Genomic DNA, 114,235 nt, shown 5'->3' with positions numbered 1-114,235 from the left:
TCCAGGGCGTGGTGAACACCTTCGTGATGTTCTTCGCACGGATCATCGGTAACTTTGTCGACAAGGTGATCTTCAAGAACGAAGAAGGCCAGGGCATCGCCTACTACGTGGCAACCATCTTCGCCGAACTGGTCCTGGGCATTCTGGCCAGCGCCATCGTCATGTGGTTCTCGCGTAAACGCGAATTCCGTGCAGACGAAGCCGGTGCACGTCTGGCCGGTACCGCCGCAATGATCGGCGCCCTGCAACGCCTGCGTGCCGAACAGGGGCTGCCGGTGCACATGCCGGACACCCTGACGGCTTTCGGCATCAACGGTGGCATCAAACAGGGGTTCGCCCGCATGTTCATGAGCCACCCGCCGCTGGAAGAGCGTATCGACGCACTGCGTCGTCGGGGCTGAGAGGTTCCGCACTAAAAGAAAAGGCCCGCAGTGATGCGGGCCTTTTTTTGTCTGCTTGAATGTTGTGGTGTTCATTCTGGCCCCTTCGCGAGCAAGCCCGCTCCCACAGTGGACCGAGTCGCTCAGGCGGACGCTGTCTACTGTGGGAGCGGGCTTGCTCGCGAAGGGGTCAGCACAAACAACACCTTACCGGCTGGAAACCCGATAAACCCGCTCTTCAAGCCGCGTAACACCGCTTTCCAGGAACTTCCAGCTCTCGCCCAGAACGTCCTGGTCTTCCAGAATTTTCAACTCCCACGAAGCCCCGAACAACCGTTGCACTTCGTCATCCAGCACTGCAAAGGGCGGCCCCTCCATTTGTGCCTGGTCGTAATCCAGGGTAATCAGCAGCCCCAGCGAATCCTTCGGTACAATCCGCTTCAGATGCTCGGCGTATTGTTCCCGCATCTTCGGTGGTAAGGCGATCAACGCAGCGCGGTCATACAGCGCACTGCAATCAGCGACATCGCCGGCCGTCAACGCGAAGAAATCACCACACCAGATCTCGATCGAGCCCGCCCGATAGACCGTGAAGGGGCCTTGGTCGCTGACGTCCGGATCAAATTGATGCTCGTGGAAAAAGTCTTCCACCGCTTTTTCCGACAACTCGACGCCCAACACCTCGTGACCGCATTTCGCCAGCCACAGCAGATCCAGGCTTTTCCCACATAGCGGCACCAGTACGCGCGCGCCCTCTTCCAGGCCCAGCTGCGGCCAGTACCGTTGCAGATATGGATTTACTTCCGGCAGGTGAAAGCCGATCTGATTCGACGTCCACCGCTTGTGCCAAAACTCCGGCTGCATAATTAATCCCGAAAATTCGATCAAAAGACCCTAAAACTTATATTAGATTTAGATCAATGATCTGACTGAAGATGATGCCATCTTACCCCTCAGGAGCTCATTCATGTTCCCCAGCCTGTACATATCCCATGGCTCGCCCATGTTGGCACTGGAACCGGGCGCCAGCGGGCCCGCCCTCGCTCGTCTGGCCGCAGAATTGCCAAAACCCAAAGCCATCGTAATTGTTTCTGCGCATTGGGAAAGCAATGAGTTGCTCGTCAGCGGCAATCCCCAGCCTGAAACCTGGCATGACTTCGGCGGGTTTCCGCAGGCGTTATTCGACGTGCAATACCCGGCGCCCGGCAATCCACAATTGGCCGCAGAGGTTGTCGAACTGCTGAAGAGTGATGGCCTGCCTGCACGCATCGATGCAAAACGGCCGTTCGACCATGGTGTCTGGGTGCCCTTGTCATTGATGTATCCACAAGCCGACATCCCCGTGGTGCAAGTCTCACTGCCTACGCGCGGCGGCCCTGCCTTGCAAACCCGTGTCGGTCATGCCCTGGCCAGTCTGCGCGAACACGGCGTGCTGCTGATCGGTTCCGGCAGCATCACCCACAACCTGCGCGAACTGGACTGGCACGCCGGCCCGGAAAGCGTCGAACCCTGGGCCCAGGCATTTCGTGACTGGATGATCGAAAAACTCGCTGCCAACGACGAAACCGCGTTGCACGACTACCGTCAGCAAGCACCGAATGCGGTGCGCAACCATCCGAGTGATGAACATTTGCTGCCTTTGTATTTTGCCCGCGGTGCTGGAGGAAAATTCAGCGTGACCCACAAGGGATTCACCATGGGGGCCTTGGGCATGGACATTTACCGCTTCGGATAACGTAAAAACTCACAGTTTGTGGCGGCCAGGCTCAGACCACATCAACCCCGACATGAATCGCATCGTGCCGCCAAAACTCCAGATCACAATCGATCAACCGCTCATGCTGATCGTAATTGACCCGAGCGATGCGCAACCCCGGACTCCCCACCGACACCCGTAAAGCTGCCGCCGCATCCACCGACAACGCCGTCGGCACAATCTCGAAACGCACCCGCCCATAGTGCAAGTCGTAATGTCGCGCATACAGCTCGGTAATCGACTGATTCAAATCGAAATCCAGAATCCCCGGAAAAAACTGCGGATTCAAATAGTGCTCCACATATAACACCAGCCGTTCATCAATCCGCCGTGCCCGGCAAATCTGAATCACGCTCGACAACGCCGGCAACTGCAACCAGGCACAGACCGCCACCGACGCCGGCTGCAACCGCGCCGAAATCACCTCGGTGGACGGCACCCGCCCCTGTGCAATGACCATCGCGTGAAAGTGACTGCGCTGCATCAGGTTGTAGGCCAGGCGCGGTGGCGACACGAACCAGCCACGGCGCTCCTCCCGATAAATCTGCCCCTGGGCTTCCAGTTGCAATAACGCTTCACGCACGGTGATCCGCGTGGTCCCGAACAACTCACTAAGCCTGCGCTCGGCCGGCAGTTTGCTCCCGGGCGCCAACAGGCCATGGTCGAGCTGTTCCTGCAGAACCTGCCCGATGGCTGTCACCGCTTTGGTTGTCTCGATGCGCATCAACGTTACCTATCTGGACTAGACCAGCACTGTTTCGGGGCGGAACCGCGATTCAAATCGGCTCCCTCAACTCCCGACAAGCCTAGGCACTGCATATGACTGACAGATGACAAAGCCGCCGAACGGTTGATCCAGACACCTGCAATTTCACGGCCAAGTCCTTTTATATCAGCCTATTAGCCATGGTCTACGCTTACTCCGAAGCCTGAGCATTGCAACCCAAAAAATATAGGCCGACCAGTCGTCGACATGAAAATGTCATCAAAGGCGCCTAAATTGGCTCAGGTATTGCTGACCTAGACCAACACAACCGCAATCGCAGCGTTGAAAACGCCCAAAGGAGCTTCGGATGAAACAGCTTTTCCTGGCCTCACTGTTAGGCTCGACCATTGCCATGTGCACCGCCGCGATGGCGGCTGATAGCGATTTGAAAACCCTGGAAGCCGCGGCGAAAGCGGAAGGTGAGGTCAATAGTGTCGGCATGCCCGACAACTGGGCCAACTGGAAAGGCACCTGGGATGACCTGGCCAAGAACTACGGCCTGAAACACATCGACACCGACATGAGCTCGGCCCAGGAAATCGCCAAGTTCGCCGCTGAAAAAGACAACGCCACTGCCGATATCGGTGATGTCGGTGCCGCGTTCGGTCCGATCTCGGTGAAGCAAGGCGTTGTACAACCTTACAAGCCAAGCACCTGGGATCAGATCCCGAGCTGGGCAAAGGATAAGGACGGCAACTGGGCGCTGGCCTACACCGGCACCATCGCGTTCATCGTCAACAACAAGTTGCTGCACGGCTCCGACGCTCCGACCAAATGGGCTGACCTCAAGGACGGCAAATACAAAGTTTCCATCGGTGATGTGAGCACCGCTGCCCAAGCCGCCAACGGTGTTCTGGCTGCCGCGCTTGCCAACGGCGGCAATGAGAAAAATCTCCAGCCGGCGCTGGATCTGTTTTCCGAGATTGCCAAGCAAGGCCGCCTGTCGATGGCCAACCCGACAATTGCCACCATGGAAAAGGGTGAAATCGAGGTCGGTGTGGTCTGGGACTTCAATGGTCTGAGCTACAAGGCCAAAATGGTGAACCCGGATGACTACACCGTGCTGATTCCATCCGATGGCTCGGTGATCTCCGGTTACACCACCATCATCAACAAGTACGCCAAGCACCCGAATGCCGCCAAACTGGCCCGCGAATACATCTTCAGCGACGCCGGCCAGACCAATCTGGCACGCGGTAACGCCCGTCCGATCCGCGCCGAGCATCTGACTCTGCCGCCCGAGGTTCAGGCCCAGCTGCTGCCTAACGAGCAGTACAAAAAGGTCACGCCGATCAAAGACGCCGACGCATGGGAAAAGACCTCCAAAGCCCTTCCTCAGAAGTGGCAGGAAGAAGTCATCGTCAATATGAAGCAATGATGTATCCGTAGGAGCTGCCGCAGGCTGCGATCTTTTGATCTTTCACTCGACACTCAAGTGAAACCAAAAAGATCGCAGGCTCCGCCAGCCCCTACGACGATCAGATCCAGTTTCGCTTTTCGGAGTTCCAGCCCTTATGAAGCACAACGTCATCCTTGTCGTGCTCGACGGCCTCAATTACGAGGTCGCCCGTCACGCCATGGGGCACCTGCAGGCTTACGTTGGCGCAGGACGTGCGGCGCTCTACAAACTGGAGTGCGAATTGCCGGCGCTGTCCCGACCGCTTTACGAGTGCATCCTGACCGGCGTCACGCCGATCGACAGTGGCATCGTCCACAACAACGTCTCGCGCCTGTCCAACCAGCGCAGCATCTATCACTACGCCCGCGATGCCGGCCTTGTAACCGCCGCCGCGGCCTATCACTGGGTCAGCGAGCTGTATAACCGTTCGCCGTTTATTGCCGCGCGGGATCGTCACACCGACGACCCGGACCTGCCAATCCAGCACGGTCATTTCTACTGGAGCGATCACTACCCGGACTCGCACCTGTTCGCCGACGCCGAAAACCTGCGCCTGCGTCATGCGCCGAACTTTTTACTGGTCCACCCCATGAACATCGACGACGCCGGACATAAGCACGGCCTCGACACCCCGCAATACCGCAACAGCGCCCGCTCGGCCGACATTATTCTGGCCGACTATCTGCGAACCTGGCTCGACGCCGGGTATCAGGTGCTGGTGACCGCCGACCACGGCATGAACAACGACCGCTCCCACAACGGCCTGCTGCCGGAAGAACGGGAAGTACCGCTGTTCGTCCTCGGCGACGCCTTCAGCTTCAACGCCAACGCTGCACCGAAACAGACTGAAATCTGCGGCACCGTCTGCGAACTGCTGGGTGTGGCCCACGACAAACCTGTGTGCCGGGAGCTGCTCAAGTGAACACCATGACGCGCGGAAAATGGCTGGCAGCCTTGTGCCTGGTGCCTTTCGCACTGTTCTTTATCGTGTTCCAGATCGCCCCGCTGTCCTGGGTGATGATCAACAGCCTGCAATCGGAAGAGTTCGGTTGGGGTATCGCCAACTTCACCAGGATCTTCAATTCGAAGTTCTATCTGCAGGCGATCCAGTTCAGCCTGGAGATCAGTTTCTGGTCCAGCGTGTTCGGGATCATCATCGCGGTGCTCGGCGCCTACTCCCTGCGCCGGGTCGACTCGAAACTGCGCAACTTCGTCAATGCCTTCGCCAACATGACCAGCAACTTTGCCGGCGTGCCTTTGGCCTTCGCGTTCATCATTCTGCTGGGCTTCAATGGCAGCTTCACCATCATGCTCAAGCAGGCCGGGATCATTCAGGACTTCAACCTGTATTCGAAAACCGGGCTGATCATTCTCTACACCTACTTTCAGATTCCGCTGGGCGTACTGCTGCTCTACCCGGCCTTTGATGCCCTGCGCGAAGACTGGCGTGAATCCGCCGCGCTGCTCGGCGCCAATGGCTGGCAGTTCTGGCGGTACATCGGTTTGCCAGTGCTGACCCCGGCGCTGCTCGGCACCTTCGTGATCCTGCTGGCCAACGCCCTGGGCGCCTACGCCACGGTGTACGCCCTGACCACCGGCAACTTCAACGTGCTGACAATCCGCATCGCGGCGATGGTTTCCGGCGACATTTCCCTGGACCCGAACCTGGCCAGTGCCTTGGCTGTAGTGCTGGTGGCGTTGATGACCCTGGTGACCATCGTGCATCAGTTGCTGTTGAAGAGGAGCTACCATGTCTCGCGCTGAACTGGGCCCCGTCGGCATCTACCACCGGGTGGTGGTGTATTTACTCTTTGCCATACTGTTGCTGCCGTTGCTCGGGACGCTGATCTACTCGATCGCCAGCAGTTGGTCGGCGACCATTCTGCCCAGCGGCTTCACCGTTAAATGGTACGTGGAGCTGTGGAGCGATCCGCGCTTTCTCCATTCGTTCGGCCAATCGCTGCTGGTCTGCGTCGGCTCGCTGATTCTGTCCGTGGTGCTGATTCTGCCGTTGCTGTTTGTGGTGCATTACCACTTCCCGAAACTCGATGCGCTGATGAACATCCTGATCCTGCTGCCCTTCGCGGTGCCGCCGGTGGTGTCGTCGGTGGGGCTGTTGCAGCTTTACGGCTCCGGGCCGTTCGCGATGGTCGGGACGCCGTGGATTCTCGTCGGTTGCTACTTCACCGTGGCGCTGCCGTTCATGTACCGGGCGATCACCAACAACCTGCAAGCGATCAACCTGCGCGACCTGATGGACTCCGCCCAACTGCTCGGTGCCAGCACCTGGCAAGCGGCGTTCCTGGTGGTGCTGCCAAACCTGCGCAAAGGTTTGATGGTGGCGTTGCTGCTGTCGTTTTCGTTCCTGTTCGGTGAGTTCGTGTTCGCCAACATCCTCGTCGGGACCCGTTACGAAACCCTGCAGGTCTACCTCAACAACATGCGCAACAGCAGCGGCCACTTCACCAGTGCGCTGGTGATTTCCTATTTCTTCTTTGTGCTGGTTCTGACCTGGGCTGCCAATATTTTGAACAAGGACAAAAGCCAATGAGCTTCGTCAGCGTCCAACACCTACTGAAAAGCTACGCGGGCACCACGGTGTTCAGCGACATCAACTGTGAAATCCAGAAGGGTGAGTTCGTCACCCTCCTCGGCCCGTCCGGTTGCGGCAAGTCCACACTGCTTCGCTGCATCGCCGGGCTGACCTCGGTGGATGGCGGCAAAATCCTGCTCGATGGCCAGGACCTCGTCCCGTTAAGCCCGCAGAAACGCGGGATCGGCATGGTGTTCCAGAGCTACGCGCTGTTTCCGAACATGACCGTGGAGCAGAACGTCGCCTTTGGTTTGCGCATGCAGAAGGTCAATGCCGACGACAGCCATAGGCGTGTTGCCGAAGTACTGAAACTGGTGGAACTCAACGACTTCGCCGCGCGTTATCCGCATCAACTGTCCGGCGGCCAATGCCAGCGAGTCGCCCTTGCCCGCTCGTTGGTGACCCGGCCACGTCTGTTGTTGCTGGATGAACCGCTGTCGGCCCTCGACGCACGGATTCGCAAGCACTTGCGCGAACAGATCCGTCAGATCCAGCGTGAACTCGGCTTGACCACGATCTTCGTCACTCACGACCAGGAAGAAGCCCTGACCATGTCCGACCGGATTTTCTTGATGAATCAGGGAAAGATCGTACAGAGCGGCGATGCCCAGACCCTTTACACCGCCCCTATCGACTTCTTTGCCGCAGGTTTCATCGGCAACTACAACCTGCTGGACGCCGACAGCGCCACAAAACTGCTGCAGCGACCGATTACCCACCGCGTCGCAATTCGCCCGGAAGCCATCGAGCTGAGCCTGAACGGCGAACTCGACGCACAAATCCGCAGCCACAGCCTGCTGGGCAACGTGATTCGCTACCGGGTCGAAGCCCGGGGCGTGGAATTGGTGGTGGATGTGCTGAACCGCTCGGCGGCCGATCTGCATCCCGATGGTCAGCGTCTGGCGCTTTCCATCGATCCGACGGCCCTGTGTGAGGTAGCCTGATGACTTTGCTGATGTTGAAGAGAGAATCGCACTGATGGCCCTGGCAATTTTTGATCTGGACGAAACCCTGATCCACGGCGACTGCGCCACCCTCTGGAGCGAGCAAATGGGCCGCCTGGGATGGGTCGATCCCCAGTCGTTCATGCGTCAGAACAATGAACTGATGGACGCCTACAGCCACGGCAAACTACGGATGGAGGAGTACATGACCTTCAGTCTGGAGCCGATGATCGGGCGCACACCCGAAGAGGTCGACCATTTGGTAGGGCCTTGGGTGGAAGACTTCATCGAGCCGATCATTTTCAGTGGCGCCACCAAAGCCATTGCGGCCCATCGCAAGGCTGGCGACCGGATTTTGGTGATTTCGGCGTCGGGCACGCATCTGGTGAGGCCAATCGCCGATCGTTTGGGTATTGACGAGATTCTCGGCATCGAGCTGGAAGTGACGCATGGGGTTTATAGCGGCCACACCGTTGGCACGCTGACCTACCGCGAAGGCAAGATCACGCGTTTGCTGGAATGGCTGGATGCGGAAGAGGAAAACCTTGAGGGCGCCAGTTTCTACTCCGACTCACGCAATGACTTGCCATTGCTACTGAAGGTGGATTTCCCACACGTGGTAAACCCGGATCCGGTGCTGCTTGAACACGCAGAAAAAGCCGGCTGGCCAATCCACCTCTGGAAATAACCGAAAATCAATGTGGGAGCGGCGGTGCGACGATTCGACTTGCTCGCGAAAGCGAACTTACATTCAACACATTTGTTGAATGACACACCGCCTTCGCGAGCAAGTCGAATCGTCGCACCGCCGCTCCCACAGGGATCAAACCAGGCTTTCGTCGATTACCAACACTAACTTTCCCGACACCTTATTAGTCGCCAACTCCGCAAACGCCGCTTCGGCGTCCTTGATCGGAAAGGTCTTGGCCAATTGCGGGCTTAAACGCCCTTCAGCAAACAACGGCCAGACATGCTGGCTGAGATCGCTGAACAGATCCGCCTTGAACTGCTCGTCGCGACTGCGCAAGGTCGAACCCAGCAATTGCACGCGCTTGGCCAGTACCTGCGCCAGATCCAGCTGCGCCTCACGACCGCCCATCAGGCCGATCAGCACCCAACGACCATCGCGCGCCATCAGTCTCAGATTCAGCGCAGCGTAATTGCCGCCCACCGGGTCGAGAATCACATCGAACGGCCCCAGGTCGCTCAAGCTGTCCAGATCCCCGTTGCGCACGACCCCACCTTGCGCCCCCAGCGCTTCGCAGTAAGCCAAACGCTCGGCGGAACCGACGCTGACCCAGCACGGGTTACCAAACGCCTTGCACAGCTGAATGGCAGCTGAACCGATTCCACTTGCTCCGGCGTGCAGTAGAACTTTCTCACCCGGCTTGAGCGCAGCCAGTTGAAACAAATTCAGCCAAACGGTCGCATACACTTCTGGCAGCGCTGCCGCCTCAGCCAGGGACAAACCTTCGGGTACCGGCAACACATGCCGTCCGTCGACAACTACCTCCTCGGCCATCCCGCCCCCGGCCAGCAAGGCGCAAACCCGATCCCCGACTTGCCAGGACGAGCCCGGCCCCACCTCGCTGATGATCCCCGAACACTCAAGACCCAGTACCTGACTGGCTCCCGGCGGTGGCGGATAAAGACCCGCCTTCTGTAACAAATCGGCGCGATTGAGACCCGCAGCCGCCACTCGAATCCGAACTTGTCCTACATCGCATGTAGGACTGGGCTCTTCAACCCACTCCACTCGACCTTCAACGCCTTGCAATGCTTTCACAGTGCCTCCATAGTGAGTCTGGACTGAGCCCGTAGCTGTAGCGCCGGGCTTTCTTGCATTATGCGACCGGCCCTGGGGCCTATACGAAATCTAGCAGGCAGTTTTCGTACAGAACCTGGTGGTACCGGCGACTTCAAAGACGGCCTAATATGCGTGATCAATTGTCCCCGCGTCGAATCAGCATGAAGCATTTTTTCCCCAGCACCGCCCTAGCCCTATTCATTGGTATCGGTCTATTGCCGATGTCGACCAATTCGTTTGCAGCCAATAGCTGGGACAAGCTTCAGCCTGATCGTGACGAAGTGATCGCCAGCCTGAACGTCGTCGAGTTGCTCAAGCGCCACCACTACAGCAAGCCGCCGCTCGATGACGCGCGCTCCGTGATCATCTATGACAGCTATCTCAAGCTGCTGGACCCGTCGCGCAGCTACTTCATGGCCAGCGACATTGCCGAATTCGACAAGTGGAAAACCCAGTTTGACGACTTCCTCAAAAGCGGCGACCTGAATGCCGGGTTCACCATCTACAAGCGCTACCTGGACCGCGTCAAAGCCCGTCTGGACTTCGCCCTTGCCGAGTTGAACAAAGGCGTCGACAAGATCGACTTCACCGCCAAGGAAACCTTGCTGATCGATCGCAAGGACGCCCCTTGGCTCAAGTCCACCGCAGAACTCGACGACTTGTGGCGCAAACGCGTCAAGGACGAAGTGCTGCGTCAGAAGATCGCGGGCAAGGACTCCAAGCAGATTCAGGAAACCCTGACCAAGCGTTACAAGAATCAAATGGCGCGCCTGGACCAGACCCGCCCGGAAGACATCTTCCAGGCGTACATCAATACCTTCGCCATGTCCTACGACCCGCACACCAACTATCTGTCGCCGGATAACGCGGAAAACTTCGACATCAACATGAGCCTGTCCCTCGAGGGCATTGGCGCCGTGTTGCAGAGCGACAACGACCAGGTGAAAGTCGTGCGTCTGGTGCCTGCAGGCCCGGCCGACAAGACCAAGCAAGTCGCACCGGCCGACAAGATCATCGGCGTTGCCCAGGGCAACAAAGAGATGGTCGACGTGGTCGGCTGGCGCCTGGACGAAGTGGTCAAGCTGATCCGTGGGCCGAAAGGCACCGTGGTGCGCCTGGAAGTGATCCCGGCCAGCAATGCGCCGAACGACCAGTCCAGCAAGATCGTCCCGATCACCCGCGAAGCGGTGAAGCTTGAAGACCAGGCGGTGAAGAAGTCGGTCCTCAACCTGAAACAGGACGGCAAGGACTACAAGCTTGGCGTCATCGAGATCCCGGCCTTCTACCTGGACTTCAAGGCTTTCCGTGCTGGCGATCCGGATTACAAGAGCACCACACGCGACGTCAAGAAACTGCTGACCGAGTTGCAGAAAGACAAGGTCGACGGCGTGGTCATCGATCTACGCAACAACGGCGGCGGTTCCCTGCAGGAAGCCACCGAGCTGACCAGTCTGTTCATCGACAAAGGTCCGACCGTTCTCGTGCGTAACGCCGATGGCCGGGTCGATGTGCTGGAAGATGAAAACCCGGGTGCCTTCTACAAAGGGCCGATGGCGTTGCTGGTCAACCGCTTGTCTGCCTCGGCTTCGGAAATTTTTGCCGGCGCCATGCAGGACTATCACCGCGCGTTGATCATCGGCGGCCAGACCTTCGGCAAAGGCACCGTGCAGACCATTCAGCCGCTGAACCATGGCGAACTGAAACTGACTCTGGCCAAGTTCTACCGGGTTTCCGGCCAGAGCACCCAGCATCAGGGCGTACTGCCGGACATCGATTACCCGTCGATCATCGACACCAAGGAAATCGGCGAAAGCGCACTGCCAGAAGCCATGCCGTGGGACACCATCCGTGCGGCCATCAAGCCTGCGGTCGACCCGTTCAAGCCTTACATCTCGCAGCTTAAATCCGAGCATGACGCACGCTCGGCCAAAGACGCCGAGTTTGTGTTTATCCGCGACAAGTTGGCCCTGGCCCAGAAGCTGATGGAAGAAAAAACCGTCAGCCTCAACGAAGTCGATCGTCGTAAGCAACACGCCGACATAGAAGCCAAGCAACTGGTCATGGAAAACATTCGTCGCAAGGCCAAGGGCGAAGAACCGCTCAAAGAGCTGAAGAAAGAAGACGAGGATGCTATTGCGGCCGAGCCGGACAAGACCAAACCGGAAGACGATGCCTACCTGAGCGAAACCGGGCGGATTCTGTTGGACTACCTGAAACTCAATACCACGGTAGCCAAGCACTAAGTTGTTACAAGCAAGATGATGGCAATTTAATGCTGACGCTCCCCGGAGCGTCATCATACAGTCATCATTCTGTCGTGAAATAAAGGACTGGGAGCCCCTCTTTATCCAAGAGAGTGCTCCCAGTCCTTTTTTATCGCCAGAGAAAGCCATGACCACCACAGAACAGCTGAGTGCCTTGAGTTCCATACTGGCTCAAAGCGGTTTGCACAGCTTGTTCCAGCCGATCATTTCCCTCTCTGAGCGACGCATTCTCGGTTACGAAGCACTTAGTCGCGGCCCCTCCAACAGTCCACTGCACTCCCCCCTCGCACTGTTCGCCGTCGCCCGTCAGGCTGGGCGCCTGAGCGAGCTGGAAATCGCTTGCCGTCAAAGCGCCTGCCGACGTTTCAACGAGCAGCAACTGCCCGGCAAACTGTTCCTCAACGTTTCCCCTGAATCCCTGCTCGAAGCCGCCCACCAACCCGGGCGCACCCTGCAACTGCTGCAGGATTTCGGCATATCGCCGAGTCAGGTGGTGATAGAACTGACTGAACAAACCCCGACCGATGATTTCGAGCTGCTGCAAACCGCGTTGCATCACTATCGAGCGATGGGATTTTCCATTGCTCTGGATGATCTGGGCGCAGGCTATTCGAGTTTGCGGCTGTGGTCTGAATTGCGTCCGGACTACGTGAAAATTGATCGACACTTCATCGACGGCATTCACCAGGACGCCCTCAAGCGCGAATTCGTCGGCTCGATCCTGCAAATCGCCAAGGCCTCGCGGGCACAAGTGATCGCAGAAGGTATCGAGCTGCCGGAAGAACTCGCGGTACTGACCGAGATGGGCGTCGATCTGGTTCAGGGTTATCTGCTCTGCCGCCCCCAGGAACATCCACCTCGTGATGCCCGAGCCCTGATGCCCAAACGGGAAAGCGCAGTGGTGGCGTTGAATGATGAAGTCAGCGACCTTAGCGCTTTGCTCAAAGACCAACCGGCAGTGGGTCGCGATACACCGACCGCCACGGTGCTGGAAGCCTTTCGCCGCCAGGCCAACCTGAACTCTCTGGCGGTGCTCGACGAGCAAGGTCAGCCCTGCGGCATCGTCCATCGGCATTCGCTCTCCGATGCACTGCTCAAACCTTTTGCCACCGACTTGTTCGCCCGCAAGCCGATCAGCCGTTTAATGAGTGATGACTTCCTCGCCGTTGAGATGAGCCAGTCATTGCAACAAGTGAGCCGACTGATCACCAGCCGCGCGCGGCAACGCATCGAAGAAGACTTCATCATCACCCTCAACGGCGGTTACCTGGGATTGGGCCGAGTGATCGACGTACTCAAACTGATTACCGAACTGAAGATCCAGCAAGCCCGTTACGCCAACCCGCTGACCCTGCTGCCGGGCAACGTGCCGATCCAGCAATGCCTGACGCGACTGCTGCAACAGCAACGGGAGTCGGTGATCTGCTACGTCGACATCGACAGTTTCAAACCCTTCAACGATATCTACGGCTACGGCCGTGGGGACGAAGTCCTGCTAAGCCTGGCGCAATGCCTGAATGACCGCGTCGACCCTTCCCGCGACTTTGTCGGCCATATCGGCGGCGATGACTTCCTGCTGGTGCTCGGCCCGGAAGACTGGCGCAAACGCTTGAACCAGTTGCTGGACGACTTCCAGAGCCAATGCCGCCGCTTTTATCGCAGCGAACATCTGGAAGCCGGCTGCTTCATCGCCCCAAACCGTCAGGGTGTGCGCCAGGAGTTTGCATTGCTGTCACTGTCGATCGGCGTGGTGCATTTACATCCACAGGCCTGTGGACAACTCGATGCAAGCCAGTTGGCAGAGATGGCATCGCAGGCCAAGCATCACGCGAAAAATGTGCCGGGGTATAGCGTGCATGTGATCGATAGTCTGGCGGTGCCGGGGCAGCACGAGGAGTTGTTCATAGGGCATCGTTGATAGAACTGCTCGCGATGACGCCGGTTCTGCCAACTCAGATTGAGGGCGGTGCCTCGGAACCGCGAGACGCCAACTCTTTCAGTTTAAGCTCGGCCAGCGGATGCCCAGCCTTCGCAGCAATCTCCCAAAACCGCGCAGCTTCAACCGCATCCGGCGCCTTGCTCGGTGTTCCGGCGATACTGATCACGCCAACTTGATACGCCGCCTTGCCGTCCCCCGCCAACGCCGCCAGACGCAGCAACCGCACTCCCTCTTCGCGAGCGCCAAGGCCGACGCCACGAAAGGTCAGGATGTGGCCGTAGAAGCTCTGGGCGCCAACATCACCCAGGTTCGCCATGCGTGCGAACTGGCCTTCGAGCCAGCTCCAGCCACGCGGTTGGCGCACAAACCATGACCAGTGAAACAAGCGGCGAGCCAGCCAGTAGCTGGCCCTCGACTTGAGTTTTAAAAACACTCAGGCCTCCGCCGATTCCGGGTACTCGTATTCGAACACCCGCACCACTTCCGAGGCATGCCAGGACGCTGCGGCCACCCCATCGGACGGGCCGGAGAAACGCCCCAGACGTTCGACACATTCAAAGAATCCGGTGCGCGGCAGGCGGCTGGCGCCCTGGCTGATCACCAGCGAACTGCGCAATGGCTGCTCGGCCTTGGCGTCCAGCGCGGCGAGATGTTCAAGCGCAGCGGTCAAGGTTTGCATGGCCGGTGTGGGCAGTTGCAAACGTTCGAGCAACGCCCGGTATGTCAGAAGATGACGCTGGCGACGCGCCTGATCCAGTTCGCCCAGCAACCCGTCCCAATGTTGACGACTGATGCGTACGCTCACGATTCATCCCTCCACCCTGGCACCGTCAATTCCCAGGCCAGGCTGCGGCGAATCGCAGCGTCGGGTAGACGCTCGCCACTTTCGATCAAGGCCAGATAGGACGGGCTGATGCCTACCGTGCGGGCCAACGCCTCAATGGCGATGCCCTTCCCTTCGCGCAAACTGCGTAGTTGATCCAGACCCGGAAGAATCTGGTCGGGTGTTGCCGCGTGACGCTCTGGGGCGACCCGCGACGGTTGTTCACTGATGCCTGCTGCTTTTAGTAGAGCCTGATACTGAGCCCATGGCAGAACCGCATACTCGGGCTCTCCTTCGCGTGTAATTATCTGAATATCCATGACTACCCCGTAGGACAACAACACTTAGCGAGTCGGCACTTTTCCCTAGAAGTGTAATCCTAACAGCGGCCAAGGTCGCGGGGGTATCAATCTGTGGATGAGATTGAATCAGTTCAGTTTTTTTTCGGCCCCTGAAGCTGAAGTTGTTCCGGTGTATCGGGAAGGCGTTCGACCACCGCAAGCTTTTCCGGCAACTGACGCTTGCGCCAGACGCGGAAGGCGTTGAGTTCATCGTCGAGAACTTTCATCAGCCAGGCCAGCACCGCGATGTCATCGAGCATGCCGAACACTGGGATGAAATCAGGAATGGCATCCACCGGACTGAGGAAGTACATCAGGCCTGCCACGACCGATATCAGGGCTTTGGGGCTGATGGCCCGATACTCACCGCGCCAATAAGCCAGGCAGAGTGCCTGCAACAGGCGTAGATCATCCTTGAGCTTGCCTAGCCGATTACCCTGGCTGGCTCCTTTGCTGGCCACCGCGAAGAGTAAGGTCGGCAAACGTCCACGCGCCAGCAGGCGTCCGGCCAGAGGCAGGAAACGAGCGAAACTCCAAGGTGTTTTCATCATTTCCTCCCACTGAAATGTTATCCACACAAATTGTGGATAACCTTGTGAACAGAGCTGCTTTTCACGGCTGAAAGCCCCGTTTCATAAGGGCTTAACTCAGATCGGGCGTTTTTTACTCACATAAAAAAACCCAAGATTTCATTGACTTGGCGCTCTGGCGCGGCTAGTGCGGGCGCCCTCAATGGCTATGACTCCAGCCTACAGCATCCGTTCGCTTTGTTTACCTTCGCTGAACGCCAGATGCAACAACGCCCCGCATAAGCGGGGCGTTGTTTTTAGAGCAGACGCTGATTACTTGGTAGCGGCGTCTTGTTTTGCTGGATCCTTGATTGCCAGCAGTTCCAGGTCGAATACCAGCACCGAGTTGGCTGGAATCGCCGGGCTTGGGCTTTGGGCGCCGTAAGCCAGTTCGCTAGGGATGTACAGTTTGTACTTCTCGCCAACGTGCATCAGTTGCAGGCCTTCGACCCAACCCGGAATCACACCGCTGACCGGCAGATCGATCGGGCTGCCACGCTCGACGGAACTGTCGAAAACGGTGCCGTTGGTCAGGGTGCCGGTGTAGTGAACGCTCACTACGTCGGTCGGCTTAGGCTGTGCGCCATCGGCTTTCTTGACCACTTCATACTGCAGGCCCGAAGCGGTGGTGGTTACACCGGCTTTCTTGGCGTTGTCTTCGAGGAATTTCTTGCCGCCAGCTGCCGACTCTTCGCTCATTTTGGCCATACGCTCTTCAGCACGCTTTTGCAGTGCTGCGAAGGCTTCGACCAGTTCGTCATCCTTCAGCTTCTGTTCTTTCTTGCCGACGGCATCTTCGATGCCTTGGGCTACGGCTTTGGAGTCCAGATCATCCATGCCTTCCTGAGCCAGGCTCTTGCCCATGTTCAGGCCAATCCCGTAGGAAGCTTTTTGCGCCGGGGTTTTCAGCTCTACGCTGGTCTGCGAATCACAACCCGCAAGTACCAGGCTAACCAGGGCCACCGCCGCCGCCAACCGATGCTGTTTCATGCTATTTCCTTGTTCATGCGCCTAAAGGGCAATCGAATTAAAGCCGCGAGCTTATCAGGCGGCCACGACCAATGGCTACCGGCATGAGAGCAGGAAACATCTGATAAGTTCAGGTGTTTTAACGCATTTCGGGATTGGGCTGATGAAGCTTCTGTCATCTTGTGCTCACAGAGACCGATAGCAGAACCCCAGCATCTGGCGTAATGGCCACTTGCCGCACCTCAGGTGCTGAGGCATAAGGGAGCTTCAAATCGACACGGATGTTTATCTTGCGCCTCTTCTTTCGCTTGCTGGTTCTGTTCGCAGTCCTGTTGGGGCTGGGCCTCGCCGTGGCTCTGTACTACGTCGCCAACCCGAAACTGCCGGCCTGGTCACCCGTGCAGCAGGTGCATTACCTGGAGCAATGGAGCGCCAACGACCGCGAGACTTACTACTTCACGCCCCAGGGTACTCAGGTCAAAGGCTTGCGCTATGACTGGTTCAAGGCCCTCGAATTACCGTTCTCGCAACAGCGATTCGCCGCTCCCGAATACCTCGCCCGCTTCGGTTTTCTGATCGACCCCAGCCAGAGACCCACACCAAACAACCCCGGCAATCTTCCCGTAGGTTTTGCCCGTCATCAAAATCCTGGAAGCCAGGACGAGTTTCTGGACATTACCTGCGCCGCCTGCCACACCGGCGAACTGCGCTTTAACGGCCAGGCCGTGCGCATCGATGGCGGTTCGGCGCAACACGTTCTGCCATCCAGCGTTCCTACGTTGCGCGGCGGCAGTTTCGGGCAAGCGCTGGTAGCGAGCCTGACGTCGACTTACTACAACCCGTGGAAATTCGAACGTTTCGCACGCAACGTATTGGGCCAGGACTACGATGCCCGGCATCAACAACTGCGCAAAGACGTCAAAGTCTCGCTCGACACCTTCTTGAAGGTGGCCTGGAACGACACCCATCGCGGGCTCTATCCCACCGAAGAAGGCCCCGGCCGCACCGACGCTTTCGGGCGCATTGCCAACGCCAGTTTCGGCGATGCGATTTCCCCCGCCAACTACCGTGTGGCCAACGCTCCGGTCGACTATCCGCAACTGTGGGACATGTGGACCTTCGACTGGGTGCAGTGGAACGGTTCGGCGCAGCAACCAATGGCCCGCAACATCGGTGAGGCCTTGGGTGTGGGAGCCACGCTGAATTTCTTCGACGCTAATGGCCAACCGCTTAAAGGAGACGCCCGTTATCCGTCCAGTGTCCGCTTACGCGATCTGCACCTGATCGAACAAACCCTGCAACGGCTCAAACCGCCAGCCTGGCCAGAAGAACTGCTGGGCGCCATCGATAAAACCCAGGCCGCAAAAGGTCGCGAATTATTCACCGAGAACTGCGCCGGCTGCCATGTACCTCGATCGGTCCAAAGCGACGGGCGCTGGGTGCAACATCTGAAAATGCTGCCCGTGAAGTTCATCGGCACAGACCCGGGCGCGGCCAATAACATCGCCGACCATCGCTTCGACCTCACAGCCTTGCAATGGGACCCGGCAGAGCTGGCGCAGCTGGATGTGCAATTGCAGCCGACGCCCGTTGAATCGCTGGATTTGAGCAAGCTCTCGTCGGCTAAAGGGTTGGCCTACGTCACCGCTTTCGTCGGAAACCGGGCCTTCCGTGAAGCAAACATTCCTGCGGCCGAACGACCGGACATGGATGGATTCGGCCTGCCGATTGGCGTGCGTGAATTGCGCGCCTACAAGGCGCGACCATTGGCGGGAGTCTGGGCCACCGCGCCATTTCTGCATAACGGTTCGGTGCCGAGCATTTATCAGTTGCTCTCGCCCCAGGATGAACGCGCAACCACCTTCTATAAAGGCACTTTCGAGTACGACCCGAGGCACCTCGGCTATCGCACCGAGGCCTTCACCAATGGCTTCATGTTCGACACACGCATCACCGGCAATCACAACAGCGGCCACGAATTCCGCGCAGGCAAGCGTGGCAACGGCGTCATCGGTCGCCTGCTGCAACCAGAAGAGCGCTGGGCGCTGCTGGAGTATCTGAAAGTGTTGGGCGGCCCGTTGGAGGCGCAATTGCCATGAGCAGACTCTGGATGCGTTTTAGCGCCTTTCTCGGCAAAACCCTGCTGTGGTCGCTAGGCCTTGGATTGCTCGGCTGGGCACTGGCCACGGCGTGGTTCGCCTGGCAGCACAGCGGCCCGGTTTCGGCTGAAGAACTGATTCCGGATGGCGAATCAGCGATGACTCAAGACATCATCCAGACCGCCGTGCGCATCGTCGATCAGCACCGTGAAAGCACCCGCTACCTGCGCGACGCCCATGCCAAGGCCCATGGCTGCGTGAAGGCCGAGGTTCAGGTGCTGCCGGATCTGGCGGTTGAACTGCGTCAGGGTGTGTTCAGCGAACCCGGCAAAACCTGGCAAGCAACGATGCGGCTGTCCAACGGTAATGCCTACCCGCAGTTCGACAGCATCCGCGATGCACGGGGCATGGCGATCAAATTGCTCGATGTGCCCGGTAAACAGCTGCTGCGTGATCAACAGAGTCGTGGTGAACAGGACTTCGTGATGTTCAGCCATCCGAATTTCTTCGTCAGCGATGTCGCCGAGTACCGTCAAAATGTAGCCGCACAGGCTGACGGCAAGAAGCTGATGGCGTTCTTTCCGGGTTGGGACCCACGGACCTGGCAGGTTCGCCATCTGTTTATCGCGCTGGCGACACTGTCACCCGCCCCGGAAAGCCCGACCCAGACGACTTACTTTTCGGTTTCGCCCTACAAATTCGGCGAAGCCAATGCCAAGTTCCGCGTCATGCCCGATCCGGCAAACTGCCCGACTTACACCCTGCCTGCGCAAAACCAGAAGTTGCCGAACTTTTTGCGCAATGCGCTGAACCAGCAACTGTCGACCGACCGGATGCCGGCCTGTTTCGTCCTGCAGATACAGCGCCAGGACCCGGCCAAGTACATGCCGATCGAAGACACGAGCATTGAGTGGCAGGAAAACGATGCCCTGTTCGAGACCGTAGCGCGGATCAACGTACCCGCCCAGGACTTCGATACGCCTGCGCTGAACGTGCAATGCGATAACCAGTCGTTCAACCCATGGTTTGGCCTTGAGGCTCATCGCCCTATTGGCGGTATAAACCGGTTGCGCAAAGCCGTGTATGAAGCAGTGAGCGACTACCGACACAGCCGCAACGCCGAATGATAAGAAGGCAGAACGAAAGAAAGCGACCCAAAGGTCGCTTTCTCGGTGGAGCCTCGGCAGAAGCCAAACCCCAGACAGCAAAAAGCCCGCATTAAGCGGGCTTTCTGTGGTGACCTGGCGTTCAGCGTTCCAGGTGACCGAATATGGCGCAGCGGACGGGACTCGAACCCGCGACCCCCGGCGTGACAGGCCGGTATTCTAACCGACTGAACTACCGCTGCGCGTAGCGTTGAAAGTAAGTGGTGGGTGATGACGGGATCGAACCGCCGACATTCTGCTTGTAAGGCAGACGCTCTCCCAGCTGAGCTAATCACCCTTTACCTTCGTTGCGGGGCGCATTGTGCCACAGATTTTCATAAAGTGTTGATTTAATTGAATAATTTTCAAAAAAATCTGAAAACCCATAAAACGACGCGACCTGCAGGAACAACTTACAAACGTTGGACAGAAAAAAACCCGCGTTAAGCGGGCTTTTCCGTGGTGACCTGGCGTTCAGCGTTCCAGATAACCGAATATGGCGCAGCGGACGGGACTCGAACCCGCGACCCCCGGCGTGACAGGCCGGTATTCTAACCGACTGAACTACCGCTGCGCGTAACACTGGAAGCGAATGGTGGGTGATGACGGGATCGAACCGCCGACATTCTGCTTGTAAGGCAGACGCTCTCCCAGCTGAGCTAATCACCCTTCACTTTCGGTGTGGCGCGCATTCTACGGAGCGACCACATCTCTGGCAAGCACTTTTTTAATTAATTTTTTCAGGCCTTCCAAAGGCTTAGAGAAGGGTTGGCCTATGGCGCCGCGAAGAGAATAATGCCCCCCTTTGTATAAAGGAGAGACTCGCCCCATGTGGTTCAAAAACCTGCTTATCTATCGCCTGACCCAAGATCTGCCTTTTGATGCCGAGGCGTTGGAAACTGCACTGGCCACCAAACTGGCGCGTTCATGTGCAAGCCAGGAGTTGACCACCTACGGTTTCGTCGCGCCATTCGGCAAGGGCGAAGATGCTCCGCTGGTGCACATCAGCGGCGACTTCCTGCTGATCGCCGCGCGTAAAGAAGAGCGCATTCTGCCGGGCAGCGTCGTGCGTGACGCGGTGAAGGAAAAGGTCGAAGAGATCGAAGCCGAACAAATGCGCAAGGTCTACAAAAAGGAACGCGATCAGATCAAGGATGAAATCATCCAGGCCTTCCTACCGCGCGCCTTTATTCGTCGTTCGTCGACTTTCGCTGCCATCGCGCCGAAACAGGGCCTGATCCTGGTCAACTCGGCCAGCCCGAAACGTGCCGAAGACCTGTTGTCCACCCTGCGTGAAGTCATCGGCACGCTGCCGGTACGTCCGCTGACCGTGAAGATGTCCCCTACCGCGACCATGACTGAATGGGTCACCACCCAGAAAGCTGCGGACGATTTCTTCGTGCTGGACGAGTGCGAGCTGCGTGATACCCACGAAGACGGCGGCATCGTGCGTTGCAAGCGCCAGGACCTGACCAGCGAAGAAATCCAGCTGCACCTGAGCACCGGCAAAGTGGTCACTCAGCTGTCGTTGGCCTGGCAAGACAAGCTGTCTTTCGTGCTTGACGACAAGATGGTGGTCAAGCGCCTGAAGTTCGAAGACCTGCTGCAAGACCAGGCGGAACAGGACGGTGGCGAAGAAGCCCTCGGCCAACTGGACGCCAGCTTCACCCTGATGATGCTGACCTTCGGCGACTTCCTGCCGGCGCTGATTGAAGCGTTGGGCGGTGAAGAGACTCCGCAGGGGATCTAAAGGCTGGTGATTGCTAATGTGGGAGCGGGCTTGCTCGCGAATAGGGACTGACATTCAGCGATGATGTTGACTGTCAGGACGCCTTCGCGAGCAAGCCCGCTCCCACATTGGGCCTGCGTAATTTTCGAATACGAATAACAAGGATCAGGCCATGCGTGCACTGGCTGCATTGAGTCGTTTTGTCGGCAACACCTTCGCTTACTGGGTACTGATTTTCGCCGTCGTGGCGTTCCTGCAACCGACCTGGTTCATCGGCCTGAAGGGCGCGATCGTGCCGCTGTTGGGCCTGGTGATGTTCGGCATGGGCCTGACCCTCAAACTCGAAGACTTCGCCGAAGTCGCTCGCCATCCATGGCGCGTGGCCCTGGGCGTGGTTGCGCATTTCGTGATCATGCCCGGTGTGGCGTGGTTGCTTTGCCAGGCTTTCCACTTGCCGCCGGAGATCGCTGTCGGCGTCATCCTGGTCGGCTGCTGCCCTAGCGGCACCTCGTCGAACGTGATGACCTGGCTGGCCCGCGGCGATCTGGCGCTGTCGGTAGCCATCGCCGCTGTCACCACCCTCCTTGCCCCGCTGCTGACCCCGGCGCTGATCTGGTTGTTGGCCTCAGCCTGGTTGCCGGTTTCGTTCATGGAGTTGTTCTGGTCGATCCTGCAAGTGGTGCTGTTGCCGATCGTGCTTGGCGTGGTTGCCCAGCGCCTGCTGGGTGATCGGGTTTGCCACGCGGTGGACGTGCTGCCGCTGATCTCGGTGGTGAGCATCGTGATCATCGTCACCGCGGTGGTGGCCGCCAGCCAGGCGAAGATCGCCGAATCCGGCCTGTTGATCATGGCCGTGGTGATGCTGCACAACAGCTTCGGCTATCTGCTGGGTTACTTCACCGGGAGGCTGTTCAAGTTGCCACTGGCCCAGCGTAAATCCCTGGCGCTGGAAGTCGGCATGCAGAACTCCGGGCTGGGTGCGGCCCTGGCCAGTGCGCACTTCTCGCCGCTGGCGGCGGTGCCGAGTGCGTTGTTCAGCGTCTGGCACAACATCTCCGGGGCGCTGCTCTCGACGTATTTCCGCCGGATGAGTGAGAAAGAAGATCGGGAAACAGCGGCTCAGCAGGCTATCGACTGATCCGAAAACTTGATCCCCGGGTTAATGATGGGCACTCTATTGTGCAACGCGAGGACGACCTCGCGGCTCGATCGAGTCATTAATCTGGGGACGACCCCGTCAATCGATGGAGGTCTCTCATGCCCTGGATCATTCTGTTTTTCGCCGGCCTGTTCGAAGTTGGCTGGGCCGTCGGCCTGAAATACACCGATGGCTTCAGCCGCCCTCTCCCCACCGCATTGACCGTTGCCGCCATGGCCATCAGCCTTGGCTTGCTGGGCCTTGCCATGAAGGAATTGCCGCTGGGCACGGCCTACGCGATCTGGACGGGTGTCGGTGCGGTCGGGACGGTAATTGCCGGGATCATTCTGTTCGGTGAATCCATGGCGCTGTTCAGGCTCGCCAGTGTGGCGCTGATCATTTCCGGGCTGGTCGGACTGAAGATCAGCGCCTGACTGATTGCTGTCATTACGAAAAAGCCCGCCGCCCTTTCGATACAGACAGGGGGAGCGGGCTTTTTCAATGGTGTGTATTAACGAATCAACTTTCGGCCAGCGCCCTGCGTTCACGCGCGACCGGGGCCTTTTCCGCATGCTCAAGCTGCATGCAGCGCTCCAGGAACAGGAACATATAGTCGTAGCTTTTGCAGACCGCCTGACGCAATTCCACTTGCAGGGATTTGCTTGGGTTCATGCCCGCCAGCGTGCAGATGATTTCCAGCGCTTCCCACGGATGGGCATCGTCGTACTGGGCATGCATCTTCAACCACTTCATGGCCCGCTTGCGATCTTCCTCGGGGAATGATGCCGCGTAGACGCCACTGGAACAGACCAGCGCCGACCACTCCCCGGTCGCACCTTCAATGGCGTAGTTGGTGGCGGCAATGGCAACGATCAGCGAATCCGACGAACTGGTGTGCCAGCACCAGTGGCTCAAGGCGTGAAGTTCAGGGGCAACCTTTTGCGCTTGCAGATCTTCCAGGCTGACACCGTGAGCACGGCTCCAGTGCACCCAGTAATCGGCATGGTTCAATTCGACGCGTATGTTACGCATCAGCCAGCGACGCGCCATGTCTTCACCTGGATGGCGGGCAAAGCGAGTCTTGGTGAGGTTCTGTGCCATATATAACGCGAACTGTTCGACTACCGGCCAGCCACCAATCAGGTACTGACGCATGGTCTTTGCACTGAGTTTGTTATCACGCAGACGCTTATACAGTTCGTGTTCGACAACCCGGTGTTTGCTCTCGCTGCAATCCTGGATCAGGCTTTGAGCCCAGGCGGGATAACTTGCAGCGTCCATGAGTGGTCCGGTTCGGTTGAATGTGTCGATCACTGTCGTGCTCCTTTTGATTGTGATTATAAGGATCAGCAAGAGATTTCAACGGAACGTGCCAGGCGCCTTGAACAACAAAGGCTGAGGCCTGGCTGGACGACTTTGTAAACTGTCGCAGGTAAACAAATGCGGGCGTTCAATAACATACCCTTGAGCGTAATCCACCCCGATCTCCAGCAATGCCTGCTCGATCTGGGGTGTTTCAACAAACTCGGCAATCGTACGCTTACCCATAACATGACCGATGTGATTGATCACTTCGACCATGGCGCGGTTAATCGGGTCGTCCAGCATATCCTTTACGAAACTCCCGTCGATCTTCAGGAAGTCTACAGGCAAATGTTTCAAGTAGGCGAATGAGGACATTCCGGCGCAAAAGTCATCCAGTGAAAAGTGGCAACCTAAACCTTTGAGTTCATTAATAAATCTGATAGCACTTCCGAGATTGGAAATAGCACTGGTTTCAGTGATTTCAAAACAAATCATTTCAGGCGGTATGGAGTAAGTAACAAACTGTTCACGCAGGAAGTGCAGAAACGCCTCATCTCCGATAGTTGTGCCTGACAGATTAATCGCACACATGGCCAACGGCCCTTTGCGCTGTTCGGCTATACATTGGGCAATGACTTTGAAAACGTTCTGCACAACCCAGCGGTCAAGGGACGTCATCAGACCATAACGTTCGGCAGCCGGAATAAAGCTGTCGGGCAGAATCATGCGTCCGGCTTCGTCATGCAGACGCAACAGAATTTCGATATGGCCACCACCCTTCTCGGTATGACCAAGCGGCGCGATTTCCTGGGCGTACAGGCAGAAACGGTCTTCTTCCAGCGCCATGTGCAAGCGCTGCACCCAAGCCATCTCGCCGAAGCGCAGGGACAGTTCCGAATCGTCGGCGTGATAGACCTGAACCCGATTGCGGCCCTTTTCCTTGGCCATGTAGCAGGCCATGTCGGCAGCGCGCAGCGAGGCTTCGAGGGTGGTCGGATTCTGAGCGACGTGAACCAGCCCGATGCTCACAGTGGTCACGAATGGTCGGCCTTTCCAGACGAAGTGCAGGTTCTGCACGGTCTGACGCAGGCCCTCGGCGATTTTTTCTGCGGCTTCCGGGGCGCAGTTCTCCAGCAGGATGCCAAACTCGTCGCCACCCAACCGGGCCAGGGTATCGCCTTCGCGCAAACCGGATTGCAGCAACGCACAGATATGCCGAAGTAACTCGTCACCCGCCGCATGGCCGCAGGTATCGTTGACCAGTTTGAACTGATCCAGATCGAGGAACATCAGGGCATGGCGCCCCGACTGCCGTGTCAGGTTGTGCAGCGCCTGTTCCAGGCGATATTCGAACTCGCGGCGGTTAGCGAGCCCGGTCAAGGCGTCATGGGTCGCCTGCCAGGACAGATTGGCAATGTACTGTCGCTCCTGGGTCATGTCGTGCAGCACCAGCACCGTGCCGCTGACCTTCCCGGCGTTGCGGATCGGCGCACCGACCAGGGTGACCGAAACCGTGCTGCCATCCAGGCGCTGAATCAATTTGGAGTGTTCGCTGCCACTACTGAGCTGTCCGCTCAAAATATGCTCAATCAGCGTGAAGCCATCGGCCTGAGCGCTCTCGTCCAGCAGATTGAACAGCGCCGCCAGCGGCAAACCCGTCGCCTGCTCGGCCTTCCAGTGGGTCAGCACCTCGGCGGCCGGGTTCATGTAGGCGATTGCGCCTTCGACATTCGTGGTGATCACGCCATCGCCAATCGATTGCAGGGTGATCTGCGCCCGATCCTTCTCCAACTGCAGGGCCTCGGCGAACGCATTGCGGTGCTTGAGCAGTTTGTGGGTGCGCATCAAGGCCAGCGCAATCAAGCCCAGGGCGGTGGCGAGGTTGGTCACCAGCAGCAGCCGCAGGATCACCCGTGAACCTTCGCCCAAGGCATCGCTGAAGGCTTTCGCCGCCGGTGTCACACCCTCGTTGATGGCGAATATCTGGTCTTTCCAGCGCTTGATGTCAGCCTCGGCGGCCTGATTGACAGGTATGTGCTGATGCATTTCCTTCGCAACGTCATCGAGTTGCACCAGATACGCGTCGCCCACCGTCCAAAGGTCGATAGCTTTTTCGAGGTAACTGAAGTGCCGGAAATTGAGGTAAAGCCAGATCACACTGGAGACGTCATCCGGGTGGTTACCTCCCTTGAGGATCGCCACCCGTGCCGCTTCGATATTAGGTGGCCGATGATCCAGCGCCACACGCAACTCGTGGCCCCCCTGCGGTACGGCAATGGCGTTCTGGTATTTGAGGAAAATCGTCTCGTCGCGGTTGTCGGCGTAGAGATTGAGGTAATAGATGGCGTCTTTTTGGCCTTTGGACCACAGGCTTTCACCGGCAACGTAGCCGCGAACCGCCGACAGAACATACAGGCTGACACCGCCCAGCAAGGCTTGAAATAACACGACGGCAATAAATGGCCAGACGATGCCCAACAACCGTGGCGTTCCGAGAGTCCGCGCTTGATTCATGAGGTCCCTTGTTTTAGCACTGCCAGATCATCATCCACCGTGATCGCTACAGCTAGACTAGGGTGCGTTCTCGGTTCCGGCAAGCGGAGGATCAGCCTCGGTACACTCTAAACACAACCATATATATGTACAGCCACAGCAGATTTCGAGATCGATTAACTGGGCACTCCAGGATTCCCCTACTTGTTGCGGGAATTACTTTCATGAGGAGTGCGACATGACATCGACACCTTTAGCTGCACCCGACACATCGGCCGCCGAAGAAATTCGCGCCAGACAAGCGCTGGGACTTGATGACGGCCCGGATATCGAATCTTTTATTACTCAACCCACCGCTCAGGATCGACAACGGTTCAAGGCTTTGCAACGCGCGACACCCACCCTCGCGCAATCCCTGACCATCAACATGTACAAGGCAAAACTCATCAATGTTCAAATCGTCGACACCGTAAAAAGCTTCATGACCGGCAAGTCCTCGTTGATCCGTCATCTGGGCGGCGATGTACTGCGTCTCGCGTCCGAAGAGGAATTGCGTGCGAAGCCCTCGGTATTTCTCGAGCGGATATTGAACGCGACCCAAGCACAGGATCTGGCAGACCGGCTTCTCAAGAAACTCGAGTGGTATGGCGCACACCCCGGCGAACAGACGCCGACGTCCGTACGCAATCAACTGATTTGCAAAGCCATATGCCTCTACTTTCATGAGTCGTCGGCTGACGATTCGCAAGAGCTCGCCGGCTTCCGCTGGCAAGACCCGGCACACTGGGGCAAAAGCTACCAGAGCCTGCGCAGCGATTTCGAACAGCACTTGCTGCGCAACCGGCGGCTCGCCAATACCAAGGATGCGATATTACTGGCGCGGGTGTTCGAGACCCGCCTCTCAAAGGACTTCGCTGTGCGCGATATCCCGTCCGACCTTCCTTACAAAAGTTCGGTGGTGTGGGTGAACTTCATGCACGGCGTGCTGCTGGCAGATGAACTCGACCTTGATCGATTGCAACCGCTGTCCTTTCAACAACTCGTTGACCTGCCCCTGACCCGGAGCGCCGACGCCTCGTCCGAACAACTTGAGAAGATTGCGCGACTGAGGATGGGTCCAGCGCTGGAATGGGCGGTGTGCAGTGGCATCGTTCAATCGCGAACGGAATCCGATTACGACGAGGACGATATGACGCGGGCGATGGCAGCTCTGGAAAGCCACAGCGAGAGCCTGAACAACGCCGTCATGACACTCGATTTGCCGCCCCCTGAAAGACTGAAGATGGCCAAACGGGTAAAGGATGATCTGTTTGGCGATGCAATGTTCGAATCGGACGGGCGCAAGTTGCTGCGTCATGTGCCACCGAGCAGCTTGGGGTTCAGAGATATGCCCTCATTGAAGCTGCCGGGCGATGCATTCCTCGATGTCTATGCCGATGGCCAATTCGATGACGCAAGCAAATGGTTTGTAACCCAGTCCGATGGAAAAACACGAACCAGTCACTGGATCAAGATCGACGACAAGCGAACCCTGCATGATGAGGAATTCCGCAAGGATCATAGGGGGATCGAAAGGCTTGTGCCTAGCAGAGGCGGGAGCAAGACGCTGCCTGATATCAACAGGCAGTTTGAAACAGACTTCACAAACTACCTCTCGAAAATCAGGACGGCCTATCAGACCCTGATCGCCAGTCTACTGACCTCGCTGCCACTGGCCGACCGCCAGGCCCTTGAGCGGGGTGACGTCCGCTTGCTGAGCCTGCACCTGGAAAAAACACACATCCAATTAAGGGGAGACATCCGACCAAGAAAAGGTTTCGTTCTACAGGTGACCCACAATCATGAAATCACCTATTACGAACTGATCCCGAGTGCTGGCGTCATTCGTTGCCGACCCCACTTGAGGTTTTCAACAGTCAAAGGGGTTCGCACCACGTTTCCCTTGCACGCCTCAATCCCCGGACAAACATATACTGCTGAAATCAGCACTTCTCTACTTCTCGATTGGTCAGCGCACTTAGATGGCACGCAGCCTGCTGACAGGGCGTACTGCATAGCGATCCTCGGCGTGGTAGGTGACGTGCCCGCAGCTGCCGTTAGCCATAGCGAAGGAACGGCGCGGGTATCCCCCCGTTTGAATGCAGTGGCCCACTACATTGCAACGAATTTTCTGTACGTAGATGAACGGCAGTTGCATACCCAAGCCCGCGGCATGACGGCATTCGACACCATCAGGGCTAGAAACGAACAACGGCGGAATACGTTCGTTGAGGTGGTCAAAGGGTTTGTGCCCTTCTGGGGCAGTATTGAGGACCTTTTGTCGGGCCAGATACTCACAGGCGTGATCGGACTCGTATTGGACCTGGCTTCATTCATCAGTCCTGTCGGGAAATTCATGTCGGGTTCGGTGCGTTTGATCAGGGCCGGGGTCACAGCCTCGCGCATGACCGTCAAAGCAAGTCTGCCCTCCTTTTCAACGTTGACCCGAAAACTGCTGACCGCTTCGCTGAGAAACCTGAACCCGCTGGACGGGGTTCCGACACTGCTGAAGGCAACGGTAAGCGGCGCCAGGAAAGGGCTGTACATAGCCGGCCGCATGGGCCTTGACGGAATCAAAAAACTGACAGGACACGCCGACAGCTACCGACTGGTCCACAACCTGCCCCAGACAACCGATCCGGGGCGCTGGAAACCGCTGACAAACAGCGATCGACTGGCAACGGTCAACGGTGTCGATGATGTACTTGTGCGCAATACCAGCCCGTCGGACCTGACCCGATTCCACCCCGTCGACCCGGTGACGTCCTTGCCCTATGGCCCGCGCCTGAGCAATAACCACAGAAACTTCATGCAGGGCCGGTCAACCTTCGAAACGTTACCTCCTACCGAATCCCACGTCCTGGTAGAACTCCCGGAATATGTCCATATCCGTGAAGTACTTGAGATCGATGGTCGAACCACACTGTTCGTTGATGACATTCCCTATCGTCTGGACGGCAACCAACTGCGCCGTGCCGACTTGATTGATGATAAGGCGATGTTCAAATCCTTGCCTTGCCGGGTACGACGTAACCCGGGTGCCGATGTATGCAAGACTTCATTCGTCACCCGTGATCCGGCGCCGACGCCGGCCATCGGCAGTTTCGACGAAAACAAAGGCTGGGCGCCGTGGTTCGGAGACAGTATCTATACGCCGGCCACTGCGGATCGGGCGATGATGCTTAAAACCCTGAAGAATAAAAACCGGCTCCTGGCTACGATGGAGTTCCAAAAAGGGATTTATGGGAGGATCAAGGTGAGTATTCCCTTCAGGAAGCAGAATCAATTTGACACCTTCGAGGCCGGTGCCACCATCATCCCGGCGACAGACGATTCGAAGCACTATGTGTTCACTCGACTGGATGCTGGACATTTTTACGTCGCCGAACTGGCACAAGGTCAAAGCATAAGAGACACGCTGAATTTCAAGAAAGCTTCCACATTGCCGGAAGATCTCAAAGCAGAATTGCTGACTGTCTACACCGGATCGTTGAATGCCAACAATGTGGCAAGGATTCACGGTACGGAAGCGGTGGAACTTGCGTTGAAAACAATGGAAGAAATCGCCATTCCGATTGGCGGCCACGTGAACCCGCCCGATACGCTCAAGCTGCTCAAGGTCGATACTAGTCCAGGCGAAGCGGTGCTGTTCGATCACTCGACCCGAATGATTGTCACGCAGCTGCCGAAAGGTGCGACAAGCTGGTCGCGCAGCAAGGTCGCATCAGAAGCCTTCCGTCAAAGAACAGTGGAGGTTTTCAATACATTGTTCCTTGAGCCGAGCATCGTGCTGAACAATGCCGACAGCGCATTGAGGATCGACAGCACGATGAAAAAGCTTCACAACCTTATCCCTCGTCACCACCGCCCGCTCAATCCTAGAAACATCGCCTATGCCGAAGTAGTCACCGCCACCGGGAAGCGGGAGGTTTATGTAAGTGTTTCGGGAGCGCAGGGGGCGACCGGACATCTGCCTTTGTTCAAACAAAATCTTGGCGCAGATCAGGTCAAGGTTGGTGAAACGACCTACTTCGATGTTGATATGAACGAAGTTTTTACCAGCACTTCACTCCGAGTGTCTGATGAAGGCAAATTACTCGCAGTGCCAGCGACAATAAAAGATATTGAAAGCTATCGCCCGGAACTGACTCTCAAGCCCACGTCACTGGACAGCGAAAGCAAGTTGATCAGCGTAATTCGCGAAAAATACCCCGATCCCGGATCGATCGAAACGGTTAACGTCGCCACCACCATGCCACCCTGCGAATCCTGTTCGGTTGTTATCAAGGAATTCGGTTACGACGGCGGTGAAAATGCGCTGAACGTCCTGTGGCACTGATCTAATGTTGCTGCAAATGCCCATACAGCTTAGCGTACAAACCACCATCAGCAATCAACTGCTGATGGTCACCATCTTCGGCAATTTGCCCGCCATCAAACACCAGCACCCGATCAGCCTGTTTCACTGCCGATAACCGGTGCGCAATGATCAGCGTGGTGCGGTTGCTCAAGAACCGCGCCAACGCCTGGTGCAGGTTGTACTCGGTGGCGGCATCCAGCGCTGAGGTGGCTTCGTCGAGGATCACCACCTTGGGCTCGGCCAGCACCATCCGCGCAATCGCCAGGCGTTGGCGTTGCCCGCCGGATAACCGCACGCCGGAACGTCCAACGATGCTGTCCAGGCCGTTGGTCAACTCACGAACCGTGTGGTGCAGCTGAGCAATCTCCAAAGCCTGCCAGCAGGCTTCGTCGCTGCGTTCGCGGCCCATGGTCAGGTTGGCGCGGATAGTGTCGTTGAACAGCGCCGGATGTTGCAGGACCACGGCGACGTTCTCCCGCACGGTTTCCAGGCCGATCTCTTGCTGGGTCGAGCCGCCGAAGCGGATCGTCCCGGCGAGCGGCGTGTACAGGCCCAGCAGCAACTGCACCAAGGTACTTTTGCCACCACCGCTGGCGCCGACAATCGCGACTTTTTCGCCGGGGGCGATCGACAGGTTCATCTGGTTCAACACCAGCTCGTCGCCGTAACCGAAACTCAATCCCTGGACTTCGATGCCAACGGTTTCGCGACCGTTGAACGGGTCGACACCGCCCGGGTATTCAGGCTCATCGGCCCGGGCCAGCAACTCGTTGATCCGCGACAGCGCGCCGCCGGCCGCGTAATAGGCGTACTGCAGATTCAGCAGCTGTTCCACCGGACCGATCATGAACCACAGGTAGCTGAACACCGCCAGCATCTGGCCGATGGACAGGTCGGAAAACAGCACGGTGAGCATCGCCGCCGCACGGAAAATATCGATGCCGAACTGGAACAGCAAGCCGCTGGCACGGTTCGAGGCATCGGTTTTCCACTGCGAGTTCACCGCGTAATCGCGCACTTCCCGGGCGCGTTGACCCAGGCGTCCAAGGAAAAATCCCTGACGGTTGCCGGCGCGTACTTCCTGAATGGAGTCGAGGGTTTCGGTCAGCGCCTGGGTGAAGCGCGAGGTGCTGTCGTTCTCGAGTTTCTTCAGGTGCTTGACCCGTTTGCCCAACTGCACCGTGGCATAGATCACCAACGGGTTGAACAGCAGGATCAGCAACGCCAGTTTCCAGTGCATCCACATCAGGATGGAGGCGGTGCCGACCAGGGTCAGCATGGCCACAAGGAAACGACTGAGGGTTTCGCCAACGAATTTGTCCAGCGTGTCCAGGTCGGTCACCAGGTGGGTGGTGACCGTGCCGCTGCCCAGGCTTTCGTATTCACCCAGCGAAATGCGCTTGAGCCGTTCAATCAGGCGCACGCGAATGCGGTACACGATGTCCTTGGCCAGCGCCGCAAACAATCGCGCCTGCACGACGTTGAACAGCAAAGCGGCGCAACGCAGTCCCAGCGTCACCAGCAGCATCAGGCCGATGTAGCCCGCCGCTTTTTGCCAGTCGTCGGGCAGCGCGTGGTTCATGACTTTCAGTGCGGCGTCACCGTGGCCCAGTAGCACTTCATCCACCAGCAACGGCAGGAGCAAGGGAATTGGTACGCTACACAGGGTTGCCAACACCGCCACGCCGTTGGCGATCCAAAGGGATTTCTTGTGATGCAGCGCCAGGCGACGGATTTCTGCCCAGCTCAGACGGTCGACACGTGAAGGAGCTGGCGCGTCGTCGGGCAGATCATGCACAGGCAGCGCGCTCCAGCCAGCGGCCGAGCAACGGAGACAATACGCTGAGGGGCTGATAGCCATTGGTCAACAGCGCCAATTGACCATCACGCTCAGCCAGTAAGGTAGGGAAACCGGCAATGCCCAGGTCCTGGACCCAGGTGAAATCGGCCGCCGTCGCGGCGTGCTGATCGGCACGGTCGAACGCGGCGGCGAACTCGATACGCGGCAGACCGGCCTGCTCCGCCAGCTCCACCAGAACACTGGCATGAGTGACGTCGCGACCTTCGGCGTAAAACGCGTGCTGAATCAGCCCGAGCAGTGTCCACGCGCAATCCGGCGCCAGGCTGCGCGCGGTCACCAGCGCCCGACAGGCAGGTTCGGTGTCGTAGACAAACCCGTCGGGCAACGCACCTTCCAGCTTGAACGGTTGGCCAGTCGCCTCGTTGACCGCCTGCCAATGCTCAAGGATGTAGCGCCGGGTGGTCGGCTCCAGCGCGGAGCCGCTGCCGGTACGCAAACCGCCCACCACCAGGTGCACGTCCACCCCCGCTGCTTGCGCCTGCTCGACCAGCGCGTTGGCCACCGGCGCGAAGCCCCAGCACCAGGAACACATCGGGTCCATCACATAGAGCAGGCGTTGCACAGACATGGTTCAAGCCTCGGAAGGAGTTTGCTTGTAGTTGTAGCCGATCGGGTGAGGCAGGTTGCGAGCCTTGGCCAGTTCGATCTGCTTTTGCCGGTCGATGGCACTGCGACGGGTCTTCTCGCTCAGCTTATCCCAGCAATGCGGGCAACTGATGCCGGCCACGTAGTGCTCGGATGTGCGGTCGGAGGCGCTGATCGGTGTACGACAGGCATGACATTGATCGTAGTCGCCTTCGCTGAGGTCGTGACGAACGGTCACGCGGTTATCGAACACGAAGCAGTCGCCCTGCCATTTGGTTTCTTCCTGTGGCACCTCTTCGAGGTACTTCAGAATGCCGCCCTTGAGGTGATAGACCTCGTCGAAACCCTGGCTGAGCATATAGCTGGACGCCTTTTCACAACGAATGCCGCCGGTGCAGAACATCGCGACTTTCTTGTGCACGGCCGGGTCGAAATTGGCTTTGATGTAGTCGGGGAATTCGCGAAAACTGGTGGTCTTCGGGTCGATAGCACCTTCGAAGGTGCCGATCGAGACTTCATAATCGTTGCGGGTGTCGATCAACAGCACTTCCGAATCGCTGATCAGCGCGTTCCAGTTCTCTGGATCGACGTAGGTGCCGACCTTCTTGTTCGGATCCACGCCTTCGACGCCGAGGGTGACGATTTCTTTCTTGAGTTTGACTTTGGTGCGATAGAACGGCTGGTCGTCGCAGTACGACTCTTTGTGGTCGATGTCGTCCATGCGTGGGTCGTTCTTGAGCCAGGCCATCAGCCCGTCAATGCCTTCGCGGCTGCCGGACACGGTGCCGTTGATACCTTCTTCGGCGATCAGCAGCGTGCCTTTGATGCCGTTGTCGACCATCGCTTGCAGCAGCGGCTCGCGCAAGGCGACGTAATCTTCCAGAGTGACGAACTTATACAGTGCCGCCACGACAATCTGTTGTGTCATGGGTGATTCTCCAGGTGGCTACCCTCGTAAGGGGTGAACCGGATGCGAAAAAAAACGCGCCGGGTGAGCGGCGCGTTGCGGATTCTAGCAAAAAACCGATGCTTAATGCTTGCTGCCGCCAGCACAGGTCGGCGAGGCCGGAGCCGCGTCGATCTGTGCCCATTCCTCTGGCGTGTAGGTATGCAGCGCCAACGCATGGAACTCGCCCATCAGCTCGCCGAGCGTGCCGTAGACTTTCTGGTGACGCTTGACGCGGTTGAGCCCTTCGAACTGCTGGCTGACCACCACGGCCTTGAAGTGGGTCTGCAACCCACGGCTGTGCATGTGGCTTTCATCCAGCACTTGCAGATGCTGCGGCTGCAACAGGCCCAGCGTCGATTCGATGCGTTGTTGCATGGTCATACCGAACTCCGCTTAAGGCTTTTTCTTGGCTGGAGCGGCGGCGCCTTTAGGCTCCAGCTCGGCCGTCATGTCAGCCAGCAGTTTGTTGACCACAGGCACGGCGCTTTCCAGCTTGGCTTGAGTCATCTGGGCCGATTGCTGAGTCAGCTGCGGCATTTTTTCCAGGACTTTCTTGCCCAGTGGCGACTGGTAGAACGCGACTAGGTCTTTCAGCTCCGATTCGCTGAAGTTGGTGGTGTAGAGCTTGACCATGTCCGGCTTCAGCTTGTTCCAGCCAATGGCTTGGTCCAGCGCGGCGTTGGCTTTGGCTTGGTAGGTCTCCAGCAAGGCCTTTTTCGATTCAGGGGCTTTGGTCTGAGCAAAGCGCTGAGCGAACATTTGCTGCACTTGCATGTAAACCGGAGTGCCCAATTTGTCAGCGTGCGCCAGGGTCAGGAACGCTTCGGCACTGGCGTTGTGGCTGGCGGTATCGGCAAAAACAGGGCCGCTGGCGCAAACCAGTGCAACCGCGGTACAGATGGCACGAAGACGAGTCATCGAGTTTCCTTTTCTAGCAGGCGAGGTAAAACCCCAAGGGCGTCCATTCTGCGCCTAAAAAACTGTGTGGCTCAACCCCAAGCCTTGTCGGGCCTGATTTATAGGGGTTGAACGGTCAAATTCCAGACTGATGGAACCACGACCGGCGATCACGGCCTAAACTGCGCTATCAGACCTACAGGAGTGTGCATGATGAGCCGAATCGAAACCGACAGCCTTGGCCAGGTGGAAGTCCCGGATGAAGCCTACTGGGGCGCTCAGACGCAACGCTCGCTGATTAACTTCGCGATCGGCAACGAACGCATGCCGCTGGCAGTGCTGCATGCCCTGGCGCTGATCAAGAAAGCCGCGGCGCGGGTCAATGACCGCAACGGCGACCTGCCCGCCGACATCGCCCGACTGATTGAACAGGCCGCCGACGAAGTGCTCGACGGCAGCCACGACGACCAGTTCCCGCTGGTGGTCTGGCAGACCGGCAGCGGCACCCAGAGCAACATGAACGTCAATGAAGTGATCGCCGGTCGCGCCAACGAACTGGCCGGTAAAGCTCGCGGCGGCAAGTCGCCGGTTCACCCTAACGATCACGTTAACCGCTCCCAGAGTTCCAACGACTGTTTCCCGACCGCCATGCACATCGCGGCAGCCCAGGCCGTGCAACAGCAATTGCTGCCGGCGATCAGCGAACTGTCCGGCGGATTGGCCGAGCTGGCGGCGCGGCACATGAAACTGGTCAAGACCGGTCGCACCCACATGATGGACGCGACGCCGATTACCTTCGGTCAGGAACTGTCGGCGTTCATCGCGCAGCTGGATTACGCCGAGCGGGCGATACGCAGCGCGCTGCCGGCCGTCTGTGAGCTGGCTCAGGGCGGCACCGCGGTCGGCACCGGGCTGAACTCGCCCCACGGTTTTGGCGAAGCTATCGCTGCCGAACTGGCCGCCCTCTCCGGCCTGCCGTTCGTCACCGCACCCAACAAATTCGCCGCCCTGGCTGGCCATGAGCCGCTGACCACGCTGTCCGGCGCGCTGAAAACCCTCGCCGTGACCCTGATGAAAATCGCCAACGACCTGCGCCTGCTGGGCTCCGGGCCGCGAGCAGGCTTCGCCGAAGTGAAACTGCCGGCCAACGAACCGGGCAGCTCGATCATGCCGGGCAAGGTCAACCCGACTCAGTGCGAAGCCCTGTCGATGCTGGCTTGTCAGGTCTTGGGCAACGACGTCGCCATCGGGTTTGCAGCGAGTCAGGGCCATTTGCAATTGAACGTGTTCAAACCGGTGATCATCCACAACCTGCTGCAATCGATCCGCCTGCTCGGCGATGGCTGCAGCAACTTCCAGCAGCATTGCATCGCCGGCCTGGAACCGGATGCAGAGAAAATGGCTGAACATCTGGAGCGTGGGTTGATGCTGGTGACGGCGCTGAATCCGCACATTGGCTATGACAAATCGGCAGAGATCGCCAAAAAGGCTTACGCCGAAGGGCTGACCTTGCGTGAGGCGGCGTTGCAACTTGGGTATCTGACGGATGAAGAGTTTGATGCCTGGGTGCGGCCGGAGAATATGATTGAGGCCGGTGCCAAGGGCTGAGTTGTGTAGTGCCTGACAGTCAGCTTTCGCGAGCAAGCCCGCTCCCACAAGGGACCGCATTCTTCTGATAGAACGCGGTTAAATGTGGGAGCGGGCTTGCTCGCGAAGAACGATAACGCAGTTTAACTGGCGGCCATCTTCATTCGCCGCGCTCTGAGCCCCGCAATCAACGACGGCCCTAACGCCACCAGCGCCGACCCCAGCACCACCAGCACAGCCCCGCCATACCCCAGACCATTGATCGTCTCGGCATGCACATAGTCCGGCCACAACCACGCCGCCACGGCCACCGCAGCAAACGTCACCAACGGCGTAATCGCCAGCGTCGCACTGACCCGCGATGCCTCCCAATGGGCCAAAGCCTCGGCAAACGCGCCATAAGCAATCAGCGTATTCATGCAGCACGCCAGCAGTAGCCAGCCTTGCAGCGGACTCAGTTGCAGCGCTTCCAGCGGGTGCACCCACGGCGTCAACAACAGTGCGCAGAACAGATAGATCACCATCATGACCTGAAACGAATTCCACACCGTGAGCAATTGCTTCTGGCCCAAGGCGTAAAACGTCCAGACCGTTGATGCCAACAGCACCAACAACACGCCGGCGGTGTAATCGGTCAGCGAGGTCAGTAACTCGGCCAGGCGCTGATTGAAAAACAGGGCAAAGCCGATCAACAGCACCAGCAGGCCAATCCCCTGCCCCACGCTGAACCGTTCCTTGAACACAAACAGACTGGCGATCAGCAACATGATCGGGCCCATCTGCACCACCAGTTGCGCGGTGCCGGGGCTAAGCAGGTTCAGGCCCATCAGGTACAGCACGTAGTTGCCCACCAGGCCGAGCACCGCCATCAACACCAACCAGCCACCACGCGGCCCGAGCACCTTGCGGCTCGGCAGGCGTTTGGTCGCCGCCAGATAAATGAACAGGCACCCGCCGGATACGATCAGTCGAAACCAGGTCACCGTCACCGGGTCCATCACCAGCAGCACTTGCTTGAGTTTGATCGGCAGGATTCCCCACAGCAGCGCGGTCACCAAGGCCAGGAACAGACCGTAAACCCAGCGACCCGATGAAATGTGCATTGCGAACCCCGAAGCCAAGTGGCGAGAAAGGTCATTCTAGGCTTAGCGCCGTTCGGCACACAGGGACAGTTGGGCGTTGGCCGCGAATGAAACTGTGCAGGTCGCACCATTAAGTTGGCGCTATGCCGTCGATCGGTTGGCCAGGCGTTGCAAGTGGTTCATGCATAAGCTCATGGGATTCGCCAACAGGAACATTCCTCAGGAGATCGCCATGTACGGCAAACGCGCCCAGGACAATGCCCCCGCCACGCACTTTCGCTGTGACCGAGTGTGTCGCGTGAATGGGGATTTGTATTTCAGCACCCGGGAAAACACCCTGGAGGGGCCGTTTGAAAATCCGGAGAAGTTGGCGCGGGAGGTACAGGCTTACATCGAGCGGATGCTGCTTTTGCGGATGAGCCTATAGACCGCGGCGCTGCCTTCGCGAGCAAGCCCGCTCCCACATTGGATCTATGCCGCACACTAGATCCCTGTGGGAGCGGGCTTGCTCGCGAAAGCGGTTAATCAGCCAACACAAATCGCCCAGACTTAACGCACCGCTTCAAACAACCCGGTCGCCCCCATCCCGCCACCCACACACATGGTGACGATGCCGTAACGCACGTTGCGGCGCTGCAATTCACGCACGAGATGCCCGACCTGACGCGAACCGGTCATGCCGAACGGATGGCCGATGGAAATCGAACCGCCATTGACGTTGTACTTGTCGTTATCGATCTCCAACCGAATGCGGCTGTACAGGCATTGCGAGGCGAACGCTTCGTTGAGTTCCCACAGATCAATGTCGGCAACCCGCAAACCCTTGGCCTTGAGCAACTTCGGCACCGAGAACACCGGACCGATGCCCATTTCATCCGGCTCGCAACCGGCCACGGTGAAACCACGGAAGAACGCCTTAGGCTTCAACCCCAGTTCCAGTGCTTTTTCCAGGCTCATCACCAGCGTCATCGACGCGCCATCGGACAGCTGCGAAGAATTGCCCGCCGTCACCGAACCGTCTTCGGCAAACACCGGTTTCAATCCCGCCAGGCTTTCCAGAGTGGTGCCCGGGCGATTGCAGTCATCGTGATCGACGATGCCGTCAAGGATCTGCACCTGACCGGTGGCCTTGTCTTCAACCCGATACTTCACCGCCATTGGCACGATTTCGTCGTCAAACAATCTATCGGCCTGAGCCTGAGCGGTACGTTGCTGACTTTGCAGCGCGTACAGATCCTGTTCTTCGCGACTGACGTCGTAACGACGAGCGACGATTTCGGCCGTCTGGCCCATCGGGAAATAGATGCCTGGCACCTGCTCTTTGAGCAGCGGGTTGATCAGGTTGTCGGTGTTGATGCTTTTCATGGTCAGGCTGATGGACTCGACGCCACCGGCGACGATGATGTCGCTGCAACCCGAAGCAATCTGGTTGGCGGCGATGGCGATCGCCTGCAAGCCCGACGAGCAAAAACGGTTGAGGGTCATGCCGGCAGTGCCGGTGCCCAGGCGCGACAGCACCGCGATGTTGCGACCGATGTTGAAGCCCTGGCCACCTTCGTTGGAACCGGCACCGACGATGCAATCCTCGACGCTGGCCGGATCGATGCCCGAGCGCGCCAGCAGCGCATTGACGCAATGGGCCGCCATGTCGTCCGGACGGGTCAGGTTGAACTTGCCGCGAAAGGATTTGGCCAGGCCGGTCCGCACGCTGTCGACGATCACTACTTCACGCATGGCATACCTCATTATTGTTGTCGGTTGTGAGTGGACCGAGCATAAGTCCACCGTTTAACGACCGCGACAATCATTCACCCCGCGTATGCGCAACCATCGCTCACTTCTTGGGCTTTTTCACCTTCCTGTCGTGCTTGTCAGACTTTTCGAAAGCCTCTTCCAGTGCCAGATTAATGGTGCGCAGGACTTTAACCCGCGCCCAGCGCTTGTCATTGGCTTCCACCAGCGTCCAGGGCGATATCTCGGTGCTGGTGCGATCGACCATGTCGCCGACCGCCGCGCGGTAGTCGTCCCATTTATCACGATTGCGCCAGTCATCTTCGGTGATCTTGAAACGCTTGAAGGGAATTTCTTCTCGGGCCTGGAAACGCTCCAGTTGCGTCTGTTTGTCGATGGCCAGCCAGAACTTGACTACGATCACCCCGGCGTCAGTGATCTGCTCTTCGAAATCATTGATTTCACTGTACGCCCGCAACCAGTCCGCCGGCGGGCAGAAGCCTTCGATGCGTTCCACCAGCACCCGCCCGTACCACGAACGATCGAACACTGTGAACTTGCCCTTGGCCGGGAGGTGCCGCCAGAACCGCCACAGATACGGCTGCGCCCGCTCCTCTTCAGTGGGCGCGGCAATCGGCACGATGCTGTACTGACGCGGGTCGAGGGCCGCTGCGACCCGGCGGATCGCCCCGCCCTTGCCGGCCGCATCATTGCCTTCGAACACCGCCACCAAGGCGTGCCGACGCATGCGTTTGTCGCGCATCAGGCCGGAGAATCGCGCCTGCTCGGTAATCAGTTGTTCTTCGTAATCGTCCTTGTCCAGACGCTGAGTCAAATCCAGGCTGTCGAGCAGGTTGAGCTGATCGACACTGATGGACAACGGCGCAGCATTGACCTTGTCAGGATGGACCTTGCGTCGCGTCAAAGCATTTTGCAGACCTTCGAGCAGGATCTTGCCCACCGCCAGGCTGCGGTAATGAGCGTCCACGCCTTCAATCACATGCCAAGGCGCGTAGTCGCGGCTGGTACGGCGCAATACGCGTTCGCCGTATTTCACGAATTTGTCGTAGGTTTGCGATTGTTGCCAGTCCAGCGGACTGATGCGCCAGCTGTGCAGCGGGTCATCCGCCAGGGCCTTGAGCCGCGCCTTCATTTGCTTCTTGGAGAGGTGGAACCAGAATTTGAAGATCAGTGCGCCTTCGTCGCAGAGCATTTTTTCAAAGCGCTCGGACTGGTTGATCGCCTGATCCAGCACTGGGTCCTTGAACAAGCCATGAACCCGACCTTGCAGCATCTGGCTGTACCAATTGCCGAAGAAAACCCCCATCCGGCCTTTCGCCGGGAGCATCCGCCAGTAGCGCCAGGCCGGTGGCCGCGCCAGCTCTTCGTCGGTCTGTTGATCGAACGTGCGGACCTCAATCAAGCGTGGGTCCATCCATTCGTTAAGCAACTTGACCGTCTCGCCCTTGCCGGCGCCTTCGATGCCATTGATCAGAATGATCACCGGAAAGCGGCGCTGCTGGTGAAGTTCGAACTGCGCTTCGAGCAAGGCTTCACGCAGGGCCGGTTCTTCGGCGTCGTAGGTTTCTTTGTCGATGGCGTGACCGATTTCGGCGGATTCGAACATGGGACGGCTCCTTCCAGGATTGAGCAAGACTAGCGGATTGAGTTGTTTTCCGTGGGAGAAATCCCTTACTTCGCAGCAACGATAGCGTCTTGTAGCAGCTGCCGAAGGCTGCGTTCGATCGCGCAGCGGTCGCAAAATCAGCCGATGCATTTTTTCAGGTAAAACGTGAACTCAGGATTTACGACCGCTGCGCGATCGAACGCAGGCTGCGCCAGCTGCTACAGATTTTCAGCGAATCTGCGGGCGCACGCGTTGCCATGGATCAAGCACTGTCCCGGCGATCGGCTAGAATGGCCGCCTTGCCGTTGCCGAGCCTGCCATGAAACCTGTATTGCCCCACGCCCAGCTCGACTGGGACGACCAAGGGCTCCCGCGCTCGCGGGTGTTCGATGATGTGTATTTTTCCGATCTGTCGGGGCTGGACGAAACCCGCTACGTGTTCCTCGAACAGAACGCGTTGCGTGAACGCTTCGCCGCGTTGCCGGCCGGCGGTCGACTGGTGATTGGCGAAACCGGTTTCGGCACCGGGCTGAATTTCCTTTGCGCCTGGCAGCTGTTCGAACAGCACGCGGTGGCCGGGGCGCGGCTGCATTTTGTCAGTGTCGAAAAATACCCGCTGAGCCTGCCCGATCTGCAGCGTGCCTTGGCCCTGTGGCCGGAGCTCAAACCGTTTGCCGATCAACTGCTGACACAATATGTCGCAATCCACCCAGGCTTCCAGCGCCTGGTGCTGGACAACGGCCGCGTAACCCTGACCCTGCTGATCGGCGATGCGCTGGAGCAATTGCCGCAACTGGACGCGCAGATCGATGCCTGGTTTCTCGACGGTTTCGCCCCGGCGAAAAACCCCGACATGTGGACCGCCGAGCTGTTCGCCGAACTGGCGCGTCTGGCGGCCCCCGGCTCGACCATCAGCACCTTCACCAGCACCGGCTGGGTGCGCCGTCTGCTGAATGCGGCGGGCTTCAAGATGAAGCGCACGCCCGGCATTGGCCACAAATGGGAAATCCTGCGAGGCGTGTTCCTCGGCTGGCCTGAGGAAGTCCCGGTGCCCGCCCTGGCTAAACCGTGGTTTGCGCGTCCAACGCCGCTGAACGGCGAACGTCGTGCCTTGGTGATCGGCGCCGGCCTGGCCGGTTGCGCCAGCGCCGCCAGCCTGGCGGCGCGGGGTTGGCAAGTGAGTCTGCTGGAGCGTCACGATGCGCTGGCGCAGGAAGCCTCGGGCAATCCACAGGGCGTGCTGTACCTCAAGCTGTCGGCCCATGGCACCGCGTTGTCGCAGTTGATTGTCAGTGGTTTCGGTTACACCCGGCGCTTGCTGGAACATCTGCAACGGGGCGTCGACTGGGACGATTGCGGGGTCTTGCAACTGGCCTTCAACGCCAAGGAAGCCGAGCGTCAGGCGCAATTGGCCGCAACCTTTTCGCCGGACCTGGTGCACTTGCTCGATCAACCGCAAGCCCAGTCTCAGGCCGGGATCGCCCTGGAGCACGGCGGATTATTCTTCCCGGAAGGTGGCTGGGTTCATCCGCCGGCGTTGTGCCATTGGCAGGCGTCTTCGGCGAACATCCAGTGGCTGCCCCATCGCGATGTACTGGAACTGCGCAAGGTTGATGATCATTGGCAGGCCTGGGACGGTGATGATTTGCTGGCCAGTGCCCCCGTGGTGATCCTGGCCGGCGCCGCCGAGATCAAGCGTTTTCCACACAGCGCCGAGCTGCCCCTCAAGCGCATCCGCGGCCAGATCACCCGACTGGCGCAAACCCCTGAAAGCCAGAGTCTGGCCACCGTCGTCTGCGCCGAAGGCTATGTGGCGCCCGCTCGACTGGGCGAACACACCCTCGGCGCCAGCTTCGACTTCAAGAGCGATGACCTGACCCCAACCCTCGCCGAACACCTCGGCAACCTCGCCTTGCTCGAGGAAATCTCCCCCGATCTGGCCACGCGACTGCATGCACAGGCACTGGACCCGCAACAGCTTGAAGGACGCGCCGCGTTCCGCTGCACCAGTCCAGACTACCTGCCGATCGTTGGCCCGTTGGCCGAGCAAGCAGCGTTCGCCAACGCCTACGCCGTACTGAGCAAGGACGCCCGGCAAGTGCCGGACATTCCCTGCCCCTGGCTTGAGGGTTTTTACGTCAACAGCGGCCACGGTTCTCGCGGCCTGATCACCGCGCCGCTGTCGGGTGAATTGCTCGCGGCATGGATCGAAAACGAACCTATGCCCTTGCCCAGAACGGTCGCCGAGGCCTGCCATCCCAACCGTTTCGCGGTGCGCCAGTTGATCCGCGGAAAAGTCTGACGGCGCGCCTTATAACTTATTGGTCTAAAACTCCGGGGATTCAGCCGGGTCAGTTTCTGAGTACCCGCCGTTTTTGGCGCGGTATCGATTGACCCTCCCCAACGGAAAAACCGGTAAGGAATTTATGTGCGGATTAGCTGGCGAGTTACGCTTTGATCATCAACCTGCGGACCTCGCGGCCGTTGAACGAATCACCCATCACCTGGCCCCTCGTGGCCCTGACGCATGGGGCTTTCATGCCCAAGGGCCGATTGCCCTGGGCCATCGTCGCCTGAAAATCATGGACCTGTCGGACGGCTCGGCGCAGCCGATGGTCGACAACCAACTGGGCTTGTCCCTGGCCTTCAACGGCGCGATCTACAACTTCCCCGAACTGCGCGCCGAGCTTGAAAGCCTTGGTTACGCGTTCTATTCCGGTGGTGACACGGAAGTGCTGCTCAAGGGTTATCACGCCTGGGGCGAAGCCTTGCTGCCCAAGCTCAACGGCATGTTTGCCTTCGCCATCTGGGAGCGCGACGCTAAACGCCTGTTCATCGCCCGCGACCGTCTCGGCGTGAAGCCGCTGTACCTGTCGCGCACCGGCCAGCGCCTGCGCTTTGCCTCGGCGTTGCCGGCGCTGCTCAAGGGCGGCGACATCAACCCGATCCTCGATCCGGTGGCGCTCAATCATTATCTGAATTTCCACGCGGTGGTTCCGGCGCCGCGCACCTTGCTGGCCGGCATTGAAAAACTGCCACCAGCGACCTGGATGCGCATCGAAGCGGACGGCACCACCGAGCAGAAAACCTGGTGGACCTTGCCCTACGGCCCACACGCCGACGAGATGAATCTGACACTCGAAGATTGGCGTGACCGTGTACTCGACAGCACCCGTGACGCGGTGGCGATCCGTCAACGTGCGGCGGTCGACGTCGGTGTTCTGCTTTCGGGCGGTGTCGATTCGAGCCTGCTGGTCGGGCTGTTGCGTGAAGTTGGTGTTGAAAACCTGTCGACCTTCTCCATCGGTTTCCAGGATGCCGGCGGCGAGCGCGGCGACGAGTTCCAGTATTCGGACCTGATCGCCAAGCACTACGGCACCCAGCATCACCAATTGCGCATCGACGAAAAAGAGATCATCGAGCAACTGCCCGCAGCGTTTCGCGCCATGAGCGAACCGATGGTCAGCCATGACTGCATCGCCTTCTATCTGCTGTCCCGCGAAGTGGCCAAGCATTGCAAAGTGGTGCAGAGCGGCCAGGGTGCCGACGAACTGTTCGCCGGTTATCACTGGTATCCACAAGTCGACGGTGCCGATGATGCGTACGCCGCCTATCGCGATGCGTTTTTCGACCGCAGCTACGACGACTACGCCGCTACCGTGCAGCCGAAATGGCTGACAGCGAATGACGCCGCTGGCGACTTCGTGAAGGAACATTTCGCACAGCCCGGTGCCGATGCAGCGGTGGACAAAGCCCTGCGTCTGGACAGCACGATCATGCTCGTGGACGACCCGGTCAAACGCGTCGACAACATGACCATGGCCTGGGGTCTGGAAGCGCGTACGCCGTTTCTCGACTATCGCCTGGTGGAATTGTCGGCGCGCGTGCCGGGCAAATTCAAACTGCCGGACGGCGGCAAGCAAGTCTTGAAAGAAGCTGCGCGGCTGGTCATTCCAAGTGAAGTGATCGATCGCAAGAAAGGCTACTTCCCGGTGCCGGGCCTGAAGCATTTGCAGGGCGATACGCTGAACTGGGTGCGCGAACTGCTGCTCGATCCGAGTCAGGATCGCGGCCTGTTCAAACCGGAGATGCTCGACCGCCTGCTGACCGATCCGCAAGGCCAGTTGACTCCGTTGCGCGGCTCCAAGCTGTGGCAATTGGCGGCGCTGAACCTGTGGCTCAGCGAACAAGGAATCTGATCGATGAAACCCCACGCCACGGCCTACAGCCAACGCTTGTTGCGCGGTCAGGCGCCCTCTTACGAACGCTTGCAGGCACGCCTGGCCGAAGACGGCAGTGAATTGGGCGCCGCACCGATCGCCGTGCATTGCGGTTGGGGCCGGTTGCTGATCGGCCACACCTTTCCGGATGCGGCGAGCCTGGCCCAAGAGCTGCTCAACGAGCAGACCGGTGAACGCGACATCGCCCTGTACGTGGCTGCGCCTCAGCAAGTGTTGGGGTTGGAGCCGGCCCAGTTGTTTCTCGACCCGTCCGACACCTTGCGCCTGTGGTTCAGTGACTACCGCCAGTCCACTCGGGTGTTTCGCGGTTTTCGCATCCGCAGGGCCCAGAGTGATGCGGACTGGCAGGCGATCAATCAGCTGTATCAGTTGCGCGGCATGCTGCCGATCGACGCGAGTTTGCTGACCCCGCGCCATCAGGGTGGGCCCGTCTATTGGCTGGCCGAAGATGAGGACAGCGGCGCGATCATCGGCAGCGTCATGGGCCTCAACCATCACAAGGCGTTCAACGATCCGGAAAATGGCAGCAGCCTGTGGTGCCTGGCGGTCGATCCGCAATGTTCACGACCGGGTGTCGGTGAAGTGTTGGTGCGGCATTTGATCGAGCACTTCATGAGCCGTGGGCTGAGTTACCTGGACCTGTCAGTGCTGCACGACAACCAGCAGGCGAAAAGTCTTTACGCCAAGCTGGGGTTTCGCAACCTGTCGACCTTCGCCATCAAGTGCAAAAACGGCATCAATCAGCCGTTGTTTCTGGGCCCGGGTCCCGAGGCCGAGTTCAATCCTTATGCACGAATCATCGTCGAGGAAGCTCACCGTCGCGGCATCGATGTACAAGTCGATGACGCCGACGCCGGGATGTTCACCCTCAGCCATGGCGGGCGCAGAGTGCGTTGCCGAGAATCCCTCAGCGACTTGACCAGCGCCATCAGCATGAGCCTGTGCCAGGACAAAAGCCTGACGCACAAAGTGCTCAAGGCCGCCGGTTTGAACCTGCCGTCGCAGCAACTGGCCGGCAACGCCGATGACAACCTGGCGTTTCTCGACGAGCACGAACGGGTGGTGGTCAAACCGCTGGATGGCGAACAGGGACAAGGCGTCGCGGTGGATTTACGGACCATCGAAGAGGTTCAGCAAGCCATCGAATCCGCTCGCCAGTTCGACAGTCGCGTGCTGCTGGAGAGTTTCCACGAAGGCCTCGATTTGCGGGTTCTGGTGATCGGTTTTGAGGTGGTCGCCGCGGCCATTCGCCGACCGGCAGAAGTGGTGGGCGATGGTCAGCATTCCATCGGTGCGCTGATCGAAGCCCAGAGCCGGCGTCGTCAGGCGGCTACCAGCGGTGAAAGCAAAATCCCGCTGGACCATGAGACCGAGCGCACCTTGCACGCGGCGGGTTATGACTACAGCAGCATTCTGCCGGCGGGCGAGCATCTGTTCGTACGGCGTACGGCGAATCTTCACACCGGTGGGGTTCTTGAGGATGTCACTGCGGTCCTGCATCCGACCTTGGTGGATGCGGCGGTGCGTGCAGCACGGGCGCTGGATATTCCGATGGTCGGACTCGACCTGATGGTGCCTGCTGCCGATCAGCCGGAGTATGTGTTTATCGAAGCCAATGAACGTGCCGGGTTGGCTAACCATGAGCCGCAGCCGACGGCTGAGCGGTTTGTGGACTTGTTGTTTCCGCACAGTCAGCCGGCGGTTTCTTAATGATGTAGTGCCTGGACTGGCACCTTCGCGAGCAAGCCCGCTTCCACATTTGACCGCATTCCCTGTGGGAGCGGGCTTGGTCCGGGCGGCGTTCCGACGATGGGGCCCTGACAGACAACAACAATTCTTTCCCTTCATCGAAACCATCGATGGCCTCAACTCATCAGGAGTTTCCATGACCAGCAAAATTCCGGAACCGGATCTGAACTACCTGCAAAAAGTCCTGCTGGAAATGCTCGCCATTCCCAGCCCGACCGGGTTCACCGACACCATCGTGCGTTACGTCGCCGAGCGGCTTGAAGAACTGGGCATTCCCTTTGAGATGACCCGTCGCGGCACCATCCGCGCCACCCTCAAGGGCAAGAAGAACAGCCCCGACCGCGCGGTCTCCGCTCACCTCGACACCATCGGCGCGGCGGTTCGCGCGATCAAGGACAACGGCCGTCTGACCCTGGCGCCTGTCGGTTGCTGGTCCAGCCGTTTTGCCGAGGGCAGCCGGGTCAGCCTGTTTACTGACAACGGCGTGATCCGTGGCAGCGTGCTGCCGCTGATGGCTTCCGGGCATGCCTTCAATATCGCCGTGGATGAAATGCCGATCAGTTGGGATCACATCGAATTGCGCCTGGATGCTTATTGCGCCACCCGTGCCGATTGCGACTCTCTTGGGATCAGTGTTGGTGATTTTGTCGCCTTCGACCCTTTACCGGAGTTCACCGAAAGCGGCCACATCAGCGCCCGACATCTCGATGACAAAGCCGGTGTTGCCGCATTGCTGGCGGCATTGAAAGCGATCGTCGACAGTGGCGAAGAGCTGATGATCGACTGTCATCCGCTGTTCACCATCACCGAGGAAACCGGCAGCGGCGCCGCGGCGGCATTGCCTTGGGACGTCAGCGAATTCGTCGGCATCGACATTGCCCCGGTCGCGCCGGGTCAGCATTCCAGCGAACACGCGGTGAGCGTGGCAATGCAGGATTCCGGCGGACCATACGACTATCACCTGTCGCGGCATCTGCTGCGCCTGGCCAGTGACAACGAGTTGCCGGTGCGCCGCGACCTGTTCCGCTACTACTTCAGCGATGCCCATTCGGCGGTCACTGCCGGGCATGACATTCGCACCGCCCTGCTCGCCTTCGGCTGCGACGCCACTCACGGCTACGAACGCACCCACATCGACAGCCTCGCCGCCCTCAGCCGCCTGCTCGGCGCCTACATTCTGAGCCCGCCGGTGTTTGCCAGCGATGCACAACCTGCCAAGGGGTCGCTGGACCGGTTCAGTCATCAGATCGAACATGACACACAGATGGAAAGCGATACGCGGGTGCCGTCGGTGGATAGTCTCGTAGGGCAGCGTAACGATAGCTAAGCGAACGCAAAACTGTAGGAGCTGCCGCAGGCTGCGATCTTTTGATTTTCAGCGATGCAACTGACACCAAAGATCAAAAGATCGCAGCCTGCGGCAGCTCCTACTGGTCCTGTGCGTTCAACCGCCGTAGCATCGCGCCATTGTTTAGCCGAGGTGCCTATGCTGATCCCCCACGACCAACTTGAAGTCGACACCCTCACCCGCCTGATCGAGGATTTCGTGACCCGTGACGGTACGGACAACGGCGATGATACGCCGCTGGAAACCCGTGTTCTGCGTGTTCGCCAGGCATTGACCAAGGGCCAGGCACTGATTGTCTTCGACCCGGAAAGCGAGCAATGCCAGTTGATGCTCAAGCACGATGTGCCCAAGCACCTGTTCGACTGAGGCCTCAGCGTCCTTTATTTTTCGCCAGTTTGACCTGGATGCGGTCGTAGACCTCGGCCCGGTGCACGTTGACGTTTTGCGGTGCTTCGACACCGAAGCGCACACTGCCTCCGTTGACGGCAAGAATGCGCACGGAAATGTTGTCACCGATGGAAATCAACTCGCCCACAACGCGACTGAGTACAAGCATGGCATTCGTCCTTCAGGGTTATCGAACCCTGAAGATGCCCTGCACTCAGCGGACCTACAATGCGACAGCAGCAAATCAGTCCCGCCCTACAGCGCGCGCTGAACAGCTCCTATGGAAACGTCCTACAAACCCATTGATTGAAGGACCGATCCTTCAGGAAGCGGAGAAGCGCGGGCCGAAAAGGATGACAGTGGCCCCGATCACACACAGCGCCACGCCGAGCCAGTCCGAGCCCAGCGGACGAATGCGTTCGACCACCGCCAGCCAGCCGATCGACGCGATGATGTAGATGCCACCGTAAGCGGCATAGGCGCGACCGGCGTAGGTCGCTTCGATGCGGGTCAGCAGCAGCGCAAACAAGGTCAGACTGAGCAGAGCCGGCACGACCCACCAGACGCTTTTACCCTGGCGCAGCCACATCCAGAAGGCGAAACAGCCGGCAATTTCGAACAGCGCGGCGAGAAAAAACCACAGGTAATTGAGCATGCAAACGTCTCGTGAGGATGGCCGATGGCGGCCACCCTAACGACGGTGTTGTGTAGGGGGCAAGCTCAACCTGCGGTTTGTTTGGCCTTGGCGCGCATTTTGTCGGCCATGACGGTCATTTCGCCGTAGAGCAATTGCGGGTTCTTCTGCTTGAGCGCCCAGGCCATGCGGCCCTGTTCGTGGGGCAGAATCATGAATTCGCCGGCGGCGACGTGCTGATAGATGTAGTCGGCAATGTCGGCCGCGGTGATCGGCGAGCTTTCCAGCAACTTGCCGACCTGGGCTTTCATGGCCGGCGTCGGTCCACGGAAGGAGTCCAGCAGGTTGGTCTGGAAGAACGACGGGCACACCACATGCACGCCGATTTCCTCCTGCGCCAGCTCGATCAACAGGCTTTCGGACAACGCCACCACGCCAGCCTTGGCCACGTTGTAGTTGCTCATGGCCGGGCCTTGCATCAGGGCTGCCATCGACGCGATGTTGATGATCTTGCCTTTGCTTTTTTCCAGCAGTGGCAGGAAGGCCTTGCAGCCCTTGACCACGCCCATCAGGTTGATCGCGATCTGCCAGTCCCAGTCTTCCAGGGACAGTTCACTGAAGAACCCGCCCGAGGCAACGCCGGCGTTGTTGACGATGACATCGATGCCACCGAGTTTCTCGTCGCAGGCTTGGGCGAAAGCGGTCAGCTGGCTGTAATCGCGCACGTCGCAACGCTGGATAAAACCGTCGCCACCGACTTCGCGAACCAGCTTCAGGGTTTCTTGCAGACCGGGTTCGCTAACATCCGACAAGGCCAGCTGCCAGCCTTCACGCGCCCAGCGCAGCGCGATTTCGCGACCTAAGCCTGAGCCCGCGCCAGTGATCATCATGCGATTTTGCATAGCAAACAGCCTTGTTGTTCCGGGGAAGATGCATCGAGTGTAGCGAAGGACAATGCCCGACCCACGCTCCATCAGATTGCTGAATGGCCCGAGCAAACCGTGGCAAACACTGAACCAACTAGTACAACAAAAAACGAAATAAGCCTTTCTTCGAAAAACATTAAAAAAACTTGGAATTTTCTTTCATGCGCGACAGTCGGATTTTGTAAGCAGCCTGGTTTTATAGCATCCCGGCTGACAGTTAAACGCCAGGTATTCCAGAACACTTCCAACAAGGAAATAGACATGGGCACAATTCTTATCGTAATCCTGATCCTCTTGCTGATTGGTGGTTTACCAGTGTTCCCGCACTCCAGAAGTTGGGGTTATGGCCCGTCGGGTATCATCGGCGTCGTGTTGGTGGTGCTGTTGATCCTGCTGTTGCTCGGCAAGATATAAAGGTTTAACCGGCAAAAAAAAAGAGGCCCTTTTCAAGGGCCTCTTTTTTTATTGCATCAAGACTTAGTCCGGCTTGCCGTCAACCACACCGGCGGTGTTGTCGATCAGGCTCTTGGTCGCCGTTTGCAGGAACGCTTCGAGCTTGAGCTTCAGCTCAGCGGTACGCGGTGCATCCGGAACGATCTCGGCGTGAGGTGTCGCGCCCAGTTCGTACTGGTACATCTTCGGCGCCATTTCCTTTTCCTTCGGCAGTACCAGAATCTGATCAACCGTGATGATGGCGGTGGTCTGCTCGCTACCCGACGGCTTGATCACGCCAAAACCGGTGTCGCCTTCAGGCAGGTTGAGCAGGTCGCGCCCCCAGCACTGATGACGCACTTCACCACCAATGCGGCCCATGATGGTCGGCACGATGTCGATCTGCGTGCCCACGGTATGGTCACGCTGGCCGAACTTTTCCTGGATGCCCGGTGCGATCATCAGCATCGGCACGTTGAAGCGGCCCAGGTCCATTTCGGTGATCTGGCGCTCGTTGCCAAAACCGTGGTCGCCGACGATCACAAACAGGGTTTCCTTGAAGTACGGCTCCTTGCGGGCCTTTTCAAAGAACTGGCCCAGCGCCCAGTCCGCGTAGCGCATGGCAGTCAAATGCTCGTTCAGGCTACCGCGATCGGTCACGCGCTCAACCGGCAATGGTGTCGGCAAGGCGTATGGCGTGTGGTTGGACAGGGTTTGCAGCAACGCATAGAACGGCTTGCCGTTTTCCCGCGCCTTCAGCTCGACCAGACCACGGTCGAACATGTCCTGGTCGGACACGCCCCAGGTCGGATCGGAGAACACCGGGTTCACGAAGTCGTTACGACCAATGAAGTTGGTCATGCCCTGGTTGCTGAAGAAACCCGACTGGTTATCCCAGGCGAAGTCGCCGTTGTAGACGTACACGTCTCCATAGTTACGGGCACTGAGCAATTGCGGCAGGCCGGACAACTTGTGGCTGCCTTCCGGCGTCTGCATCAGGTATTCGAAACCCGGCAGGTTCGGGAAGCAGGCCATGGTGGCGAACATACCCTGGTGGGTATGGGTCCCGTTGGAGAAGAAGCGGTCGAACAGCAGGCCTTCCTTCGACAGTTTGTCGAGGTACGGCGTGATGTTGCCCGGTGCACCCAAGGCGCCCACCGAGTGACCGGCCATGCTTTCCATCAGGATCACGACGACGTTCTTGATCGGCAGGGTCTTGTCGGCCGGCGGCGTGTAATCGCGACGCACGGCGGCGGTCTCGGCATCCACCAGTTTGTCGTCCGGCATCACCAGCATGTCACGCACGATTTTCTGCGCTTCAGGCTGTGGCAATGTGGCCTTCCAGACGTTGTCGCGATCTTCGGACATGCGGCTCTTGGCCGCGGCGACCAGCGACAAGGTGCCGTTGAGGCCCAACTGGTTGGCGAAGTTCGAGTTGGTGGTGTAAACGTCACCCCAACGCAGTGGCGGGCCCTGACGCAGGGTGCCACGAGCGGCCACCACGCAAACCAGCAGGCAGACGACGAACACCGTGATGCGCGCATACCACGGGGCGATCTGGCGCGTGCCGATGCTGCCGCCGCTGAAGGGGCCACGAGGCCGGGTGGCGCGGTCGGCGCCCTTGAACGCCAGGGTCAGGATCAACGTGCCCACGGCCCAGGCCAGCAGGTAGCGAACCACCGGGAAACCGTACCAGAGCATGCTCATCACGGTTTTCGGGTCTTCCTTTACATATTGGAAGACCAGGCCGTTGAGGCGCTGGTGGAACTCGCGGTAAAAGTCCATCTCCATCAGGCCGAGGAACAGCGCGATGCTCGAGGCAATGGTCAGCCAGAACCGGAAGAACCCGCGTGCGGCCATCGCCCGGGCGCTGAACAGCGCCAGCAGCAATGGAATGCTGAGGTAGACCACCAGGCGCAGGTCGAAACGCAGACCGTTGGCGAACGCTTCGAGAAAGGTCGAGGCCGGGGTGTCGAGGATCATCTCGCGGTTGTATACCAGCAGCGCAACGCGCAGCAGGCTGAACATGACCATCATGACCAGGGCACACAGCAGCGTGTAGGCCAGATGCGATTTGACGGTCGGTTGCAGCAGGCGACTAGAAGCTCGCTGCTGACTCAGGGCGTCCGGGTTTGCCATGTCGTTTTAGGACCCATTGGAAGTTGAAGTTTCAAAAAATACAGCGGCACCTTGCCCTCTGTTGGCCAGTACTCGACCCCGGGGCTTGCGCGGTGCGCAAATGTTGCACGATCAACCGCGGCATTGCCATTGATTACTGTCCGGCATGTCTGGCGCGGGCGAATTGTCTTGGAGGCTTTGTGAAAATTTCGTGCAACGCGATATCCGGAAACAAAATAGTGGGTTCGGTCTGGGCACTTTGATTGGGTGTATATCCGTTGCTGCGGTGATGGCGACTTATGGTTTCGCTTTTACAGCCAGCCCTTTCAAGGTCTTTTGACTTTCGCGGCTTTGAGCACCCGATCCGTCGACACGTGGGCATTCACTGCCTTACCCTCCAGCCACTCTTTGGACTTGAGCACCTTCGGACCTCGTTTGCTTTTGGCGACCGCTTTGGGCTGGACGTTTCGGGCTAGCGTCAGCAGGTACTGAGCCAGCCCTCCTGCGGGGATGGGGAGGGATAAGTGCTCTGGCGGCAAGGCTATTTGCATACCCTCATAACCGCTGCGAACCTGTACCGTCAGGTGAAAGATCGACGCTTCCCAGCCCTCGGGTTGGGTCTGGCAATGAGCCTGTTCGACACTGCGTTTAAGCACGGACAAAACGTTGTAAGCCAACACGGCGGACGCGAACCCCAGCAGGGCGGCTTTGGGGTTGCCCAAGGTTTCGATTTCACTGTCCAGCACCGATTCCAGACGCTGGAACATCCCTTCAATACTCCAGCGACGTCGGTACAAATCGGCGATCTGCTCTGCGCTGATGGTGTCGGGCAAGTTGCTCCAGAAGGACAGCGTGGTGTCGCCGGATTCGGTGGGGTTTTGCAGGTTCAGTTCGACACGCCGCCACTGGCGTCCGCCTTTTACTTCGATGGTTTGCTCGCGCACGCTGCCGGTTGCGACCGGGACAGGCTCCTGCCAGTCGCTTTCTTTAAGCAGGCGTGGATGCTTGCTTTGTTCGCGAATGATGAATGAAGCGCCGGCATCTTCGCAGGCCTCCATGACCGGGAGCGTGCAGTAGAGCCGATCAGCCATCCATAGCTGGCCCGCCGTGGCCTTTTCCAGCAACGGCAGCACGCTGACGCGCTCGCTGGCATAGGCATCTTCACAGGGCTGAAGGTCGACGACTTGGTCGAGATCAGGGTCGTAAACCACGACCGAAAAACCAGGGCGGGCGGCACCTCGTTCGCGGCGCAAAGCGCCCAGACGTTTTTCGCTGGAAGGCAGATGGTTGCCGTCGACGACGCGTAATTGCCAGCCAGGCAAAATGGCCGAGCAACCCAATTCTTGAATCGTCGGAGCCAGGCGCTGCGCGCTACCAGTTACCAACGCGCGCAACAGCGCAGGTTCGGTTCGGCTGACCTTGTCATAAAGCGCCGCCAGGCTGACGGGAAGATCCTCCATCTGCCGCGCGGCGGCGTGTAGGGAGGGCCGCAAACCCAGAGAAACAAGGGACATCAGCTCAATAATGGTCGAAAACAAAAGCTCGCGCGGGTACTGGCGCTGACGATGTTCTTCGAACACCTGATCAACCCACTCTGCCGCAACGGCCTGCTCCAAAACCAATTTGGCCATGACACTGGCCGGTGCTTTTTTCTCGAACCGCGCTAAAACTTCTGCCCACATCGTCTCGCCGTCCTGACTGGAGTTTTGAGGATTTTATCAAAGACCTTGAAAGGGCTGGCTTTTACAGCGAGTCACTTGGAAATACGGAATGCCGCCAACCCCAAGTAACCAAGGGCTCCTGCCCCGCCATTCGGTGCCTCGCTTAGGCTCGGCATGCCCTCACTCCGGCATTGCTCCGGGGGCCCGCCGCCATCGGCCATCCATGGGCGGGGGCGGCTACCGCGGCATCCTTGCCGCGGTGCCCCCTGCGCAACGCCTGCGTTTGGCCTCTGGGAAAGGGGCAGTAGATCAAAATCAAAAGCCACAGCCACAGCCACAGCAAGATCAAAAGATCGCAGCCTCGTTTCACTCGACAGCTCCTACCGGGGGGAGAGGGTGTACGCGCGCTCCTCACCACTCAACAGGCCGAGCGTTAGCTCGCCTGCAGCTTTTGATCTTGATGCACCGCCCCCTCGAGAGGCCGAGTGGAGGTTCTGCGCAGTGGGCAACCCGGCATGGATGCCGGGTTAGCCGCCCCCGGCCATGGATGGCCGATGGCGGCGGGCCCACGGAGCAGGACCGGAGCGAGGGCATGCCGAGCCTAGGCGAGGCACCGAACGAAAGGGGCAAGAGCCCTTGGTTACTTGGGGCTTTTCCAAGTGACTCGCTGTAAAAGCGAAACCGCAAGCCGCCGCTACCGCAAAAACGGATATACACCCCGACTTTGGCAAAAGAGCAGCGCGCTTACTTCTCAGCGCGTGCCTTCAGGGCTTTCAAAGTATTAAACGGCGCATCCACCACAAACTTGTTAGCAACCATCGACGGAATGCTACCGCCCGGCTCGGTATGCACCTGATAGGTCACTTCGATCTGATCGCCCTTGGGCACGAACTTCCAGAAACCGTCGACCTTGGTAACCCGCACAAAGCCTTTTTCTTCAGGAATATACTTCGGCACACCTTCGAGTTTGCGGGTCAGGCTGCCATCAGCCCCCTCGATGGTGGTCACATGCAGCACCGAATCACGCTCGGTGACCGGCCAAGGGGTATTGAACTGGGTGTAGGTCCAGCTCTGATCACCTTCGTGTTTGAGCAATTTCTGGGTCTTGCATTCGTGAATCCAGGCACAGGCCCCCGGCACGTCTTCCTGCAATGCGCGCAGTTTGGCCACGGTGGTCTTCATCAGCGTGACACCACGGTAGGCCTTGTAATCGGAGCCGGCCACCTCGCTCAGGGAGATCTTGATGCCGTCCTGTTCCTTGGCGACTTTCCAGTCTTCGGCCTGAGCAGCCGTGGTGGCGAACATTACCGTCAAACCACACAGCACAGCCATACGTTGCAGCGAACCCATAGTCTTATTCCTTATTGTTGAAGATCCGTTCGTTGAACACATCACGCCGCCGTCATTTGCTCCCACCAACCCAGCAATTTGATCGCTTCGTCACTGCTGCTTCCGCAGACTTCGATGTCGGCTTCGAACGCCGAACACACTACAGGACGTTCCGGTTTGCCGAAAATGCCGCACAGGTTATCGACAGAGAGTTGTACGCAACGTTCTCCGGCGGGTTTGCCATTGGGCATGCCGGGAATCGGTGAACTGATGGAAGGGGCAATGCAACAGGCGCCACAGCCTTCACGGCATTTCATGACGACGAGCTCCTCGATGGGCGATGTGTTAAAGGTCGTGGCACAGAGTAACCGCTAAAACGCTTGTTTAAAATTGTCTGGACCCGGGTTTTTTCGCTTAAACGAGCGTGACTGACCAGTCTCCGACAAAGCGTCTGGCCAGCGGGTCACGGACGGGAAGAAATTATCGTTTGAACTCGAATTCCAGGGCTGCGCCTTCAACTTCACGGCGCTCTTCGTTGCGCAGTTGCAACTGCATTTCGTTGCTGATCAGCCTTCCGTTGAGCTGAAACGGACCAGCCTTCTCACCAAACATTTGCGGCAATACTGCATCATGCCGGGGCAACGGTACCGTACCGATCGGTTTCAGCTCCTCGGCCATGTCTTGGGGCAGGCTCAAATCCAGGTCGGCCGAAGGAAGCTTGGTTTTCACGATCTCACTGGCGGATTTGGACTTGGAGGCAATCGGCGGTCGCTTTTTCACCTTGGCCGCTTTCTTTTTGACCGGCGCGGCTTTCTTGGTGGGTGCAGGTTTTTTCGAAGTAGCGCTGGCTGCCGGTTTTTCTGTAATGGAAGCTGCCAAGATGCCTTCGGCCGGGAAGGTCATCAGCAGGCAGAAAGATAGCCAGACGGCGGGAAAAATCGGCTTCATGGACCCAACGGTACAAACGGCAGGAGCCATATGCTCGCCTGTTGCACGCGACATGACAAGCTCGGGCAGGAATAACCTGCCCGCCCCATCAAAAGCCGCCGACCATCTCCTGGCAGAGCTGGGTGGCGAGCATGCCCAGGGTCATCAACGCACGCTCGGCTTCACGGTTCCAGGGTGTGCCGCAGTTCAACCGAATGCAGTGATTGAACTGCTCGGTGTTACTGAAAATCAGCCCCGGCGCGATACTGATGCCCTGCTGCAACGCACGAACGTGCAGCTCCTGCGTGTTAACCCGCCCCGGCAGGCTGACCCACAGAATGAAGCCGCCGGTCGGCCGGGTCATCTGCGTGCCTTCCGGGAAGTATTGCTGCACCGCCAGCTGGAAAGCGCTGAGGTTCTTGCGGTACTCCTGACGGATGTAGCGCAAATGCCGGTCGTAGCCGCCGTTCTCCAGGTACGCCGCGATGCCCATCTGCGTGACGCTGCAGGCCGAATGGGTACTGAAGGTCTGCAAACGCTGGATTTCCTGCTGGTACTTGCCGGCAATCATCCAGCCGATCCGCACGCCCGGCGACAGGGTTTTGGAGAAGCTTGAGCAATAGATCACCCGATCCAGCCGATCGTAGGCTTTGAGTGATTTGGTGCGACCCTGCTCGAACATCAGTTCGCCGTAGATATCGTCTTCGACAATCTGAATATCGAAATCCGAGGCCAGGCGCAGCAGTTGCTTTTGCCGCTCTTCGGGCATGGTGCCGCCCAATGGATTGCTCAGACGAGTGGTCAGCACCAACGCCTTGATCGACCACTGGTTGGCCGCCAGCTGCAGGGCTTCAAGGCTCATGCCGGTGGCAGGATCGCTGGGGATCTCGATGACCTTGAGACCCAGCAGGTCGGCCAGTTGCAGCAAACCGTAGTAGGTCGGCGATTCGGCGGCGATCAGGTCGCCCGGGCGGGTCAGCACTCGCAGGGACATTTGCAACGCATCGACGCAGCCGTGGGTAATTACCACTTCCGACGGATCGACCACCACGCCGGCATCGCGCATGCGGATCGCCACTTGTCGGCGCAATGGTTCGAAACCCGGGCTGAACATGTAGCTGAACGCCCGCGGGCTATGGAAACGGGTGACTTTAGCCAGTTGCTGATGCAGCGCCCGCACCGGCAGATAATCAACGCTCGGTACGGCTGCACCCAAGGGAAACACACCCTCGCGGCGGGATTCGACCAGGACTTGTTGGATGATGCTGCTGCGAGTGACCAGACCTGGACGCTCGACCCGGGCGATGTCCGGTGTCGGCGCAGTCAGGGCCGGGGTCTGGTGCACGTAGTAACCGGACTGCGGCCGGGCGCGGATCAGCCCCTGATCCTCGAGGTTGGCGTACGCCTGCAACACCGTCGCATGGCTGACGTTGAGCTGCGAGCTCATCTTGCGCACCGAAGGCACGCGCTCCCCCGGTTGATAGACGCCACGGCGGATGTCTTCGGCCAGTTGTTGAGCAATACGTTGGTAGAGCAAGAGATTGGTCATGACGCAGCACTCGATTTCACGGGCATTTTATTCTTGTGTGAAACAATACCGGAACAGTTTAGAAGTGTACGGGGACAGTTGCCACAATAGTCGACCGTACAGTGCAGTGTCAGCAAAAACTGTACTGCTTTGCGAACCAATTGGCAGCCAAAAAAAACCCGGCGCTGACTGGCAGGCCGGGTTGTAGGAGCTGTCGAGTGAAACGAGGCTGCGATCTTTCCAGGCCCACTTGAATATCAAGAGCAAGATCAAAAGATCGCAGGCTCCGCCAGCTCCTACCGGGCAGCGCCGAGCTGGCCTTTTTCGTCAGAGAACACAATTTCTACCCGACGGTTCTGTGCACGTCCCCGTTCGGAGGCGTTCACGTCGACCGGATATTCATCACCGTAGCCTTCGACCTGAATACGTTTATCGTCGATACCCAAATCCATCAGCACGTCCGCCACCGATTGCGCACGGTCACGGGACAGCTTGAGGTTTTCCTGCTTGCCGCCGGTACTGTCGGCGTAGCCTTCGATGCGCACCACGCGCTTGGGGTTGAGCTGCAGGAACTGCACGATCTTCAACACCACGCGGTTCGCCGAGTTTTTCAACTCCGCTTCGCCCGTGTCGAACAACACGTCGCCCAAGGTCATCACCAAGCCACGGTCGGTCTGGGTGGTCGCCAGCGCGACAATCTGTTCTTCGAGCCACTTGCCCTGCTGCTGCACGCTGAGCAGTTTGGATTCGCGCAGGGCCAGTTGCAGGCGCTGACGCTCCAGTTCGAGCTTCGCAGCACGTTCTTCGTTGAGCACCTGATTGGTGTGTTCGCGCGCGATTTCGCTGTAGCGCTCACTCAAGTAAGCGTAATGCAGCACGTCCGATCCACTGCCCCAATAGCTGGACAGACGATCGGCACGGGCCAGCGACTCACCGGCGCGAATCACGTCCTTGGGCGCGATTCGCAGCACGTTGGAATCTTCCTTGACCTGCTGGAAGTCAGTACTGGCCTGCTGCAACGCGGCCTCGCTGTGTTGACCGGCACAACCACAGAGGCTGGCGCAGCCTGCCAGGATCAAACCGCCCAGGGCTTTGGTCTTGAGGCTCATTGGGCATCTCCCAGTTGCTTGCGCAGGCGAGTGATGCGGGTATTGAGCACGTTCAACTGCTCCTCGCTCTTGAGGGTCAGAACCTGGGCTTCGGCCAGACGCGCGTCCAGCTCGGCCTGCTCGGCCCGCATGCGCGCGTTCTTGAAGGATTGGTCGTTCATGCTGCCCTTGGCGCGGTTGAACTTGTCTTCGGCCAGTTTCATTTCCGGCACGTCGGCGGCTGTGGCGCCCACGGCCTTGGCCTGCTCGAGTGCCTGTTCGGTCAGGCGCATTTGTTCATTCGGCGCCGGATCGGCTGCACAACCCGCCAGAGCCAGAACGGCCAGGGCAGCGAAAAGAGGTCGAATACTCACTAAAAATCCCTACTGTTTTGGGGTACTGACAGGTTGTTGCTGCGGTTGTGAGAGCTGCGCCTTCCAGCGCTCGATATTGCGTTGCAGCACGGCTTCCGTCAGTCCGGACGCGGGCAATTCTGTCATCTTTTTGGCCAGCTGTCCGCGCAACCACGGATCGTTGCAGGCGGAGTTGTGGGAAACCGCGAGGAACAGGCCGGGTTTGTCGATCGGTTGTGGACGGGCGATCAGGTCGTTGGCCAGGTTAAGTGTCTGCGCAGCCGCCATGCCCGAGTAGCGTCCGGCAAGGACAAATTCCACCTCGCCCAGCAGCAATTTCTGAAAGGCCTGGGTCAGGTTAGGCGTACGGGCGAGGGTCAATTGCTGCTCGGCGAATACGCCAAATGCCGGGGTCATACGAGACTTTTCCGACAATGCGCCGGGATGACCGTGAAGGTCCTGCGCTTCGTTGTAGACCAGCGTCGAGTCTTTGCGGGTCCAGACCAGGTAATCGTTTTCCAGTAACGGAGGATGAATGTAATCCAGAGTGTCCAGCTCACTGACCGTCAATGACGCATCCGCCAGCATGTCCATGCGCCCACTGCGCACTTCGTCCAGAGCCTGAGAGCGTTTGCCGGCGTAAAGCAGTTCGACCTTGATCCCCAGCTCCCCCGCCACTTGCTGCAACAGGTCAGCACTGGCACCGATCAGGTGCTTGGGGTTTTGCGGGTCTTGCCACAGGTACGGCGGCGCGTCCGGGCTGCCGGTCACCACCAGGCGTTCGCACTTGCCCGCGGCGACGGACAGCGCCGGCAACACCGTCAGCCCCATTAGCAAAGACCAGCCGTAAACGCGGCGCAGATCCATGGCGACACTCTCCCACTCAAATCCGGAACAAAAAAAAGCCCGACCAAAAGGTCGGGCTCTTTATAAGTCAGGCCGCTGGATTAGACCAGCTTCTCGAACTCAGGGATTGCTTCGAACAGGTCCGCCACCAGGCCGTAATCGGCCACCTGGAAGATCGGCGCTTCTTCGTCCTTGTTGATCGCGACGATCACTTTGGAGTCTTTCATGCCGGCCAGGTGCTGGATCGCGCCGGAGATACCGACGGCGATGTACAGCTGTGGAGCAACGATCTTGCCGGTCTGACCGACCTGCATGTCGTTGGGTACGAAACCGGCGTCGACCGCGGCGCGGGAAGCACCGACGGCAGCGCCCAGCTTGTCAGCCAGGGCGTACAGGTGTTTGAAGTTGTCGCCGTTCTGCATGCCGCGGCCGCCGGAAACGACGATCTTGGCAGCGGTCAGTTCCGGACGATCGGACTTGGCCAGTTCTTCGCCGACGAAGCTGGAAATACCAGTATCGTGAGCACCTGCAACGGCTTCAACAGCCGCCGAACCACCTTCAGCCACCACCGGGTCGAAACCGGTAGCACGAACGGTGATGACTTTGACCGCAGCGTTCGATTGAACGGTTGCGATGGCGTTACCGGCGTAGATCGGGCGCTTGAAAGTGTCAGCGCTTTCGACCGAGATGATCTCGGAGATCTGGTCAACGTCCAACTGAGCGGCAACGCGCGGCAGGATGTTTTTGCCGTTGGACGTGGCAGCAGCCAGGATGTGGCTGTAGCCCTTGCCCAACTCGGCAACCAGAGGAGCAACGTTTTCCGGCAGTTGGTGAGTGTAGGCGGCGTTATCGGCCACCAGCACTTTAGCCACGCCAGCGATTTTCGCAGCGGCTTCAGCCACGGCGCCAGCGCCCTGACCTGCAACCAGAACGTGGATGTCACCACCGATTTTAACGGCGGCAGCCACGGTGTTCAGCGTGGCCGGGGCCAGCACTTTGTTGTCGTGTTCTGCGATTACCAAGATAGTCATGATTAGATTACCTTCGCTTCGTTTTTCAGTTTCTCGACCAGTTCAGCCACCGACTTGACCTTGATACCCGCGCTGCGTGCAGCTGGCGCTTCGACTTTCACGGTCTTGTTGGTGGAGGCGGTGGAAACGCCCAAAGCGTCCGGAGTCAGCACTTCGAGAGGCTTCTTCTTGGCTTTCATGATGTTTGGCAGGGACGCGTAGCGCGGCTCGTTCAAACGCAGGTCGGTGGTGACGATGGCCGGCAGTTTCAGGGAAACCGTCTGCGCGCCGCCGTCGACTTCGCGAGTCACGGCAACCGTGTCGCCGCTGATTTCGACTTTGGACGCGAACGTGCCCTGACCGTAGCCGCTCAATGCCGCGAGCATCTGGCCAGTCTGGTTGTTGTCGCTGTCGATGGCTTGTTTGCCAAGGATCACCAGCTGAGGCTGTTCCTTGTCGACAACAGCCTTGAGCAGCTTGGCAACGGCCAGCGAAGTCAGGTCTTCAGCGGATTCGACGAGGATGGCGCGGTCGGCACCCAGAGCCAGCGCGGTGCGCAGTTGCTCTTGAGCGGTGGACGGGCCGATGGAGACGACGACGATTTCAGTCGCAACACCTTTCTCTTTCAGGCGTACGGCTTCTTCCACTGCGATTTCGCAGAACGGGTTCATCGACATCTTGACGTTGGCGAGGTCGACGCCGGAATTGTCCGCCTTGACGCGAACCTTGACGTTGTAATCCACAACGCGTTTGACAGCTACAAGAACCTTCATGGATTCCTCGTTACTCTCCGGTGAAAAGAAAGTCGCCTAGGCGAACCTGGCGGTTTGATGCTCATCGGCGCAAGGGCACCTCTAAAAACGCTGGCAAAGGTGTCAAGTGACAAGCGCTCACGATGAAGATGACCGTTCGTCAGTGGTGACTGACGAGTCATTCATTATCGCGGCGTGTAAACTGCGCGCCAGAACCTGCGCTGCGCATCACCTTGTACTGCCATCGCCCTGTCTTTAGAGGTGCTCTTGATACCAACAGTCAGCCTACGGCGAGCGCAAAACCGACCGTATCTTGACCGGAACACCTATTCCGGTCAATACGGCAAAATGGCCAGTCATAAGCCGCGTGACTTTGATTTCTCTGGCTTTGAGCCGATTCAAACAAACGTTTGTATTGGACGCTAGGAGTGGTGTAGATATAATGCGCCACCTTAGAGAGAAAGGTGGCTCATCGATTGTCCTCTTCCTGCATTGCGCAGGGATTCATGGATGCGACACCAAACCTCCAATTAGAAAAAAAACTGTTGAGCCTTGAGTAGGAGATAACCTGTGGAACGCGAATACATGGAATTCGACGTGGTCATCGTCGGTGCCGGCCCCGCTGGTCTTTCCGCCGCCTGCCGATTGAAGCAGAAGGCCGCCGAAGCCGGTAAGGAAATCAGCGTCTGCGTGGTCGAAAAAGGCTCCGAAGTCGGTGCTCACATCCTGTCCGGCGCCGTGTTCGAACCACGCGCCCTGAACGAATTGTTCCCGGACTGGAAAGAACTCGGCGCGCCGCTGAACACGCCGGTCACTCGCGATGACATCTTCGTTCTCAAGAACGCTGACAGTGCGCAGAAGATTCCTGACCTCTTTGTGCCCAAGACCATGCACAACGAAGGCAACTACATCATTTCCCTGGGCAACCTGTGCCGCTGGCTGGCTCAGCAGGCCGAGAACCTGGGCGTGGAAATCTACCCAGGCTTCGCCGCTCAGGAAGCGCTGTTCGACGAGAACGGCGTGGTCCGCGGGATTATCACCGGCGATCTGGGCGTTGATCGCGAAGGCAATCCGAAAGAAGGCCTGTACACCCCAGGCATGGAACTGCGTGGCAAGTACACGCTGTTCGCCGAAGGTTGCCGTGGCCACATCGGCAAGCAACTGATCAAGCGCTTCAACCTCGACAGCGATGCCGACGCACAGCACTACGGCATCGGCCTGAAAGAAATCTGGGAAATCGACCCGGCCAAGCATCAACCAGGCCTGGTGGTCCACACCGCCGGTTGGCCGCTGGATATCATGGGCACCGAGAACACCGGCGGCTCGTTCCTCTATCACCTGGAAAACAACCAGGTCGTAGTCGGTCTGATCGTCGACCTGTCTTACAGCAACACTTACCTGTCGCCGTTCGACGAGTTCCAGCGCCTCAAGCATCACCCGGTGCTCAAGCAGTACCTGGAAGGCGGCAAGCGCATCAGCTACGGCGCTCGCGCCATCAGCAAAGGCGGCCTGAACTCACTGCCGAAAATGGTCTTCAAGGGCGGCGCGCTGATCGGTTGCGACCTCGGCACCCTGAACTTCGCCAAGATCAAAGGCAGCCACACCGCGATGAAGTCCGGCATGCTCGCCGCTGAATCCGTGGCCGAAGCGCTGTTCGCTGAAAAAGACGGCACCGAAGAGCTGACCACTTACGTCGACGCGTTCAAGAAGAGCTGGCTCTACGACGAACTGTTCGCCAGCCGCAACTTCGGCCCGGCGATCCACAAGTTCGGCGCCATCGTCGGCGGCGGTTTCAACTGGCTCGACCAGAACATCTTCGGCGGCAAACTGCCGTTCACCTTGCACGACACCAAGCCGGATTACGCTTGCCTCAAGCTTGCGGCCGACTGCAAGAAGATCGACTACCCGAAACCGGACGGCAAGATCAGCTTCGACAAACTCAGCTCGGTGTTCATCTCGGGTACCAACCATGAAGAAGAGCAGCCGTGCCACCTGAAGCTGACCGACCCGAGCATCCCGATCGCCAAGAACCTGCCGCTCTACGATGAGCCTGCCCAGCGTTACTGCCCGGCCGGCGTGTACGAAGTGGTGACCATGGAAGACGGTGAGAAGCGCTTCCAGATCAACGCCCAGAACTGCGTTCACTGCAAGACCTGCGACATCAAGGACCCTGCACAGAACATTACCTGGGTGGCGCCGGAAGGCTCTGGTGGCCCGACTTACCCGAACATGTAAGTCGAATGGCTGAACATCAAGGCTCCCGAACGGGGGCCTTTTTGTTGCCTGCGATTCAAGCCACACCACAAACCAATGTGGGAGCGAGCTTGGTCCGGGCGGCGTTCCGACGATGGCGGCTTACTATTCAACATTGATGTCGACTGATACACCGCAATCGCGAGCAAGCTCGCTCCCACAGGGGGATCAGCGGTGTGTCAGGCAGCGCGCTCATCCCCCGGATTACGCTCAAAGTAGCGCTTGTACTCACGACTGAACTGCGACGTACTTTGATACCCGACCCGATGCGCCACCTGCGCCACGCCCAATCCCTCGCCCAGCAATAACTGCTGGGCCCTGAGCAAACGCAATCGCTTCAAATACTGCACTGGCGACAACAACGTGCTGCGTTTGAAATGCTCATGAAAGGCCGACGCACTCATGTTCGCGCAACTGGCCAGGGTTTCGACGTTCAGCGGCTCGGTGTAATGCGCATGCAGATGGCTGAGCGATGCCGCGATCCGGGCGAATTGACCCTGTTGCTCGACCAGCGCCCGCAGCACATCGGCTTGCGGCCCGCGCAAGGCGACGAACAACAACTCGCGCAATCGCGCCTGCCCCATAACCTGGCATTCCAGCGGATCGTGCAGGCAACGCAGCAGCCGTTCAACACAACCACGCATCGCATCGTCGAGCACTGCCGAGGTCATCGACTCGGGTGTCTGCGCAGGAATATTGCGCCCCGGCGCCAGCCCCATGGCCAAGACCAACTCACCGAGCAACACCCGGTCAATGGCAATGGAAACGCCCAGCATCGGGCCATCGGGTGCTGAAAACGTCTCGCACTCGAACGGCACCGGCAATGCCTGAATCAAATAATGCCCAGCACCGTACTCCAGCGTCCGCGGCCCCAGATACGCCAGTTTGCTGCCCTGCGCGATGATGACCAGACTCGGCTCGTAAATCTGCGGGCCGCGAGCCACATCACAACTGGCCCGCAAAACCTGCACACCCGGCAACGCCGTGGGAGCGAAACCGTCGCGATTAGTCAAAGGCTGAATCAGCGAAACCAGCGTGGCATTGGCATCCAGATGACGGGTCAACAACATGAGAGTTCTTCACAAAAAAGTCGCGGAAATAGGGATGAAAGCATCATCGCAGGTCTGATGGCCAATGCGACCCATTGAAGGCTGATGCCGGAGGATTAGGCATGACACCCGGAGGAATCGCCATGGCCGGTGGCCGGTACGGAGCCCAGAATGCGCCACCTCACCCGTCACAGCTTTTGCGAGGTTCATCATGTACACCGCCATCGGATACGCCGCCCAGTCGGCCACCACTCCCCTCGCCCCCGTGAAATTCGAACGCCGCAGCCCTCGGGCCGACGACGTTGCGATCGATATTCTCTACTGCGGCGTCTGCCATTCCGACATCCATCAGGCACGCAACGAGTGGGGCATTGCCGTTTACCCACTGATGCCCGGCCACGAGATCGTAGGCAAAGTTACCGCCATCGGTGCGAATGTCACCAAGCACAAAGTCGGCGATCTGGTGGGCGTCGGGTGCATGGTTGATTCGTGCCGCAGCTGCGAAGCCTGCCAATCGAACTTCGAGCAATACTGCCTCGAAGGTCCGACCATGACTTACGCCACCCCGGACCGCGTCGATGGCAGCAACACCATGGGCGGTTATTCCGACAGCATCGTGGTCAGCGAACACTTCGTGGTGCGCATCCCGGAAAAACTCGACCCGGCCAGCGCCGCGCCGATCCTGTGTGCCGGCATCACCACCTACTCGCCGCTCAAGCACTACGGCGTGAAGGCAGGCGATAAGGTCGGGATTCTCGGCATGGGCGGCCTCGGCCACATGGGCATCAAGTTCGCCAAGGCAATGGGCGCGGAAGTGACGCTCTTCACTCGCTCGGCGAGCAAGGCTGAAGAAGGTCGTCGCCAAGGTGCGGACCACGTGATCGTGTCCACCGATGCCGAACAGATGAAGGCCGCGGCAGGACATTTCGACTTCCTGCTGGACACCATTCCGGTGCAGCACGACCTCAACCCCTACCTCGATACGCTGCGTTTCGACGGCGTGCACATTCTGGTCGGGCTGATCGAACCGGTCGATCCACCGGTCCACGCTGGCAAACTGGTGATGAGCCGTCGCGTATTGGCGGGCTCACTGATCGGCGGCATCGCCGAAACCCAGGAGGTGCTGGATTTCTGCGCCGAGCACAACATCACCTGCGACATCGAAATGCTCGACATCCGCCAGATCAACGAGGCTTTCGCCCGCATGATCGCGGGTGACGTGAAGTACCGCTTCGTCATCGATATGGCAACGCTGAAGGTTTAAACCTTCGCGCCAAGTTCTGCCGAGAGCCGGGCTGTGACCCCTTTGATCAGGGGAATCAGCTCGGCCATTTTTTCCAGCGGCATATACGGCACGGTGCTGGCGATGCTGATGCCGGCGACGATGCGTTTGCTGGCATCGCGAATTGGCGCCGCTACACAGCGGATCGACGGTTCGTTATCTTCCAGATCGAACGCATAACCGCCCGCCACATACTCGACCATGCGCTGCTGAAACTGCTCCCAGGACTGCTCCGGGTGCTGCGGCCAGAACTGATTTTTCCCACCCGCCGGCAAGCTGACTTCGTACAGCCGCTGCCATTCTTCCTGCGTGTCATCGAGCATCAGCGCCTTGCCGATCCCGGTGCGCGCCAACGGCATGCGATGACCAACCCGCGAACGCATTTCCGGGCCATTGCGCCCCGGATTCTTGTGCAGGTACAGCACCTCGTCGCCTTCACGAATCGCCAGGTGAATGGTGTCGCCGGTCAACGCCGACAACTCATCCAGATACGGCCCGGCCAATGTGACCAGCGGCAATTCTTCACGCGCCTGGAAGCCCAGCTCGATCAACTTCGGCCCCAACAGATAACCGACTTGCGGCACCACACGCAGATAACGCTCGTCCACCAGGCAACTGGCCAGACGATGGGTGGTGCTGCGTGTCGTGCCGATCAACCGGGCGATTTCCTTGAGATCGCGGGCGCCACTGGCCACCGCCTGAACCACACCCAGACCACGAAGCAATGTCTGGGTGCCGGTCGGTGCGGCGTCCTTGGCGATTTTTGGGGCGTCTTCCTGCATATCCAGCCTTTACCGTTGAGCGAGTGAACGGGCGGCATTATGGTCGCCCGCATGCCGCAACTACAACTTGATACGCTCGACTTTGCCGACCAGCAAGATGTAGGAAAGCGCGCCAATCAACGCCAGAACCGAGATATAGGTGATCGCGGGAGCGAACGAATCACCGGTAGCGAGGAAACCGATGACGATCGGCGTGGTAATCGCCGACAGGTTGCCGATGAAGTTGAACACCCCACCGGTCAACCCGAGCAATCGCGCCGGGGCCAACGTTGAAACCAGCGACCAGGTGATCGAAGCCAGCCCGTTACCGAAGAACGCCAACGCGAGGAAGGCAATCACCAGCGGTGTCGACTCGACGAAGTTGGCGCCGATGATCGAAGTGGAAATCAGCAGGCCGCCAATGATCGGCAACTTGCGGGCGAAACCCACGGTGTAGCCGCGGCGGATCAGCCAGTCGGAAAAGAACCCCGAACAGAGCACACCGACGAAGGCGGCGAGAAACGGCAGCGACGCCAACAGGCCGGACTTGATGAAGTCCATGCCGCGATATTTCACCAGGTAGGTCGGGAACCACGTCAGAAAAAACCACAACGTCGAGTTGAGGCAGAACTGGCCGAGGTAGATGCCCCACAATTTGCGTTTGGTCAGAACGATGCCGAGGTCGATCCAGCTGAATTTGGCTTTGACCTTGGCTTGTTCAGCCTGGATATCCACCAGCCCGCCGCCCTCGCGGATCAGCTCGATTTCAGCGTCATTGGCGCCTTTGAAATCCCGTGGTTCGCGATACACCGCGTACCAGATGACCGCCCAGAGAATACCCACCGCACCGGTGCTGACAAACACCATGTGCCAACCATATTGATGCTGCAGCCAGGCCAATACCGGTGTCAGGAACGCCAGACCGACGAACTGCCCGGAAGTGTAGAAACCAATGGCCGTGGCGCGTTCGCGCTCGGGAAACCAGGTGGTGACCACACGGCTGTTGATCGGATACGCGGGTGCTTCCAGCGCACCGACCGCCATACGCAATACGAACAGTGCGATGAAGCTGGCGGCGAAGCCGAGCATCACCGTGGCGATCGACCACAGCAGCAATGCGACGCTATAAAGAATCCGCGGCGGCACCCGATCCACCAGCCAGCCGCCGGGGATTTGCATGGCGGCATAGGTCCAGCCGAATGCCGAGAAAATCAGCCCGACATGAATCGGATCGATGCCCAGTTCGCTGGTGAGTGCCGGGGCGGCGATGGACAGGTTGCTTCGGTCCAGGTAGTTGATCACCACGGTGATAAACAGCAGCACCATGATGAAAAAACGCTTGCGACTGGGCGTCACCAACGACGCCTGCCCGGTGAGGGTTTGCGGGTGCATGGGGAATGCCTCTTCTTATCTTTATTGAGGTCGATGTAAAGACTTGCACTGCACCCTGTGGGAGCGGGCTTGCTCGCGAATGCGGTGTATCAGCCACCATTTAAGTCGACTGACCCACCGCTTTCGCGAGCAAGCCCGCTCCCACAGGGGGAATGTGTGGAGTCAGGGGGAACTCACCACTCGGCAAAACTGCCATCGGCATGGCGCCAGATCGGGTTGCGCCAGCGGTGGCCGACCGCCGCGCGTTCGATGACGTATTCCTCGTTGATCTCGATCCCCAGGCCCGGGCCGTTGGGGATTTTCACAAAGCCTTTGTCGTAGTCGAACACCCGCGGATCCTTGACGTAATCCAGCAGGTCATTGCTCTCGTTGTAATGAATGCCCAGGCTCTGCTCCTGGATGAACGCGTTGTAGCAAACCGCATCCAGCTGCAAACACGCCGCCAGTGCAATCGGGCCCAACGGGCAATGCAGCGCCAGCGCCACGTCGTAGGCTTCGGCCATGTTGGCGATCTTGCGGGTTTCGGTGATACCGCCGGCGTGAGACGCGTCCGGCTGGATGATGTCGACGTAACCTTCGCTGAGCACACGCTTGAAATCCCAGCGCGAGAACAACCGCTCGCCGAGAGCAATCGGCGTGCTGGTCAGCGGCGCCAATTCTTTCAGCGCTTCGTAGTTTTCGCTGAGCACCGGCTCTTCGATGAACATCAGTTTGTACGGGTCGAGTTCCTTCATCAGCACCTTGGCCATGGGCTTGTGCACCCGGCCATGGAAGTCCACGCCGATGCCGACGTTCGGCCCCACCGCATCGCGCACGGCCGCGACGTTGGCCAGGGCCAGGTCGACTTTCTCGAAGGAATCGAGGAATTGCAGTTCTTCGGTGCCGTTCATTTTCACCGCAGTGAAACCACGCTCGACGGCCTCTTTCGCGGCGCGAGCGGTGTCCGCCGGCCGGTCGCCGCCGATCCACGAATAGACGCGAATCTTGTCCCGCACCTGACCGCCCAGCAGATCGCTGACCGACACACCCAGGGCCTTGCCCTTGATGTCCCACAACGCCTGATCAATACCGGCCAGCGCACTCATGTGGATTGCGCCGCCCCGGTAGAAGCCGCCGCGATAAAGCACGGTCCAGATGTCTTCGATGTTGCGTGGGTCTTTGCCGATCAGGTAGTCGGACAATTCTTCAACGGCGGCGGCGACAGTGTGAGCGCGGCCTTCGACCACGGGTTCGCCCCAGCCGGTCACGCCCTCGTCGGTTTCGACCTTGAGGAAGCACCAGCGCGGCGGAACGATGAAGGTGGTCAGTTTGGTGATTTTCATCTTGTGCTCTCTTTTTATAAGTGCAGCTCTTATAGATGTAGCGCGCTCGGCGCCAAAAAGTCTTAACGCAGAGCGTTCCATGCAGCGACATATGCCTTGGCGTTTACTGCCACTTCCTCAGGTGTCATGCCCGGCTTGAACAACCCGGAACCGAGGCCGAAGCCTTTGACGCCCGCGTCGATAAACACCTGCATGTTGTCCGGCGTGATCCCGCCGACCGGTGCCAGAATCGTTCCCGCAGGCAACACCGCGAGCCAGGCTTTGACGACTGCCGGGCCCATCTGCTCGGCCGGGAACATCTTCAGTACGTCCGCCCCTTCGGCCAATGCGGCGAAGGCTTCAGTCGGCGTGGCCACACCCGGCGACAGGAACAACCCCGCCGCTTTCGCTGCGCGCAACACCTTGGGATCGCTGTGCGGCATGACGATCACTTGCCCCCCCGCTGCTTTCACTTGCTCGACCTGTTCCGGCGTCAACACCGTGCCCGCACCGATCAGGCAATCAGCGGGCAAGGTACTGCGCAGGATGCGGATACTTTCGTACGGCTCAGGGGAATTGAGCGGCACTTCGATGACGCGAAATCCGGCGGCGTAAAGGACTTCGCCGATGGCTGCCGCTTCTTGCGGGCGCAAGCCACGCAAAATCGCGATCAGACCGTTTTGCGCCAATGCTTGCTTGAGCATGTCAGACCTCCAGTCAGGTTTAACGGGATGGGTTGGGTGTGATCAGTCCGGCGGCAACCGCCAACTGCCACAAGCCGCGTTCGGTGGCCTGCTCGGCCAGGGTCACCCGGGCAAAACCGCAGGCGTCGAGCGCCCGGCTGTAGCGGGCACAGAGTTGGGCATTACCGATGAGGACGATCGAAGGCAGATGAACGCTGTTGCGTCGGCGGCGCTGAACACTCGCCAACGCAGACAGTTCATGGCCGATCAACAAGCCGGACAAGTAATCCGGTTGGGCGGTGGCGCTGAGTTCGCCAGTCAACCCGAGGCTGCGGGCACTGAACAATGTCGACAACGGCCCGATTTCGCCATCCGCCGACAGGGCCACCTGCACACCACGATCAAAGGCCTGGCCATCGAAGGACGCGCCCTTTTGCTGGGTGCGCCCCAAAATGCTGTGTTCGCTGAGCACGGCGAAGACTTCGCCGGTCATGAAGGTATCGAAATGCACGATGCAGCCGTCGGCCACTTCCACCCATTTCGAATGACTGCCCGGCAGGCCGATCAACAGATCACCACCCGCCTCGGCCGGTAGATTCTGCAGCACGCCGAGCACTTGGGTTTCTTCGCCACGCATCACGTTTGGCAGGCGCGAACGCTGAATCACGCCCGGCACGATGTGCACATCGACACCGCGAAGACTGCGAACCGTTTGTAGGGAGATTCCGAGATTGGCGACGTTCGCCGGCATATCGCGGTAAGCCGCTTCACGCCAACCTTGTGCGCTGCCGACCATGCCGCACGCAATCACCGGCAAATCGGGCTGCGCGTCAAGCCAGTCACCGCAGGCCTCATCGAAGGCCAGTTCAAAACCGTCGGTACATTCCTGACCCGCAATCATTCGCGGCGTCCTGGGCAGCTGCATGATCCCCGACGACAGCGAACGCTGTTCGAGCACCAGGCCACCTGCGGCGAGTTTGTAAGCACGTAATGAGGTTGTCCCCCAATCGAGCGCGATCAATTGCGCCAGCATCGCTTCACCTGTTTTGTTTATTGGCAGTGAGTGAGCTGGACTATAAACCCGGACGCATAAAAATCTCAATATATAAATATCGATCCCATATATTGAGACGAGATCAAAAAAAGATCGCAGCCTTCGGCAGCTCCTTGGATAGGTGTAGGAGCTGCCGAAGGCTGCGATCTTTAATAGACGCCGGTTGCGATCTAGCCCTCGGCAAACTCCCGCAACACCGCCCCATCCATCCGATACCGCACCCACTCTTCCTGCGGCTGAGCACCCAACGACTTGTAGAACTCGATCGCCGGTTTGTTCCAGTCCAGCACACTCCACTCAAATCGGCCGCAATCATTGGCGCAGGCGATTTTCGCCAGGTGACGCAACAAGGTTTTACCCGCGCCGCCGCCACGCTGACCGGGGGTGATGTAGAGGTCTTCGAGGTACAGGCAGTTGCTGCCGAGCCACGTGGAATAGCTGAAGAAAAACACGGCAAAGCCGATTGGCGAGCCATCGCGCAGGCAGATCAGCCCGTGGGCGGTGGCGCCTTCGCTGAACAGGCTGCGCTCGATGTCGGCGACGCTGGCGATGACTTCGTGGCGGGCACGTTCGTAGTCGGCCAGTTCGGTGATGAACCCGAGGATTTGCGGTGCATCGCTCGGGGTCGCCGGGCGGATCTCGATCGTCATGGACGTGCCTTCGTCAAAAGTTGAAAACGCCATACTAAGTCGGCGAGCGACGCTCGTCACACTGGAAATTCAAAGCTGATCCATGGAGCATGTGTAGCTGCTACAGGGCTATGTCGCTGCAAAAGACGTTTTCACTTAACAGGATGTTTATGAACACTGATGCTTTCGCACCACTGCAACTCCTCGCTGCGCAACTGCTGCCCCACGCGCTGGAACCCTCAGAGGACGGCGCCCATGATCTGTCGCACTTGCAGCGGGTCTGGCACAACGTGCGTACGCTTCATGCTGAAGAAGGTGGCGATCTTGAGGTGCTGCTCGCAGCGGTGCTTTTGCACGATTGCGTGGCGGTAGAGAAGAACTCGCCGCTGCGTTCTCAGGCCTCGCGGCTGGCCGCCGAGAAGGCATCGAAATTGTTGGCGGACATGGCCTGGCCAGACGTAAAAGTCAGCGCGGTTGCCCATGCCATCGAAGCACACAGTTTTTCCGCCAACATCGCGCCAACCACGCTCGAAGCGAAAATCATGCAGGACGCCGACCGCCTCGACTCCCTTGGCATGCTCGGCGTGGCGCGCACCTTTTACATCGCCGGACGTATGGGTAGCGCGTTGTACGACCCGCAAGACCCTGAGGCGAAGGCACGGGAATACGATGACAAACGTTTTTGCCTCGACCATTTCCAGACCAAACTGCTGCACCTGGCGGATGGATTCCAGACGACCACCGGCCAGCGTCTGGCGCAGACTCGCCACGAACGGTTGAAGGGGTTCATGGAGTTGTTCAAGGAAGAAATTGGCGCCTGCTGAAGGCTTTACTCCGGCCAGCGCTAACCCTGAAATCGATAACCTCAGACCTAACATCGACGCCGTGCGTGATAGATAGATGAAGCTCTCTTCTATCGGGTCAAGGAACCGCGTCATGCCTAGCGCAACCCCCCAAGTCTCAAGCAGGTTGTTCGGCCTGTTTTGCCTGGCCAGCTACTTGCTGTCGCTGTCCTATGGCTCGACCTTTTTGCTGTCGTTGTTGATCGGTTCCCGCGGCGGCAACGAGCACGATGCCGGCAGCGTGATTTCGGCGGCGATGCTCAGCACCTTTGCCGCCGTTATTGTTTCCGGGCACTTGTCCGACCTGCTCGGTGCTGCCCGCTCGATTGCGCTGTTCGGCACTCTGCTGGTGGCCGCCAGCCTGGGCTTCGCCCTGGCGCCAGGCTTTGGCAATCTGCTGTTGTTTTTCGGACTCTTGCTGGGGCTGGGTTGGGGCGTGTTCTATACCCTCGGGCCGATCATTGTGGCGAGTCTGGTAACGCCTGCCCAACGCGCGAAATACTTTGCGCTGCTGTCGGGCAGCATGATGACCGGGATCGGCAGCGGTCCCTTGTTAGGCCGCGCTGCCAGTGCCCTCGGGTATCCGATCACCGCGGCGTTTTACCTCGCGGCGCTGGCCAGCCTGATCGGTGTGTTGCTGTTCTGGCGGTTGGATTCGCAACTGAGAAAAGCGCCCGCCCACGCGGCAGCGGTGTCACGAATTTCCTGGCGTGCAGCGGCGCAAGTGCTGTCGTCCAGAGCGGTGTTCCCGATCATCATGGTCGGTCTCGGCGGCTGCGTTTTCGGCGGTCTGTCGAGTTTTCAAACCAGCTACGCGGCGGCGCGTTCACTCGACTATTCACTGTTCTTCCTAGGCTTCATGAGCGCAGCGATCAGCAGCCGAATGCTGATCGCCGGTTTCGTGGTCAAGCGCGACCCGTTCTGGGCGTCCTGCCTGCTGTCGGGCTTGATGATGGGCTCGATCCTGATGTTCGGGTTTGTCGTCGACGACGGGTTCAGCTACGTGCTGGCGGCGGTGATGCTCGGGGTCGGTTACGGGCTGACCTATTCGGTGATCAATGGCCTGGCGGCCAACGAGGCGCCGAACGGCACCACCGCGCAATCCTTGCTGCTGTTCAGCCTGTCCTACTTTATCGGCGTGTTTGGTTTTCCGTTGCTGGCCGGGAAAATCATCGTGGAACAGGGGATGGCGACGCTGTTGCTCACGGTGTTGGCGGTTGCTGTATTGAATTGGCTGATCAGCGTCGGCCGGCTGGTCTGGCGTCGAGCCGTTACCAGCAAAGCGTTGCAGCAGGCCTAGACCGTTCGTCGTTCATCAGGCACCAATCCAAATCGGGGGCGGACCAATATCAGATAAGGACTCTAATTAAATGGACCTATCCACATCCATGAAGAGGTAACCATGAACGCCGATAAAAACCTTGAGAAAGAAGTCCTGACCCGTCTGCTGCATGCCCATCCAAGCGGCTTGGGCAAAGAGGTCCTGGACAATTACCGGGGGGAGAGAGACGTGGCCAGCACCCTCGCCACGCTGCAGGATCGTGGATTGATCCAGCATGGTCATGTGATCTGCAACGAGGCCGGTGAGCACTCGTTGAACTTGCCGATCAAACTCAGTGCCGCAGGGGTGGAGGCGGCGCGCAAGCTGGACGTTTAATAACGGATGTAGGAGCTGGCGAAGCCTGCGATCTTTTGATCTTCAAGCATTCAAAGCAAAAGATCGCAGCCTGCGGCAGCTCCTACGAGCAGCAGGAGAAATCCCATGCCTCGTGGAAGCAAAGACAAATACACCGCCGAGCAGAAACGCAAGGCCGAGCACATCGAAGAGAGCTACGAGCACAAGGGTGTCTCGAAAGAGGAAGCAGAAGCCCGAGCCTGGGCGACGGTGAACAAGCAGTCGGGTGGCGGTGAACGCAAAAGTGGTTCGGGACGCAGGAAACCGGCGAGTGCCAAGGCCGAAGATCGCAAGGAATCATCGCGCAGAGCGGTGGCCAGCCGTGAAGGTCATTCGCGAAACAGCAAGGCTTCGCGCGAAACCCAGACCGTCGACAGTTTGATGAAAGAAGCCCGGGCGAAGAAGATTCCGGGACGGTCGGGCATGCGCAAGCAGGAGTTGATCGAGGCGTTGCGCAAGGCCGGGTAAGGCCCTTTCATGTGTTGAGTTTGAAGGCCCCTTCGCGAGCAAGCCCGCTCCCACACTTGATCGAGTTATCTGAATAAACGCGATCAAATGTGGGAGCGGCTTGCTCGCGAAGACGGCCGATCAGGCGTCGAAAGTCTTACGAATTAACGCGTCAACCTCAGCAGTCCCCGGCGAAGTCGCCGGCCCCCATCTAGTCACCGCCAACGCCGCAGCCGCATTAGCCCGCCGCGCCGCGTCAACCGGGACCAACCCTTGCGCCAACCCGGCTACAAACACCCCGGCATGCGCGTCCCCCGCGCCGTTGCTGTCCACCGCCTCAACCTTGAAACCCGGCACATGCTGGCGGTTTCCACGCAGGCTGATCCAGCACCCTTGCGGGCCGTCACGAACCACCATCAACACGTCGGCCGGCAGATGATCAGCCAACCGGTTCAACGCCTCGGCAATGTCCGGCGCACCGGTAAATTTCAACGCCTCGACACTGTTGCTGGTCCACAGATCGATGCGCGTCAGCAAGGCTTGCATCAACGGCTCATCCGGCGAATCCACCAGCGGGCCCGGATCGAACACCACGTTGATCCCTCTTGGCAAATCCAGCACCCAATTCACCAGCGCCTGTGCTTTGCCTCCATGCAGCAGGCTGTAGCCGCTGACGTAGACATAGTCTCCCGCCTCGGCCGGCACGCTGGCCAAATCCTCGGCCGTCAGCTCACCTTCGGCACCGATATAGGAAATGAAACTGCGCTCGGCCGAGGCTTCGGTTAACGCGACGCACAATCCCGTATCCCGTTCGGCGCGGTGAGTGATGCCGATCCGAATGCCTTCAGCCTTCATCGCCTCACGGGCAAGATCACCGAAACGCCCGGTGCCGTGGCGCCCGAGGTAAACCACCGGCAAACCATTGCGCTGGGCGGCAGCCATCACATTGAAGCCGCCGCCAGCCTCGAAACTGGCGGATTGCGCCAGCACGTCGCCGCCCGAATGCGGCAGTTTATCCACGGCCATGACCAGATCGATCATGACCTGGCCGGTGTGCAGCAATCTAGGCATGAGCGTTCTCGGTCAACGCGGCGCGGCGATCCTTGGCGCCACCCAGTACAAAATAAATGCCGCCGGCCACCAGGAACGTCACGATCCAGCCGAGGCCGTTATGGCCCAGCCAGGAGTCGGACAGGAAACCGCGGAACCAGACGGTTTGTTCGGTCGTGCCGATGGTGGTGAAACTGAAGCCCAGCACGATCGCCAGCGCCCACGCACCAAAAGCGCGCAACTCGATACCGCCGCTGTACCAGTAAGCGCTGCTCGGGCTGACGTCCAGCAGGTCTTTGGGGCTGTAGTAATGACGATGAATCAGGTCGACGACGAAGATCCCGACCCACGCGGTGATCGGCACGGCCAGCAGCGAAATGAAGGTAATGAACGGGCCGTAGAAACTGTCGGCGATCAGCATGAAATAGATCGAACCGGCGAAGATCGCGACGATGTCCACCACCACCGCGTAGACGCGTTTGACCTTCAAACCGAGGGTCAGCGTGGTCAAACCGGCGGAGTACACCGACAGGTTGTTCGACAGCAGCAACCCGCCGAACGCGGTGATCAGGTACGGCACGGCCATCCAGGTCGGCAGCATGTCGCGGATCGCGATGATCGGGTCGGTGGCTGAGGCCAGGTCATTGTTGCCCACTGACAGCAGGCCGCCGAGGGTGATCAGCAGCACCAACGGAATCCCCGCACCGAACGCGGCCGACGCCACCAGGCGTGCGGCTTTGACGTTGCGGTGCTGGTAGCGCGACATGTCAGCACCGGCGTTGGCCCAACCGATCCCGGTGCCAGCAGCCATGGTGCCGACGCCGATGATCATTGCGCTCAGCGGTGCAGGCGTGGCGTTGAACACTGCGCTCCAGTCGATGGTGGCGCAGAGGAAACCGCCGACCAGAATGTTCAGCGCGCCGAACACGTAGGTTGCCCACTTCTGGATGACCAGCAAGGTGGCGTGACCGAGACCCGACACCGACAGGGTCAGCAGTACGAAAATCGCAATGAAGATCAACGTCAGCACGGGTGCGCTTTTGGCTTCCACCGGCGAGCCGAACAGGATCGAGCACAGCGACAACAACACGAATGCGGCGGTGGTGGTGTTGACGGTTTCCCAGCCCAGACGCGACATCAGCGAGACCAGGGTCGGACCGATGTTGCCACGTACACCGAAGATCGCTCGCGACAACGTCAGGCTCGGTGCGCGACCACGGCGACCGGCAATGGAGATGATCCCGACCACCGCAAAGGAACCGGCGGCGCCGAGGATCGCGACGATGATCGCCTGCCAGATCGCCAAGCCGCGAAAGGCTACAAGGGTCACACCCAGCGGCAGGCCGAGGATGGAGATGTTGGCCGCGAACCAGACCCAGAACAGCTGCAGCGGATGACCGTTGCACTCCGCTTCCGGCACGGGCTCGATGCCTCGGGTTTCCAGTTGCCCGGCGCTTTGCCCGGCGTTTGATGAACTCATGAAAAATGCTCCTGTTGCCATTGTTGTGGTTGTCGGCAATTTAGATATCGGAAGGCCTGGGGAACCCCTGTAGGAGCTGCCGAAGGCTGCGATCTTTTGATCTTGATTTTCAGCGACTAAAAGGCCACCAAGATCAAAAGATCGCAGCCTTCGGCAGCTCCTACAGGGGTAATGCGTACCTCAGCGGAGGGTGAGGAGTCCTTTCACAAGGGGTTCCAGATCCAGATCGTTAACGGTTTTGACCTTGTCGATCATCGCCGCCGGCCAACTCTCAAGGCCGAGACAGGCCCCGAGCATGGCGCCGAGAATCGCCGCGATGGTGTCAGTGTCGCCGCCAAGGCTCGCGGCCATGCACAGCGCTTCGAACGCGTTCATTTCACCAATGGCCACTTGCTGGGCCAGGGCAAACGAGACCACCACCGATTCCTGCGAAGCCACCGAAGTGCCGATCACGTCGTACATCAAATCCGCCAGCAACGCCTTGTGGCTGTCGACACTGATGGTCCGCGCCCAGCTGATGCGCGAGGCGATGCGCCCGCCAGCCACCCAGTAACCGTGGCTTTCAGCTTGCTGAGCGATTTGCTGGCCGAGGTTCAACGCCTCGCCCAGGTCCATGCCGTTGATACCGGCCGAGACCACCGCGGCCACCGCCGCCGCGCTGGAAATGCCCAGTGTGGTGTTGTGGGTGACCTGGCAAGCCTGCACGACAGCGTTGATGAATCGCTCAGGATTGGCGACATCCGCCGCGATCCCGACCGGAGTGATGCGCATCGCCGCGCCATTAGTGGTGCCGTAGCGCCCCGCTTCTTCCGGCGAGTGGCCGGCGAGGATCATCTCGATGGCACGTTTGGTCGAAGGGCCGAGCAAGTCTTGCGAACCCTTGGCCTGCATTGCGGCTTCCCATTCGATCAACCGCTGGGCTAGTAGTGACGGTTCGATCCGGCCCTCGCCTTCAACCAGCAATTGGCCGACCAGAATCGCCTGTTCGGTGTCATCGGTGATCGAGCCTTTGAGCATGTTGGCGGCGATCGGTTGATCGGGGCCTGCGTCTTCCAGGTCAGTGATTTCGCCGAAGCGCACCTTGATCTCGGCACGGCTCAAGGATTGGGTCGGCATGCCCAGTGCATCGCCCAGGGCCAATCCGTAGAACGCGCCGAGGGCACGGTTGAGCGCGGTCACTTTGACTCTCCAAACTGCAGGTGCAGGCGAAAATGCACCGGATCGAGCAAGCTTTCGACCTGCTCCATGAAGCGGTTTTTCCGGTCATAGGTGGTGCGCAAAGCCTTGAGGAACACCGTGCCGACCGGACGACCGAGCAGTTCGGCGTCTTCTGCGTTCAGGGGTTCAGCGCCGATCCATTGATCACCGCGCTCGCCGATATAGCCGTAAGCGGCCAGGGTGATGGTCAGGGAGTTGTCGATAAGGCCGACCCGCGGCAGGCTTTCCAGGCCTCCGGTGGCGGGCATCAATGAGCGTTCAAGGGAGACCAGCTTGCCTTCGTTGGAACGGCGGCGACGGTCGAGGGTGATGAATTGGTCGGTGCCGAAACGCGGCAACAGGTCAGGACGGGTGACCGCCTCCAACCGCAGCACTTCGGTGTTGATCAGCGCCCCGCTGTCGGCCAGGGCCTGGGCCCAGCCGCTGCGCTGATCGAGCACCACACCGTCGAAGGTGACGATGGAACCCACCCCGCTTTGCGTCGCGATGTAATTGCGCCGTTTCAACTCAGCCAAGGCTTCGCGCAGCGTGCCGCGGCTGACTTTGAATTCTTGAGCCAATTGATGCTCGCCCGGCAGCAGAAAGCCGTCCTCCATGAGGCCGTTTTCGATGCGTCGGATGAGTTCGTCGACCACCCGTTGTTTCTTGTCAAATCGTACCTGTCTAATCATGTACAACGTGATAACCGAAACGGGTTGGGGCGAGCAAGGAATATTTAGGGGAAGTGACGGAGGGATGTTCGAAAGTGACCGCTGCGCGGTCTAGTGTGGGAGCGGGCTTGCTCCGGGCGGCGTTCCGACGAAAGCGGCGTGTCATTCAGCAATTATGTTGACTGACACGCCGCCTTCGCGAGCAAGCCCGCTCCCACATTGAATCGCCTGCACCTACAGACTTTGTGCAGGACCAGGTTAGTCAGCGTTGTTTGAGGCGGTCGATCACGACGGCCAACAGCAAGATCGAACCCCGAATCACATACTGGTAAAACGTATCGATATTCTTCAAATTCATCGCATTCTCGATGATCGCCAGAATCAGCACCCCGGCAATCACATGCCGAATCATCCCGATCCCGCCGCTCAACGACACCCCGCCCAACACACACGCAGAGATCACCGTCAGCTCAAAACCCTGACCAATCATCGGCTGTCCAGACGTCATGCGCGAAGCCAGGATCACCCCGGCCAACGCCCCGATCACCCCGTGCACGGCGAAGATAATGATCTTGGTCCGATCAACGTTCACCCCAGCCAGCAACGCCGCTTCCTGGTTACCACCAATGGCCATGGTGTTGCGCCCGTAGGTGGTGTAATTCAGCAACCAGCCGAAAAACAGGAAGCAAACGATGGTGATCAGAATCGGCACCGGCACCCCCAACAACTGGCCATTGCCGAAGACGAAGAACTGCTCTTGCGACACGCCTACCGCTTTGCCGTTGGCGAAGATGTAAGCCAGGCCGCGAACGATCTGCATGGTCGCCAGCGTGGTAATCAACGCATTGACCCGCAGCTTGGCGATCACGATGCCGTTGATCAACCCGACGATCAGCCCCATGAACAGTGCCGCCACCACACCGAGAAACACGCTGTCGGTGTCGCGCATTACCACCGCTGCGACCACGCCGGCGCAGGCAATCACCGACCCCACCGATAAATCGAAGTGCCCGGACGCCAGGCAATACAACATGGTGCAAGCGGCAATCCCCGTCGTGGAAATCGCCAGGCCCAGGCCGCGCATGTTCAGCGGCGAGAGGAAGTTGTCGATCAGCAAGGTGCAGAGCACGAAGATCCCGACGGCCGCCAGCAGCATCACCCAGTCATCGAGAAAGCGCCGCAGGTCCAGAGGTTTGCGCTGGGTGGGCAAAGCGTTGTTTTGGGTTGTCATAGTCACCTCTCAGTTCGCCACGCCGTCAGCGCGTTGGCGCGTTGGCGCGGCAAAGCCAGTTGCAGCAGGTTGGATTCATTGGCCTGTTCGCGGGACAACTCGCCGCGCATCGCGCCTTCGCAGAGCACCAGGATACGGTCGGAAATACCCATCACTTCCATCAGGTCGCTGGAGACCACGATCACCGCGATGCCGCTGGCGGCCAGGTTGTGGATGATCTGGTAGATCTCGGCTTTGGCGCCGATGTCGATGCCGCGAGTCGGTTCGTCGAGCAGCAGGACCTTCATCGGCATCGACAGCCAGCGGCCGAGAATGGCCTTCTGCTGATTGCCGCCGGACAGGTACATGATTTTCTGCGCCGCGTTGGGGGTCTTCACTTTCAGCGCCTTGATCTGCTTGTCGGCGTTGTCCTTCTCCCACAGGCCACGCAACAGGCAGCCGAAGGTGGAGTGGGCGCCGCGGGCGCTGATGTTGATGTTCTCGGCGACGCTGGCGAGCGGCAGGATGCCCTCTTTCTTGCGGTCCTCGGGGCACAGCAGAATCCCGGCGGCAATCGCATCGCGGGGTGAACGCAACTTCAGTTCATGACCGCGCAATTCCAGGCGTCCGGCAGTATTGCGCTCCAGGCCACTGAGCATGCGGAACAGCTCCGTGCGACCGGCGCCGACCAGGCCGAACAGCCCGAGAATCTCGCCCTTGTGCACCTCGAAACTCACCGGTTCACGCAATCCTGGCCCCAGCAAACCGTCGACCTTGAGCGCCACCGCGCCGCGCTGACGGTGGCGGTAATCGTAGATGTCCTGAATGTCGCGACCGACCATGCAGGTCACCAACTGGTCGTGAGTCAGTTCACTCATGTCCTCGAACGTACGCACAAAGCGACCGTCCTTGAACACCGTCACCGCGTTGCAGATGCGGAACACTTCTTCCATGCGGTGGGAGACGTAAAGCACCACTTTGCCTTCGTCGCGCAGGCGACCGATGATCGCCATCAAACGATCAATCTCCCGCGCCGACAGGCTGCTGGTCGGTTCGTCAAACGCGATCACATGCGCACCACGGGACAAGGCCTTGGCGATTTCCACCAGTTGCCGCTGACCGAGGGACAGGCGCCCTACTTTCTCTTGCGGATCGATTTCATCGGCCAGGCCTTTGAGGCAGGCCAATGCCTGTTGCCGCAACGCGCCGCGATTGATCAGGCCGAAACTGGCCGGCAGATGCCCGAGGAACAGGTTCTCTGCCACGGTCATTTCCGGGACCAGGTGCAGCTCTTGATGGATCACTGCGACGCCACTGCCGATGCTGTCGGCGGTGGACTTGAAGACCATCGCCTGCTCGCCGATCTGCAGGTCGCCGCTGCTCGGGGTGTAAGCCCCGCCGAGGATTTTCAGCAGGGTCGATTTGCCGGCGCCGTTCTCGCCCATCAAGGCGTGAACCTTCCCCGGATGGGCGACGAAGCTGATGCCATCCAGCGCCTTCACCCCGGGAAAGGTCTTGCCGATCCCGTTGAAGCGCAAGCTGCCGCCGGCATTGTGTTGTTGTGTTTTTGATTGCGCGTGCATAACCCACCTCTTCACACAGATCAGGCAGCCCCGTCGCCAGGGCCACCAATGAAATCAACCGGCCCTCAGTTCCAGAGGCCGATCTTTTCCAGTTCCTGCTTGAAGTTCTCGCGAGTGATCAGCGTTACGTCGTCCATCGCGGTGTACTTCGGTGGTTCTTTGCCGGTGGTGACCCACTCGTACATCATGCTCGCGGTGTTGTAGCCCTCGATGTGCGGGCTCGGCAACATCGAGCCGAAGAAGCCGCTGTTGGCCTTCTTCAATTCGCCGATGGCGTCGGTGCCGTTGATGCCGATGCCGATCACATTGGCCGCGGCAAACCCGGCGCTCTCGGTGGCGCGCACGCCACCCAGCACGGTGTTGTCGTTCATGCCGCCGATGATCAGGTTTTTCGCTGCGCTCGGCAGTTTCACCAGCGCCGAGTTGGTGGCGTCCATGCTGCCGGGTACGTCGAGGGTTTTCAGCGCCGAGAACAGAATGTGGTCTTTCGGCATGCCGGCGTCTTCCAGCGCTTTGACCGAACCGTCGGTGCGTTTCTTGCCGGTGTCGAGTTCGTTGAAGGTGTTGATCACCGCGTAGGTGTCTTTCCAGTCCCAGCCACGTTTTTTCGCTTCGGTGGCCATGGCGCTGCCCTGCTTCTGGCCGACTTCGAACGCTGCCATGCCGAGGTAAGGAACATGTTCCATGAACTTGCCGCTGGCATCGACGAAGCGGTCATCGACTGCGATGACTTTCAAACCATTGAGCTTGGCTTTGGCCATGATCGCAGGTCCCAGGGATACGTCTGGCGGGCAGATCACAAAGCCCTTGGCACCGTTGGCGGCGAGGCTGTCAATGGCCGAGAGGGTTTTCTCGCCGTCGGGCACGGCGATCTTGATGACGGTGAAGCCCTTCTCTTTCCCGGCCTTTTCGGCGAATGCCCATTCGGTCTGGAACCAGGGTTCTTCCGCTTGCTTGACCAGAAAACCGATCTTCACTTCCTCGGCCGCCAGCAACGTACTGCTCAGGCTGACCGCGGTGACCGCCAAAGCGGCACAGCACAGGGAACGGATCCCACGACGACGATTCATAAGCTGACTCCTTGTTATTTTTTTTGAGCGTTATTTGAAAGCCAATCAAACTGTGCAGCTAATAGTCATATCGTATGATGATTGGATTTCAGACGTAGTTCCGCGCCGGAAACCCGATTGACTCAGTCGTGGTACATGACCGAGCGACCGCCATCGATGGTGATGCACGAGGCATTGATGAACGGCGCTTCATCGCTGGCCAGGAAAACAGCGGTCATGGCCACTTCGATCGGCTGACCGATACGACGTGGTGGATGCAGATCGAAAGCGCGCTGACGTTCGGCATGCGGGTCGGCAAAACCGTTCCAGTAATCGACGTTCAGCTGGGTTTCGATGTAACCCGGCGCGATGGCGTTGACGCGAATGCCCTTCGGCGCGTATTCGATGCCCAGGGCGCGGGTCAGGCCGAGCAGGCCATGTTTGGCCACCGGGTACGGGAAGCAACCAGGAATGATGTGAGTGGAATGGGTCGAGGCGATGTTGATGATGCTGCCGATGCCCTGCTCGATCATCTGCGGCAATACCGCCTTGCAGCCATACCAGGCGCCGTCGAGGTCGATGGCGAAGCAGCGACGCCAGTCTTCCTCGGTCATTTCCAGCGGATCGCGGAACACATTGACCCCGGCACAATTGACCAGCACATCGATGCGACCGTGCAACTCGATCGCCAGTCTGGCCATGGCGTGCAGGTCCTGCTGCCTGGACACATCGGTCTTGATCGCCTGAACATCAAAGCCTTTGTCCCGCCAGTGCGCCGCGACCTTTTCGACTTTCTCACCCTGAATATCGCTGATGATCAGCTTGGCCTGCTGGGAAGCGAAGGTTGCGACAATCGCCTCGCCGATACCCTGAGCAGCACCGGTCAGCAGCACGACCTTGTTTTTCAGGCGCTCACCCTTCGGCGGTTCGGGCACCGGTGGCAAGGAAAGAGGTTCAGCCATGGATCAAGACTCCTTTTCGAGCGCACGACAAAAACCGGGCATCTGTCGATGTCCGGTCAAAAGGCTTTTTGGAAAATCGCTGCATCACTTCACCTGTTTTGTTTTTTTAAGTGTGAGTGCGTGTAACTGATGGAGCCGACTATAAACCCGACTGCCAAATAATCTCAATATATAATTTTACATCTCATATTTTGGGATTTATCCGGCAAACCGATTACAGGTTTTTCCGGGCACATCGACTCGAATCGACAGCAACGCGCCGTCCAACGGATGGTTGAGCGGGCTCGCGGCGCTGGTGATGTAAAGGGTTTTGAGGTCATCACCCCCGAATACGCAACTGGTGGGGCGGCTGATTGGCAGCTCGATCACGCGATCAACCTGCCCGTCCGGTGTCAGCCTGAGCAGACAGCTGCCGTCCCAACGGGCATTCCATATGTAACCTTCGGCATCCATCGCCGAGCCATCCGGGCCGCCGCGTTCATGCGGCCCAAACCAGACCCGGGCCGGGTCGAGGTTGCCGTCGGTGCGGATGAAGTACTGGTAGAGCGTGTTGTCGAGGCTGTCGGCGAAATACACGGTGGTCGCGTCGTCGCTCCACAGCAACGTGTTCGGGATACCCAACCCTCTAAGCAACGGCGTGACCCGAGCATCGCGATCGATGCGAAACAGGCCACCGGAACGCCGCACAATGGGCACGTCTTCGCCCTGCTCGCCGATGTTGTTCTGCATCGTGCCGAGCCAGAGCCGGCCCTGAGCATCGCAGCGGGCTTCATTGGCGCGATTGCCGGGTTGCGGATCAGCGACGCAGAGCAAAGTCAGTCGCGGCTCCAGGCCGGGGGAATCCAGATCGAGTCGATACACGCCGCTGTTCAACGTCACCAGCGCATCACCGCTTTCGCAGGGGATGAAGGCGGACACATGCTCGGGCATCTGCCAGATCTGCACGTTGGCACCAATCAGCCGCAGCGCCTGTTGACCGGCGATATCAACCCAGTACAGCGCCTGGGTCGGCGCGTCCCAAAACGGGCTTTCGCCCAGTCGTGCCCGGTGTTCAGTAACCGCAGTCCACTCCATAAAACCTCCTTCCTTATTGCTTTTATGTGGGAGCGGGCTTGCTCGCGAAGGCGGTGTGTCTGTGACATCAATGTTGGATGTGCCGACGCCTTCGCGAGCAAGTCGAATCGTCGCACCGCCGCTCCCACAGGGACTTTGTGTTGTCAGCTGGCTTTCTTGTCGGCCATGACTTGCGGGTAGAAGCGCTTGATGGCCAGGTCGGCGTTATCGATCAGGGTCATGCAGGCCCAGACACCTCGCGCGGCATCCCGGGCGGCGATGGCCTCGGCCATGTCTTTGTGAATCGGTAGTGTGCGGCGCAGTTCGTCCGGGTCGGCGGCGGACACTTCGAAAGACACCGCCAGCAGCGCGCCGAGGGCCGGGACCATTTGTTCGATGAATTGATTGTGGCTGGCAGCGAGGATGCACTCGTGGAAGAACTGGTCGGCGCGGTTGTAATCGATGCCGCTGTCCACTGCCCGCTCCAATGCGTTGTAAGCCTGAAGGATGGCGTGAACCTGTTCGACGGTAGCGCGCTCGCAAGCCCAGCGCACGGCCATGGGTTCGATGGTGCGGCGCAGGTCGAGCAAGTCGTCGACGAAGTTTTCCGGCAAGCCGCTGCGTGATAGCCAGCCTACGACTTGCGGATCGAAGAGGTTCCAGCGGCGCACCGGCAACACCCGCGTGCCGACCTTGGGCCCGACTTCGAGCATGCCCTTGGCAACCAGGGTTTTGATGGCTTCGCGGATAACGGTGCGGCTGACACCGAGTTGCTCGCCCAGGTCGGCTTCGACCTTGAGCGTCTCACCCGGCTTGACCTGCCCCGTGGCGATCCAGCAACCCAGCCAATCGACCGTCGACGCATGAAAACTGCTGGACATGGACACCTCGATTCAGGGACGGCACAAAGCCGTTCGCGATGGGTGCCCACGCTAATCATCATACGATTGAGTGTCAATTTAATTTTTTCTGTCTGACGGCGTTCAGGTGAGCGATTTGAACGAACCCGCTTTGTGACCTACGGTTAGCCGCGACAGATCAAGCGCAACTAAAGTCCGCTATCGACAGGTATAAGCATGAACATGGATGCGTCTACGCAATACCCGATTGTTTTGGTCCACGGCCTTTTTGGCTTCGATAAAATTGCCGGTTACCCCTACTTCTTCGAGATCAAGGAAGCTCTGGAACACGCTGGGGCCAAGGTGTTTGCCGTTAACATTCCAGCCGTGAACGGAAACGAGGAGCGCGGTAAAAAACTGCTCGAACACGTCAACCGTATTTTGCAGGAAACGGGAGCTGCCAAGGTCAACCTGATCGGCCACAGCCAAGGTCCATTGGCTGCACGCTACGTAGCGGCGCTACACCCGGAAAAGGTCGCATCAGTCACTTCTGTCAGCTGCCCCAATCATGGCTCCGAGATTGCCGACCAATTGCATAAGGCGCTGACGCCTGGTGAGTTGCCCGAAGTGCTCGTACTCGCCCTGTTCAAAGCAGTCGGTACCTTCATTTCGTTGATCAGCGACCATCCGGAAAACCCTCAGGACCCTCAAGCGGCTTTCGAATCGTTGACCAGCGCAGGTTTGGCAGCCTTCAACAAGAAGTACCCGCAAGGGCTACCGCAACATTGGGGTGGGGAAGGCAACGAAATTGAAAACGGCGTGCACTACTACTCCTGGAGCGGGATCCTGCAAAACTTTCAAAGTCTGCAACCTCTCGATCCGTCCCACTTGAACTGTATTGTGCTGTCGAAGTTATTTTATAAAGAGAAACACGCCAACGATGGGCTAGTCGGACAGTACAGCTCGCACCTGGGCAAAGTCATTCGTTCGGATTACCCGATGGACCATTTCGACGCAGTCAATCAAATGGCCGGGATCACGAGTTGGAACGTCAGCCCGGTCCACCTCTATCTTGAACATGCTGCTCGGCTTAAGGACAAAGGTTTGTAGGCAAAAAAATGGCCCGCTTGAATAGCGGGCCATTTTCCAGAACACAGCTACTTGGCGAGTTACGGCTCAAGCCCGATGGGAAAGAACTCGCCAGCGCTCCACACGCCTAACCAGCGCTGCCCGTCGATCTCGCGGGTGACGGCCAGCTCCACCAGTTGGTAGAACACGTTGCGGTGGATCAGGGCTTCGAGGTTGGTGCGCACATGCACGTAGGGCGCAGGTTCCTGCGTGACCGGGTCGATCACCACGCGCATGGGGTGTTCGGTGCCGGCCTCGGCGGTCTCGTCAACATTGGTGGTGAAGCGCAAGACCTGGGTTTCACCTTCGCCTTCGACCTCCACGGCAATCGCCACGAAGGGCGCGTCGTCGACCTTGATGCCAACCTTTTCGACCGGGGTGATGAGGAAGTAATCGTCACCATCGCGACGAATGATGGTGGAGAACAGCTTGACCATCGGCTTGCGCCCGATCGGCGTGCCCAGGTAATACCAGGTGCCATCACGGGCGATACGCATGTCGATGTCGCCGCAGAAGTCGGGGTTCCACAGGTGGACCGGCGGCAAGCCTTTGGTTTTGGGGATTTGCCCCAACAGATCGTTGGCTTTTTGCGGGCCACTCATGGCGTTCTCCTTTTGAATTACTGGTCGCTGAGCCCCAGCAGGCTGCGCGCGTATTGTTCCAGCGGCGGGCCCATCAGGTCTTCTGGCTTTTTGTCGTGGAACGTCAGTAAACCGCCACGACTCTTGATACGTGCAGTATCAATCAAATACTGGGTGCTGGTCTCGATCAACATGATCTGAATCACGCCGCTATCGATACCGAGGCGATCCAGGGCTTCCTGATCGAGCCATTCGTCCGAGTTGCCGATACGGTCATCAGACTTGGCGAACCGGGTATAGAGCAGGTAATGGGCACCGGCGGCACGGGCTTCGCCCATGGCTTGATCAAGACCTTCCGGGGCACGGGCGCGGCGGACCATGGGAAAGTATTCGACAAAGCCATCGAAGGCGACCTCGGCGATCACGTTAGGTCGTGGGTAGACAGTACTGCCTGGCGGCACAAAGGCGCCCTGGGCGATATAGACGAATGAGTCCGGTTGAATGCGCAGGTTATTCACACGGTGGCTGTCGCTATGGTCGAGCAACCCCGCGTCGCTCATGTGGTAGCGAGTCCCTTCAGCCAGATCGCTGACATTCATGCAGCCACCAAGCGCCAAAACGGCCAGCAGCAAAACCAGGCTACGCATCCTACCCTCCAGAGGCCGGTGACGGAAAACCGGCGAATGGCCATTGGATGCAGCTTCCGCGCCAGCTCGGGATCAGCAGCGTCTCACAGATCGCATCGCGAGCAAGCTCGCTCCCACAGGGTTGGCACAGGACCTGTGGGAGCGAGCTTGCTCGCGATGAGGTTCGATCAGCCGCCAATAATCTTCATGATGGTCGCACCACCTGAAAATGCTACTTCCTGCTTATCGCCCAAGGCTTTCACCAAGAGTCGCTGCAAGGCCGGCAATGCCTGATGACGCGGCTTGTCCAGCAGGTCGCCGACATAGTGGCGGTTGCTCGACGACAGGCAGCCATGCAGCCAGCCCGTGGACGAAAGGCGCAGCCGCGAACAGGTGCGGCAGAAAGGAACGCTTTCGTTGGCGATAATACCAAAGTAGCCCTGCCCCGGAATTTCATAACGCACGGCGGTGGCGTCTACCGGCGCATCGGCCTGAAGGTATTCGTAGCGCTCGCCGATCAGGCTGAGCAACTGCTGCAGGCTGACAAACTGTTGCAGGAAAGCATTGGAGTCGTTGGCCAGGTGGCCCATGCGCATCAACTCGATGAAGCGAAGCTCATAGCCGCGCTCCAGACAGTAATCGAGTAGCGGCATTACTTGATCGAGGTTCTGCCCACGCAGCGGCACCATATTGACCTTGATCTTCAGGCCGGCGGCGCTGGCCTGATCCATACCGTCGAGCACAGTCGCCAGATCGCCGCCACGGGCAATGCTGCGAAAGGCGCTGGCATCCAGGGTATCGAGGGAAACGTTGATGCGACGAATGCCAGCATCCACCAGTAGTGGCAGTTTCTTCGCCAGCAGCTGACCGTTGGTGGTCAGGCTGATGTCCGCCAGGCCCATCTGCCCGACGGCGGTCATGAAGGTTTCGAGTTTGGGGCTGACCAGCGGCTCGCCGCCGGTGATGCGCAAACGCTCAATGCCCGCCGCTTCGATCAGATAGGCCACGCCACGCGCCATGGCCTCGGCCGACAATTCATCCTGCGCAGCGACCAACCGCTTGCCGTTGGGCACGCAGTAGGTACAAGCGTAATTGCAGGCTGAAGTCAGACTGATTCGCAAATTGCGAAAACGCCTGCCTTGACGGTCAACGATCATGGACTACTCCGGCGGAAGAATATTCGGACCGCTAAAACTTGACTCACAAATCAAGTTTTAGCAAGTCCTATGCCTGAGTATATTCCTGCGGTACTGCGCCACGTAGCGAAATAATGGCGCAATAAGGCAACTGAATGGTTCAGCTGCTCGGGGTGTCGCTATCGCGCTTGCGCTTGTTGCCCATGCGTACGCCGATGTCCATCAGGAACTGGAAGAAACCTTCCTGATCTTCCAGCACATTGCTCCAGAACGGCGAGTGATACAGCGCCACGGCGCCGTGCACCAGCGCCCAGGAGGCGCAGTAATGGAAGTAAGGCGGCACATCTTCGAGCTTGCCTTCGCTGATCCGGCCCTTGATCAGCAGGGTCAGGCGTTCGAAGTTCGAGGCGCGAATCTTGTGCAGCTCCTCGACCATCTCTGGGACCTGATTGCCCTTGACCACCTTCTCTTCCAGGCGATCGAACAACCGATAGCGTTGAGGGTCGCGCATGCGGAATTCGAAGTAGGCCCGGGACAGGGCTTCCTTGTCCTTGTCGACATCGGCCGAATGCAACAGCTCGTTCAAATCGCGCTCGTAATCGAGCATCAGGCGCAGATAGATCTCGGCCTTGGATTTGAAGTGCTTGTAGATCGTGCCTTTGCCGATACCGACGGCATCAGCAATCATCTCGACGGTGACACTGTCTTCACCTTGATCGAGGAACAGCTTGAGCGCGGTATCGAGAATTTCTTGCTCGCGGCGACGAAACTCACGGACCTTACGAGGTTCTTTATGCATAAGAAAAGGTCTGTAGGGGTCAAAATTCGAAGCCGCGTATTATGCCTAACTTGCGCAAAAATGCACGGATCATCCGACCATATATGTGTTTCTTGATGAATTCCGGCAGCCTCGCAGATTAATGAGAACTCAACAGAAGCGCGCGTATTCCAAATTTGTTTAAAAACCGGCGCCGGTAAACTGGACTCGGCGCAATACTGATCAATACTTCAACTGTCGGCGGGACATCTCCCCCAAGTGTTGCGCCGATATAGGTACCAACGGACCGCGTGCCTTTGTTTTACTCCTAATGGTCTTAACCCGGATTCACCCCCCAGAACCCGGGTTTTTTTTGCCTGCGATTTAACCTTTCACATGCGCCAGCGGAAACAGTCGCTTGAAATTCTCGGTGGTTTGCTCGGCAAACCGCTCGTAGGGCTCACCTCGCAACATTGCCAGAAATTCCGCTACGTCGCGCACGTACTGCGGCAGGTTCGGCTTGCCGCGATGAGGGATCGGCGCCAGGTAAGGCGAGTCGGTTTCCACCAGCAATCGGTCAGCCGGCACTTTACTGGCTACGTCACGCAGAGCGTCGGCATTGCGGAAAGTGACAATCCCGGACAAGGAAATGTAATACCCCATGTCCAGGGCCGCTTTGGCCATGTCCCAGTCTTCGGTGAAACAATGCAGCACGCCCGCCTGGGGCAGCGCTGCTTCACGCAGGAGGTTCAACGTATCGGTGCGGGCACCACGGGTGTGGATGATCACCGGTTTGCCCGTCTGCTGTGCCGCTCGCAGATGCAGGCGAAACGACTCCTGTTGCAACTCCGCTGCTTCCGGCTCGTAGTAATAATCCAGACCGGTTTCACCGATCGCGACCACACGCGGGTGGTTGAGCTCGCGCAACAGCCAATCCAGTGCTGGCGCGGCGCCCGGTTGCACGTCCAGCGGATGCACGCCAACCGAACAGTCGACGTCGTCGTAACGTTCGGCCAGGGCTTTGACGTCGGCGGCATTCTCGACGCTGACGCCGATACACAGAAAGTGCCCTACCCCGCGCAGACGGGCCGCATCCAGTGCAGCATCCAGGGAGCCGTCGTGGGCGGCGAGGTCGAGGCGATCAAGGTGACAATGGGAATCTACGAGCATAAAAGGCTGCAACTTACATCGTATGAGTGGGACGGTCGGACTTCAGGGCTCCGGCCAGATGAGTTTCGATTCGACTGCGCGCGGTATTGTCGCCATCGTCGAATTGTACGCCGACCCCGGCAGCCCGGTTGCCCTGCGCACCTTTGGGGGTGATCCAGGTGACCTTGCCGGCGACCGGAATCTTCTCCGGCTCGTCCATCAGGTTCAACAGCATGAATACCTCATCGCCCAACTTGTAACTCTTGTTGGTCGGGATAAACAGGCCACCGTTCTTGATGAACGGCATGTAGGCCGCGTAAAGCACGGACTTGTCCTTGATCGTCAGGGACAAAATGCCGTTGCGCGGCCCCGGATTGACGAGTTCATTCATGCTGACCTCCGTTGCTGATGCTCGGAGTCTAGGCTTAGTCGGTCACTTCTGGGTAGGCAAACCCACCCATTGCACCAACAGCGCCTCCAGCAACAACACCCGATTGAGGTTGGCTTTGCTCATCACTTTCTGGCGCTGGGCGAGGATCCAGTCCTGAATATTCAGGACTTTGTCCTGGCCGGCTTTCTGCGCCAGGTACTGAATCACCTTGCGCATGTCCGTCAGTCCGAGCCCTTCTTCATCCTGCGTCAGTTGATAGCGCAGGATCAGGCTCGACCAGTCGCAGAACCAGTCGAACAACAGCAACAGCGGAATCGCATTCCAGCCTTCGGCCAGTTGCGTCGGTGACTGTTGCTGCTTGAGCAACTTCTTCACGCCATCGACCACCAGCGCCCGCTGCTCGCGCACACCCTGGGCCTGCAAGTTGACGGCGGCCAGTGGCGAACCGGCGGCCAGGGTCAGCAACTCGATACGCTCTTCTTCCGCGCAGTCCGGCAAAGCCTTCGCCAGCCACGCAAGACTCATGGCTTCGCTCGGCAATGGACAAGCCTGCTGCACGCAGCGGCTCTTGATGGTCGGCAACAGACGACTGGTCTGGTGGCTGACCAACAGTAAAACAGTATCGCCGGAAGGTTCTTCAAGGCTTTTGAGCAAGGCGTTGGCGGCATTGATGTTCATCGACTCGACCGGCTCGATCAGCACCACTTTGCGGCCGCCCATCTGCGCGGTCTGAACCACGAAGCTGACCAGATCACGAACCTGATCGACCTTGATCGCCTTATCGGCTTCTTCCGGCTCCAGAATGTAGTTGTCAGGGTGACTGCCGGCCTTGAGCAACAGACAGGATTTGCATTCGCCGCAAGCATCGTGGGCGGCGCTCGGACGCTGGCACAGCAAACTGGCCATCAAGCGCTCGGCCAGCGCGCGCTTGCCGATCCCGGCCGGGCCATGCAACAGATAGGCGTGAGCATGTTGCTTGCGACCGGCCAAATGCTGCCAGAGACTGTCCTGCCACGGATAGGCTTCAGCCACGGGTCAACTCCAGCAGACGCGGCAACAAGGCATCCAGTGCCTGCTGAACCTGCGCCAACGGCTGGGCGGCATCGACCAGGACATAACGCGCAGGATCCGCTTCAGCACGCTTGAGGAAAGCACTGCGCACCGCATCAAAAAAGGTTCGGCCTTCGAGTTCGAAGCGATCCAGACGACCACGAGCGCTGGCGCGGGCCAGGCCCACTTCCACCGGCAGATCGAAAATCAACGTCAGGTCCGGGCGCAGATCGCCCTGGACGAAGGCTTCCAGGGTCGCGATGCGCTCCAGCGACAGGCCGCGACCGCCACCCTGATAGGCGTAGGTCGAATCGGTAAAGCGATCACACAGGACCACCGCACCGCGGGCCAGCGCCGGGCGAATCACCTCGGCCAGATGCTGGGCTCGCGCGGCGAACACCAACAGCAACTCGGTGTCGGGGTTCATGACTTCGTCAACCGGCGCCAGCAGCACTTCGCGGATCCGCTCGGCCAACGGCGTGCCGCCTGGTTCGCGAGTCAGCACGACCTCGATACCCGCGGCGCGCAGGCGCTCGGCCAGGTATTCGCGATTGGTGCTCTTGCCGGCCCCTTCCGGGCCTTCCAGGGTAATAAACAAGCCAGTCACAGGCAGTCCTTAGTCAGAATCATTGCGGGCTTTGCGGCGCGGTTGCATCCGGTTCGGGCGCGGGTGCAGCTGCAGGTTCTTGAGCGGGTTCTTGCGCCGGCTCCGGTGATGGCGACTGGTCAGGCGCTTGCAGCTCTGTTGGCGCCGCCTGAGCAGGTTCTTGTGGCGGCACTTGCGGCAAAGCCTCGGGGACTGTGTCGGGCGAAGCAGCCGGAATCGGTGCCTGCTCATCCGTCGCCTCTGGCGCCGTAGCCGGCGCCGGGCTGGAGCGGTAGTCGGCACGGCGCTTGATCTGGAACTCACGCACAGCGTTATTGTGCGCGTCCAGATCATCGGAGAACACGTGGCTGCCATCACCACGAGCAACGAAATAGAGGCTATTGCCAGCCACCGGATTCAGCGCTGCATGAATCGCTTCGCGGCCGACCATGGCGATCGGGGTCGGCGGCAGTCCCGAAATCATGTAGGTGTTGTACGGCGTCGCCTCCTTGAGATGGGCGCGAGTCAATTTGCCGTTGTAACGATCACCGAGGCCGTAGATCACGGTCGGATCGGTCTGCAACAACATGCCTATTTCCATGCGCCGTACAAACACGCCAGCGATTTGCCCGCGCTCCTGCGGCACGCCGGTTTCCTTCTCCACCAGCGAGGCCATGATCAGCGCCTGATAGGGCTCGGTGTACGGCACGTCAGCGGCGCGCTGGCTCCACTCCTTGGCAAGGACTTCGTCGAGGCGGTCGTAGGCTTTTTTCAGCAGCTCGACATCGGTCATGCCGCGCACGAAGCGATAGGTGTCAGGGAAGAATCGCCCTTCCGGAAAAATCCCGGTGTGGCCGAGTTTGTCCATCACCTCGCTATCACTCAAACCGTCGAGGGTCTTTTCGAGTTTTTCATCCTTGGCCAGAGCAGCGCGCACCTGATGGAAATTCCAGCCTTCGACCAGGGTCAGGCTGTACTGAACCATTTCCCCGCGTTTCCACAGGTCAATCAGTCCTTCGACGGTCATGCCGGGCTGCATGCGGTATTCGCCCTTGTGCAGCGGTTGTTTGGCGAGATTGAAGCGCCAATACACCCGCAGCCAGAAAGCATCCTTGATGACGCCATCGGCTTCGAGTCGATAGAAGGTGCGGGTCGGTGTCGTGCCTTTTGGCACTTCCAGCAGCTCTTCCTGAGTGATATTCAGCGGCTGTTCCAGCGCCGAATGGATTTTCCAGGCGGAGGCGCCCAGACACAGCCCTGCCAGAACCAATCCGGTTTCCAGCAGCAGCAAGAATTTACGTCTCACGTATCAAGCATCCAGTAGCGCGCGGGCAATGGTTTGGAGTTTACGGGTGAGCGGACCAACCGGCCAGTTCAGTGCGGCATAGGCGCGCACCGGCCAAACGCCATACACGCTGTTGCAGACAAAGACTTCATCAGCCCATTGCAGCTGATCGAGGGTGATGTCGGTGATTTGCGTGGGGATCCCCAACGACTCGGCTTGAAACAATAATTCGGCACGCATCACACCGGCAACGCCACAGCGCTTCAAATCAGCCGTGATCAACATGCCATCGCGGATCAGAAACAGATTGCTGAACACGCCTTCAATGACGCGACCCGCCTGATCGAGCATCAAGCCTTCGGCGTGCTCCGTATCTTGCCATTCGGCGCGGGCTATCACTTGTTCCAGACGGTTAAGGTGTTTGAGGCCGGCAAGCAGTGGCTGCCTGGACAGTCGTGTCGCACAAGGGAACAGGCGAACGCCCTGCTCGCCATGAACGGCAGGATAAGCAGCGGGTGGATTACCTTGCAGAATACGTCGGGCTTGAGCCGAGGGATCGGGGGCGTAACCGCGCAGACTGTCGCCGCGGGTGATGATGAGCTTGAGCACGCCCTGACCCAGTGCGCTGGCATAGGCCAGCAGCTCACTGCGGATCAACTCATGATCGGCAGTGATCGCCAGGCGTGAACAGCCATCGGCCAGACGCGCCAGATGTCGGTCCAGCAGCAACGGTTGCCCGCCACGCACGGCAACGGTCTCGAACAGACCATCACCGTAAGCCAGGCCGCGATCCTTCAGCGACAAAGCGTCAGCCGGCTGACCGTCGACCCAGCTGTCCATCAGTCAGCGAACCGGCGGAACACCAGCGAGCCGTTGGTGCCGCCAAACCCGAAGGAGTTGGACAGCACCACATCGATATCCATATTGCGCGCGGTATGCGGTACGAAATCGAGGTCGCAACCTTCGTCCGGCTCATCGAGGTTGATGGTCGGCGGCGCTACCTGGCTGTTGATCGCCAGCACACTGAAGATCGCCTCGACCGCGCCCGCCGCACCCAACAGGTGACCGGTCATGGACTTGGTCGAACTGACCGCCAGCTTGTAAGCGTGATCGCCGAACACCGACTTGATCGCACAGGCTTCGGCAAGGTCGCCGGCCGACGTCGAGGTGCCGTGGGCGTTGACGTACTGAACCTGGTCGCCATTGATCTTGGCATCGCGCAGCGCATTGGTGATGCAACGTGCAGCACCCGCGCCATCGGCCGGTGGCGAAGTCATGTGGTAAGCATCGCCACTGGTGCCGAAGCCGATCAGCTCGGCGTAGATCGTCGCGCCACGGGCCTTGGCGTGCTCCAGTTCTTCGAGAACCAGAGCGCCGGCACCGTCGGACAGCACGAAGCCATCACGGCCCTTGTCCCATGGACGGCTGGCGCGGGTCGGCTCGTCGTTGCGGGTCGACAGCGCGCGGGAGGCACCGAAGCCGCCCATGCCCAGACCGCAAGCTGCCATTTCAGCGCCGCCGGCAATCATCACGTCGGCTTCGTCGTACATGATGTTGCGTGCCGCCATGCCGATGCAGTGCGTACCGGTGGTACACGCGGTGGCGATGGCGTAGTTAGGTCCCTGTGCACCCAGATGGATGGACAGAAAACCGGAAATCATATTGATGATCGAGCCAGGCACGAAAAACGGAGAAATCCGTCGTGGGCCGGAATCATGCAGCGTGCGGCTGGTTTCTTCGATATTGGTCAGTCCGCCAATCCCCGACCCCATGGCCACGCCGATGCGCTCACGGTTGGCGTCGGTGACTTCCAGACCGGCGTTACGAACTGCCTGAAAACCTGCGGCCAGACCGTATTGAATGAACAGGTCGAGCTTGCGAGCTTCCTTGACCGACAGGTATTCCTCGACATTGAAGCCCTTTACCGAGCCGCCAAAACGGGTGGAATAGGCAGAAAGGTCGGTGTGTTCGATCAGACCAATGCCACTGCGGCCAGCCAGAATGCCCTGCCAACTGCTCGGCACATCCGTGCCCAGTGGCGACAACATACCCATACCGGTGACTACGACGCGTCTACGCGACACAGCACTCTCCTTTTTCAAATGACGACTTTGCATCAGGCCTAAAGAAAAAACCGCACGCCGTGATGGCAGTGCGGTTTTTCCATGACAGCAAGCAACGATTACAAGCTATTAAGCCTGGTGGTTAGTAACGTAATCGATTGCGGCTTGTACAGTAGTGATCTTCTCAGCTTCTTCGTCAGGGATTTCGGTCTCGAATTCCTCTTCCAGAGCCATCACCAGCTCAACGGTGTCAAGGGAGTCGGCACCCAGGTCTTCAACGAAGGAAGCAGTGTTGACCACTTCTTCTTCTTTAACGCCCAGTTGCTCAGCAACGATTTTCTTGACGCGCTCTTCGATGGTGCTCATACCTTGTTTTCACTCCTAATGGACAAATTCAGGCAGCTGGCCAGTGGGTAAGTGTATAGAAAGACTTTTCAGTTTTTCAACTGAAAGCTTCACTCCTCAAACCCGACGACCCTCTGCCTATAAATAGATTGCAGCTTTATAACGGATTTTAGACAGCTCGTATGACATTTTTTTGAAGCGATCCGTCACATTTAACTCATGTACATCCCGCCGTTCACCGGGATTGTAGCCCCAGTAACGTAAGCCGCACCGTCGGATGCAAGAAAAGCGACCACAGACGCGATCTCTTGAGCTTGCCCCAGACGGCCCAGCGGAATCTGCGTCTGCAAGGCTTCACGCTGTGCCTCAGGCAGCTCGCGGGTCATATCGGTGTCGATGAACCCAGGGGCCACCGAGTTTACCGTAATCGAACGCGAACCGACTTCACGCGCCAGCGAACGGCTGAAACCTTCCAGACCGGCCTTGGCGGCTGCGTAGTTTACTTGGCCTGCGTTGCCCATGGCACCCACAACCGACCCAATACTGATAATTCGTCCCCAACGGGCTTTGGTCATACCGCGCAAAACGCCCTTGGACAGGCGAAACAGACTGTTCAGGTTGGTATCGACGACGTCATGCCATTCGTCATTTTTCATCCGCATCATCAGATTATCGCGGGTGATACCGGCATTGTTGACCAGGATCGCCGGCGCACCGAACTGCGATGTAATGCTCGCCAGTACTGCAGCAACGGATTCGTCGCTGGTGACATTGAGTTCCAGGCCAGTGCCTTGAATCCCGCTTTCCTTCAGGGTTGCCGCAATGCGCTCGGCACCCGAGGCAGACGTCGCGGTGCCGATAACGATGGCGCCCTGACGACCCAGTTCCAGGGCGATAGCCTGGCCGATACCGCGGCTCGCGCCAGTGACCAGTGCAACTTTACCTTGCAGACTCATGCAGGCTTCTCCTGATTCAAGCCAGCGCTGCGCGAGCGGCAGCGAAGGCGTCGGGGGTATTGAGGTTGGATGTCGACACGCCTTCGGCGCAACGCTTGTTCAAGCCAGCCAGCACTTTACCTGGGCCGCATTCGACCAACTGGGTAGCACCTTTGGCGGCTAGCGCCTGAACCGATTCGACCCAGCGTACAGGCTTGTAAAGCTGCTCAAGCAGATCGCGCTTGAGGGTTTCCAGATCGGCCGGCACATTGGCGCTGACGTTCTGAACCACCGGAATCTGCGGCGCCTGCCAGTCGATCGCTGCGATCGACTCGGCGAAACGCTCGGCCGCCGGACGCATCAGCTCGCAATGGGACGGCACGCTGACCGGCAACGGCATGGTGCGCTTGGCACCACGGGCCTTGCAGCCTTCGATGGCGCGCTCGACTGCTGCCTTGGCACCGGCGATGACCACCTGGCCAGGGGAATTGAAGTTGACCGCACTGACCACTTCGCCTTGAGCCGCTTCAGCACAGGCTGCCAGCACATCAGCATCGTCCAGACCGAGAATGGCGGCCATGCCACCTTGTCCGGCCGGAACGGCTTCCTGCATCAACTGACCGCGGCGCTCAACCAGCTTCACCGCGTCGCCCAGGCTCAGGCTGCCCGCAGCGACCAGAGCGCTGTATTCGCCCAGGCTGTGACCGGCAACATAAGCCGGACGCGCACCGCCTTCAGCCAGCCACAGACGCCACAAGGCAATCGAGGCGGTCAGAATGGCCGGCTGGGTTTTATCGGTTTGATTGAGTTGCTCTTCCGGCCCTTGCTGGGTCAGTGCCCACAGGTCGTAACCCAGAGCATCGGAAGCTTCTTTGAATGTTTCGAGGACAACCGGATGTTGCGCGCCCAACTCGGCCAGCATGCCGAGGGACTGCGAACCCTGTCCCGGAAAGACGAATGCGAGGGAAGCAGACATGTAACAAGCCCCTAATGATCTTGTCGTCGGAGAATTGACGTCCCGCTTGGGGGACGCAAGAAACTGACAGTTGGATGGCAAATTGAACTGAGCGGTCACATTTAAGCATTGTCCGACGAAAACGCCTAAAGCAACAAATCCTCCAGGCGACCGTGAATACGTTCCGGCAGGTTTTCCTGAATCTCGATCAAGGCGCGCTGAATCGCACTCTGGAAGCCCTGAACCCCCGCCGAACCATGGCTTTTGACCACAATCCCCTGCAACCCGAGGAAGCTTGCGCCGTTATGCCGTGCAGGCGCCAGATCGGCTTGCAAGCGCTTCATCAGCGGCAGGGCCAGAGCACCGACCACTTTAGTCGCGAGGTTTTTCTTGAACAAGGCTTCGATGCGCGCGGCAATCATGGTCGCCAGGCCTTCGCTGGATTTGAGCAGGATATTGCCGACAAAACCGTCACATACCACCACATCTGCCTCGCCACGGTACACACCGTCACCCTCGACAAAACCGATGTAATTGATGCCGCGAGCACTCTGCAACAAGGTGGCCGCCAGTTTGACCTGCTGGTTGCCCTTGATGTCTTCAGTACCGATGTTCAGCAGCGCCACTCGCGGACGAACAATGCCCAGGGTTTCCGCCGCCACCGACCCCATCACAGCGAACTGCAACAGATGCTCGGCGCTGCAATCGACATTGGCGCCCAGGTCGAGCAACTGGCAATAACCTTTCTGCGTCGGAATCGCCGCCACCATCGCCGGCCGATCAATACCCGGCAAGGTCTTGAGCACGAAGCGCGACAACGCCATCAGCGCACCGGTATTGCCAGCGCTGACGCAGGCCTGGACCTTGCCGTCTCGCAGCAACTCCAGCGCCACACGCATCGACGAGTCGGGCTTGCCGCGCAGGGCCTGGGCAGGTTTTTCGTCCATGGTGATGACTTCGGACGCCGGCGCGATCGACAGACGCGAGCGATCCACAGCCGATTGGCCAGAGAGCAATTCTTCAAGAAGGGAGGGTTGACCGACGAGGGTCAGGTGCAGCGAGGGCGTAGCAGACAGGCAAGCAAGGCTGGCCTGAACAATGCTGCGGGGACCGAAGTCCCCGCCCATTGCGTCAATCGCGATGACTTGAGCAGACAAGTGATTACTCGTCAGCGCCCTTGTCGATCACTTTACGGCCACGGTATACGCCTTCTGGCGATACGTGGTGACGCAGGTGAATTTCACCGGTGGTTTTTTCTACAGACAGAGTGCTTGCCGTCAGGGCGTCGTGCGAACGACGCATGTCACGGGCAGAGCGGGATTTTTTGTTCTGCTGAACAGCCATAATTGATTAACTCCTAAACGTTTGGGTCACGCTTTAACTGCGCCAATACACTGAACGGGTTGGACCGCGTTACCTCGTCCTCGCTCGGTTCGGGCTCATCGAGACCCGCCGGCTGCTGGCATTCTTCCGGATGATGAGCAGGCACAATGGGCAAGGCGAGCAGAAGCTCCTCCTCGATCAGTGACTGCAGATCCAATGGATCTTCGCCCAGTTCCAGCACGTCATAACCTTTCGGCAACGACTGGGTATTCGCACCCTCCTTCACCACAGCATAACTGCATTCGCTGTGGATCGGCAGGGTGACCAGCTCAAGACAACGCTGGCAAACCATTTTGACTTCGGTGTCGATAAAACTGTGAATTACCACAGACTTACGTTCATCTCGTTCAAAAACGAATTTAGCCTGCACCGTACCGACAGTGTCGGAAAGCGGGTCGCAGAGTCTCTCCAAATCGGCCAGCAGCAGTTCACCTTGAAGGGTGGTGCCACGATCAGCCAATTTGCGCGGGTCAACGTGAGGTGGAATCGGGTCATTCAACATAGGCGCAGCATTATAGGGATGCCCCCAGCCATGTCAAAGGAAATTCAGCCCTGTCCGTCACTTGCAAGCCTCCGCTAGAATTCGCGCCTGTCTTCTGGAGATGCGCATGCTGCCTTTATTACTCGCTTCAAGCTCGGTTTATCGCCGGGAATTGCTGGCCCGCTTGCAGCTGCCGTTTATCTGCAGCTCGCCGGATATTGACGAAAGCCATCGTCCGGACGAGTCCGCCATCGAGCTGGTCAAGCGCCTCGCCGAGGAAAAAGCACGTGCGTTGGCCAGCAGCCATCGCGCTCATCTGATTATCGGCTCCGATCAGGTCGCGGTGCTTGGCGAACGGATTATCGGCAAACCGCACACCTTCGAAAAGGCCCGCGAACAATTGTTGGCTTCGAGCGGTGCCAGCGTGACCTTCCTCACCGGCCTGGCGCTGCTCAACAGCCAGACCGGTGAATGCCAGGTCGACTGCGTGCCGTTCACCGTGCACATGCGCACGCTCGACACCGCACGCATCGAACGCTACCTGCGCGCCGAACAGCCCTACGATTGCGCTGGCAGCTTCAAAGCCGAGGGTTTGGGGGTGAGCCTGTTTCAAAGCACCGAAGGCCCTGACGCCACCAGCCTGATCGGCCTGCCATTGATTCGCCTGGTGGACATGCTGCTGGCCGAAGGCGTGCAGATACCTTAAAGATCAAAAGATCGCAGCCTCGTTTCACTCGACAGCTCCTACAAGGGATACGCATTTCAATGTAGGAGCTGTCGAGTGAAACGAGGCTGCGATATTTTGACTTTAAAAAAACCGGCAAAAAGCCGGTTTTTTTTATGCAGCCATAGAATCAGCGCAACGAAGGCCCCTGGAAGCCCATCCACATCGCCAGATGCTCAGCCACGCTGGCACCGAGTTTTTTCGAGAAGCGATCGAACGGCGATTCCTGAACGGTGAAGTCCACCAGCTCTTTCTCGCCAATGACATCACGGGCCACCGAACTGGCATTCCCCAGGCCATCGATCAACCCCAGCGGCAGTGCCTGCTCGCCCGACCAGACCAACCCGGAGAACAACTCTGGATGCTCCTTGTCCTTGAGGCGGTCGCCACGACCTTTCTTGACGCTGCTGATGAATTGCTGATGAGTGGTATCGAGCACACCCTGCCAGAACTGAGTTTCTTCAGGCTTCTGCGGCTGGAACGGATCGAGGAACGATTTGTGCTCGCCGGAGGTGTAAGTGCGACGCTCGACACCCAGCTTCTCCATCGTCCCGACAAAGCCATAACCGGCCGCCGTCACACCAATGGAACCTACCAGGCTCGCCTTGTCGGCGTAGATCTGATCTGCCGCGCTTGCGATGTAATAAGCACCGGAAGCGCCCAAATCCGAGATTACCGCGTAAACCTTGGTATCCGGATGCAGGCCGCGCAAACGGCGGATCTCGTCATAGACGTAGCCCGACTGCACCGGACTGCCGCCCGGACTGTTGATTCGCAGGATGACACCTTTGACCTTCTCGTCCTCGAACGCTGCACGCAGGCTGCCGACGATGTTATCAGCGCTGGCAGGCTCCTTGTCGGCGATCATGCCGGTCACGTCGATCAGCGCGGTGTAGGTGCCACTGCGAGTGGCGGCTTTTTCCATGTCCATCAACGGCGTGAACAGGATCAACGCGCCAAACAGGTACACAAAGGTCAGCAGCTTGAAGAAAATCCCCCAGCGACGGGACCTGCGCTGCTCCTGCACGCCAGCTAGCAGGGTCTTTTCCAGCAGCTTCCAGCTTTTCTCGTCACCGCTCTCTGCGCTCGCCTTGGCGGGCGCTTTCCATTCGTCGGTCATGACATCTACCCCAGCAAAAACCTATTAAGCCCGCTGACTCAGCCAGGCATGCAATTCTGAAAAACGATCAATGGCCAGTGCCGGCTCGAACAACTTCAACGCTTCGATCGATTGCGCGCCATAGCTGACGGCCACCGAATCCATGCCGGCGTTGCGCGCCATCTGCAAGTCAAAGGACGAATCGCCCACCATCAGCGCCTGCTCCGGGCGAATCTCGCAGTGAGCGAGGATCTGCTCAAGCATCAGCGGATGGGGTTTGCTGGCGGTTTCGTCAGCCGCGCGGGTGATGTCGAAATATTCTTCCCAGCCGTGAGACTTCAGCACCCGATCCAGTCCGCGACGAGCCTTGCCGGTCGCGACCGCCAAGTGATAACCCTCGGCGCGAAACGCTTCCATCGACTCGACCACACCCTCGAACAACGGCGAAGGAACAGCCTCAGAGGCGATGTAGTGATCAGCATAGTGCTGACGGAAGGCTACCAATTCGTCGTCGCCGATTTCCGGATATAACGTGCGAATCGCCTCCGGCAGACCGAGACCGATGATGCCCTTGACGGCAAAATCATCGCGCAACTGAAATCCGGATCGCTCGGACGCGACATGCATTGACTCGACAATCCGACCAATGGAGTCGGCGAGAGTGCCGTCCCAATCGAAAATCAGCAGCTTGTAATCAGATGGGTGCACTCAGGCGCTCCACGGTTTTGGCCCACATCTCGTCGACCGGCGCCTGCAACTTCAGCTCACCACCATCAGGCAGCGGCACGGTCAGCATGTAGGCGTGCAGGAACAGGCGCTTTCCGCCCAGGTCACGAATCTCTTTGCTGAAGCCTTCATCGCCGTACTTGGTGTCACCGGCAATGCAATGCCCGGCGTGCAAGGTGTGGACGCGGATTTGGTGAGTCCGGCCGGTAATCGGTTTGGCTTCGATCAGGGTGGCAAAGTCGCCAAAACGACGCAGGACCTTGAACACGGTCACGGACTCCTTGCCCTCCTCCTCGTCGACCTCGACCATACGCTCGCCGGAGCGCAGGTTGCTCTTGCCGAGCGACGCTCGGACTTGCTTGATCGAGGCCGCCCAGTTGCCGCGAACCAGCGCCATGTAGCGCTTGTCGACGCCATCGCCGCGCAATGCCGTGTGCAAGTGACGCAGCATGCTGCGCTTCTTGGCGATCATCAGCAGGCCGGAGGTGTCACGGTCGAGACGGTGAACCAGTTCGAGCTCCTTGCAATCGGGACGCAACTGACGAAAGGCTTCGATCACCCCGTAAGTCAAGCCGCTGCCACCGTGAACCGCGATGCCGCAAGGCTTGTTGATCACGATCAACGCCTTGTCCTCGAACACAATCGAGGCTTCGAGGCGCTGCAGCAGGCCTTGTGCCAGCGGAACCGGCTCGTCGCGCTCAGGCACGCGAACCGGCGGCACGCGCACGATATCGCCCGCCTGCAGCTTGTATTCGGGCTTGATCCGACCTTTGTTCACTCGCACTTCGCCTTTGCGCAAAATGCGGTAAATCAAGGTCTTGGGCACGCCTTTGAGCCGAGCGAGAAGGAAGTTATCAATACGTTGGCCGGCATATTCCGGCGAGACCTCCAGCAGTTGTACGGCTGGGGTCGAAGGGGCAGTAGTCGTCATGGCGCGGATGATAACAATTTTTTATGGAATTGAAGCACTTAATCATTGCTGCTATAGTCGCGAACGCCGCCAAAAGTGGCCTGGACAGCGGACTAACGGTCAAAAACCGGCCCTGACCAACGCAATTCACGAGGACGAGAGGCCGTCCTACGGGGCTTTCGCTACGAAACGGTAGAGTTTGCAGTTGTAACGAGCGCAGGTGACATGAGGCCTGAAGCATGCCGCAAAGCAGAGTTTTCACTCGCCTTGCGAGCAAATATTCACGGCCAGTTCACAAAGTGCAGTCAGCTACGAACAACCCCGAGCGAACGCTTCGGAAACAACGCCTAAATTAGCCATGATGCGTGACCTCCCCTTTCGGAGCTCACGGTAAATGCCAACCCGCTGCGGATTCTGCGCGCGGCAGCACCCGAATTATCAGGGATACGTGTAGGGTGGAGATGCACAACCGCTGGACTGTGTAGCAATAGGCTTTATCAAGACGCTTCATCTCGTCCACAGCCGCTGGTTGATTCCTCCTCCTGACTGAGTGCTTAAGTAGCCACAGCAAGCAGGACGCGTACGTCGCGACGCCGGCCCAATTGGTCGGGGTTCGCTAGACACTGGAGTGTCCAACCACTCCTGACGCACCTGACACCGACCATGAGAAGTCGTGTGTGCCGAACGCCGTTTCCGGCAGCCCGGAAACCGACGGTACTACATGAAAAGAATGCTGATTAACGCAACTCAACCCGAAGAGTTGCGTGTTGCACTGGTAGATGGCCAACGCCTCTACGACCTGGACATCGAATCCGGTGCACGCGAGCAGAAAAAGGCCAACATCTATAAAGGCCGGATTACTCGCATCGAACCAAGCCTTGAGGCTGCCTTTGTCGATTTCGGCTCCGAGCGCCACGGCTTCCTGCCCCTCAAAGAAATCTCCCGCGAATACTTCAAGAAAGCCCCCGAAGGCCGCGTCAACATCAAGGACGTCCTGAGCGAAGGCCAGGAAGTCATCGTTCAGGTCGAAAAAGAAGAACGTGGCAACAAGGGCGCAGCCCTGACCACCTTCATCAGCCTGGCCGGTCGTTACCTGGTTCTGATGCCGAACAACCCGCGTGCCGGCGGTATCTCCCGTCGCATCGAAGGTGAAGAGCGCAACGAACTGCGTGAAGCCCTGAACGGCCTGGTTGCCCCAGCCGACATGGGTCTGATCGTTCGCACTGCCGGCCTCGGCCGCAGCAGCGAAGAAATGCAGTGGGACCTCGATTACCTGCTGCAACTCTGGACCGCCATCAAAGAAGCCTCGCTGGATCGCTCCGCGCCGTTCCTGATCTACCAGGAAAGCAACGTGATCATCCGCGCCATCCGCGATTACCTGCGCCAGGACATCGGTGAAGTGCTGATCGACAGCGTTGAAGCCCAGGACGAAGCCCTGACCTTCATCCGCCAGGTGATGCCGCAGTACGCCAGCAAGATCAAGCTGTACGAAGACAGCGTTCCGCTGTTCAACCGTTTCCAGATCGAAAGCCAGATCGAGACCGCTTTCCAGCGCGTCGTTGAACTGCCTTCCGGCGGCTCCATCGTTATCGATCCGACCGAAGCCCTGGTGTCCATCGACATCAACTCGGCGCGCGCCACCAAAGGCAGCGACATCGAAGAAACCGCTCTGCAGACCAACCTTGAAGCCGCCGAAGAAATCGCCCGTCAGTTGCGCTTGCGCGACATCGGCGGCCTGATCGTCATCGACTTCATCGACATGACCCCTGCCAAGAACCAGCGCGCCGTGGAAGAAAAAGTCCGCGAATGCCTGGAAGCCGACCGCGCTCGCGTGCAAGTCGGTCGCATCTCGCGCTTCGGCCTACTGGAAATGTCCCGTCAGCGCCTGCGTCCATCCCTGGGCGAAAGCAGCGGCATCGTTTGCCCGCGTTGCAACGGCACCGGCATTATCCGTGACGTTGAATCGCTGTCGCTGGCGATTCTGCGCCTGATCGAAGAAGAAGCCCTGAAAGACCGCACTGCCGAAGTTCGCGCCCAAGTGCCGATCCCGGTCGCCGCGTTCCTGCTCAACGAAAAACGCAACTCGATCACCAAGATCGAACTGCGCACCCGTGCCCGCATCGTCATTCTGCCGAACGATCATCTCGAAACGCCGCACTTCGAAGTGCAGCGTTTGCGCGATGACAGCCCGGAAGCCGCGGTCGGCCAGTCCAGCTACGAAATCGCTGCTGCCGCTGCCGAAGTCGAAGAAGTCCAGCCAGCCGCTGCGACCCGCACCCTGGTTCGCCAGGAAGCCGCGGTCAAGACTGCTCCGGCTCGCGCCAACGCTCCGATTCCGACCGAAGTCGTCGCTGCCGCACCTGTTGCTGCACCGGTCGCCGCGCCTGAGCCAAGCCTGTTCAAAGGCCTGGTGAAGTCGCTGGTCAGCCTGTTCGCGACCAAAGAAGAGCCAGTTACTCCGGTTGTGGTTGAAAAACCAGCAACCACCGAGCGTCCGGCCCGCAACGAAGAACGTCGCAACGGTCGTCAGCAGAGCCGCAACCGTAACGGTCGCCGCGATGAAGAACGCAAGCCTCGTGAGGAACGTGCACCGCGTGAAGAACGCGCACCACGTGAGCCACGCGAAGCCCGCGAAGAAACTCCAGCGGTAGCAGTAGAACGCGCTCCACGTGAAGAGCGCGCACCTCGCGCACCTCGTGAAGAACGTGCACCGCGCGCTCCTCGCGAAGATCGCAAGCCACGTGGCGATCGTGAAGAACGCCCGGTTCGTGAATTGCGTGAGCCTCTGGATGCCGCTCCGGCCGCCGCTGCTATCGCCGCTACCGCTGAAGAGCGTCCAGCCCGCCAGCCACGCGAAGAACGTGCTCCACGCCCACCGCGTGAAGAACGTCAGCCACGTGCCGAGCAAGCCGCTGCCGCAGTAGCTGAAGAAGAGTTGGTTACCAACGAAGAGCAACTGCAGGAAGACGGTCAGGAAGGCGCCGAAGGCGATCGTCCACGCCGCCGCTCCCGTGGCCAGCGTCGTCGCAGCAACCGTCGTGAGCGTCAGCGCGATGCCAACGGTAATGTGATCGAAGGTTCGGAAGAATCAGAGTCCGCCGAAGGTAACGAAGCTGCCGAAACCAACGAAGCGCCAAGCGCTGCCGATCTGGCCGCCGGCCTGGCTGTTACCGCAGCCGTTGCCAGCACCGTGATCAGCGCTCCAGCCGAAGCACAGGCTAACGAGCAAGCCGAACGCGCGACTGCCGCCACCCTGGAAACTGCTCCAGTGGAAGCGCCAGTGGTTGAAGCAACGACTTCGGTCGAAGCCTCCGCCGCTCCGGAAATCGAAGTCGCCCCGGTTCGTGAAGCACAGCCTGTATTTGAAGCTGCCGCTGAGCCAGTGGTTGCCGCAGAACCGGTTGTCGAAACAGCCACCGAAACAGTGACCGAAGCTGTCCGTGAAATTCGCGAAGAGCAAACCGCGTTCAACTGGGTTGCCGAGCCAGCCGCCGCCGAAGCGCCAGAAGCCGAGGCCATGGTGTCCGAGCCAGTGGTTGCTGCTGCCGAGCCTGCTCCGGTGGTTGAAGCGCCGGTTGTTGCCGAAGTGGCCGCACCGGAAGTCGAAGCCGCCCCTGTCAGCGCCCTGACGCCAAGTGGCCGTGCGCCGAACGACCCACGTGAAGTGCGTCGCCGCAAGCGTGAAGCCGAGCGTCTGCAGAAGGAAGCCGAACTGGCTGCCGCTGCTGCTCCGGCTGCTGTCGAAGCTGCACCGGTTGTCGCTGAAGTCGTCGAGGCAGCACCTGCCCCGGCGGCTGAAGTCTCTGCTGCCGAACCAGTTGAATCAGTGATCGACGAAGCACCGCGCTCCGTTCAGGAAGCGGTAGAGCAACACGAGCAAGCCCTGGAAAAAGAACACGAGCCTAAACCTCTCGTCTGATTCCATCGGCCACTAAAAAGCCCCGCCTGGTGATCCAGGCGGGGCTTTTTTATGCCCGTAAATATCACGGTGATCCAATGTGTGAGCGGGCTTGCTCGCGAAAGAGGTTTAACATTCGACATTGGTGCAAGCTGATTCACCGCTTTCGCGAGCAAGCCCGCTCCCACATTGGATCTGTATCGAGGCTACTGGTAGATCAACTTCTCTGGCACATCCACATCCCACAACACCCCGGAATCGTCCACCGCCACCTCGACCACCCTCGCCTGCGCAAACAACGCCTTGGCACCTCGATCACCGGACAACGCCATCAACGCAGCACCGAAGCTGCGCCCAAATCCCACCGGATGTCCAAACTCACCTTGATGCACCGGAACACTGACGGCGTCATCAGCAATCTCCGCCACCACACGCTCAATACTCGTTGGAAGGATGAACGGCATATCCCCCAGCACAATCAGCCAGCCACTGAGCAGCGGACACGCCGCCACACCGGCTGCGATGCTGTCACCCATGCCGGTCGATTCGATCAGCACGATCTGGCAACCATAAGCCTTGGCCATGCGGATCACTTGCGGTCGATCCACAGTGGTCACCAGGACGCGCTTCTCAAGGGAGGTCGGCAAATTAGCCAGCACTTGCTCGATCATCGAATGAACAGCACCCTCGCGCCCCGTACAATCCGCCACCAGCTTGTCCCTCTCGGCACCGGCCTCCTGTCGAAACCGACTGCCCTGCCCCGCTGCCAAAACGATGACGCCGATCGGTTCACTCATACGACCTCCTGCAACAGCTTCTTCTGCTTGAGCTCGACGCCGTTCTTGATCGCCACGATTTCGGCCAGTAGCGACAAGGCAATTTCCGCCGGTGTGTGGCTGCCAATGTGCAAACCGATCGGGCCGTGCAGCCGCTCGATGGCCTGCTGTGACAAGCCTAGTTGAGCCAGGTTCTCCCGGCGTTTCAAGCTGTTGATCCGCGAACCCAGTGCACCGACATAAAACGCCCTGGAATCCAGCGCCGTGAGCAGCGCCATGTCATCGAGTCGAGGATCGTGGGTCAGCGCGACGATGGCCGTACGCTCGTCAGTCTGGATGCTGAGCACCGCGTCATCGGGCATGCCCGAAACAAATCGCCCGTGCTGCTCTTCCCAACCGTAAACGAACTCGGTGCGCGGATCGCAGATCAGCACTTCGAAATCCAGCAAACGAGCCATCTCGGCGACATACCGGGACAACTGCCCCGCACCGATCAGCAACAACCGCCAACGCGGGCCGTAAATGGCCCGCAACGTCTTGCCATCGAACGTCAGCACATCAGTCTTGTCAGCCGGCTGCAGAGTGACTTCACCCGTCTCGACACTGAGCGAGCGGCCAACAATTTCATGCGCCTCGCAGCGCGCCAGCAACTCCGCGACCCAAGCCGGGTCACCAACCCGCTCCTCAGTCAGGCGCAAAGTGCCGCCGCACGGCAAACCGAAGCGTGCCGCCTCCTCACGGGTGACGCCGTAAGTGATCAATTGCACCGGCGGCCCATCGGCTGGAATACGACCGTCGTGTAGCCGGGCAATCAAATCGTCTTCGACACAACCACCGGACACCGAGCCAATCACCACGCCATCTTCACGCAAGGCAAGCATGGCGCCAGGTGCCCTAGGCGCGGTGCCCCAGGTCTGGACCACGCTGTACAACACCACCCGCTGACCGGCGCGGCGCCATTCGAGCACGCTGCGCAGGACGTTCAGATCGACGCTGTCCATCAGGCTTGCGCCTTCTGCCAACCTTGCAGCTGATAGCGAACCGGCAGGTTGCGGATGCGCTTGCCGGTGGCAGCAAAGATTGCGTTGCACAGCGCAGGTGCGATCGGTGGTACGCCCGGCTCACCGACACCGCCCAGTGGCACATTGCCTGGCGGTGTGACCAGATGAACCTCAACTTCCTTAGGCGCCAGGGACATGCGCGCCACTTCGTACATGTGGAAGTTGTCCTGCTGGACCTTGCCGTCCTTGAAGCTGATTTCCCCCAGCACCGCGTTGCCCAGGCCCATGACACAGGCACCTTCGAACTGCGCACGAATCCGCTCGGGGTTGATCTGCGGACCGCAATCCACGGCGATGTCGGCCTTGTGCACGATCAGCGTGCCGTCGTCTTTGACTTCAACCTCAATCACCGCCGCCACATAAGTCACGAAGCTGTAATGCACCGCCAGCCCCAGGCCTCGGCCCTTGGGCAACTCACGACCCCAGCCGGCAGCTTTGGCAGCGGTTTCCAGCACCATACGCAGACGCGCGGTGTCGATCGGATAACGCTCCGGGGATTCGCCGTAGTTCCACTCTTCACTCAAGGTGCGCGGATCGATCTGCCGGTCCGGGCCGAGCAATTTGATCTGGTACTTGAGCGGATCCTGGCCGGCCTTGTGCGCCAGTTCATCGACAAAGCTCTGAATCGCAAAACCGTGAGGAATGTTCGACACCGAGCGATACCAGCCGACGCGGGTATGGACCGTCGCTTCCGGGTTTTCCAGGCGCACGTTGGGAATCGCGTAAGCCATGTTGGTAAAGCCCATGCCCAACTCGAAGGCCGCCTCGTGGTTCATGCCCGGCGCAAACAGCGCGGTGATGCTCGGTGCCACGGTGCGGTGCAACCAGCCGGACGGCAGGCCGTCTTTGTTCAGGCTGGCTTTCAGGTACTCGGCCGACACCGTGTGGAAATAGGAGCAGTGGATGTCGTCTTCACGGGTCCATTGCACTCGCACCGCCTTGCCAGGGAACTCCTTGGCAAGGATGGCCGCTTCGATGATGAAGTCCGGTTTGGATTTACGACCGAAACCGCCGCCCAACAAAGTGACGTTAAAGGTGACGTTATCGAACGGGATACCAAGGCGTTCGCCAATTCGTTCGCGGGTGACTTGTGGCGCCTGGCTTGGGGCCCAGGCTTCGCAGACGCCGTCCTTGAAGCGGGCGATGGCGACCATCGGTTCCATGGGCGCTTGCGTGAGGTGCGGCAGGTAATAGGACACTTCGAGCGTGCTGTCGGCGCTGCCCATCGCTTCATCGATGTTGCCGGTATTGCGCACCACTTTGCCCGGTTTGAGGGACGCGGCTTCCAGTTCCTTGCGGTAGGCGATCGAGTCATAACTGGCGTTAGGACCATCATCCCACTCGATTTTCAACGCCTCGCGGCCCTTGATCGCGGCCCAGGTATTGCTGGCCACCACGGCCACGCCGCCCAACGGCTGAAACTCCGACGGTAGCGGATGGCCTTCGATCTGCACAACCTTGATCACGCCCGGGACTTTCATCGCGGCGCTGGAGTCGACGGACTTGACCTTGCCGCCGTACACCGCAGGACGTGCAATGGTGGCGTAGAGCATGCCGTCGAAATGGACGTCTGCACCGTAAATGGCGCGGCCATTGACGATGTCGGCACCGTCGATGGCCTTGGTGCCTTCCTTGCCGATGTAGCGAAATTCCGACGGCTGCTTGAGTCGCAGGCTGTCACGCGCCGGCACTGCCAACGCACCGGCAGCGGCGGCCAAGGCGCCGTAACCCAGCTCACGACCGGTCGGTTGGTGAATGACTTTATGCAGTTGCGCGCGGCATTCGCTGACCGGCACTTTCCACTGTTCGGCAGCGGCTTGTTCAAGCATGGTTCGCGCGGCAGCACCGCAGCGACGCATCGGCTCGTACCAGTGGCGCATGCTGCGCGAGCCATCGGTGTCCTGGTTGCCGAAGCGCACTTCGTCGCCCGGCGCCTGTTGCACCTTCATCATCGCCCAGTCGGCTTCCAGTTCATCGGCCACCACCATCGTCAGGCTGGTGCGCACACCCTGGCCCATTTCCGAACGGTTGCAGACCACAGTCACCGTGCCGTCAGCGGCGATGCTGACGTACACCTTGGGATCGTCGATCCAGCCGTTGGGCATGCCATCGGCGCCGAATTTCTTTTCTTTTTCGGCAGCAAACGCGTCTTGCCAGCCCCAGCTCGCCACCAGTACCAGCGCACTGGTGGCGCCAACGCCTTTGAGGAAACCGCGGCGACTGAGGTTGCTCAGCGCGAAATCATTCGGTAACTGGCTCATGCCTTGGCCTCCTTCAGGTGAGTGGATGCCTGGCGGATGGCGGTCTTGATGCGGTTGTAAGTGCCGCAGCGGCAAATGTTGCCGACCATCGCCTCTTCGATCTGTTCGTCGCTGGGGTTCGGGTTGGTCTTGAGCAGCGCCGTGGCGGACATGATCTGCCCGCCCTGACAGAAACCGCACTGGGCCACGGCGGTGTCGAGCCAGGCTTGCTGGACGACTTGTCCGACCGGGTCGGCGTGCAGGTTGTCGATGGTGGTGACGTTCTGGCCGACCACCGAACCGATCGGCGTGATGCAACTGCGCGCCGGGGCGCCTTCGATATGGATGGTGCAGGCGCCGCACAGGCCCATGCCGCAGCCGAATTTGGTGCCGTTGTAACCGGCCACGTCGCGGATCGCCCAGAGCAGCGGCATGTCCTCGGTGACATCGAGTTGATGGTCTTGACCATTGAGCTTCAGGGTAATCATGGGCACGCCCGCATAGTTATTGGTTATGGGGTCGAGCAATCTGCCGCCAGGGGTTGGCGGTTGGCATCACGCAGATCGGCTCAGGCTAACGAGGCTCTCTTATGCGGACGGTCGCGTCTGCATCGGGCCTTTGGTGGAGCAAACGTTTGCATCGTTAGGTGGCTAAGTTAACCCAGCATTAACAAAAAAGCCCTCCACAGTTAAACGTGTGCAGGGCTTTGAAATCAGTATTGAAAGCGTAGCCTCAATACCGATTGGGCTCCATTTCCAGGTCGACATGAAAACGTTCTGAAATGTCTTTCTGGATACGTTGCGCCAGGTTCAGCAATTGCAGACCGGTCGCGTTGCCATAGTTGACCAGCACCAACGCCTGCAATTTATGCACGCCAGCGTCGGCATCACGGAAACCTTTCCAGCCGGCCCGCTCAATCAGCCAGCCCGCCGCCAGTTTCATCTGCCCGTCGGGTTGCGCGTAGGCCACCAGATCCGGGTAT

The 114,235-nt window shown here is 59.1% G+C and carries 108 protein-coding genes and 4 tRNA genes (2 of these 112 cut by a window edge); 33 read left to right on the top strand and 79 right to left on the bottom strand.

Annotated elements, in window-relative coordinates:
* A protein-coding gene (htpX, locus tag ACMXYH_RS09125) for a protease HtpX (RefSeq protein WP_008145865.1) crosses the window boundary here: on the top strand, nt 1–401 show its final stretch. 487 nt of this gene lie to the left of the window's left edge; the window shows 401 of its 888 coding nt (coding positions 488–888); its start codon lies beyond the left edge, outside the window; its stop codon occupies nt 399–401.
* 186 nt (nt 402–587) lie between these two features.
* Here the strand turns inward: htpX and ACMXYH_RS09120 are convergent, their stop codons facing one another.
* Nucleotides 588–1,244, bottom strand: coding sequence for a thiopurine S-methyltransferase (locus ACMXYH_RS09120; protein WP_008145864.1), 657 nt, complete (start codon nt 1,242–1,244; stop codon nt 588–590).
* A gap of 103 nt (nt 1,245–1,347) precedes the next feature.
* Here ACMXYH_RS09120 and ACMXYH_RS09115 point away from each other — a divergent pair, with 103 nt between their 5' ends.
* Nucleotides 1,348–2,115 carry a DODA-type extradiol aromatic ring-opening family dioxygenase gene (locus tag ACMXYH_RS09115; protein ID WP_129437341.1) on the top strand — a complete coding sequence of 256 codons (768 nt, stop codon included), beginning with the start codon at nt 1,348–1,350 and terminating at the stop codon, nt 2,113–2,115.
* 31 nt (nt 2,116–2,146) lie between these two features.
* On the opposite strand, the gene ACMXYH_RS09110 is transcribed toward ACMXYH_RS09115, so the two are convergent.
* Nucleotides 2,147–2,860 carry a UTRA domain-containing protein gene (locus tag ACMXYH_RS09110; protein WP_415766885.1) on the bottom strand — a complete coding sequence of 238 codons (714 nt, stop codon included), beginning with the start codon at nt 2,858–2,860 and terminating at the stop codon, nt 2,147–2,149.
* Between the two features lie 349 nt (nt 2,861–3,209).
* Between ACMXYH_RS09110 and ACMXYH_RS09105 the strand changes: the two genes are divergently transcribed.
* The 6 genes from ACMXYH_RS09105 to ACMXYH_RS09080 all read left to right on the top strand — a co-directional run bounded on the left by ACMXYH_RS09105 (nt 3,210) and on the right by ACMXYH_RS09080 (nt 8,526).
* Nucleotides 3,210–4,280, top strand: coding sequence for an ABC transporter substrate-binding protein (locus tag ACMXYH_RS09105; protein ID WP_415766884.1), 1,071 nt, complete (start codon nt 3,210–3,212; stop codon nt 4,278–4,280).
* A 136-nt stretch (nt 4,281–4,416) separates the two neighbouring features.
* Nucleotides 4,417–5,223 carry an alkaline phosphatase family protein gene (locus ACMXYH_RS09100; RefSeq protein ID WP_415766883.1) on the top strand — a complete coding sequence of 269 codons (807 nt, stop codon included), beginning with the start codon at nt 4,417–4,419 and terminating at the stop codon, nt 5,221–5,223.
* Between the two features lie 5 nt (nt 5,224–5,228).
* On the top strand, nt 5,229–6,065 hold the full coding sequence (locus ACMXYH_RS09095; RefSeq protein ID WP_165353307.1) for an ABC transporter permease: 837 nt from the start codon (nt 5,229–5,231) through the stop codon (nt 6,063–6,065).
* Nucleotides 6,052–6,852 carry an ABC transporter permease gene (locus tag ACMXYH_RS09090; RefSeq protein ID WP_129437349.1) on the top strand — a complete coding sequence of 267 codons (801 nt, stop codon included), beginning with the start codon at nt 6,052–6,054 and terminating at the stop codon, nt 6,850–6,852. Before ACMXYH_RS09095 ends, ACMXYH_RS09090 begins: the two co-directional genes overlap by 14 nt.
* The gene (locus ACMXYH_RS09085; protein ID WP_129437351.1) at nt 6,849–7,838 is read left to right on the top strand and encodes an ABC transporter ATP-binding protein; all 990 of its coding nucleotides are present in this window, start codon (nt 6,849–6,851) and stop codon (nt 7,836–7,838) included. The genes ACMXYH_RS09090 and ACMXYH_RS09085 overlap by 4 nt, the downstream gene beginning before the upstream one ends.
* A 34-nt stretch (nt 7,839–7,872) precedes the next feature.
* Nucleotides 7,873–8,526, top strand: coding sequence for an HAD family hydrolase (locus tag ACMXYH_RS09080; RefSeq protein ID WP_415766882.1), 654 nt, complete (start codon nt 7,873–7,875; stop codon nt 8,524–8,526).
* A gap of 135 nt (nt 8,527–8,661) precedes the next feature.
* Here ACMXYH_RS09080 and ACMXYH_RS09075 read toward each other — a convergent pair whose 3' ends face one another.
* Nucleotides 8,662–9,624 carry a zinc-binding dehydrogenase gene (locus tag ACMXYH_RS09075; protein WP_415766881.1) on the bottom strand — a complete coding sequence of 321 codons (963 nt, stop codon included), beginning with the start codon at nt 9,622–9,624 and terminating at the stop codon, nt 8,662–8,664.
* A 182-nt stretch (nt 9,625–9,806) separates the two neighbouring features.
* Here ACMXYH_RS09075 and ACMXYH_RS09070 point away from each other — a divergent pair, with 182 nt between their 5' ends.
* Both ACMXYH_RS09070 and ACMXYH_RS09065 read left to right on the top strand, forming a co-directional pair.
* Nucleotides 9,807–11,888, top strand: coding sequence for a carboxy terminal-processing peptidase (locus tag ACMXYH_RS09070; RefSeq protein ID WP_165353228.1), 2,082 nt, complete (start codon nt 9,807–9,809; stop codon nt 11,886–11,888).
* 148 nt (nt 11,889–12,036) lie between these two features.
* Nucleotides 12,037–13,827, top strand: coding sequence for a bifunctional diguanylate cyclase/phosphodiesterase (locus ACMXYH_RS09065; protein ID WP_415766880.1), 1,791 nt, complete (start codon nt 12,037–12,039; stop codon nt 13,825–13,827).
* 34 nt (nt 13,828–13,861) lie between these two features.
* On the opposite strand, the gene ACMXYH_RS09060 is transcribed toward ACMXYH_RS09065, so the two are convergent.
* From ACMXYH_RS09060 to ACMXYH_RS09040, 5 genes are all read right to left on the bottom strand, one after another.
* The gene (locus tag ACMXYH_RS09060) at nt 13,862–14,281 is read right to left on the bottom strand and encodes a sel1 repeat family protein (protein WP_415766879.1); all 420 of its coding nucleotides are present in this window, start codon (nt 14,279–14,281) and stop codon (nt 13,862–13,864) included.
* Nucleotides 14,282–14,653 carry a hypothetical protein gene (locus tag ACMXYH_RS09055; protein ID WP_003223109.1) on the bottom strand — a complete coding sequence of 124 codons (372 nt, stop codon included), beginning with the start codon at nt 14,651–14,653 and terminating at the stop codon, nt 14,282–14,284.
* Nucleotides 14,650–14,991: a helix-turn-helix domain-containing protein gene (locus ACMXYH_RS09050; RefSeq protein ID WP_129437358.1), complete on the bottom strand. Its 342-nt coding sequence runs from the start codon at nt 14,989–14,991 to the stop codon at nt 14,650–14,652. Before ACMXYH_RS09050 ends, ACMXYH_RS09055 begins: the two co-directional genes overlap by 4 nt.
* Nucleotides 14,992–15,104: 113 nt before the next feature.
* Nucleotides 15,105–15,560, bottom strand: a complete 456-nt coding sequence (locus ACMXYH_RS09045; protein WP_129437359.1) for a YkvA family protein — start codon at nt 15,558–15,560, stop codon at nt 15,105–15,107.
* A gap of 294 nt (nt 15,561–15,854) precedes the next feature.
* Nucleotides 15,855–16,571, bottom strand: coding sequence for an FKBP-type peptidyl-prolyl cis-trans isomerase (locus tag ACMXYH_RS09040; protein ID WP_415766878.1), 717 nt, complete (start codon nt 16,569–16,571; stop codon nt 15,855–15,857).
* 269 nt (nt 16,572–16,840) lie between these two features.
* Between ACMXYH_RS09040 and ACMXYH_RS09035 the strand changes: the two genes are divergently transcribed.
* Nucleotides 16,841–18,649, top strand: a complete 1,809-nt coding sequence (locus ACMXYH_RS09035) for a di-heme-cytochrome C peroxidase (RefSeq protein ID WP_415766877.1) — start codon at nt 16,841–16,843, stop codon at nt 18,647–18,649.
* On the top strand, nt 18,646–19,776 hold the full coding sequence (locus ACMXYH_RS09030; RefSeq protein WP_415766876.1) for a catalase family protein: 1,131 nt from the start codon (nt 18,646–18,648) through the stop codon (nt 19,774–19,776). The genes ACMXYH_RS09035 and ACMXYH_RS09030 overlap by 4 nt, the downstream gene beginning before the upstream one ends.
* Nucleotides 19,777–19,920: 144 nt before the next feature.
* Here the strand turns inward: ACMXYH_RS09030 and ACMXYH_RS09025 are convergent.
* The 4 genes from ACMXYH_RS09025 to ACMXYH_RS09010 all read right to left on the bottom strand — a co-directional run bounded on the left by ACMXYH_RS09025 (nt 19,921) and on the right by ACMXYH_RS09010 (nt 20,463).
* A tRNA-Asp gene (locus ACMXYH_RS09025) sits at nt 19,921–19,997 on the bottom strand.
* Between the two features lie 19 nt (nt 19,998–20,016).
* Nucleotides 20,017–20,092, bottom strand: a tRNA-Val gene (locus ACMXYH_RS09020).
* 199 nt (nt 20,093–20,291) lie between these two features.
* Nucleotides 20,292–20,368: transfer RNA gene (locus tag ACMXYH_RS09015), tRNA-Asp, on the bottom strand.
* A gap of 19 nt (nt 20,369–20,387) precedes the next feature.
* Nucleotides 20,388–20,463, bottom strand: a tRNA-Val gene (locus tag ACMXYH_RS09010).
* A 160-nt stretch (nt 20,464–20,623) separates the two neighbouring features.
* Here ACMXYH_RS09010 and rdgC point away from each other — a divergent pair.
* From rdgC to sugE, 3 genes are all read left to right on the top strand, one after another.
* Nucleotides 20,624–21,544: a recombination-associated protein RdgC gene (gene rdgC / locus ACMXYH_RS09005; protein ID WP_415766875.1), complete on the top strand. Its 921-nt coding sequence runs from the start codon at nt 20,624–20,626 to the stop codon at nt 21,542–21,544.
* A 151-nt stretch (nt 21,545–21,695) separates the two neighbouring features.
* Nucleotides 21,696–22,661, top strand: a complete 966-nt coding sequence (locus ACMXYH_RS09000; protein WP_415766874.1) for a bile acid:sodium symporter family protein — start codon at nt 21,696–21,698, stop codon at nt 22,659–22,661.
* A gap of 119 nt (nt 22,662–22,780) precedes the next feature.
* On the top strand, nt 22,781–23,095 hold the full coding sequence (sugE, locus tag ACMXYH_RS08995) for a quaternary ammonium compound efflux SMR transporter SugE (protein ID WP_415766873.1): 315 nt from the start codon (nt 22,781–22,783) through the stop codon (nt 23,093–23,095).
* Nucleotides 23,096–23,180: 85 nt separating this feature from the next.
* Here sugE and ACMXYH_RS08990 read toward each other — a convergent pair whose 3' ends face one another.
* Nucleotides 23,181–23,942 (bottom strand): TenA family transcriptional regulator, encoded by a 762-nt coding sequence (locus ACMXYH_RS08990; protein WP_415766872.1) that lies wholly within the window; start codon nt 23,940–23,942, stop codon nt 23,181–23,183.
* A gap of 78 nt (nt 23,943–24,020) precedes the next feature.
* A complete protein-coding gene (locus tag ACMXYH_RS08985) occupies nt 24,021–26,480 on the bottom strand; it encodes an EAL domain-containing protein (RefSeq protein WP_415766871.1) in 2,460 nt (819 codons plus the stop codon).
* Nucleotides 26,481–26,697: 217 nt separating this feature from the next.
* On the opposite strand from ACMXYH_RS08985, the gene ACMXYH_RS08980 reads away from it, so the two are divergent.
* Nucleotides 26,698–30,837 (top strand): hypothetical protein, encoded by a 4,140-nt coding sequence (locus tag ACMXYH_RS08980; RefSeq protein WP_415766870.1) that lies wholly within the window; start codon nt 26,698–26,700, stop codon nt 30,835–30,837.
* Between the two features lies 1 nt (nt 30,838).
* Here the strand turns inward: ACMXYH_RS08980 and ACMXYH_RS08975 are convergent, their stop codons facing one another.
* The 5 genes from ACMXYH_RS08975 to ACMXYH_RS08955 all read right to left on the bottom strand — a co-directional run bounded on the left by ACMXYH_RS08975 (nt 30,839) and on the right by ACMXYH_RS08955 (nt 35,171).
* Nucleotides 30,839–32,656, bottom strand: coding sequence for an ABC transporter ATP-binding protein (locus ACMXYH_RS08975; RefSeq protein WP_415766869.1), 1,818 nt, complete (start codon nt 32,654–32,656; stop codon nt 30,839–30,841).
* Entirely contained in the window at nt 32,649–33,251 is a 603-nt protein-coding gene (locus tag ACMXYH_RS08970) for a DsbA family protein (protein ID WP_415767667.1), read from the bottom strand. Before ACMXYH_RS08970 ends, ACMXYH_RS08975 begins: the two co-directional genes overlap by 8 nt.
* A 39-nt stretch (nt 33,252–33,290) precedes the next feature.
* On the bottom strand, nt 33,291–34,232 hold the full coding sequence (locus ACMXYH_RS08965) for a rhodanese-related sulfurtransferase (RefSeq protein ID WP_415766868.1): 942 nt from the start codon (nt 34,230–34,232) through the stop codon (nt 33,291–33,293).
* A 102-nt stretch (nt 34,233–34,334) separates the two neighbouring features.
* Nucleotides 34,335–34,634, bottom strand: coding sequence for a BolA family protein (locus ACMXYH_RS08960; RefSeq protein WP_008151216.1), 300 nt, complete (start codon nt 34,632–34,634; stop codon nt 34,335–34,337).
* Between the two features lie 12 nt (nt 34,635–34,646).
* The gene (locus tag ACMXYH_RS08955) at nt 34,647–35,171 is read right to left on the bottom strand and encodes a DUF2059 domain-containing protein (protein ID WP_134419115.1); all 525 of its coding nucleotides are present in this window, start codon (nt 35,169–35,171) and stop codon (nt 34,647–34,649) included.
* A gap of 192 nt (nt 35,172–35,363) precedes the next feature.
* Here ACMXYH_RS08955 and ACMXYH_RS08950 point away from each other — a divergent pair, with 192 nt between their 5' ends.
* Entirely contained in the window at nt 35,364–36,758 is a 1,395-nt protein-coding gene (locus ACMXYH_RS08950) for a class II fumarate hydratase (RefSeq protein WP_129445056.1), read from the top strand.
* Between the two features lie 122 nt (nt 36,759–36,880).
* On the opposite strand, the gene ACMXYH_RS08945 is transcribed toward ACMXYH_RS08950, so the two are convergent.
* Nucleotides 36,881–37,840, bottom strand: a complete 960-nt coding sequence (locus ACMXYH_RS08945) for a DMT family transporter (protein WP_129437370.1) — start codon at nt 37,838–37,840, stop codon at nt 36,881–36,883.
* Between the two features lie 211 nt (nt 37,841–38,051).
* Here ACMXYH_RS08945 and ACMXYH_RS08940 point away from each other — a divergent pair, with 211 nt between their 5' ends.
* A complete protein-coding gene (locus ACMXYH_RS08940) occupies nt 38,052–38,246 on the top strand; it encodes a DUF6316 family protein (RefSeq protein WP_033055288.1) in 195 nt (64 codons plus the stop codon).
* Between the two features lie 122 nt (nt 38,247–38,368).
* Here ACMXYH_RS08940 and ACMXYH_RS08935 read toward each other — a convergent pair whose 3' ends face one another.
* Both ACMXYH_RS08935 and pap read right to left on the bottom strand, forming a co-directional pair.
* A complete protein-coding gene (locus tag ACMXYH_RS08935; protein WP_415766867.1) occupies nt 38,369–39,553 on the bottom strand; it encodes a thiolase family protein in 1,185 nt (394 codons plus the stop codon).
* A 100-nt stretch (nt 39,554–39,653) separates the two neighbouring features.
* A complete protein-coding gene (gene pap, locus ACMXYH_RS08930; protein ID WP_415766866.1) occupies nt 39,654–41,177 on the bottom strand; it encodes a polyphosphate:AMP phosphotransferase in 1,524 nt (507 codons plus the stop codon).
* A 319-nt stretch (nt 41,178–41,496) separates the two neighbouring features.
* Here pap and mnmC point away from each other — a divergent pair, with 319 nt between their 5' ends.
* The 5 genes from mnmC (at nt 41,497) to ACMXYH_RS08905 (ending at nt 48,881) form a co-directional block, all read left to right on the top strand.
* Nucleotides 41,497–43,479 (top strand): bifunctional tRNA (5-methylaminomethyl-2-thiouridine)(34)-methyltransferase MnmD/FAD-dependent 5-carboxymethylaminomethyl-2-thiouridine(34) oxidoreductase MnmC, encoded by a 1,983-nt coding sequence (mnmC, locus tag ACMXYH_RS08925; protein WP_415766865.1) that lies wholly within the window; start codon nt 41,497–41,499, stop codon nt 43,477–43,479.
* Nucleotides 43,480–43,603: 124 nt separating this feature from the next.
* A complete protein-coding gene (locus tag ACMXYH_RS08920; RefSeq protein ID WP_134419112.1) occupies nt 43,604–45,376 on the top strand; it encodes an N-acetylglutaminylglutamine amidotransferase in 1,773 nt (590 codons plus the stop codon).
* Nucleotides 45,377–45,379: 3 nt separating this feature from the next.
* Nucleotides 45,380–47,128, top strand: a complete 1,749-nt coding sequence (gene ngg, locus ACMXYH_RS08915; protein WP_415766864.1) for an N-acetylglutaminylglutamine synthetase — start codon at nt 45,380–45,382, stop codon at nt 47,126–47,128.
* Between the two features lie 175 nt (nt 47,129–47,303).
* Nucleotides 47,304–48,494 carry an osmoprotectant NAGGN system M42 family peptidase gene (locus tag ACMXYH_RS08910; RefSeq protein ID WP_415766863.1) on the top strand — a complete coding sequence of 397 codons (1,191 nt, stop codon included), beginning with the start codon at nt 47,304–47,306 and terminating at the stop codon, nt 48,492–48,494.
* Nucleotides 48,495–48,653: 159 nt separating this feature from the next.
* On the top strand, nt 48,654–48,881 hold the full coding sequence (locus tag ACMXYH_RS08905) for a YheU family protein (protein WP_003199186.1): 228 nt from the start codon (nt 48,654–48,656) through the stop codon (nt 48,879–48,881).
* Nucleotides 48,882–48,885: 4 nt separating this feature from the next.
* On the opposite strand, the gene csrA is transcribed toward ACMXYH_RS08905, so the two are convergent.
* The 4 genes from csrA to ACMXYH_RS08885 all read right to left on the bottom strand — a co-directional run bounded on the left by csrA (nt 48,886) and on the right by ACMXYH_RS08885 (nt 50,725).
* The gene (gene csrA, locus ACMXYH_RS08900; protein ID WP_129437377.1) at nt 48,886–49,071 is read right to left on the bottom strand and encodes a carbon storage regulator CsrA; all 186 of its coding nucleotides are present in this window, start codon (nt 49,069–49,071) and stop codon (nt 48,886–48,888) included.
* Between the two features lie 153 nt (nt 49,072–49,224).
* On the bottom strand, nt 49,225–49,557 hold the full coding sequence (locus tag ACMXYH_RS08895; protein ID WP_415766862.1) for a YnfA family protein: 333 nt from the start codon (nt 49,555–49,557) through the stop codon (nt 49,225–49,227).
* Nucleotides 49,558–49,622: 65 nt separating this feature from the next.
* Complete coding sequence (locus ACMXYH_RS08890; RefSeq protein ID WP_415766861.1) at nt 49,623–50,438, bottom strand: SDR family oxidoreductase; 816 nt, start codon at nt 50,436–50,438, stop codon at nt 49,623–49,625.
* A gap of 71 nt (nt 50,439–50,509) precedes the next feature.
* A complete protein-coding gene (locus ACMXYH_RS08885; protein ID WP_129437380.1) occupies nt 50,510–50,725 on the bottom strand; it encodes a hypothetical protein in 216 nt (71 codons plus the stop codon).
* Here ACMXYH_RS08885 and ACMXYH_RS08880 point away from each other — a divergent pair.
* Complete coding sequence (locus ACMXYH_RS08880; protein WP_172901242.1) at nt 50,718–50,876, top strand: DUF3309 family protein; 159 nt, start codon at nt 50,718–50,720, stop codon at nt 50,874–50,876. The genes ACMXYH_RS08885 and ACMXYH_RS08880 overlap by 8 nt on opposite strands.
* Before the next feature lie 63 nt (nt 50,877–50,939).
* On the opposite strand, the gene ACMXYH_RS08875 is transcribed toward ACMXYH_RS08880, so the two are convergent.
* The 11 genes from ACMXYH_RS08875 to ACMXYH_RS08825 form a co-directional block, all read right to left on the bottom strand.
* Complete coding sequence (locus ACMXYH_RS08875; RefSeq protein ID WP_415766860.1) at nt 50,940–53,033, bottom strand: LTA synthase family protein; 2,094 nt, start codon at nt 53,031–53,033, stop codon at nt 50,940–50,942.
* A gap of 305 nt (nt 53,034–53,338) precedes the next feature.
* Nucleotides 53,339–54,643, bottom strand: coding sequence for an IS4 family transposase (locus ACMXYH_RS08870; RefSeq protein WP_415764263.1), 1,305 nt, complete (start codon nt 54,641–54,643; stop codon nt 53,339–53,341).
* A gap of 774 nt (nt 54,644–55,417) precedes the next feature.
* Complete coding sequence (locus tag ACMXYH_RS08865; protein ID WP_415766859.1) at nt 55,418–56,023, bottom strand: START domain-containing protein; 606 nt, start codon at nt 56,021–56,023, stop codon at nt 55,418–55,420.
* A 41-nt stretch (nt 56,024–56,064) separates the two neighbouring features.
* Nucleotides 56,065–56,319 (bottom strand): YkgJ family cysteine cluster protein, encoded by a 255-nt coding sequence (locus ACMXYH_RS08860; protein WP_129437386.1) that lies wholly within the window; start codon nt 56,317–56,319, stop codon nt 56,065–56,067.
* Between the two features lie 163 nt (nt 56,320–56,482).
* Nucleotides 56,483–56,950 carry a translation initiation factor 2 gene (locus tag ACMXYH_RS08855; protein WP_134419204.1) on the bottom strand — a complete coding sequence of 156 codons (468 nt, stop codon included), beginning with the start codon at nt 56,948–56,950 and terminating at the stop codon, nt 56,483–56,485.
* A gap of 88 nt (nt 56,951–57,038) precedes the next feature.
* On the bottom strand, nt 57,039–58,478 hold the full coding sequence (locus ACMXYH_RS08850; protein WP_008146981.1) for a PLP-dependent aminotransferase family protein: 1,440 nt from the start codon (nt 58,476–58,478) through the stop codon (nt 57,039–57,041).
* A 275-nt stretch (nt 58,479–58,753) separates the two neighbouring features.
* The gene (locus ACMXYH_RS08845; RefSeq protein ID WP_415766858.1) at nt 58,754–59,566 is read right to left on the bottom strand and encodes an OmpA family protein; all 813 of its coding nucleotides are present in this window, start codon (nt 59,564–59,566) and stop codon (nt 58,754–58,756) included.
* The gene (locus ACMXYH_RS08840; RefSeq protein WP_134419106.1) at nt 59,563–59,919 is read right to left on the bottom strand and encodes a DUF4398 domain-containing protein; all 357 of its coding nucleotides are present in this window, start codon (nt 59,917–59,919) and stop codon (nt 59,563–59,565) included. The genes ACMXYH_RS08845 and ACMXYH_RS08840 overlap by 4 nt, the downstream gene beginning before the upstream one ends.
* 9 nt (nt 59,920–59,928) lie before the next feature.
* Nucleotides 59,929–60,765: a substrate-binding periplasmic protein gene (locus ACMXYH_RS08835; RefSeq protein ID WP_129437392.1), complete on the bottom strand. Its 837-nt coding sequence runs from the start codon at nt 60,763–60,765 to the stop codon at nt 59,929–59,931.
* A gap of 80 nt (nt 60,766–60,845) precedes the next feature.
* Nucleotides 60,846–61,775, bottom strand: a complete 930-nt coding sequence (locus ACMXYH_RS08830) for an electron transfer flavoprotein subunit alpha/FixB family protein (protein WP_415766857.1) — start codon at nt 61,773–61,775, stop codon at nt 60,846–60,848.
* A gap of 2 nt (nt 61,776–61,777) precedes the next feature.
* Nucleotides 61,778–62,527 (bottom strand): electron transfer flavoprotein subunit beta/FixA family protein, encoded by a 750-nt coding sequence (locus ACMXYH_RS08825; RefSeq protein ID WP_056745417.1) that lies wholly within the window; start codon nt 62,525–62,527, stop codon nt 61,778–61,780.
* A gap of 549 nt (nt 62,528–63,076) precedes the next feature.
* Between ACMXYH_RS08825 and ACMXYH_RS08820 the strand changes: the two genes are divergently transcribed.
* Nucleotides 63,077–64,741, top strand: a complete 1,665-nt coding sequence (locus ACMXYH_RS08820) for an electron transfer flavoprotein-ubiquinone oxidoreductase (protein WP_415766856.1) — start codon at nt 63,077–63,079, stop codon at nt 64,739–64,741.
* Nucleotides 64,742–64,938: 197 nt separating this feature from the next.
* Here ACMXYH_RS08820 and ACMXYH_RS08815 read toward each other — a convergent pair whose 3' ends face one another.
* Entirely contained in the window at nt 64,939–65,829 is an 891-nt protein-coding gene (locus tag ACMXYH_RS08815) for an AraC family transcriptional regulator (protein WP_415766855.1), read from the bottom strand.
* 190 nt (nt 65,830–66,019) lie between these two features.
* Between ACMXYH_RS08815 and ACMXYH_RS08810 the strand changes: the two genes are divergently transcribed.
* The gene (locus tag ACMXYH_RS08810) at nt 66,020–67,072 is read left to right on the top strand and encodes an NAD(P)-dependent alcohol dehydrogenase (protein ID WP_415766854.1); all 1,053 of its coding nucleotides are present in this window, start codon (nt 66,020–66,022) and stop codon (nt 67,070–67,072) included.
* On the opposite strand, the gene ACMXYH_RS08805 is transcribed toward ACMXYH_RS08810, so the two are convergent.
* The 6 genes from ACMXYH_RS08805 to ACMXYH_RS08780 form a co-directional block, all read right to left on the bottom strand.
* The gene (locus ACMXYH_RS08805; protein ID WP_008152270.1) at nt 67,069–67,872 is read right to left on the bottom strand and encodes an IclR family transcriptional regulator; all 804 of its coding nucleotides are present in this window, start codon (nt 67,870–67,872) and stop codon (nt 67,069–67,071) included. The genes ACMXYH_RS08810 and ACMXYH_RS08805 overlap by 4 nt on opposite strands.
* A 60-nt stretch (nt 67,873–67,932) precedes the next feature.
* A complete protein-coding gene (locus ACMXYH_RS08800) occupies nt 67,933–69,243 on the bottom strand; it encodes an MFS transporter (RefSeq protein ID WP_283188807.1) in 1,311 nt (436 codons plus the stop codon).
* A gap of 173 nt (nt 69,244–69,416) precedes the next feature.
* Nucleotides 69,417–70,565 carry a galactonate dehydratase gene (dgoD, locus tag ACMXYH_RS08795; RefSeq protein ID WP_008152275.1) on the bottom strand — a complete coding sequence of 383 codons (1,149 nt, stop codon included), beginning with the start codon at nt 70,563–70,565 and terminating at the stop codon, nt 69,417–69,419.
* Between the two features lie 62 nt (nt 70,566–70,627).
* Nucleotides 70,628–71,248, bottom strand: coding sequence for a 2-dehydro-3-deoxy-6-phosphogalactonate aldolase (locus ACMXYH_RS08790; RefSeq protein ID WP_149629307.1), 621 nt, complete (start codon nt 71,246–71,248; stop codon nt 70,628–70,630).
* Nucleotides 71,249–71,267: 19 nt separating this feature from the next.
* Nucleotides 71,268–72,260 carry a 2-dehydro-3-deoxygalactonokinase gene (locus tag ACMXYH_RS08785; protein WP_415766853.1) on the bottom strand — a complete coding sequence of 331 codons (993 nt, stop codon included), beginning with the start codon at nt 72,258–72,260 and terminating at the stop codon, nt 71,268–71,270.
* A 191-nt stretch (nt 72,261–72,451) separates the two neighbouring features.
* Nucleotides 72,452–72,931, bottom strand: coding sequence for a GNAT family N-acetyltransferase (locus ACMXYH_RS08780; RefSeq protein ID WP_415766852.1), 480 nt, complete (start codon nt 72,929–72,931; stop codon nt 72,452–72,454).
* 149 nt (nt 72,932–73,080) lie between these two features.
* Here ACMXYH_RS08780 and ACMXYH_RS08775 point away from each other — a divergent pair, with 149 nt between their 5' ends.
* The 4 genes from ACMXYH_RS08775 (at nt 73,081) to ACMXYH_RS08760 (ending at nt 75,895) form a co-directional block, all read left to right on the top strand.
* Complete coding sequence (locus ACMXYH_RS08775; RefSeq protein ID WP_415766851.1) at nt 73,081–73,734, top strand: HD domain-containing protein; 654 nt, start codon at nt 73,081–73,083, stop codon at nt 73,732–73,734.
* Between the two features lie 112 nt (nt 73,735–73,846).
* Nucleotides 73,847–75,052: an MFS transporter gene (locus ACMXYH_RS08770; RefSeq protein ID WP_415766850.1), complete on the top strand. Its 1,206-nt coding sequence runs from the start codon at nt 73,847–73,849 to the stop codon at nt 75,050–75,052.
* Nucleotides 75,053–75,154: 102 nt separating this feature from the next.
* A complete protein-coding gene (locus ACMXYH_RS08765) occupies nt 75,155–75,409 on the top strand; it encodes a hypothetical protein (protein WP_129437414.1) in 255 nt (84 codons plus the stop codon).
* A 105-nt stretch (nt 75,410–75,514) separates the two neighbouring features.
* Entirely contained in the window at nt 75,515–75,895 is a 381-nt protein-coding gene (locus ACMXYH_RS08760) for a Rho termination factor N-terminal domain-containing protein (RefSeq protein WP_415766849.1), read from the top strand.
* Between the two features lie 120 nt (nt 75,896–76,015).
* On the opposite strand, the gene ACMXYH_RS08755 is transcribed toward ACMXYH_RS08760, so the two are convergent.
* The 10 genes from ACMXYH_RS08755 to ACMXYH_RS08710 all read right to left on the bottom strand — a co-directional run bounded on the left by ACMXYH_RS08755 (nt 76,016) and on the right by ACMXYH_RS08710 (nt 87,010).
* Nucleotides 76,016–76,945 (bottom strand): PfkB family carbohydrate kinase, encoded by a 930-nt coding sequence (locus tag ACMXYH_RS08755; RefSeq protein WP_129437418.1) that lies wholly within the window; start codon nt 76,943–76,945, stop codon nt 76,016–76,018.
* Nucleotides 76,938–78,404: a purine-cytosine permease family protein gene (locus ACMXYH_RS08750; RefSeq protein WP_415766848.1), complete on the bottom strand. Its 1,467-nt coding sequence runs from the start codon at nt 78,402–78,404 to the stop codon at nt 76,938–76,940. Before ACMXYH_RS08750 ends, ACMXYH_RS08755 begins: the two co-directional genes overlap by 8 nt.
* A 180-nt stretch (nt 78,405–78,584) precedes the next feature.
* Entirely contained in the window at nt 78,585–79,583 is a 999-nt protein-coding gene (locus tag ACMXYH_RS08745; RefSeq protein ID WP_415766847.1) for an ADP-ribosylglycohydrolase family protein, read from the bottom strand.
* Nucleotides 79,580–80,293 (bottom strand): GntR family transcriptional regulator, encoded by a 714-nt coding sequence (locus tag ACMXYH_RS08740; RefSeq protein WP_415766846.1) that lies wholly within the window; start codon nt 80,291–80,293, stop codon nt 79,580–79,582. Before ACMXYH_RS08740 ends, ACMXYH_RS08745 begins: the two co-directional genes overlap by 4 nt.
* Nucleotides 80,294–80,534: 241 nt before the next feature.
* A complete protein-coding gene (gene araH, locus ACMXYH_RS08735; protein WP_134419094.1) occupies nt 80,535–81,503 on the bottom strand; it encodes an L-arabinose ABC transporter permease AraH in 969 nt (322 codons plus the stop codon).
* Nucleotides 81,504–81,505: 2 nt separating this feature from the next.
* Nucleotides 81,506–83,065, bottom strand: coding sequence for an L-arabinose ABC transporter ATP-binding protein AraG (gene araG, locus ACMXYH_RS08730; protein ID WP_415766845.1), 1,560 nt, complete (start codon nt 83,063–83,065; stop codon nt 81,506–81,508).
* A gap of 65 nt (nt 83,066–83,130) precedes the next feature.
* A complete protein-coding gene (locus ACMXYH_RS08725) occupies nt 83,131–84,135 on the bottom strand; it encodes a substrate-binding domain-containing protein (protein ID WP_129437427.1) in 1,005 nt (334 codons plus the stop codon).
* A 122-nt stretch (nt 84,136–84,257) separates the two neighbouring features.
* Nucleotides 84,258–85,076, bottom strand: coding sequence for an SDR family oxidoreductase (locus ACMXYH_RS08720; protein WP_129437429.1), 819 nt, complete (start codon nt 85,074–85,076; stop codon nt 84,258–84,260).
* A gap of 198 nt (nt 85,077–85,274) precedes the next feature.
* Nucleotides 85,275–86,150 carry an SMP-30/gluconolactonase/LRE family protein gene (locus ACMXYH_RS08715; RefSeq protein WP_415766844.1) on the bottom strand — a complete coding sequence of 292 codons (876 nt, stop codon included), beginning with the start codon at nt 86,148–86,150 and terminating at the stop codon, nt 85,275–85,277.
* Between the two features lie 143 nt (nt 86,151–86,293).
* Nucleotides 86,294–87,010 (bottom strand): FadR/GntR family transcriptional regulator, encoded by a 717-nt coding sequence (locus ACMXYH_RS08710; protein ID WP_008152308.1) that lies wholly within the window; start codon nt 87,008–87,010, stop codon nt 86,294–86,296.
* A gap of 195 nt (nt 87,011–87,205) precedes the next feature.
* On the opposite strand from ACMXYH_RS08710, the gene ACMXYH_RS08705 reads away from it, so the two are divergent.
* Nucleotides 87,206–88,078 carry an esterase/lipase family protein gene (locus ACMXYH_RS08705; RefSeq protein ID WP_415766843.1) on the top strand — a complete coding sequence of 291 codons (873 nt, stop codon included), beginning with the start codon at nt 87,206–87,208 and terminating at the stop codon, nt 88,076–88,078.
* Nucleotides 88,079–88,137: 59 nt separating this feature from the next.
* On the opposite strand, the gene ACMXYH_RS08700 is transcribed toward ACMXYH_RS08705, so the two are convergent.
* The 17 genes from ACMXYH_RS08700 to ACMXYH_RS08620 form a co-directional block, all read right to left on the bottom strand.
* The gene (locus ACMXYH_RS08700; protein WP_046049085.1) at nt 88,138–88,698 is read right to left on the bottom strand and encodes a DUF1285 domain-containing protein; all 561 of its coding nucleotides are present in this window, start codon (nt 88,696–88,698) and stop codon (nt 88,138–88,140) included.
* A 17-nt stretch (nt 88,699–88,715) separates the two neighbouring features.
* Complete coding sequence (locus ACMXYH_RS08695) at nt 88,716–89,324, bottom strand: DUF4823 domain-containing protein (RefSeq protein WP_415766842.1); 609 nt, start codon at nt 89,322–89,324, stop codon at nt 88,716–88,718.
* A 167-nt stretch (nt 89,325–89,491) separates the two neighbouring features.
* Entirely contained in the window at nt 89,492–90,460 is a 969-nt protein-coding gene (locus tag ACMXYH_RS08690; protein WP_415766841.1) for a GTP 3',8-cyclase MoaA, read from the bottom strand.
* 139 nt (nt 90,461–90,599) lie between these two features.
* Nucleotides 90,600–91,238, bottom strand: a complete 639-nt coding sequence (locus ACMXYH_RS08685; protein WP_007945721.1) for a TetR/AcrR family transcriptional regulator — start codon at nt 91,236–91,238, stop codon at nt 90,600–90,602.
* A 342-nt stretch (nt 91,239–91,580) separates the two neighbouring features.
* Entirely contained in the window at nt 91,581–92,366 is a 786-nt protein-coding gene (locus tag ACMXYH_RS08680) for a TatD family hydrolase (protein WP_129437440.1), read from the bottom strand.
* Between the two features lie 13 nt (nt 92,367–92,379).
* A complete protein-coding gene (locus ACMXYH_RS08675) occupies nt 92,380–92,736 on the bottom strand; it encodes a PilZ domain-containing protein (protein WP_129437442.1) in 357 nt (118 codons plus the stop codon).
* A gap of 42 nt (nt 92,737–92,778) precedes the next feature.
* The gene (locus ACMXYH_RS08670; RefSeq protein WP_134419088.1) at nt 92,779–93,768 is read right to left on the bottom strand and encodes a DNA polymerase III subunit delta'; all 990 of its coding nucleotides are present in this window, start codon (nt 93,766–93,768) and stop codon (nt 92,779–92,781) included.
* Nucleotides 93,761–94,393, bottom strand: a complete 633-nt coding sequence (tmk, locus tag ACMXYH_RS08665; protein WP_046049079.1) for a dTMP kinase — start codon at nt 94,391–94,393, stop codon at nt 93,761–93,763. The genes ACMXYH_RS08670 and tmk overlap by 8 nt, the downstream gene beginning before the upstream one ends.
* Nucleotides 94,394–94,412: 19 nt before the next feature.
* On the bottom strand, nt 94,413–95,678 hold the full coding sequence (mltG, locus tag ACMXYH_RS08660; protein WP_129437446.1) for an endolytic transglycosylase MltG: 1,266 nt from the start codon (nt 95,676–95,678) through the stop codon (nt 94,413–94,415).
* 3 nt (nt 95,679–95,681) lie between these two features.
* Complete coding sequence (gene pabC / locus ACMXYH_RS08655) at nt 95,682–96,497, bottom strand: aminodeoxychorismate lyase (protein WP_415766840.1); 816 nt, start codon at nt 96,495–96,497, stop codon at nt 95,682–95,684.
* Complete coding sequence (gene fabF, locus ACMXYH_RS08650) at nt 96,497–97,741, bottom strand: beta-ketoacyl-ACP synthase II (protein ID WP_095132060.1); 1,245 nt, start codon at nt 97,739–97,741, stop codon at nt 96,497–96,499. Before fabF ends, pabC begins: the two co-directional genes overlap by 1 nt.
* A gap of 108 nt (nt 97,742–97,849) precedes the next feature.
* Nucleotides 97,850–98,086 carry an acyl carrier protein gene (gene acpP, locus ACMXYH_RS08645; protein ID WP_003442511.1) on the bottom strand — a complete coding sequence of 79 codons (237 nt, stop codon included), beginning with the start codon at nt 98,084–98,086 and terminating at the stop codon, nt 97,850–97,852.
* Between the two features lie 191 nt (nt 98,087–98,277).
* Entirely contained in the window at nt 98,278–99,021 is a 744-nt protein-coding gene (fabG, locus tag ACMXYH_RS08640; protein WP_129437450.1) for a 3-oxoacyl-ACP reductase FabG, read from the bottom strand.
* A 16-nt stretch (nt 99,022–99,037) separates the two neighbouring features.
* Complete coding sequence (gene fabD / locus ACMXYH_RS08635; protein WP_415766839.1) at nt 99,038–99,976, bottom strand: ACP S-malonyltransferase; 939 nt, start codon at nt 99,974–99,976, stop codon at nt 99,038–99,040.
* A gap of 125 nt (nt 99,977–100,101) precedes the next feature.
* Nucleotides 100,102–101,112, bottom strand: coding sequence for a phosphate acyltransferase PlsX (plsX, locus tag ACMXYH_RS08630; RefSeq protein WP_415766838.1), 1,011 nt, complete (start codon nt 101,110–101,112; stop codon nt 100,102–100,104).
* A gap of 4 nt (nt 101,113–101,116) precedes the next feature.
* Nucleotides 101,117–101,299: a 50S ribosomal protein L32 gene (gene rpmF, locus ACMXYH_RS08625; protein WP_008152339.1), complete on the bottom strand. Its 183-nt coding sequence runs from the start codon at nt 101,297–101,299 to the stop codon at nt 101,117–101,119.
* Between the two features lie 13 nt (nt 101,300–101,312).
* A complete protein-coding gene (locus tag ACMXYH_RS08620; RefSeq protein WP_004371317.1) occupies nt 101,313–101,840 on the bottom strand; it encodes a YceD family protein in 528 nt (175 codons plus the stop codon).
* Nucleotides 101,841–101,946: 106 nt separating this feature from the next.
* On the opposite strand from ACMXYH_RS08620, the gene ACMXYH_RS08615 reads away from it, so the two are divergent.
* Nucleotides 101,947–102,525: a Maf family protein gene (locus ACMXYH_RS08615; protein ID WP_415766837.1), complete on the top strand. Its 579-nt coding sequence runs from the start codon at nt 101,947–101,949 to the stop codon at nt 102,523–102,525.
* 148 nt (nt 102,526–102,673) lie between these two features.
* Here ACMXYH_RS08615 and sppA read toward each other — a convergent pair whose 3' ends face one another.
* Genes sppA through rluC form a run of 3 tightly spaced genes read right to left on the bottom strand, consistent with a single transcriptional unit; the run spans nt 102,674 to nt 105,299 of the window.
* On the bottom strand, nt 102,674–103,663 hold the full coding sequence (gene sppA / locus ACMXYH_RS08610; protein ID WP_129437458.1) for a signal peptide peptidase SppA: 990 nt from the start codon (nt 103,661–103,663) through the stop codon (nt 102,674–102,676).
* A gap of 24 nt (nt 103,664–103,687) precedes the next feature.
* Nucleotides 103,688–104,350, bottom strand: coding sequence for an HAD-IA family hydrolase (locus tag ACMXYH_RS08605; protein ID WP_415766836.1), 663 nt, complete (start codon nt 104,348–104,350; stop codon nt 103,688–103,690).
* Nucleotides 104,337–105,299 carry a 23S rRNA pseudouridine(955/2504/2580) synthase RluC gene (gene rluC / locus ACMXYH_RS08600; protein ID WP_046049069.1) on the bottom strand — a complete coding sequence of 321 codons (963 nt, stop codon included), beginning with the start codon at nt 105,297–105,299 and terminating at the stop codon, nt 104,337–104,339. The genes ACMXYH_RS08605 and rluC overlap by 14 nt, the downstream gene beginning before the upstream one ends.
* A 700-nt stretch (nt 105,300–105,999) precedes the next feature.
* On the opposite strand from rluC, the gene rne reads away from it, so the two are divergent.
* Nucleotides 106,000–109,197: a ribonuclease E gene (gene rne, locus ACMXYH_RS08595; protein ID WP_415766835.1), complete on the top strand. Its 3,198-nt coding sequence runs from the start codon at nt 106,000–106,002 to the stop codon at nt 109,195–109,197.
* A gap of 185 nt (nt 109,198–109,382) precedes the next feature.
* Here rne and ACMXYH_RS08590 read toward each other — a convergent pair whose 3' ends face one another.
* The 5 genes from ACMXYH_RS08590 to murB form a co-directional block, all read right to left on the bottom strand.
* The gene (locus tag ACMXYH_RS08590) at nt 109,383–109,973 is read right to left on the bottom strand and encodes a nucleotidyltransferase family protein (RefSeq protein ID WP_415766834.1); all 591 of its coding nucleotides are present in this window, start codon (nt 109,971–109,973) and stop codon (nt 109,383–109,385) included.
* Nucleotides 109,970–110,953 carry an XdhC family protein gene (locus tag ACMXYH_RS08585; RefSeq protein WP_415766833.1) on the bottom strand — a complete coding sequence of 328 codons (984 nt, stop codon included), beginning with the start codon at nt 110,951–110,953 and terminating at the stop codon, nt 109,970–109,972. Before ACMXYH_RS08585 ends, ACMXYH_RS08590 begins: the two co-directional genes overlap by 4 nt.
* Entirely contained in the window at nt 110,953–113,274 is a 2,322-nt protein-coding gene (locus ACMXYH_RS08580; RefSeq protein WP_415766832.1) for a xanthine dehydrogenase family protein molybdopterin-binding subunit, read from the bottom strand. The genes ACMXYH_RS08585 and ACMXYH_RS08580 overlap by 1 nt, the downstream gene beginning before the upstream one ends.
* Complete coding sequence (locus ACMXYH_RS08575) at nt 113,271–113,741, bottom strand: (2Fe-2S)-binding protein (protein ID WP_008152370.1); 471 nt, start codon at nt 113,739–113,741, stop codon at nt 113,271–113,273. The genes ACMXYH_RS08580 and ACMXYH_RS08575 overlap by 4 nt, the downstream gene beginning before the upstream one ends.
* Nucleotides 113,742–113,985: 244 nt before the next feature.
* On the bottom strand, nt 113,986–114,235 hold the end of the coding sequence (gene murB, locus ACMXYH_RS08570; protein ID WP_415766831.1) for a UDP-N-acetylmuramate dehydrogenase. Its footprint extends 770 nt past the window's final position; the window shows 250 of its 1,020 coding nt (coding positions 771–1,020); the start codon falls outside the window, past its right edge; the stop codon is at nt 113,986–113,988.

This window comes from Pseudomonas frigoris, from assembly GCF_047758635.1.
Taxonomy (GTDB): domain Bacteria; phylum Pseudomonadota; class Gammaproteobacteria; order Pseudomonadales; family Pseudomonadaceae; genus Aquipseudomonas; species Aquipseudomonas frigoris.
Note: the sequence above shows the minus strand (reverse complement) of the source record. Positions and strands in the feature narration are given on the sequence as shown.

Bases quoted from the DNA above. Each gene is read 5' to 3' on its own strand.
- ACMXYH_RS08800 (WP_283188807.1), bottom strand. From the start codon at position 69,243: ATGCACCCGCAAACCCTCACCGGGCAGGCGTCGTTGGTGACGCCCAGT.
- ACMXYH_RS08910 (WP_415766863.1), top strand. From the start codon at position 47,304: ATGACCAGCAAAATTCCGGAACCGGATCTGAACTACCTGCAAAAAGTC.
- ACMXYH_RS08825 (WP_056745417.1), bottom strand. From the start codon at position 62,527: ATGAAGGTTCTTGTAGCTGTCAAACGCGTTGTGGATTACAACGTCAAG.
- pap (WP_415766866.1), bottom strand. From the start codon at position 41,177: ATGTTCGAATCCGCCGAAATCGGTCACGCCATCGACAAAGAAACCTAC.
- ACMXYH_RS09070 (WP_165353228.1), top strand. From the start codon at position 9,807: ATGAAGCATTTTTTCCCCAGCACCGCCCTAGCCCTATTCATTGGTATC.
- araG (WP_415766845.1), bottom strand. From the start codon at position 83,065: ATGCACGCGCAATCAAAAACACAACAACACAATGCCGGCGGCAGCTTG.
- ACMXYH_RS08960 (WP_008151216.1), bottom strand. From the start codon at position 34,634: ATGACCATGCAACAACGCATCGAATCGACGCTGGGCCTGTTGCAGCCG.
- ACMXYH_RS08575 (WP_008152370.1), bottom strand. From the start codon at position 113,741: ATGATTACCCTGAAGCTCAATGGTCAAGACCATCAACTCGATGTCACC.
- ACMXYH_RS09095 (WP_165353307.1), top strand. From the start codon at position 5,229: ATGACGCGCGGAAAATGGCTGGCAGCCTTGTGCCTGGTGCCTTTCGCA.
- ACMXYH_RS08905 (WP_003199186.1), top strand. From the start codon at position 48,654: ATGCTGATCCCCCACGACCAACTTGAAGTCGACACCCTCACCCGCCTG.
- ACMXYH_RS08685 (WP_007945721.1), bottom strand. From the start codon at position 91,238: ATGCATAAAGAACCTCGTAAGGTCCGTGAGTTTCGTCGCCGCGAGCAA.
- ACMXYH_RS08695 (WP_415766842.1), bottom strand. From the start codon at position 89,324: ATGCGTAGCCTGGTTTTGCTGCTGGCCGTTTTGGCGCTTGGTGGCTGC.
- ACMXYH_RS08895 (WP_415766862.1), bottom strand. From the start codon at position 49,557: ATGCTCAATTACCTGTGGTTTTTTCTCGCCGCGCTGTTCGAAATTGCC.
- ACMXYH_RS08690 (WP_415766841.1), bottom strand. From the start codon at position 90,460: ATGATCGTTGACCGTCAAGGCAGGCGTTTTCGCAATTTGCGAATCAGT.
- rluC (WP_046049069.1), bottom strand. From the start codon at position 105,299: ATGACGACTACTGCCCCTTCGACCCCAGCCGTACAACTGCTGGAGGTC.
- rpmF (WP_008152339.1), bottom strand. From the start codon at position 101,299: ATGGCTGTTCAGCAGAACAAAAAATCCCGCTCTGCCCGTGACATGCGT.
- mnmC (WP_415766865.1), top strand. From the start codon at position 41,497: ATGAAACCTGTATTGCCCCACGCCCAGCTCGACTGGGACGACCAAGGG.
- ACMXYH_RS08950 (WP_129445056.1), top strand. From the start codon at position 35,364: ATGAGCCGAATCGAAACCGACAGCCTTGGCCAGGTGGAAGTCCCGGAT.
- ACMXYH_RS08725 (WP_129437427.1), bottom strand. From the start codon at position 84,135: ATGAATCGTCGTCGTGGGATCCGTTCCCTGTGCTGTGCCGCTTTGGCG.
- ACMXYH_RS08740 (WP_415766846.1), bottom strand. From the start codon at position 80,293: ATGATTAGACAGGTACGATTTGACAAGAAACAACGGGTGGTCGACGAA.
- ACMXYH_RS08675 (WP_129437442.1), bottom strand. From the start codon at position 92,736: ATGAATGAACTCGTCAATCCGGGGCCGCGCAACGGCATTTTGTCCCTG.
- ACMXYH_RS08755 (WP_129437418.1), bottom strand. From the start codon at position 76,945: ATGCCTAGATTGCTGCACACCGGCCAGGTCATGATCGATCTGGTCATG.
- ACMXYH_RS08990 (WP_415766872.1), bottom strand. From the start codon at position 23,942: ATGGACGCTGCAAGTTATCCCGCCTGGGCTCAAAGCCTGATCCAGGAT.
- ACMXYH_RS08680 (WP_129437440.1), bottom strand. From the start codon at position 92,366: ATGCTCGTAGATTCCCATTGTCACCTTGATCGCCTCGACCTCGCCGCC.
- ngg (WP_415766864.1), top strand. From the start codon at position 45,380: ATGAAACCCCACGCCACGGCCTACAGCCAACGCTTGTTGCGCGGTCAG.
- ACMXYH_RS08720 (WP_129437429.1), bottom strand. From the start codon at position 85,076: ATGGCTGAACCTCTTTCCTTGCCACCGGTGCCCGAACCGCCGAAGGGT.
- ACMXYH_RS08585 (WP_415766833.1), bottom strand. From the start codon at position 110,953: ATGGACAGCGTCGATCTGAACGTCCTGCGCAGCGTGCTCGAATGGCGC.
- dgoD (WP_008152275.1), bottom strand. From the start codon at position 70,565: ATGAAAATCACCAAACTGACCACCTTCATCGTTCCGCCGCGCTGGTGC.
- ACMXYH_RS09085 (WP_129437351.1), top strand. From the start codon at position 6,849: ATGAGCTTCGTCAGCGTCCAACACCTACTGAAAAGCTACGCGGGCACC.
- ACMXYH_RS08705 (WP_415766843.1), top strand. From the start codon at position 87,206: ATGAACATGGATGCGTCTACGCAATACCCGATTGTTTTGGTCCACGGC.
- ACMXYH_RS09090 (WP_129437349.1), top strand. From the start codon at position 6,052: ATGTCTCGCGCTGAACTGGGCCCCGTCGGCATCTACCACCGGGTGGTG.
- csrA (WP_129437377.1), bottom strand. From the start codon at position 49,071: ATGCTTGTACTCAGTCGCGTTGTGGGCGAGTTGATTTCCATCGGTGAC.
- ACMXYH_RS08785 (WP_415766853.1), bottom strand. From the start codon at position 72,260: ATGCTGGCGCAATTGATCGCGCTCGATTGGGGGACAACCTCATTACGT.
- ACMXYH_RS09110 (WP_415766885.1), bottom strand. From the start codon at position 2,860: ATGCGCATCGAGACAACCAAAGCGGTGACAGCCATCGGGCAGGTTCTG.
- ACMXYH_RS08965 (WP_415766868.1), bottom strand. From the start codon at position 34,232: ATGACACAACAGATTGTCGTGGCGGCACTGTATAAGTTCGTCACTCTG.
- ACMXYH_RS09045 (WP_129437359.1), bottom strand. From the start codon at position 15,560: ATGAAAACACCTTGGAGTTTCGCTCGTTTCCTGCCTCTGGCCGGACGC.
- ACMXYH_RS09050 (WP_129437358.1), bottom strand. From the start codon at position 14,991: ATGGATATTCAGATAATTACACGCGAAGGAGAGCCCGAGTATGCGGTT.
- ACMXYH_RS08590 (WP_415766834.1), bottom strand. From the start codon at position 109,973: ATGAGTGAACCGATCGGCGTCATCGTTTTGGCAGCGGGGCAGGGCAGT.
- ACMXYH_RS09040 (WP_415766878.1), bottom strand. From the start codon at position 16,571: ATGAAACAGCATCGGTTGGCGGCGGCGGTGGCCCTGGTTAGCCTGGTA.
- ACMXYH_RS08835 (WP_129437392.1), bottom strand. From the start codon at position 60,765: ATGGATCTGCGCCGCGTTTACGGCTGGTCTTTGCTAATGGGGCTGACG.
- acpP (WP_003442511.1), bottom strand. From the start codon at position 98,086: ATGAGCACCATCGAAGAGCGCGTCAAGAAAATCGTTGCTGAGCAACTG.
- ACMXYH_RS08940 (WP_033055288.1), top strand. From the start codon at position 38,052: ATGTACGGCAAACGCGCCCAGGACAATGCCCCCGCCACGCACTTTCGC.
- ACMXYH_RS08980 (WP_415766870.1), top strand. From the start codon at position 26,698: ATGACATCGACACCTTTAGCTGCACCCGACACATCGGCCGCCGAAGAA.
- ACMXYH_RS08815 (WP_415766855.1), bottom strand. From the start codon at position 65,829: ATGTTGTTGACCCGTCATCTGGATGCCAATGCCACGCTGGTTTCGCTG.
- ACMXYH_RS08760 (WP_415766849.1), top strand. From the start codon at position 75,515: ATGCCTCGTGGAAGCAAAGACAAATACACCGCCGAGCAGAAACGCAAG.
- ACMXYH_RS09120 (WP_008145864.1), bottom strand. From the start codon at position 1,244: ATGCAGCCGGAGTTTTGGCACAAGCGGTGGACGTCGAATCAGATCGGC.
- rdgC (WP_415766875.1), top strand. From the start codon at position 20,624: ATGTGGTTCAAAAACCTGCTTATCTATCGCCTGACCCAAGATCTGCCT.
- ACMXYH_RS09100 (WP_415766883.1), top strand. From the start codon at position 4,417: ATGAAGCACAACGTCATCCTTGTCGTGCTCGACGGCCTCAATTACGAG.
- ACMXYH_RS08985 (WP_415766871.1), bottom strand. From the start codon at position 26,480: ATGAATCAAGCGCGGACTCTCGGAACGCCACGGTTGTTGGGCATCGTC.
- ACMXYH_RS09115 (WP_129437341.1), top strand. From the start codon at position 1,348: ATGTTCCCCAGCCTGTACATATCCCATGGCTCGCCCATGTTGGCACTG.
- araH (WP_134419094.1), bottom strand. From the start codon at position 81,503: ATGACAACCCAAAACAACGCTTTGCCCACCCAGCGCAAACCTCTGGAC.
- pabC (WP_415766840.1), bottom strand. From the start codon at position 96,497: ATGGACAGCTGGGTCGACGGTCAGCCGGCTGACGCTTTGTCGCTGAAG.
- ACMXYH_RS08810 (WP_415766854.1), top strand. From the start codon at position 66,020: ATGTACACCGCCATCGGATACGCCGCCCAGTCGGCCACCACTCCCCTC.
- ACMXYH_RS08850 (WP_008146981.1), bottom strand. From the start codon at position 58,478: ATGACCAATCTCTTGCTCTACCAACGTATTGCTCAACAACTGGCCGAA.
- ACMXYH_RS08890 (WP_415766861.1), bottom strand. From the start codon at position 50,438: ATGCAAAATCGCATGATGATCACTGGCGCGGGCTCAGGCTTAGGTCGC.
- ACMXYH_RS08710 (WP_008152308.1), bottom strand. From the start codon at position 87,010: ATGTCCAGCAGTTTTCATGCGTCGACGGTCGATTGGCTGGGTTGCTGG.
- ACMXYH_RS08790 (WP_149629307.1), bottom strand. From the start codon at position 71,248: ATGCTCAAGCAAGCATTGGCGCAAAACGGTCTGATCGCGATTTTGCGT.
- sppA (WP_129437458.1), bottom strand. From the start codon at position 103,663: ATGACCGACGAATGGAAAGCGCCCGCCAAGGCGAGCGCAGAGAGCGGT.
- fabD (WP_415766839.1), bottom strand. From the start codon at position 99,976: ATGTCTGCTTCCCTCGCATTCGTCTTTCCGGGACAGGGTTCGCAGTCC.
- ACMXYH_RS08865 (WP_415766859.1), bottom strand. From the start codon at position 56,023: ATGGGTTCGCTGCAACGTATGGCTGTGCTGTGTGGTTTGACGGTAATG.
- ACMXYH_RS08775 (WP_415766851.1), top strand. From the start codon at position 73,081: ATGAACACTGATGCTTTCGCACCACTGCAACTCCTCGCTGCGCAACTG.
- ACMXYH_RS09065 (WP_415766880.1), top strand. From the start codon at position 12,037: ATGACCACCACAGAACAGCTGAGTGCCTTGAGTTCCATACTGGCTCAA.
- ACMXYH_RS08845 (WP_415766858.1), bottom strand. From the start codon at position 59,566: ATGAGCCTCAAGACCAAAGCCCTGGGCGGTTTGATCCTGGCAGGCTGC.
- ACMXYH_RS09030 (WP_415766876.1), top strand. From the start codon at position 18,646: ATGAGCAGACTCTGGATGCGTTTTAGCGCCTTTCTCGGCAAAACCCTG.
- ACMXYH_RS08885 (WP_129437380.1), bottom strand. From the start codon at position 50,725: ATGTCTATTTCCTTGTTGGAAGTGTTCTGGAATACCTGGCGTTTAACT.
- sugE (WP_415766873.1), top strand. From the start codon at position 22,781: ATGCCCTGGATCATTCTGTTTTTCGCCGGCCTGTTCGAAGTTGGCTGG.
- ACMXYH_RS08875 (WP_415766860.1), bottom strand. From the start codon at position 53,033: ATGGCAAACCCGGACGCCCTGAGTCAGCAGCGAGCTTCTAGTCGCCTG.
- ACMXYH_RS08765 (WP_129437414.1), top strand. From the start codon at position 75,155: ATGAACGCCGATAAAAACCTTGAGAAAGAAGTCCTGACCCGTCTGCTG.
- ACMXYH_RS08935 (WP_415766867.1), bottom strand. From the start codon at position 39,553: ATGCGTGAAGTAGTGATCGTCGACAGCGTGCGGACCGGCCTGGCCAAA.
- ACMXYH_RS09000 (WP_415766874.1), top strand. From the start codon at position 21,696: ATGCGTGCACTGGCTGCATTGAGTCGTTTTGTCGGCAACACCTTCGCT.
- ACMXYH_RS08615 (WP_415766837.1), top strand. From the start codon at position 101,947: ATGCTGCCTTTATTACTCGCTTCAAGCTCGGTTTATCGCCGGGAATTG.
- ACMXYH_RS08770 (WP_415766850.1), top strand. From the start codon at position 73,847: ATGCCTAGCGCAACCCCCCAAGTCTCAAGCAGGTTGTTCGGCCTGTTT.
- ACMXYH_RS08855 (WP_134419204.1), bottom strand. From the start codon at position 56,950: ATGAAGCCGATTTTTCCCGCCGTCTGGCTATCTTTCTGCCTGCTGATG.
- ACMXYH_RS08780 (WP_415766852.1), bottom strand. From the start codon at position 72,931: ATGACGATCGAGATCCGCCCGGCGACCCCGAGCGATGCACCGCAAATC.
- ACMXYH_RS08860 (WP_129437386.1), bottom strand. From the start codon at position 56,319: ATGAAATGCCGTGAAGGCTGTGGCGCCTGTTGCATTGCCCCTTCCATC.
- ACMXYH_RS08945 (WP_129437370.1), bottom strand. From the start codon at position 37,840: ATGCACATTTCATCGGGTCGCTGGGTTTACGGTCTGTTCCTGGCCTTG.
- rne (WP_415766835.1), top strand. From the start codon at position 106,000: ATGAAAAGAATGCTGATTAACGCAACTCAACCCGAAGAGTTGCGTGTT.
- ACMXYH_RS08920 (WP_134419112.1), top strand. From the start codon at position 43,604: ATGTGCGGATTAGCTGGCGAGTTACGCTTTGATCATCAACCTGCGGAC.
- ACMXYH_RS08580 (WP_415766832.1), bottom strand. From the start codon at position 113,274: ATGAGCCAGTTACCGAATGATTTCGCGCTGAGCAACCTCAGTCGCCGC.
- ACMXYH_RS08805 (WP_008152270.1), bottom strand. From the start codon at position 67,872: ATGCAGGAAGACGCCCCAAAAATCGCCAAGGACGCCGCACCGACCGGC.
- fabG (WP_129437450.1), bottom strand. From the start codon at position 99,021: ATGAGTCTGCAAGGTAAAGTTGCACTGGTCACTGGCGCGAGCCGCGGT.
- ACMXYH_RS08970 (WP_415767667.1), bottom strand. From the start codon at position 33,251: ATGTGTTCCTGGTGCTGGGGCTTCGCGCCGGTGGCCAACGCGCTGGTC.
- ACMXYH_RS08830 (WP_415766857.1), bottom strand. From the start codon at position 61,775: ATGACTATCTTGGTAATCGCAGAACACGACAACAAAGTGCTGGCCCCG.
- ACMXYH_RS09080 (WP_415766882.1), top strand. From the start codon at position 7,873: ATGGCCCTGGCAATTTTTGATCTGGACGAAACCCTGATCCACGGCGAC.
- ACMXYH_RS08715 (WP_415766844.1), bottom strand. From the start codon at position 86,150: ATGGAGTGGACTGCGGTTACTGAACACCGGGCACGACTGGGCGAAAGC.
- ACMXYH_RS08870 (WP_415764263.1), bottom strand. From the start codon at position 54,643: ATGGCCAAATTGGTTTTGGAGCAGGCCGTTGCGGCAGAGTGGGTTGAT.
- ACMXYH_RS08700 (WP_046049085.1), bottom strand. From the start codon at position 88,698: ATGAGTGGCCCGCAAAAAGCCAACGATCTGTTGGGGCAAATCCCCAAA.
- ACMXYH_RS08620 (WP_004371317.1), bottom strand. From the start codon at position 101,840: ATGTTGAATGACCCGATTCCACCTCACGTTGACCCGCGCAAATTGGCT.
- ACMXYH_RS08750 (WP_415766848.1), bottom strand. From the start codon at position 78,404: ATGAGTTCATCAAACGCCGGGCAAAGCGCCGGGCAACTGGAAACCCGA.
- ACMXYH_RS08955 (WP_134419115.1), bottom strand. From the start codon at position 35,171: ATGACTCGTCTTCGTGCCATCTGTACCGCGGTTGCACTGGTTTGCGCC.
- ACMXYH_RS09105 (WP_415766884.1), top strand. From the start codon at position 3,210: ATGAAACAGCTTTTCCTGGCCTCACTGTTAGGCTCGACCATTGCCATG.